The sequence below is a fragment of the Kitasatospora sp. YST-16 genome (genome assembly GCF_026802215.1).
GTDB lineage: Bacteria > Actinomycetota > Actinomycetes > Streptomycetales > Streptomycetaceae > Kitasatospora > Kitasatospora cineracea.
In genome coordinates this window covers 7223638-7334951 of record NZ_CP113837.1, presented here as the reverse complement: position 1 = coordinate 7334951, position 111314 = coordinate 7223638, and the positions used below count along the sequence as shown (strand labels likewise).

General features: G+C 74.4%; 106 protein-coding genes and 3 pseudogenes (2 of these 109 only partly in view). 51 read left to right on the top strand and 58 right to left on the bottom strand.

What is annotated here, in order from left to right:
• Positions 1–1105, top strand: partial view of a fibronectin type III domain-containing protein gene (locus tag OU787_RS33000; RefSeq protein WP_268661607.1) — the 3' portion only. 854 nt of this gene lie to the left of the window's left edge; only the last 1105 of its 1959 coding nucleotides appear in the window; the start codon falls outside the window, past its left edge; it ends in the stop codon at positions 1103–1105.
• Positions 1106–1213: 108 nt separating this feature from the next.
• Here OU787_RS33000 and OU787_RS32995 read toward each other — a convergent pair whose 3' ends face one another.
• The 3 genes from OU787_RS32995 to OU787_RS32985 all read right to left on the bottom strand — a co-directional run bounded on the left by OU787_RS32995 (position 1214) and on the right by OU787_RS32985 (position 5568).
• Positions 1214–2752, bottom strand: a complete 1539-nt coding sequence (locus OU787_RS32995; RefSeq protein ID WP_268661606.1) for a serine hydrolase domain-containing protein — start codon at positions 2750–2752, stop codon at positions 1214–1216.
• Positions 2753–2860: 108 nt separating this feature from the next.
• The gene (locus OU787_RS32990) at positions 2861–4210 is read right to left on the bottom strand and encodes a hypothetical protein (RefSeq protein WP_268661605.1); all 1350 of its coding nucleotides are present in this window, start codon (positions 4208–4210) and stop codon (positions 2861–2863) included.
• A gap of 140 nt (positions 4211–4350) precedes the next feature.
• Complete coding sequence (locus OU787_RS32985; RefSeq protein WP_268661604.1) at positions 4351–5568, bottom strand: FAD-dependent monooxygenase; 1218 nt, start codon at positions 5566–5568, stop codon at positions 4351–4353.
• 131 nt (positions 5569–5699) lie between these two features.
• On the opposite strand from OU787_RS32985, the pseudogene OU787_RS34700 reads away from it, so the two are divergent.
• Together OU787_RS34700 and OU787_RS34695 are read left to right on the top strand one after the other, a co-directional pair.
• Positions 5700–5876: pseudogene (locus OU787_RS34700) on the top strand (GntR family transcriptional regulator); the annotation flags it as partial.
• Between the two features lie 190 nt (positions 5877–6066).
• Positions 6067–6744, top strand: a complete 678-nt coding sequence (locus OU787_RS34695; RefSeq protein WP_327059446.1) for a TetR/AcrR family transcriptional regulator — start codon at positions 6067–6069, stop codon at positions 6742–6744.
• Here the strand turns inward: OU787_RS34695 and OU787_RS32975 are convergent.
• Positions 6717–7781 carry an ATP-dependent DNA ligase gene (locus tag OU787_RS32975; RefSeq protein ID WP_268661603.1) on the bottom strand — a complete coding sequence of 355 codons (1065 nt, stop codon included), beginning with the start codon at positions 7779–7781 and terminating at the stop codon, positions 6717–6719. The two genes, OU787_RS34695 and OU787_RS32975, sit on opposite strands and share 28 nt — an antisense overlap.
• Before the next feature lie 181 nt (positions 7782–7962).
• On the opposite strand from OU787_RS32975, the gene ligD reads away from it, so the two are divergent.
• The gene (gene ligD / locus OU787_RS32970) at positions 7963–8979 is read left to right on the top strand and encodes a non-homologous end-joining DNA ligase (protein ID WP_268661602.1); all 1017 of its coding nucleotides are present in this window, start codon (positions 7963–7965) and stop codon (positions 8977–8979) included.
• Between the two features lie 59 nt (positions 8980–9038).
• Here the strand turns inward: ligD and OU787_RS32965 are convergent, their stop codons facing one another.
• Together OU787_RS32965 and OU787_RS32960 are read right to left on the bottom strand one after the other, a co-directional pair.
• Complete coding sequence (locus OU787_RS32965; protein ID WP_268661601.1) at positions 9039–9506, bottom strand: PPOX class F420-dependent oxidoreductase; 468 nt, start codon at positions 9504–9506, stop codon at positions 9039–9041.
• A gap of 173 nt (positions 9507–9679) precedes the next feature.
• On the bottom strand, positions 9680–10231 hold the full coding sequence (locus tag OU787_RS32960; RefSeq protein WP_268661965.1) for a helix-turn-helix domain-containing protein: 552 nt from the start codon (positions 10229–10231) through the stop codon (positions 9680–9682).
• A 311-nt stretch (positions 10232–10542) separates the two neighbouring features.
• Here OU787_RS32960 and OU787_RS32955 point away from each other — a divergent pair, with 311 nt between their 5' ends.
• Together OU787_RS32955 and OU787_RS32950 are read left to right on the top strand one after the other, a co-directional pair.
• The gene (locus OU787_RS32955) at positions 10543–11556 is read left to right on the top strand and encodes an alpha/beta fold hydrolase (protein ID WP_268661600.1); all 1014 of its coding nucleotides are present in this window, start codon (positions 10543–10545) and stop codon (positions 11554–11556) included.
• Between the two features lie 20 nt (positions 11557–11576).
• Positions 11577–11720: a hypothetical protein gene (locus OU787_RS32950; RefSeq protein ID WP_268661599.1), complete on the top strand. Its 144-nt coding sequence runs from the start codon at positions 11577–11579 to the stop codon at positions 11718–11720.
• Between the two features lie 49 nt (positions 11721–11769).
• Here OU787_RS32950 and OU787_RS32945 read toward each other — a convergent pair whose 3' ends face one another.
• The 3 genes from OU787_RS32945 to OU787_RS32935 all read right to left on the bottom strand — a co-directional run bounded on the left by OU787_RS32945 (position 11770) and on the right by OU787_RS32935 (position 15265).
• Positions 11770–12498 (bottom strand): succinate dehydrogenase/fumarate reductase iron-sulfur subunit, encoded by a 729-nt coding sequence (locus OU787_RS32945; protein ID WP_268661598.1) that lies wholly within the window; start codon positions 12496–12498, stop codon positions 11770–11772.
• Positions 12495–14438: a fumarate reductase/succinate dehydrogenase flavoprotein subunit gene (locus tag OU787_RS32940; RefSeq protein WP_268661597.1), complete on the bottom strand. Its 1944-nt coding sequence runs from the start codon at positions 14436–14438 to the stop codon at positions 12495–12497. Before OU787_RS32940 ends, OU787_RS32945 begins: the two co-directional genes overlap by 4 nt.
• A gap of 86 nt (positions 14439–14524) precedes the next feature.
• Positions 14525–15265, bottom strand: a complete 741-nt coding sequence (locus OU787_RS32935; RefSeq protein WP_030462364.1) for a succinate dehydrogenase cytochrome b subunit — start codon at positions 15263–15265, stop codon at positions 14525–14527.
• An 84-nt stretch (positions 15266–15349) separates the two neighbouring features.
• On the opposite strand from OU787_RS32935, the gene OU787_RS32930 reads away from it, so the two are divergent.
• Entirely contained in the window at positions 15350–16270 is a 921-nt protein-coding gene (locus tag OU787_RS32930; protein WP_268661596.1) for a LysR family transcriptional regulator, read from the top strand.
• Between the two features lie 278 nt (positions 16271–16548).
• Here OU787_RS32930 and OU787_RS32925 read toward each other — a convergent pair whose 3' ends face one another.
• Positions 16549–17436, bottom strand: a complete 888-nt coding sequence (locus OU787_RS32925) for a TIGR03619 family F420-dependent LLM class oxidoreductase (RefSeq protein ID WP_268661595.1) — start codon at positions 17434–17436, stop codon at positions 16549–16551.
• A gap of 299 nt (positions 17437–17735) precedes the next feature.
• Between OU787_RS32925 and OU787_RS32920 the strand changes: the two genes are divergently transcribed.
• Both OU787_RS32920 and OU787_RS32915 read left to right on the top strand, forming a co-directional pair.
• A complete protein-coding gene (locus OU787_RS32920) occupies positions 17736–19571 on the top strand; it encodes an NACHT domain-containing protein (RefSeq protein ID WP_268661594.1) in 1836 nt (611 codons plus the stop codon).
• Positions 19572–19646: 75 nt separating this feature from the next.
• Entirely contained in the window at positions 19647–20189 is a 543-nt protein-coding gene (locus tag OU787_RS32915; RefSeq protein ID WP_268661593.1) for an MOSC domain-containing protein, read from the top strand.
• A gap of 45 nt (positions 20190–20234) precedes the next feature.
• Here OU787_RS32915 and OU787_RS32910 read toward each other — a convergent pair whose 3' ends face one another.
• Entirely contained in the window at positions 20235–20885 is a 651-nt protein-coding gene (locus OU787_RS32910; RefSeq protein WP_268661592.1) for an HD domain-containing protein, read from the bottom strand.
• 383 nt (positions 20886–21268) lie between these two features.
• On the opposite strand from OU787_RS32910, the gene OU787_RS32905 reads away from it, so the two are divergent.
• Positions 21269–23437: a M4 family metallopeptidase gene (locus tag OU787_RS32905; RefSeq protein WP_268661591.1), complete on the top strand. Its 2169-nt coding sequence runs from the start codon at positions 21269–21271 to the stop codon at positions 23435–23437.
• Between the two features lie 22 nt (positions 23438–23459).
• Here OU787_RS32905 and OU787_RS32900 read toward each other — a convergent pair whose 3' ends face one another.
• The 5 genes from OU787_RS32900 to OU787_RS32880 all read right to left on the bottom strand — a co-directional run bounded on the left by OU787_RS32900 (position 23460) and on the right by OU787_RS32880 (position 31274).
• Positions 23460–23621, bottom strand: a complete 162-nt coding sequence (locus OU787_RS32900; RefSeq protein ID WP_227480470.1) for a response regulator transcription factor — start codon at positions 23619–23621, stop codon at positions 23460–23462.
• A gap of 971 nt (positions 23622–24592) precedes the next feature.
• Positions 24593–26224: an AAA family ATPase gene (locus OU787_RS32895; RefSeq protein ID WP_268661590.1), complete on the bottom strand. Its 1632-nt coding sequence runs from the start codon at positions 26222–26224 to the stop codon at positions 24593–24595.
• 123 nt (positions 26225–26347) lie between these two features.
• Positions 26348–28501 carry a M4 family metallopeptidase gene (locus OU787_RS32890; RefSeq protein WP_268661589.1) on the bottom strand — a complete coding sequence of 718 codons (2154 nt, stop codon included), beginning with the start codon at positions 28499–28501 and terminating at the stop codon, positions 26348–26350.
• 260 nt (positions 28502–28761) lie between these two features.
• Positions 28762–29742: a formylglycine-generating enzyme family protein gene (locus OU787_RS32885; RefSeq protein ID WP_268661964.1), complete on the bottom strand. Its 981-nt coding sequence runs from the start codon at positions 29740–29742 to the stop codon at positions 28762–28764.
• A 107-nt stretch (positions 29743–29849) separates the two neighbouring features.
• Positions 29850–31274, bottom strand: coding sequence for a sulfatase family protein (locus OU787_RS32880; RefSeq protein WP_268661588.1), 1425 nt, complete (start codon positions 31272–31274; stop codon positions 29850–29852).
• A gap of 256 nt (positions 31275–31530) precedes the next feature.
• Between OU787_RS32880 and OU787_RS32875 the strand changes: the two genes are divergently transcribed.
• Together OU787_RS32875 and OU787_RS32870 are read left to right on the top strand one after the other, a co-directional pair.
• Positions 31531–32127 carry an ArsR/SmtB family transcription factor gene (locus OU787_RS32875; protein WP_268661587.1) on the top strand — a complete coding sequence of 199 codons (597 nt, stop codon included), beginning with the start codon at positions 31531–31533 and terminating at the stop codon, positions 32125–32127.
• Positions 32124–33443: an MFS transporter gene (locus OU787_RS32870; RefSeq protein WP_268661586.1), complete on the top strand. Its 1320-nt coding sequence runs from the start codon at positions 32124–32126 to the stop codon at positions 33441–33443. The genes OU787_RS32875 and OU787_RS32870 overlap by 4 nt, the downstream gene beginning before the upstream one ends.
• A 91-nt stretch (positions 33444–33534) precedes the next feature.
• On the opposite strand, the gene OU787_RS32865 is transcribed toward OU787_RS32870, so the two are convergent.
• Both OU787_RS32865 and OU787_RS32860 read right to left on the bottom strand, forming a co-directional pair.
• Positions 33535–34443 carry a helix-turn-helix transcriptional regulator gene (locus OU787_RS32865; RefSeq protein ID WP_268661585.1) on the bottom strand — a complete coding sequence of 303 codons (909 nt, stop codon included), beginning with the start codon at positions 34441–34443 and terminating at the stop codon, positions 33535–33537.
• Positions 34444–34711: 268 nt separating this feature from the next.
• The gene (locus tag OU787_RS32860; protein WP_268661584.1) at positions 34712–35563 is read right to left on the bottom strand and encodes an alpha/beta fold hydrolase; all 852 of its coding nucleotides are present in this window, start codon (positions 35561–35563) and stop codon (positions 34712–34714) included.
• Between the two features lie 112 nt (positions 35564–35675).
• On the opposite strand from OU787_RS32860, the gene OU787_RS32855 reads away from it, so the two are divergent.
• From OU787_RS32855 to OU787_RS32830, 6 genes are all read left to right on the top strand, one after another.
• Positions 35676–36089, top strand: a complete 414-nt coding sequence (locus tag OU787_RS32855) for a winged helix-turn-helix transcriptional regulator (RefSeq protein WP_268661583.1) — start codon at positions 35676–35678, stop codon at positions 36087–36089.
• Between the two features lie 302 nt (positions 36090–36391).
• Positions 36392–36793: a DoxX-like family protein gene (locus tag OU787_RS32850; RefSeq protein ID WP_268661582.1), complete on the top strand. Its 402-nt coding sequence runs from the start codon at positions 36392–36394 to the stop codon at positions 36791–36793.
• The gene (locus tag OU787_RS32845; protein WP_268661581.1) at positions 36790–37785 is read left to right on the top strand and encodes a DUF3419 family protein; all 996 of its coding nucleotides are present in this window, start codon (positions 36790–36792) and stop codon (positions 37783–37785) included. Before OU787_RS32850 ends, OU787_RS32845 begins: the two co-directional genes overlap by 4 nt.
• Positions 37782–38564, top strand: coding sequence for a DUF2071 domain-containing protein (locus tag OU787_RS32840; RefSeq protein WP_268661580.1), 783 nt, complete (start codon positions 37782–37784; stop codon positions 38562–38564). The genes OU787_RS32845 and OU787_RS32840 overlap by 4 nt, the downstream gene beginning before the upstream one ends.
• A gap of 110 nt (positions 38565–38674) precedes the next feature.
• Positions 38675–39481 carry a class I SAM-dependent methyltransferase gene (locus OU787_RS32835; protein ID WP_268661579.1) on the top strand — a complete coding sequence of 269 codons (807 nt, stop codon included), beginning with the start codon at positions 38675–38677 and terminating at the stop codon, positions 39479–39481.
• Positions 39478–39906 (top strand): hypothetical protein, encoded by a 429-nt coding sequence (locus OU787_RS32830; protein WP_268661578.1) that lies wholly within the window; start codon positions 39478–39480, stop codon positions 39904–39906. The genes OU787_RS32835 and OU787_RS32830 overlap by 4 nt, the downstream gene beginning before the upstream one ends.
• Before the next feature lie 20 nt (positions 39907–39926).
• Here the strand turns inward: OU787_RS32830 and OU787_RS32825 are convergent, their stop codons facing one another.
• From OU787_RS32825 to OU787_RS32815, 3 genes are all read right to left on the bottom strand, one after another.
• Complete coding sequence (locus OU787_RS32825) at positions 39927–40538, bottom strand: hypothetical protein (RefSeq protein WP_268661577.1); 612 nt, start codon at positions 40536–40538, stop codon at positions 39927–39929.
• Between the two features lie 144 nt (positions 40539–40682).
• Positions 40683–41342, bottom strand: coding sequence for a hypothetical protein (locus tag OU787_RS32820; protein ID WP_268661576.1), 660 nt, complete (start codon positions 41340–41342; stop codon positions 40683–40685).
• Positions 41339–41899 (bottom strand): RNA polymerase sigma factor, encoded by a 561-nt coding sequence (locus tag OU787_RS32815; RefSeq protein ID WP_268661575.1) that lies wholly within the window; start codon positions 41897–41899, stop codon positions 41339–41341. The genes OU787_RS32820 and OU787_RS32815 overlap by 4 nt, the downstream gene beginning before the upstream one ends.
• 432 nt (positions 41900–42331) lie before the next feature.
• Here OU787_RS32815 and OU787_RS32810 point away from each other — a divergent pair, with 432 nt between their 5' ends.
• Complete coding sequence (locus tag OU787_RS32810; protein ID WP_268661963.1) at positions 42332–43075, top strand: SAM-dependent methyltransferase; 744 nt, start codon at positions 42332–42334, stop codon at positions 43073–43075.
• On the opposite strand, the gene OU787_RS32805 is transcribed toward OU787_RS32810, so the two are convergent.
• A complete protein-coding gene (locus OU787_RS32805) occupies positions 43048–43737 on the bottom strand; it encodes a TetR/AcrR family transcriptional regulator (RefSeq protein ID WP_268661574.1) in 690 nt (229 codons plus the stop codon). The two genes, OU787_RS32810 and OU787_RS32805, sit on opposite strands and share 28 nt — an antisense overlap.
• Before the next feature lie 101 nt (positions 43738–43838).
• Between OU787_RS32805 and OU787_RS32800 the strand changes: the two genes are divergently transcribed.
• The 3 genes from OU787_RS32800 to OU787_RS32790 all read left to right on the top strand — a co-directional run bounded on the left by OU787_RS32800 (position 43839) and on the right by OU787_RS32790 (position 46109).
• On the top strand, positions 43839–44684 hold the full coding sequence (locus tag OU787_RS32800; RefSeq protein WP_268661573.1) for an alpha/beta fold hydrolase: 846 nt from the start codon (positions 43839–43841) through the stop codon (positions 44682–44684).
• A gap of 43 nt (positions 44685–44727) precedes the next feature.
• Complete coding sequence (locus tag OU787_RS32795; protein ID WP_268661572.1) at positions 44728–45402, top strand: hypothetical protein; 675 nt, start codon at positions 44728–44730, stop codon at positions 45400–45402.
• A gap of 128 nt (positions 45403–45530) precedes the next feature.
• A complete protein-coding gene (locus tag OU787_RS32790; RefSeq protein ID WP_442788601.1) occupies positions 45531–46109 on the top strand; it encodes a GNAT family N-acetyltransferase in 579 nt (192 codons plus the stop codon).
• A gap of 18 nt (positions 46110–46127) precedes the next feature.
• Here OU787_RS32790 and OU787_RS32785 read toward each other — a convergent pair whose 3' ends face one another.
• Both OU787_RS32785 and OU787_RS32780 read right to left on the bottom strand, forming a co-directional pair.
• A complete protein-coding gene (locus OU787_RS32785) occupies positions 46128–46670 on the bottom strand; it encodes a HEAT repeat domain-containing protein (protein ID WP_030463890.1) in 543 nt (180 codons plus the stop codon).
• Positions 46671–46769: 99 nt separating this feature from the next.
• A complete protein-coding gene (locus OU787_RS32780; RefSeq protein WP_268661571.1) occupies positions 46770–47537 on the bottom strand; it encodes a GntR family transcriptional regulator in 768 nt (255 codons plus the stop codon).
• A 229-nt stretch (positions 47538–47766) separates the two neighbouring features.
• On the opposite strand from OU787_RS32780, the gene OU787_RS32775 reads away from it, so the two are divergent.
• The gene (locus tag OU787_RS32775; RefSeq protein ID WP_268661570.1) at positions 47767–49263 is read left to right on the top strand and encodes an alkaline phosphatase family protein; all 1497 of its coding nucleotides are present in this window, start codon (positions 47767–47769) and stop codon (positions 49261–49263) included.
• A 45-nt stretch (positions 49264–49308) separates the two neighbouring features.
• Here the strand turns inward: OU787_RS32775 and OU787_RS32770 are convergent, their stop codons facing one another.
• The 4 genes from OU787_RS32770 to OU787_RS32755 all read right to left on the bottom strand — a co-directional run bounded on the left by OU787_RS32770 (position 49309) and on the right by OU787_RS32755 (position 52399).
• The gene (locus OU787_RS32770) at positions 49309–50481 is read right to left on the bottom strand and encodes an 8-amino-7-oxononanoate synthase (RefSeq protein WP_051817980.1); all 1173 of its coding nucleotides are present in this window, start codon (positions 50479–50481) and stop codon (positions 49309–49311) included.
• A 253-nt stretch (positions 50482–50734) separates the two neighbouring features.
• Positions 50735–50959: a translation initiation factor IF-1 gene (gene infA / locus OU787_RS32765; RefSeq protein ID WP_030463886.1), complete on the bottom strand. Its 225-nt coding sequence runs from the start codon at positions 50957–50959 to the stop codon at positions 50735–50737.
• Positions 50960–51048: 89 nt separating this feature from the next.
• Positions 51049–51834, bottom strand: a complete 786-nt coding sequence (locus OU787_RS32760) for a GNAT family N-acetyltransferase (protein ID WP_268661569.1) — start codon at positions 51832–51834, stop codon at positions 51049–51051.
• A 208-nt stretch (positions 51835–52042) separates the two neighbouring features.
• Positions 52043–52399 carry a DoxX family protein gene (locus OU787_RS32755; RefSeq protein WP_268661568.1) on the bottom strand — a complete coding sequence of 119 codons (357 nt, stop codon included), beginning with the start codon at positions 52397–52399 and terminating at the stop codon, positions 52043–52045.
• Between the two features lie 154 nt (positions 52400–52553).
• Between OU787_RS32755 and OU787_RS32750 the strand changes: the two genes are divergently transcribed.
• On the top strand, positions 52554–53429 hold the full coding sequence (locus OU787_RS32750; RefSeq protein ID WP_268661567.1) for a LysR family transcriptional regulator: 876 nt from the start codon (positions 52554–52556) through the stop codon (positions 53427–53429).
• 57 nt (positions 53430–53486) lie between these two features.
• On the opposite strand, the gene OU787_RS32745 is transcribed toward OU787_RS32750, so the two are convergent.
• The 3 genes and pseudogenes from OU787_RS32745 to OU787_RS32735 form a co-directional block, all read right to left on the bottom strand.
• Positions 53487–53999, bottom strand: a complete 513-nt coding sequence (locus tag OU787_RS32745) for a rhodanese-like domain-containing protein (RefSeq protein WP_268661566.1) — start codon at positions 53997–53999, stop codon at positions 53487–53489.
• Between the two features lie 218 nt (positions 54000–54217).
• Positions 54218–54376 (bottom strand): annotated as a pseudogene (locus OU787_RS32740) (TetR/AcrR family transcriptional regulator); the annotation flags it as partial.
• 68 nt (positions 54377–54444) lie between these two features.
• On the bottom strand, positions 54445–55155 hold the full coding sequence (locus OU787_RS32735; protein WP_268661565.1) for a class I SAM-dependent methyltransferase: 711 nt from the start codon (positions 55153–55155) through the stop codon (positions 54445–54447).
• A gap of 199 nt (positions 55156–55354) precedes the next feature.
• Between OU787_RS32735 and OU787_RS32730 the strand changes: the two genes are divergently transcribed.
• Both OU787_RS32730 and OU787_RS32725 read left to right on the top strand, forming a co-directional pair.
• Positions 55355–56233: an acyl-CoA thioester hydrolase/BAAT C-terminal domain-containing protein gene (locus OU787_RS32730; RefSeq protein ID WP_268661564.1), complete on the top strand. Its 879-nt coding sequence runs from the start codon at positions 55355–55357 to the stop codon at positions 56231–56233.
• A gap of 414 nt (positions 56234–56647) precedes the next feature.
• Positions 56648–58759 (top strand): serine/threonine-protein kinase, encoded by a 2112-nt coding sequence (locus OU787_RS32725; protein ID WP_268661563.1) that lies wholly within the window; start codon positions 56648–56650, stop codon positions 58757–58759.
• Between the two features lie 48 nt (positions 58760–58807).
• Here the strand turns inward: OU787_RS32725 and OU787_RS32720 are convergent, their stop codons facing one another.
• Positions 58808–59335 carry a MarR family winged helix-turn-helix transcriptional regulator gene (locus tag OU787_RS32720; RefSeq protein ID WP_268661562.1) on the bottom strand — a complete coding sequence of 176 codons (528 nt, stop codon included), beginning with the start codon at positions 59333–59335 and terminating at the stop codon, positions 58808–58810.
• A gap of 133 nt (positions 59336–59468) precedes the next feature.
• Positions 59469–60380, bottom strand: a complete 912-nt coding sequence (locus OU787_RS32715) for a nitroreductase/quinone reductase family protein (protein ID WP_268661561.1) — start codon at positions 60378–60380, stop codon at positions 59469–59471.
• A 350-nt stretch (positions 60381–60730) separates the two neighbouring features.
• On the opposite strand from OU787_RS32715, the gene OU787_RS32710 reads away from it, so the two are divergent.
• The gene (locus OU787_RS32710) at positions 60731–62203 is read left to right on the top strand and encodes an RICIN domain-containing protein (protein ID WP_268661560.1); all 1473 of its coding nucleotides are present in this window, start codon (positions 60731–60733) and stop codon (positions 62201–62203) included.
• 32 nt (positions 62204–62235) lie between these two features.
• The gene (locus tag OU787_RS32705) at positions 62236–64416 is read left to right on the top strand and encodes an RICIN domain-containing protein (protein WP_268661559.1); all 2181 of its coding nucleotides are present in this window, start codon (positions 62236–62238) and stop codon (positions 64414–64416) included.
• A gap of 129 nt (positions 64417–64545) precedes the next feature.
• Here the strand turns inward: OU787_RS32705 and OU787_RS32700 are convergent, their stop codons facing one another.
• From OU787_RS32700 to OU787_RS32665, 8 genes are all read right to left on the bottom strand, one after another.
• Positions 64546–64929, bottom strand: a complete 384-nt coding sequence (locus tag OU787_RS32700) for a VOC family protein (RefSeq protein ID WP_268661558.1) — start codon at positions 64927–64929, stop codon at positions 64546–64548.
• A gap of 44 nt (positions 64930–64973) precedes the next feature.
• The gene (locus tag OU787_RS32695) at positions 64974–65909 is read right to left on the bottom strand and encodes a class I SAM-dependent methyltransferase (RefSeq protein WP_268661557.1); all 936 of its coding nucleotides are present in this window, start codon (positions 65907–65909) and stop codon (positions 64974–64976) included.
• Positions 65910–66022: 113 nt separating this feature from the next.
• Positions 66023–66724, bottom strand: a complete 702-nt coding sequence (locus OU787_RS32690) for a hypothetical protein (RefSeq protein WP_030460922.1) — start codon at positions 66722–66724, stop codon at positions 66023–66025.
• A 124-nt stretch (positions 66725–66848) separates the two neighbouring features.
• Positions 66849–67331, bottom strand: coding sequence for a macro domain-containing protein (locus OU787_RS32685; protein WP_030460921.1), 483 nt, complete (start codon positions 67329–67331; stop codon positions 66849–66851).
• Between the two features lie 76 nt (positions 67332–67407).
• The gene (locus OU787_RS32680; RefSeq protein WP_268661556.1) at positions 67408–68673 is read right to left on the bottom strand and encodes an FAD-dependent monooxygenase; all 1266 of its coding nucleotides are present in this window, start codon (positions 68671–68673) and stop codon (positions 67408–67410) included.
• 143 nt (positions 68674–68816) lie between these two features.
• A complete protein-coding gene (locus OU787_RS32675; protein ID WP_268661555.1) occupies positions 68817–69500 on the bottom strand; it encodes a maleylpyruvate isomerase family mycothiol-dependent enzyme in 684 nt (227 codons plus the stop codon).
• Positions 69497–70336: a fumarylacetoacetate hydrolase family protein gene (locus tag OU787_RS32670; protein WP_268661554.1), complete on the bottom strand. Its 840-nt coding sequence runs from the start codon at positions 70334–70336 to the stop codon at positions 69497–69499. Before OU787_RS32670 ends, OU787_RS32675 begins: the two co-directional genes overlap by 4 nt.
• Positions 70333–71502, bottom strand: a complete 1170-nt coding sequence (locus tag OU787_RS32665; RefSeq protein ID WP_030460917.1) for a cupin domain-containing protein — start codon at positions 71500–71502, stop codon at positions 70333–70335. The genes OU787_RS32670 and OU787_RS32665 overlap by 4 nt, the downstream gene beginning before the upstream one ends.
• A gap of 76 nt (positions 71503–71578) precedes the next feature.
• On the opposite strand from OU787_RS32665, the gene OU787_RS32660 reads away from it, so the two are divergent.
• Positions 71579–72355 carry an IclR family transcriptional regulator gene (locus OU787_RS32660; protein WP_030460916.1) on the top strand — a complete coding sequence of 259 codons (777 nt, stop codon included), beginning with the start codon at positions 71579–71581 and terminating at the stop codon, positions 72353–72355.
• A gap of 311 nt (positions 72356–72666) precedes the next feature.
• A complete protein-coding gene (locus OU787_RS32655; protein WP_268661553.1) occupies positions 72667–73536 on the top strand; it encodes a GNAT family N-acetyltransferase in 870 nt (289 codons plus the stop codon).
• A gap of 85 nt (positions 73537–73621) precedes the next feature.
• On the opposite strand, the gene OU787_RS32650 is transcribed toward OU787_RS32655, so the two are convergent.
• Together OU787_RS32650 and OU787_RS32645 are read right to left on the bottom strand one after the other, a co-directional pair.
• On the bottom strand, positions 73622–75838 hold the full coding sequence (locus OU787_RS32650; protein ID WP_268661552.1) for a TerD family protein: 2217 nt from the start codon (positions 75836–75838) through the stop codon (positions 73622–73624).
• A gap of 138 nt (positions 75839–75976) precedes the next feature.
• Entirely contained in the window at positions 75977–76474 is a 498-nt protein-coding gene (locus OU787_RS32645; RefSeq protein WP_030460913.1) for a MarR family winged helix-turn-helix transcriptional regulator, read from the bottom strand.
• 183 nt (positions 76475–76657) lie between these two features.
• On the opposite strand from OU787_RS32645, the gene OU787_RS32640 reads away from it, so the two are divergent.
• Both OU787_RS32640 and OU787_RS32635 read left to right on the top strand, forming a co-directional pair.
• Positions 76658–77500, top strand: coding sequence for an SDR family oxidoreductase (locus OU787_RS32640; protein ID WP_268661551.1), 843 nt, complete (start codon positions 76658–76660; stop codon positions 77498–77500).
• Positions 77501–77632: 132 nt separating this feature from the next.
• Complete coding sequence (locus tag OU787_RS32635; RefSeq protein WP_268661550.1) at positions 77633–78694, top strand: VanZ family protein; 1062 nt, start codon at positions 77633–77635, stop codon at positions 78692–78694.
• A 6-nt stretch (positions 78695–78700) separates the two neighbouring features.
• Here the strand turns inward: OU787_RS32635 and OU787_RS32630 are convergent, their stop codons facing one another.
• The 5 genes from OU787_RS32630 to dhaK form a co-directional block, all read right to left on the bottom strand.
• Positions 78701–79699, bottom strand: a complete 999-nt coding sequence (locus OU787_RS32630; protein WP_268661549.1) for a TIGR03842 family LLM class F420-dependent oxidoreductase — start codon at positions 79697–79699, stop codon at positions 78701–78703.
• A 19-nt stretch (positions 79700–79718) separates the two neighbouring features.
• Positions 79719–81107, bottom strand: a complete 1389-nt coding sequence (gene hydA, locus OU787_RS32625) for a dihydropyrimidinase (RefSeq protein ID WP_268661548.1) — start codon at positions 81105–81107, stop codon at positions 79719–79721.
• A gap of 5 nt (positions 81108–81112) precedes the next feature.
• Positions 81113–81955, bottom strand: a complete 843-nt coding sequence (locus OU787_RS32620; RefSeq protein ID WP_268661547.1) for a nitrilase-related carbon-nitrogen hydrolase — start codon at positions 81953–81955, stop codon at positions 81113–81115.
• Positions 81956–82257: 302 nt separating this feature from the next.
• Positions 82258–82911, bottom strand: coding sequence for a dihydroxyacetone kinase subunit DhaL (gene dhaL, locus OU787_RS32615; RefSeq protein WP_268661546.1), 654 nt, complete (start codon positions 82909–82911; stop codon positions 82258–82260).
• A 73-nt stretch (positions 82912–82984) separates the two neighbouring features.
• Positions 82985–83974, bottom strand: a complete 990-nt coding sequence (dhaK, locus tag OU787_RS32610) for a dihydroxyacetone kinase subunit DhaK (protein ID WP_268661545.1) — start codon at positions 83972–83974, stop codon at positions 82985–82987.
• 281 nt (positions 83975–84255) lie between these two features.
• On the opposite strand from dhaK, the gene dhaM reads away from it, so the two are divergent.
• Positions 84256–84648: a dihydroxyacetone kinase phosphoryl donor subunit DhaM gene (gene dhaM / locus OU787_RS32605; RefSeq protein WP_268661544.1), complete on the top strand. Its 393-nt coding sequence runs from the start codon at positions 84256–84258 to the stop codon at positions 84646–84648.
• A 202-nt stretch (positions 84649–84850) separates the two neighbouring features.
• On the top strand, positions 84851–85066 hold the full coding sequence (locus OU787_RS32600) for a hypothetical protein (protein ID WP_268661543.1): 216 nt from the start codon (positions 84851–84853) through the stop codon (positions 85064–85066).
• A gap of 11 nt (positions 85067–85077) precedes the next feature.
• On the opposite strand, the pseudogene OU787_RS34940 reads toward OU787_RS32600, so the two are convergent.
• The 3 genes and pseudogenes from OU787_RS34940 to OU787_RS32580 form a co-directional block, all read right to left on the bottom strand.
• Positions 85078–85582 (bottom strand): annotated as a pseudogene (locus tag OU787_RS34940) (transposase); the annotation flags it as partial.
• A 63-nt stretch (positions 85583–85645) separates the two neighbouring features.
• Positions 85646–86167, bottom strand: coding sequence for a hypothetical protein (locus tag OU787_RS32585; protein ID WP_268661540.1), 522 nt, complete (start codon positions 86165–86167; stop codon positions 85646–85648).
• Positions 86168–86526: 359 nt separating this feature from the next.
• On the bottom strand, positions 86527–87132 hold the full coding sequence (locus OU787_RS32580) for a TetR/AcrR family transcriptional regulator (protein WP_030460902.1): 606 nt from the start codon (positions 87130–87132) through the stop codon (positions 86527–86529).
• A 212-nt stretch (positions 87133–87344) separates the two neighbouring features.
• Between OU787_RS32580 and OU787_RS32575 the strand changes: the two genes are divergently transcribed.
• Positions 87345–87761, top strand: coding sequence for a variant leucine-rich repeat-containing protein (locus OU787_RS32575; protein ID WP_268661539.1), 417 nt, complete (start codon positions 87345–87347; stop codon positions 87759–87761).
• Between the two features lie 31 nt (positions 87762–87792).
• Here OU787_RS32575 and OU787_RS32570 read toward each other — a convergent pair whose 3' ends face one another.
• The 3 genes from OU787_RS32570 to OU787_RS32560 form a co-directional block, all read right to left on the bottom strand.
• A complete protein-coding gene (locus tag OU787_RS32570) occupies positions 87793–88308 on the bottom strand; it encodes a GNAT family N-acetyltransferase (RefSeq protein WP_268661538.1) in 516 nt (171 codons plus the stop codon).
• 60 nt (positions 88309–88368) lie between these two features.
• Positions 88369–89547 carry a hypothetical protein gene (locus OU787_RS32565; protein ID WP_268661537.1) on the bottom strand — a complete coding sequence of 393 codons (1179 nt, stop codon included), beginning with the start codon at positions 89545–89547 and terminating at the stop codon, positions 88369–88371.
• Positions 89548–89815: 268 nt separating this feature from the next.
• Positions 89816–91093, bottom strand: coding sequence for an MFS transporter (locus OU787_RS32560; protein WP_268661536.1), 1278 nt, complete (start codon positions 91091–91093; stop codon positions 89816–89818).
• 394 nt (positions 91094–91487) lie between these two features.
• On the opposite strand from OU787_RS32560, the gene OU787_RS32555 reads away from it, so the two are divergent.
• Positions 91488–91976, top strand: coding sequence for a DUF4265 domain-containing protein (locus OU787_RS32555; RefSeq protein ID WP_268661535.1), 489 nt, complete (start codon positions 91488–91490; stop codon positions 91974–91976).
• Entirely contained in the window at positions 91964–92095 is a 132-nt protein-coding gene (locus OU787_RS32550; protein WP_268661534.1) for a hypothetical protein, read from the top strand. The genes OU787_RS32555 and OU787_RS32550 overlap by 13 nt, the downstream gene beginning before the upstream one ends.
• Positions 92096–92364: 269 nt before the next feature.
• Here the strand turns inward: OU787_RS32550 and OU787_RS32545 are convergent, their stop codons facing one another.
• Positions 92365–92964: a hypothetical protein gene (locus OU787_RS32545; RefSeq protein ID WP_268661533.1), complete on the bottom strand. Its 600-nt coding sequence runs from the start codon at positions 92962–92964 to the stop codon at positions 92365–92367.
• A 287-nt stretch (positions 92965–93251) separates the two neighbouring features.
• Here OU787_RS32545 and OU787_RS32540 point away from each other — a divergent pair, with 287 nt between their 5' ends.
• The 6 genes from OU787_RS32540 (at position 93252) to OU787_RS32515 (ending at position 99775) form a co-directional block, all read left to right on the top strand.
• Entirely contained in the window at positions 93252–94064 is an 813-nt protein-coding gene (locus tag OU787_RS32540; RefSeq protein WP_268661532.1) for an SAVMC3_10250 family protein, read from the top strand.
• Between the two features lie 156 nt (positions 94065–94220).
• Positions 94221–94973, top strand: coding sequence for a TnsA-like heteromeric transposase endonuclease subunit (locus tag OU787_RS32535; protein ID WP_268661531.1), 753 nt, complete (start codon positions 94221–94223; stop codon positions 94971–94973).
• Positions 94970–97042, top strand: a complete 2073-nt coding sequence (locus tag OU787_RS32530; protein WP_268661530.1) for a Mu transposase C-terminal domain-containing protein — start codon at positions 94970–94972, stop codon at positions 97040–97042. Before OU787_RS32535 ends, OU787_RS32530 begins: the two co-directional genes overlap by 4 nt.
• On the top strand, positions 97039–98052 hold the full coding sequence (locus tag OU787_RS32525; RefSeq protein ID WP_268661529.1) for a TniB family NTP-binding protein: 1014 nt from the start codon (positions 97039–97041) through the stop codon (positions 98050–98052). The genes OU787_RS32530 and OU787_RS32525 overlap by 4 nt, the downstream gene beginning before the upstream one ends.
• On the top strand, positions 98049–98618 hold the full coding sequence (locus OU787_RS32520) for a hypothetical protein (RefSeq protein WP_268661528.1): 570 nt from the start codon (positions 98049–98051) through the stop codon (positions 98616–98618). The genes OU787_RS32525 and OU787_RS32520 overlap by 4 nt, the downstream gene beginning before the upstream one ends.
• Positions 98619–98824: 206 nt before the next feature.
• Positions 98825–99775, top strand: a complete 951-nt coding sequence (locus tag OU787_RS32515) for a beta-ketoacyl-ACP synthase III (protein WP_030460897.1) — start codon at positions 98825–98827, stop codon at positions 99773–99775.
• 105 nt (positions 99776–99880) lie between these two features.
• Here OU787_RS32515 and OU787_RS32510 read toward each other — a convergent pair whose 3' ends face one another.
• On the bottom strand, positions 99881–100225 hold the full coding sequence (locus tag OU787_RS32510; protein WP_030460896.1) for a hypothetical protein: 345 nt from the start codon (positions 100223–100225) through the stop codon (positions 99881–99883).
• Positions 100226–100427: 202 nt separating this feature from the next.
• On the opposite strand from OU787_RS32510, the gene OU787_RS32505 reads away from it, so the two are divergent.
• The 3 genes from OU787_RS32505 to nudC all read left to right on the top strand — a co-directional run bounded on the left by OU787_RS32505 (position 100428) and on the right by nudC (position 105384).
• The gene (locus tag OU787_RS32505) at positions 100428–102920 is read left to right on the top strand and encodes a DEAD/DEAH box helicase (protein WP_380367884.1); all 2493 of its coding nucleotides are present in this window, start codon (positions 100428–100430) and stop codon (positions 102918–102920) included.
• A gap of 442 nt (positions 102921–103362) precedes the next feature.
• Positions 103363–104175 (top strand): aminoglycoside phosphotransferase family protein, encoded by an 813-nt coding sequence (locus OU787_RS32500; RefSeq protein ID WP_268661526.1) that lies wholly within the window; start codon positions 103363–103365, stop codon positions 104173–104175.
• A 309-nt stretch (positions 104176–104484) separates the two neighbouring features.
• Positions 104485–105384 carry an NAD(+) diphosphatase gene (nudC, locus tag OU787_RS32495; protein ID WP_268661525.1) on the top strand — a complete coding sequence of 300 codons (900 nt, stop codon included), beginning with the start codon at positions 104485–104487 and terminating at the stop codon, positions 105382–105384.
• Between the two features lie 171 nt (positions 105385–105555).
• Here the strand turns inward: nudC and OU787_RS32490 are convergent, their stop codons facing one another.
• Positions 105556–106092: a TetR-like C-terminal domain-containing protein gene (locus tag OU787_RS32490; RefSeq protein ID WP_268661962.1), complete on the bottom strand. Its 537-nt coding sequence runs from the start codon at positions 106090–106092 to the stop codon at positions 105556–105558.
• A gap of 219 nt (positions 106093–106311) precedes the next feature.
• Between OU787_RS32490 and OU787_RS32485 the strand changes: the two genes are divergently transcribed.
• Entirely contained in the window at positions 106312–107322 is a 1011-nt protein-coding gene (locus tag OU787_RS32485; RefSeq protein ID WP_268661524.1) for a zinc-binding dehydrogenase, read from the top strand.
• Between the two features lie 32 nt (positions 107323–107354).
• On the top strand, positions 107355–107774 hold the full coding sequence (locus OU787_RS32480; RefSeq protein WP_268661523.1) for an Imm7 family immunity protein: 420 nt from the start codon (positions 107355–107357) through the stop codon (positions 107772–107774).
• A 4-nt stretch (positions 107775–107778) separates the two neighbouring features.
• Here the strand turns inward: OU787_RS32480 and OU787_RS32475 are convergent, their stop codons facing one another.
• Positions 107779–108993, bottom strand: a complete 1215-nt coding sequence (locus OU787_RS32475; protein WP_268661522.1) for an MFS transporter — start codon at positions 108991–108993, stop codon at positions 107779–107781.
• A gap of 126 nt (positions 108994–109119) precedes the next feature.
• Between OU787_RS32475 and OU787_RS32470 the strand changes: the two genes are divergently transcribed.
• The 3 genes from OU787_RS32470 to OU787_RS32460 form a co-directional block, all read left to right on the top strand.
• The gene (locus OU787_RS32470; protein WP_268661521.1) at positions 109120–110103 is read left to right on the top strand and encodes a DUF5937 family protein; all 984 of its coding nucleotides are present in this window, start codon (positions 109120–109122) and stop codon (positions 110101–110103) included.
• A 79-nt stretch (positions 110104–110182) separates the two neighbouring features.
• Complete coding sequence (locus OU787_RS32465) at positions 110183–110974, top strand: hypothetical protein (RefSeq protein ID WP_268661520.1); 792 nt, start codon at positions 110183–110185, stop codon at positions 110972–110974.
• 142 nt (positions 110975–111116) lie between these two features.
• Positions 111117–111314: the 5' end (the start) of a phosphotransferase gene (locus tag OU787_RS32460; RefSeq protein ID WP_327059443.1), read on the top strand. The gene runs 726 nt beyond the window's last position; only the first 198 of its 924 coding nucleotides appear in the window; it begins with the start codon at positions 111117–111119; its stop codon lies beyond the right edge, outside the window.

Here is a 111314-nt window from a genome sequence, read left to right as displayed (position 1 = left end):
GGGCGCGTCCAGCGACAACGTCGGCGTCACCGCGTACGACGTGTACAAGAACGGCGCGCTGGCCACCACCGTCACCGGCACCACGGCGACCGTCACCGGCCTGACCGCCTCGACCGCGTACACCTTCACCGTGAAGGCCCGGGACGCGGCGGGCAACACCTCGGCCGCCTCCAACTCCCTTGCGGTGACCACGCCTTCGGACGGCGGCGGCACGCCCGGCACCTTCAAGCAGGCCGCGCCGTACCTGTACAACGGCTGGGGCAATCCGCCGGCCGCGAGCACCGTGATGAACGCGACCGGCATCAAGTGGTTCACGCTGGCCTTCGTGCTGGCGCAGAACGGCTGCAACCCGACCTGGGACAGCCAGCGCCCGCTGCTGAACGGCGTGGACCAGCAGACCATCAACGCGGTGCGCGCCGCGGGCGGCGACGTCGTCCCGTCCTTCGGCGGCTGGTCGGGCAACAAGCTCGGCCCGAACTGCGCCGACGCGACCGCGCTGGCCGGCGCCTACCAGAAGGTGATCGACGCCTACAACCTGAAGGCGATCGACATCGACATCGAGAACACCGACGAGTTCGAGAACTACACCGTCCAGGACCGCATCCTGAACGCGCTGAAGATCGTCAAGCAGAAGAACCCGGGCATCAAGACGATCGTCACCTTCGGCACCGCGATCAGCGGCCCGACCGCCCCCGGCAACCGGCTGATCGAGCAGTCCAAGGCGCTCGGCGCGGACATCGACGTCTTCACCATCATGCCGTTCGACTTCGGCAACGCGTCGACCGACATGTACGCCGCCACGGTCAGCGCCGCGACCGGCCTGAAGAACAAGCTCAAGTCGGTCTACGGCTGGGACGACGCCACCGCGTACTCGCACCTGGGCATCTCCGGCATGAACGGTCTCAGCGACAACAACGAGACCACCTCGATCGCCAACTGGACCGCGATCCGCGACTGGGCCAACACCAACCACATCGCCCGCCTGGCGTTCTGGTCGGTCAACCGGGACCGCGGCTGCGCGGGCGGCGGCCTGCAGGAGACCTGCTCCGGCATCGCCCAGTCCGACTGGCAGTTCACCTCCATCACGGCCGGCTTCACCGGCTGACGCGCCACCACTCCCCGACGGCCCCGGTCCCACCCCACAGGGACCGGGGCCGTCCCCGTGCCCGTGCCCGTGCCGGGGTTCGTGGGTTCGCGGGTTCGCGGGTTCGTGCTACGAGACGTCGGGGCGGGTCATCAGCGGTGCGCGCAGGTGCAGTTCGAGCCGGGGGCCGGTCAGCGGGACGGTGCTCCACACGGCCGTCGCGGTGCCCGCGGCGGCGTCGACGGACAGCCGGACCCGGTGCGGGGTGGTGACCAGGTGGAGGTCGGCGGTGAAGGTGTCGCCCTGCCAGGCGCCGGACGCGACGACGGGGCGGCCGAGCGGGGCGCTCTCCCGGCGGTCCCGGTGGCCCACCGCGAGGCTGATGCCCGTACCGGTGCCGGTGCCGGTGCCGGTAGCGGTGTCACTGCCGGTGCCGATGCCGATGCCGGTGCCGGGGCCAGGGAGCGGGCCGAGGCGCAGCTGCCAGCCGGTGCCGTCGGCGGCGGGGTCGACGCGGACGGGGGTGCCGTCGGGCAGCGCCGAGTCGGGGGCGGAGGCGTCGAGCAGTGCGCGGGCCGTCCGGCCCGGGTCGGCGGTGCCCGGCGGCAGGGGCAGCGACAGCGCGCGCAGCCGGTCGGCCAGCTCGCGGTCCTCGCGGGGGCCGTCCGGGTGGTCGAGGCCGGGCAGCAGGCACTCCCACAGGGCGTCGAACACCTCCTGGGACTCCCCCTGGGCGGTCACCGCGACCACCAGGTCGTGCCCGGGCACCACCACGCACTGCTGGCCGAACGCGCCGTGGCCGTGGTAGCCGTGGCGGGACATCCAGAACTGGTAGCCGTAGCCGCAGGAGAAGTCGGCGTCCGTGGCGCCCTCGATGAACGGCACGCAGTCGACGTGCCGGCGGGTGGCCCGCTCGACCCACTCGCGCGGGACGAGCTGCCGCCCGGCCCGGCTGCCGCCGCGCAGCAGCAGTTCGCCGAAGGCGGCGACGGCCTCGGTGGTCAGGTGCAGGCCGTGGAAGCCGAAGGCGGCGCCGCTGGCGACCCGGTCCCACTCGGCGTGCTCGATGCCCATCGGCCGGAACAGGCGCTCGTCGAGGAACTCCGGCAGGCTGCGGCCGGTGACCCGTTCGACCATCCGGGCCAGCAGGAAGGCCGCCGCGTTGTCGTAGACGTGCCGCGTCCCCTCCGGCGCGGTGAACGGCAGCCCCAGGAAGCCCTTCACCAGATCCGTCGGCTCCCGCTCCCAGGCCGCGGCGAGGCTGTCCTCCGGGTGCCCGGCGGTCATCGTCAGCAGGTGGTGGACGGTGATCCGGCGCCCCTGCCCCACCAGCCCGGCCGGGACGTGCTCGGGCAGCACGTCCACCACCCGGTCCGCCGGGTCGAGCAGCCCGTCGGCGACCGCCAGCCCCACCGCGACCGCCGTGAACGACTTCGTCAACGAGTAGAGCAGGTGCGGCCGTTCGGCCGTGTACGGCGCCCACCAGCCTTCGGCGACGACCCGCCCCCGGCGCACCACCATCAGCGAGTGGCACTCCACCCCCCGTGCTTCGAGCCGGTCCAGCACGGCGGCCACCGCCCGGGACGAGACCCCGACCTCGGCCGGAGCCGAACGCGGCAGCAGCGCCCCCCGGACGGACGGATCGGACAGCACGTGCGGGGCGGCCATGCGAACTCCCGGTCGAACGAGGCGGATCCGGCCCGGAACCGGACCGTCGGCCCCGGCAGGCTACGGCCCGCGCGGCCCCGGCTCCACGGGTTTTCCGACCCGTCACCGTCAGGAGCACGGACGGGTCGGGGCCCGGTCCTGCGGCTGCCGCGGCCGGGCGTGGTGCGCGAGGGAGGTGAGGGAGGTGAGGTAGGCGAGGTGCTCGGGGTCGAGGTCGGTGGCCCGGCCGCGGTCCTCGATCGCGTGCAGCAGGGCGGCCCGGGCCAGGAAGCGGTACGCGAAGACCTCGGTGCTCGGGGCGCACCAGGACAGTTCGACCGGCGATGGGGGGACCAACTCGCCGTCGGGGCCGTACCGTTCGCTCCGCTCGGTGGTCAGGTCGCGGTCGGTGTGGACCACGGCGGAGCTCCCGTCGCGGTGCAGGTAGAGGTACCAGAGGTGGCAGTTCTGCGCTTCGCGCAGGAGCAGCACCAGCCGGTCGTCCGGATGCAGCGGGCTGGGCAGCGGGCCCACCGGGTCGGTCCAGTAGCCGCCGGCCCGGTCGAGGCAGCGGTGCAGGCGGGAGCGGGTGATCAGGGCCGTGAAGTCGGCGGGGAGGGCGAGCCCGTCGGCCGCCAGGGCGGCCGCGATCCGGTCGGTCACGGGGGTGCGGTGGTCCAGCGCTCCGCCGGTCTGCCCGAACCAGGCGTAGTCGCCGGTGAAGGACGCCTCGTCCAGTGGTGGCAGGGTGTCGAGGGGGTGCCGGGGGAACACCGTCCACCGGTGCGCGTCCCGCCGGTGCGGGTCGATCGTCGCACCGAGCCAGTGGGCGGGGAGGCGGACGGCCGCCGGGCCGGCGCCGATCGTACGGTGACCGGGGTCCGGGTCGGGCGAGTCCAGGGCGGGCGAGTCCGGGTCGGCCGGGTACGGGTCGGCCGGGTACGGGTCGGCCGGGTACGGGTCGGGCGGCGGTGCGGCGAGGACGCGGGTGTGCGGGCTCCAGCGGGCCGGGGGGAGTTCGGTGGCCGGGTGGCCGAGTTCGTCGGGCGGCGGGACCCGGCCGGGGGCGTCGCGCGGGTCGGGCTCCGGTTCGGGGGCGAGGAAGTCGCCGAAGCCCTCGCGCAGGTGCTCGGGCCAGCGGGCGTCGACGGCGAGCGCCTCGGCGGTGCAGGCCGGGCAGTCCTCGTCGCTTCCGCCCCACATGCCGAACGGGGAACCCGACAGGTCCGGCCGTCCGATCCCGCACAGGGTGCGGCGCGGGTGGGCGTAGGCGTGCCGTCCCGGCTCCGGCAGCAGGTCGGAGACCGCCCGCTCCCAGCGCATCTCCCACGGCGCGTACGGGCTGCGGCTGATCCGGAGTTCCGGGCCGTGGGTGGTGGCCGTCGCCCGGCACCACGGGCACTCCCAGGTCTCGCGCCGCCACCGGGTGGGCGGCTCGTCCCACTTCGCCATGGCGTGGCCGCAGACTTCGCATCGCATGGCGGGCATTGTGGCGTCCGGTTCCGACACCCGGCACCGGCCGCCGACCGCCGACCGCCGACCGCCGACACCCGATACCCGATACCCGGCGCCAACGCCCGACCCCCGACCGCCGACCCCCGACACCCGGCGCCGAGGGCTCAGGCGAAGGAGTGCGTGTAGTCGGGGAGTTCGATGTCAGCGGCCTTGGCGGCCTGGGCTTCCATCAGGCGGCGCAGCGGCCAGCGGGTCATCCAGCGCATGGAGGCGGCACGCAGGGCGATCATCGGGGCGGTGGCGGGGGCGTAGCCGCGCATGCCGCCGGGCGGGAGTTGCTGGGCCTGGGCGGCGTAGGGGCGCAGGCGGTGCTGGTAGGCGGGGTAGGCCGTGGTGAAGTCGCCTCGGGCGGTGGCGAGTTCGCCCGCCAGGAGGTACGCGCCGACCAGGGCGAGGCTGGTGCCGAGGCCGGTGAGGGGGGTGGGGCAGCAGGCGGCGTCGCCGATCAGGGCGGTCCGGCCGCGGGTGTAGTGGTCGAGGCGGACCTGGCCGAGGTGTTCGAGGAAGAAGTCGTCGGAGTCGGCCATCGCGGCGAGCAGGCGGTCGGTCTCCCAGCCGGCGCCGGTGAACTTCTCGGTGAGCAGGCGCTGTTGGGCGGCCCGGTCGCGGCGGTCGAGGGCGAGCGGGGCGGAGCGGAAGCTGAGTCCGGCCTTGGTCTCGCCGGGCAGGCGGCCGGGGCGGGCCATCGCCACCAGGCCGCCGGGGGCGTTGTACATCAGGAACCAGCCGTCGAGGTCGAGGTCGATGCGGGTGGTGAACCAGGCGGTGTAGCCGCCGAGGGGGACGAAGTGCTCGCTCTCCGGGCCGAAGGCGAGGCGGCGGGTGACGGAGTGCAGGCCGTCGGCGCCGACCACCAGGTCGAAGCGGCGGGGCGGGGCGTTCTCGAAGGTGACGTGGACGCCGTCGGGGTCCTCGTGCAGGGCGGTGACGGTGTCGTCGAAGAGGTACTCGACGTCGTCGGCGACGGCCTCGTACAGCAGGTCGGCGAGGTCGCCGCGGAGGATCTCCAGGTCGGAGACGATGCCCTCGCCGCCGAAGAGTTCGGTGGGCAGCCGGGCGGTGTGCCGGCCGCGGCGGTCGACCAGGGCGATGCCGCGCTGGTCGACGGCGAGTTCCCGGGCCCGGTCGAGCAGTCTCATCCGGGCGATGACGGTACGGCCGGCGCCGCGCAGGTCGACGGTCTGGCCGCCGGGTCGGGGGGCGGGGGCGCGTTCCACCACGACGGGGCGGAAGCCCGCCCTGCGTAGCCAGTACGCCAGGGCGGGGCCGGCGATGCCGCCGCCCGAGACGAGGATGTCGGGGTTGGTCGTCGAGTTCTTCATGACATCGAACGTACGGCGTACGCGCTGCACTGTGCAAGCCCGTGAGTATGGAATTCTGGAGTGCCGCACTAGTGCACTAGTGCGGCGGGAAGGGGGCGGGAGCTGGTGCCGGGACGGCCCCGGCAGCTAGCATGGCCGCTCACTGGTGCACTAGTGCGGAGGTGAGGCGGGTGGACCGCTACGAGCAGATCGCGGGCGAACTGCGGGAGCGGATCGAGCGCGGCGAGCTGCGCCCGGGCGACCGGGTGCCGTCCACCCGGGAGATCACCCGGCGGTGGAACGTGGCGATGGCGACGGCCACCAAGGTGCTGGCGGAGCTGCGCGGCCGGGGCCTGGTACGGGCCGTCCCGGGCGTCGGCACGGTGGTCGCCGGGAGCCCGGCCCCGGACCCCTCCCCTCCCCGCCCCGGCGGAGCGCCCGCCCGGGCGGCAGTCGCCCCGGCGCCCGGCGCCGGAGGGCGTCCTGACGGCGGAGCGGATCGTCGCGGCGGCGGTCGCGGTGGCCGACGGCGAGGGACTGGAGGCGCTGTCGATGCGCCGGGTCGCGGCCGAGCTGGACGTGGCCACCATGTCGCTGTACCGGCACGTCCCGGACAAGGACGGCCTGGTGCACCTGATGATGGACCGGGTCTTCGCCGGGGTGTCGTTCTCCGCCGCGGACGCCGCGCTCGGCTGGCGGGCCCGCCTGGAGCTGGCCGCGCACCTGCTCTGGCGGACCTTCCGCGCCCACCCCTGGCTGGCCTCCGCGCTGTCGGTGACCCGGCCGCAGCCGGTGGCCAACGCGCTGCCGTTCGGCGAGTGGGTGCTGTCCGCGCTGGTCGCCGAGGGCCTGGACGTGTCGAGCGTGTTCACCGCCTACCTGACGCTGTTCAACTACGTCCGGGGCACCGCGCTCAACCTGGAGATGGAGGCCGCCGCCGAGGCCGCCACCGGGCAGGACGCCGAAGCCTGGATGGACCAGCAGGAGGGCATGTTCATGGAGCTGGTCGCCGCCTACCCCACCTTCGTCCGGCTCACCCGGGAGGGCTACGACTTCGACCTCGACCAGCTCTTCGAGTTCGGCCTGCAGCGCCTGCTGGACGGGCTGGCGGTGCTGATCGGGCAGGTGGCACCGGACGACCGGACGCCGGACGGCCGGGCGCCGGACGGTCAGGACAGCAGGTCGCCCAGGTCGTAGGAGACCGGCTCCTCCAGCTGCGCGTAGGTGCAGCTCTCCGGGGTGCGGTCGGGGCGCCAGCGCTTGAACTGCGTGGTGTGCCGGAACCGGGTGCCCTCCAGGTGGTCGTAGCCGACCTCGGCCACCCGCTCGGGGCGCAGCGGCACCCAGGAGAGGTCCTTCCTGCCGGTCCAGCGGCTGACCGCGCCGGGCAGCCGGCCGCTCGCCTGGGCCTGCTCGTCCTCCCAGCGCGCCCAGGGGTGATCGCCGAGGTCGGCCGGGTCGAGGCGCAACGGGGCGAGTTCGGCGGCGAGTTCGGCCCGGCGGGCCATCGGGAAGGAGGCGCTGACGCCGACGTGCTGGAGGCGGCCGCCGGTGTCGTACAGGCCGAGCAGCAGCGAGCCGACCACCGGGCCGGACTTGTGCTCGCGGTAGCCGGCCACCACGCAGTCGGCGGTGCGGGCGTGCTTGACCTTGAAGAGGGTCCGCTCGCCCGGCCGGTACGGGGCGTCCAGCGGTTTGGCGACCACGCCGTCCAGGCCCGCGCCCTCGAAGCGGGAGAACCAGTTCCGGGCGGTGTCCAGGTCGGTGGTGGCGGGGGCGAGGTGGACCGGCGGGACGGCACCGGCCAGCACCCGGGCGAGTTCGGCCCGGCGTTCGACCAGCGGGCGGCCGGTCAGGTCGTCCCCGTCCAGGGCGAGCAGGTCGAAGGCGACGAGGGTGGCGGGGGTGCGCTCGGCCAGGGTGCGGACCCGGGAGGCGGCCGGGTGGATGCGCTCCAGCAGCTCCTCGAAGTGCAGCCGACCGTCGTGCGCGACGACGATCTCGGTGTCGACGACGCAGCGTCCGGGCAGCTGCTCCCGGACCGCGTCGACCACCTCGGGGAAGTACCTGGTCAGCGGCTTGGCGGTGCGCGAGCCGAGTTCGACCTCGTCGCCGTCGCGGAACACGATCGCCCGGAAGCCGTCCCACTTCGCCTCGTACTGCATGCCGGGCGGGATCGCGGCGACGGGCTTGGCCAGCATCGGGGACACCGGCGGCATCACGGGTAGCTGCATGCCCCCGATGGTGGCCCGGCGGGACGGCGGCGGGCGGCGTGTCGGACCGCCCGGGCGTGTCGGACCGCTCCGGCACGTCGACGGGGGTCGGGCCGTCCGGGGGTCGGGCCGTACGGGGGCGCGCGGCGTGTCGGAGGGCGGGGGCGGCACGGCGGCACGGTGGCGTGCCTAGCGTGGGGGCATGGCTGGAGCAGCGGTGGAGCTGGAGGTCGGCGGCCGGACGGTGCGGCTGTCGAACCCGGACAAGGTGTACTACCCGGAGCCCGGGTACACGAAGCGGGACGTCGCCGAGTACTACCTGGCGGTCGCGCCCGGGGTGCTGCGCGGGCTGCGCGAGCGGCCGACCACGTTGCAGCGCTTCCCGGACGGGGTGGGCGGCGAGTTCTTCTACCAGAAGCGCGCGCCGAAGAACCTGCCCGACTGGCTGCCGACCGCCCGGATCGCCTTCCCGTCCGGGCGCAGCGCCGACGAGGTCTGCCCGACCGAGGAGGCCGCCGTGCTGTGGGCGGCGAACCTCGGCTGCCTGACCTTCCACCCCTGGCCGGTGCGCCGCGCGGACACCGAGCACCCGGACGAACTGCGCGTCGACCTCGACCCGCAGCCCGGCACCGACTTCTCCGACGCCGTCCGGGCCGCCCTTCAACTGCGGCCGCTGCTGGAGGAGTTCGGGCTGACCGGCTGGCCGAAGACCTCCGGCGGCCGGGGCCTGCACGTGTACGTGCCGATCGAGCCGCGCTGGACGTTCACCGAGTGCCGGCACGCCGTGATCGCGCTCGGCCGCGAGCTGGAGCACCGCTCGGGCGGCGAGGTCACCACCGCCTGGTGGAAGGAGGAGCGCGGCACCCGGATCTTCGTCGACTACAACCAGATGGCCCGCGACCGCACCATCGCCTCCCCGTACTCGCTGCGCCCCCGCCCGCAGGCCACCGCCTCCACCCCGCTGCGCTGGGAGGAGCTGGAACGGGTCTCCCCCGCCGACTTCACGCTGCGCACCGTCCCGGCGCGGTTCGCCGAACTGGGCGACGTGCACGCCGGGATGGACGGTCAACGGGGCTCGCTGGAACGGGTGTTGGAGCTGTACGCGCACCAGGGGGCGGGCGACCTGCCCTACCCGCCGGACTTCCCGAAGATGCCGGGCGAGCCGGACCGGGTGCAGCCGAGCCGGGCGCGGGGGCGGGGCCGGGCCTCGGAGCAGTGAGCGGCGGGGCCGGGGGCGGGCCGCGGAGCAGTGAGCGGCGGGGCCGCCGCGGCGGCCGGTCAGTCGCTGGCGAGGCGGGCCGGGAAGCCGCCGGTGGCGATCGGGCCCCAGCGGCGCGGGGTGATCCGGATCAGCGACTTGCCCTGGCGGCGCATCGCCTCGCGGTACTCGTCCCAGTCCGGGTGCTCGCCGGAGATGTTCCGGTAGTACTCGACCAGCGGTTCCAGCGCCTCCGGCAGGTCCAGCACCTCGGCCTCGCCGTCGATCTGGACCCAGGGGCCGTTCCACTCGTCCGAGAGCACCACCACGCTCACCGCGGGGTCGCGCCGGGCGTTGCGGGTCTTGGCCCGTTCCGGGTAGGTGGAGACGACGATCCGGCCGTCGTCGTCGACCCCGCAGGTCAGCGGGGACGCCTGCGGGCTGCCGTCGGCGCGGCGGGTGAGCAGCAGCGCCCGGTGGCGGGGGCGGACGAAGTCCAGCAGCGCGGCCAGCTCCACCCGGGTGTTGGTGGCGATCGAAGGGCTCATGGCTGCCAGCCTAGGCGGTGGTGCGGCTCGCCCGGTGCGGCCCTGACGGGGTGTCGGGGAAGCGGGGTCGTCCGGGGGCGGCGGGGCGTCGGGCACGGCGGGGTGCCGGGCGCGGCGGGGCGTCAGGCGCGGCGGGGTGGCGGGGAAACGGGGTCAGGCCGGGCGGCGGGTGGTCAGCCGGGGCCGGTGGGGCGGGTGCGCAGGCGTTCGCCCTGGGGGCCGAACAGGACCAGGTACTCGACGGGGCGGTCCGGAGCGGCGTTGGCGACGGCGTGCGGGGTGCGGGTGTCGAACTCGGTGGCCTCGCCCGCGGTGAGCAGCAGTTCGCGGTCGCCGAGGGCGAGGCGGAGGCGTCCGGAGAGCACGCAGAGCCACTCGTGGCCGGGGTGGGAGACCGGGCGCGGCCGGGGCGGGGGTGCGGTGGCGGCGGGCAGGACGTGCTTGTGGGCGTGCAGGCCGCCGACGTAGTGGGTCAGCGGGAGCACCGTCTTCGCGGTGCCCGGGTCGGTGCGGCGGGGCGGGGCGGGGCGGGCGGGGGCGGTGCCGGCGAGTTCGTCGAGCGGGACGCGGTACTCCCGGGCGAGCAGCAGCAGGGCTTCGAGGGTGGGTTTGCGGCGGCCGTTCTCCATCCGGGAGAGCGTGCTGGGGGCGAGGCCGGTGGCCCGGCAGACCTCGCCGAGGCTGCGGCCGTCCCGGGCGCGGGCGGCCCGCAGCCGCGGGCCCATGGTGGCCAGCAGGCGGTCCACGTCCTGCTGCCCGTCCGGCCCGCCGGAGGGGCCCGGCCCGCCGGGTGCGCCCGTCCCGCCCGGATTGTTCGATCCACCGAGCCCGTCGGGTCCGTCGGGCGCGTCAGGTCCGCCAGGTCCGCCAGGTCCGTCGAGTCCGGCGGGCCCGTTCGGTCCGGTGGTTCCGGTCATTGCGGCCACTCCTCCCAGCTGCGGTGTTGCCAGTTCGGCAAGGGTAGTCGCCCCGGCGGGCGGGGGCGGCGCATGATCGACGTGTTCTCGCCGCCGTTCCGCTCGTTGGAGGATTCGCCATGTCCGCTTCGCAGTCAACTCGCCGTCCCGGTACGCCGGTTGCGGCCACGCACCGGACCGTCGCCGGGCCCGCCGGGCGCCTGCACGCGGTGGAGCAGGGGGACGGGCCGCTGGTGCTGCTGGTGCACGGGTTCCCGGAGTCCTGGTACTCGTGGCGGCACCAGTTGCCCGCGCTGGCCGGGGCCGGGTACCGGGCGGTGGCGCTGGACGTGCGCGGGTACGGGCGTTCGTCCCGGCCGGCGGATCCGGCGGCGTACCGGATGCGGGAGCTGGTGGCGGACAACCTGGCGCTGGTGCGGGCGCTGGGCGAGGAGACGGCGGTGGTGGTCGGGCACGACTGGGGGTCGAACATCGCGGCGGCGTCGGCGCTGCTGCACCCGGAGGTGTTCCGGGCGGTGGGGCTGCTGAGCGTGCCGTACGCCCCGCCGGGCGGGCCGCGGCCGAGCGAGGTGTTCGCGGGGATGGGCGGGCCGGAGGAGTTCTACGTCTCGTACTTCCAGCGGCCGGGGCGGGCGGAGGCGGAGATCGAGCCGGACGTCCGGGGCTGGCTGGCGGGGTTCTTCGCGGCGCTGTCGGCGGACACCATGCCGGGGGCGGACGCGCCCGATCCGCACTTCGTCTCCCGGGCCGACGGCGGGACGCTGCGCGAGCGGTTCCCGCGGGGGGTGCGGCCGGCCTGGCTGTCGGAGGCCGATCTGGACGTCTACGCGGGCGAGTTTGAGCGCACCGGCCTGACCGGGGCGCTGAACCGCTACCGGAACATGGACCGGGACTGGGCGGAGCTGGCCGAGCTGGCGGGCCGGCCGCTGGAGCAGCCCGCGCTGTTCGTCGGCGGGACGCGGGACGCCTCGACCACCTGGATGGCCGAGGCGATCGACGCCTTCCCGCGCACGCTGCCCGCGCTGGCCGGCGCCCACCTGCTGGAGGGCTGCGGCCACTGGGTGCAGCAGGAACGCCCCGCGGAGGTCAACGAGCTGCTGACCGACTGGCTCGACGCGCTCCCGAAGGTCTGACGGTCCGTCAGGAAGGTTGAATGGAGCACCCCTTGGCGAGGTCGGGGGTGGCGGCGCCGCCGGGTGGCGGCGCTGTCGGGGTGCGGCACCTGGAGACCGCGCCGGCGATCCGGATCGTGAAGGGCCCGGGGCCGTGGCCGCCGCCCTCCCCGCGCGACATCTGACGGTGCGTCAGAAGATCGGCGGGGAGGGCCGTTCGGGCTCCGCAGCCGCTCAGCTGCGCAGGAACTCGCGGTTCAGGCGGGCGATGCCGGACAGCGGGATGCCCTTGGGGCAGGCGGTGGCGCACTCGCCGGTGTTGGTGCAGCCGCCGAAGCCCTCGTCGTCCATGGCGCCGACCATGTTCCGCACCCGGGAGGCGCGTTCGGGGGCGCCCTGCGGGAGGACGTTGAGGTGGACGACCTTGGCGGCGGTGAACAGCATCGCGGAGCCGTTGGGGCAGGCCGCGACGCAGGCGCCGCAGCCGATGCACTCGGCGTGCTCGAAGGCCAGGTCGGCGGCCTCCTTGGGGACGGGGGTGGCGTGCGCCTCGGGGGCGGAGCCGGTGGGGGCGGTGACGTAGCCGCCGGAGCCGATGATCCGGTCGAGGGCGGAGCGGTCGACCACCAGGTCGCGGACGACGGGGAAGGCGCCGGCCCGCCAGGGTTCGACGTCGATGGTGTCGCCGTCGGTGAAGTGCCGCATGTGCAGTTGGCAGGTGGTGGTGCGTTCGGGGCCGTGGGCCTGGCCGTTGATGACCATGCCGCAGGCGCCGCAGATGCCTTCGCGGCAGTCGTGGTCGAAGGCGACGGGGCGCTCTCCGCGCAGGATGAGTTCCTCGTTGAGGGTGTCGAGCATCTCCAGGAAGGACATGTCCTCGCTGATGCCGGAGACCCGGTACTCGGTCATCTCGCCCGGGGTGTCCGGGCCTTGCTGGCGCCAGATGCGCAGGGTGAGGTTCACGCGTAGCTCCGCTGGGTGGGGTGGACGTGCTCGAAGACGAGCTCTTCCTGGTGCAGGACGGGGGCTTCGCCGGTGCCGGTGAACTCCCAGGCGGCGGCGTAGCCGAACTCCTCGTCGCGGCGGGCGGCTTCGCCCTCGGGGGTGGCGGACTCGGTGCGGAAGTGGCCGCCGCAGGACTCGGCGCGGTGCAGCGCGTCCAGGCACATGAGTTCGGCGAGTTCGAAGTAGTCGACCAGCCGGTTGGCCTTCTCCAGCGCCTGGTTGAGCTCCTCGCCGGTGCCGGGCACCTTGATCCGGCGCCAGAACTCGGCGCGGATCTGCGGGATGCGCTCCAGCGCGCGGCGCAGTCCGGCCTCGTCGCGGGCCATTCCGCACTCCTCCCACAGGAGTTCGCCGAGTTCGCGGTGGAAGGAGTCGGGGGTGCGGTCGCCGTCGACGGCCAGGATCAGGTTCAGCCGGTCGGCGGACTCGGCCTCCACGGCGGCGAGTTCGGGGTGGTCGGCGGGGACGGCGGCGAGCTTGGTGCGGCCCAGGTAGTCGTTCAGGGTGGGCGGCAGCACGAAGTAGCCGTCGGCGAGGCCCTGCATCAGGGCGCTGGCGCCGAGCCGGTTGGCGCCGTGGTCGGAGAAGTTGGCCTCGCCGATCGCGAACAGGCCGGGGATGGTGGTCTGCAGGTCGTAGTCGACCCAGAGCCCGCCCATCGTGTAGTGGATCGCCGGGTAGATCCGCATCGGGACGGTGTACGGGTCCTCGGCGGTGATCCGCTCGTACATCTCGAACAGGTTGCCGTACTTGGCCTCGACGGCGTCCCGGCCGAGCCGGGCGATGGCGTCGGCGAAGTCCAGGTAGACGCCCTGGCCGCCGGGGCCGACGCCGCGGCCCTCGTCGCAGACCGTCTTGGCGGCCCGGGAGGCGATGTCGCGCGGCACCAGGTTGCCGAACGCCGGGTAGATCCGCTCCAGGTAGTAGTCGCGCTCGTCCTCGGGGATCTGCGCCGCCGGGCGGGTGTCGCCCTTCGCCTTCGGGACCCAGATCCGGCCGTCGTTGCGCAGCGACTCGCTCATCAGGGTCAGCTTGGACTGGTGGTCGCCGGAACGCGGGATGCAGGTCGGGTGGATCTGGGTGAAGCACGGGTTGGCGAACAGGGCGCCGCGCCGGTGGGCCCGCCAGATCGCGGTGGCATTGGAGTTCTTGGCGTTCGTGGAGAGGTAGAAGACGTTGCCGTAGCCGCCGGTGGCGAGCACCACGGCGTCCGCGGTGTACGAGCGGATCTCGCCGGTGACCAGGTCGCGGGCGACGATGCCGCGGGCCCGGCCGTCGACCACCAGCAGGTCGAGCATCTCGGTGCGCGGGTGCAGTTCGACGTTCCCGGCGGCGACCTGCCGGGACAGCGCCTGGTAGGCGCCGAGCAGCAGCTGCTGGCCGGTCTGGCCGCGGGCGTAGAAGGTGCGGGAGACCTGGACGCCGCCGAAGGAGCGGGTGTCGAGCAGGCCGCCGTACTCGCGGGCGAACGGGACGCCCTGGGCCACGCACTGGTCGATGATCTCCACCGAGACCTCGGCCAGGCGGTGCACGTTGGACTCGCGGGCCCGGAAGTCGCCGCCCTTGACGGTGTCGTAGAACAGCCGGCGCACCGAGTCGCCGTCGTTGCGGTAGTTCTTGGCCGCGTTGATGCCGCCCTGGGCGGCGATCGAGTGAGCGCGCCTCGGGGAGTCCTGGAAGCAGAACTGGACGACGTGGTAGCCCTGTTCGGCCAGCGTGGCGCCGGCCGCGCCGCCGGCCAGGCCGGTGCCGACCACGATCACGGTGTGCTTGCGGCGGTTGGCCGGGTTGACCAGCTTGGCCTCGAACCGCCGCTGCTCCCAGCGCTGTTCGATCGGCCCGGCGGGGGCGGCGGTGTCGGCGACGGGCGCACCGAGGGTGTAGTCGAGGTAGCTCATTCCCGGGCTCCCGGTGGGGTGTTGGGGGTTCGACGGGTGCGGCGGGTTCGGCGGTTGCGGCGCGGGGTTCACCGGGCTCACCGGGCTCACCGGACCAGTCCGGCCATCACGGCCACCGGCACCGACAGGAACCCGGCGGTCAGCAGCAGCGCCAGCGCGTTCGCGCCGAGCTTCAGCGCCCGGTCGCGGCGCGGGTTGTTGACGCCCAGGGTCTGTGCGGCGCTCCAGAAGCCGTGCCGCACGTGCAGGCCCAGCGCCAGCATCGCCAGGCAGTAGATCGCGCCCGAGTACCAGGTCGAGAACGAGGCCACGATGTTCTGGTACGGGTGGCCCTCCTCGGCGGCCGGGTTCACCGTGAGGGTGGTCAGGTCGAGGATGTGCCAGACCACGAACAGCCCGAGGATCACCCCGCCCCAGCGCATCGTCCGGGTCGCGTAGGTGGCCCGCTGCCGCTGGTGGACGTACTTCACCGGGCGGGCCTTGAGGTCGCGGCGGGAGAGCTGGTAGGCGGCGGTGCCGTGCGCGACCACCGCGGCCAGCAGTCCGGCCCGGGCCAGCCAGAGGAACCAGCCGTGGTGCAGGAAGGGCTGGCCGATGGTGCGCAGCCAGTGCGCGTAACCGTTGATGTCCGCCGGGCCGAAGAACACCTTGAGGTTGCCGAGCATGTGGGCCACCAGGTACGCCAGCATCATCAGCCCGCTGACCGCCATCACGGCCTTCTTGCCGACGGAGCTGCGCCACAGCGCTGCCAGTGAGGACGGGTGCCGGCCGGGGACGGGGGTCCGGTTCGTCTGGTTCACCCGGTTCGCCCGGGTAGCGGGAGCCATGACCATGACCGTAAGCCGGGCGCGTCGGGGGTGTCCAAGACATGGAAGCGCCGGTCACGATAGGCAGTGCCTATGATGGCTGGTGTGCAGTTGCAGCAGCTCGCCTACTTCGTCGCGGTTGCCGACGCCCGGCACTTCACCCGGGCCGCCGAGCTCAGCCACGTCTCGCAGCCCTCGCTCTCCCAGCAGATCCGGTCCCTGGAACGGGAGTTGGGCGCCGAACTGTTCCACCGCTCGCGGGCCGGGACGGCCCTCACCGACGCCGGGCAGGCCCTGCTGCCGCTGGCCCGGCGCATCCTGGCCGACGCCGACAGCGCCCGGCGGGCCGTCGCCGAGACCGTCCAGCTGCGTCGGGGCCGGGTCCGCTTCGGCGCCCCGCCCTCGCTCTGCGGCAGCCTGGTCCCCGAGGTGCTGCGGGCGTACCGGGCCCGGCACCCCGGCGTCGACCTGCACCTCACCGAGGGCGGCTCCCGGCACCTGGTCCGCGACCTGGAGGCCGGCGGGCTCGACCTCGCCCTGGTCATCACCCCGGCCTCGCCGCCGGCCGCGCCGCTCGCCGTCACCCCGCTGCTGCACGAGGACCTGGTGCTGGTCTCCGCCGAGCCGCTCCCCCGCGCCCGGGCCCGGATCACCGACCTGCGCGGCCGGGACCTGGTGATGTTCCGGGAGGGCTACGACGTGCGCGAGACCACCCTGGCGGCCTGCCGGGCGGCCGGGTTCGAGCCCACGTACGCCGTCGAGGGCGGCGAGATGGACGCCGTGCTGGCCGCCGTCCGGGCCGGCCTCGGCCCCGCGGTCGTCCCCGGCATGGTCGCCGCCAGCTCCCAGCTCCCCACCACCCCCTTCGCCCCGCCCGGCCTCGGCCGCACCATCGCCGTCGCTCACGGCCGCGACCTGCCGCTCACCCACGCCGCGAGCGCCTTCCGCGAGGCCCTGCTCGCCTACCTGCACGAGGCCGACCGCACCGACTCCCTCCCCCCGGGCACCCGGCTGCTGGCCCACTAGTGCTCGGACCGCACGGGTGCACCGGGTTGGCGCTGACGGGCTCTTGACCGGTCGGATGTCGCGAGGCGTTCAGCTCGGACGGGACGCAACGGCGGAGCCGGTCATGGTCCGCGGGCCCACGGAGCACGGAGGCCGGCGGTTCCAGGGGATCGTGCGGCGGGGCAGTACCGACTCGGTGCGTGACCGGCGGACGATGACGCTGCCCGCCACCCCGACGTCCTCGCCGGCGGAGGCCCTTCTCGTTGCGGCAGCCTGATCCGGCCTGGCGAGCGCCTGCATCAGGCGAGCTGTGGCATGACCTCGGACGCGATCCACTCCATCGCCTTCTCCACATGCTCAGCCGCAACGGGCATCCACAGGGTGGAGACAGCGAGCCCGGCCTCGGCGAGCTTTCCGAGGGCTTCAGCGACACTCGCCGCAGTGGGCGAATCCCCGCCGAGCGGCTCTCCTGGAGACGGGACGGCCGCGGGGATCCCGGGTGGCGTGAAGAAGGCGGCCGAAGCGAGCGTCAGGCGGTCGGCCTGTTCCTCGGTGGTGGCAAGTTCATGCAGGCGGCGCTTCACATCGGTGACTTCCCCGACATCGACGCCAGTGCCGTACCAGCCGTCGCCGAAACGCAGCGCGCGGCGCAAGGCCGCGTCGCTGTGACCGCCGACCCACACCGGCGGGCCACCACGCGTGACCGGCGGCACTCCGAGGTGGGCGGCGCGCAGTTTCGTGAACTGCCCCTCGAAGTCAACGGGTTGTGTCGTCCACAGGGCCCTGGCAGCGGCGAGATGGTCATCGGTACGGGCGCCCCGTTCTCGGGAGGGCACACCCACGGCTTCGAACTCGTCGGGGTTCCAGCCAGTGCCGATTCCCAGGATCAGACGACCGCCGGATACGACGTCCAACGTCGCCGCCTGGTTGGCGAGCACGAGCGCCGGATAATACGGCGCGACCAGCACGGAGGTCAGCAACCGCAGGCGGGTCGTTGCACCCGCGACTGCGGAGAGCAGGACGAGAGGGTCGGTGTCGAGGCCGAATCCGCTGTCCAGGAGGCGGTTGCCGACCGCCACGTGGTCGAAGCCCAGCTGCTCCGCATGCACGGCAGCGCGGAGCACGGAGGTTCCGTCCTCGATCGGCCAGCGCGGCTGAAGGGAGACACCGAGGCGCAACAGGGACATGAGCGAAGCCTTTCAGCGGCGGTCCGGTGGTGGCAGGACGGTCTGCGGACCGCCCGACACCACTCCCAACTCCCCAACGGCGCCGGTTCATCCACCGAAAGCGGCGATCTCCCGTCGAGCCTCGACGGAGCCGGCGCCGCGCTGCGGGCAGTGCACCTTCCCGGTCGGATCACCAGCACCGGCCCGGCGAACGTTGTCGGTCACAGCACCGCGGCCGCGGTTCCGGACCCGGCCCGCTCCTTCCGGCGCGGGCGTACGATGGGCCCGGTTTCGGACAGCGCTTCGCCGCGGGGGGACGGTTGACGCACAATCAATTCTCCGGCGGGCAGGCCCGGAACGTCGTCCAGGCCGGGTCCGTCGGCCGGATCGACCTGACGGTGCCCGCCGCCCCGCTCCCCGAACCGGACCCGGACGCCCGGCGGCTGGCCGGCCTCGTCGGCGGGCAGTGGCGCGCCGAGGCCGCCGCCCGGGGGCTGTTCGGACCGCTGCCGCTGCCGGTGCCCTGGCGCACCGAGCACCGGCTGGCCGACCACCCGGAGCTGGCCGGCGACCGGCCCGCGACGGTGCACACCGGGCCCGCCGAGATCGCCGAGATGTTCCTGGCGTTGCCGGAACGCCGCCTGGTCGTCCTCGGCGGCGCCGGGTCCGGGAAGACCTCGCTGGCCGTCCTGCTGCTGCTCCGGCTGATCGACCGGCTCGGCCCCGAGGACCCGGTGCCGGTGCTCGTCCCGCTCGTCTCCTGGGAGCCCGGCAAGCAGCCCCTGCGGGAGTGGCTCGCCGAACGGCTCACCAAGGACTACCCGACCGTGCCGGTGGCCCGACTGCTCGCCGAACGCCGCCTGCTGCCCGTCCTGGACGGCTTCGACGAACTGCCGCCGGAGCACCAGGCCGACGCGCTCCGGGCGCTCAACCGGAGCCTGGCGCCCGGCGATCCGCTGGTCCTCACCAGCCGCGCCGAGGAGTACCGCCGCGCCGCCGGGCAGTCCCGCGTCCTGCACGCGTCGACGGCGCTGCGGAGCCGGCCGATTCCCGCCGCGGGCGTCGGCGAGGCGCTGCGCCACCACGCGGGGCCCCAGCAGCTCGACCGCTGGCAGCCCGTCCTGGACGAGATCGCCCGCCACCCGACCGGGCCGGTCGCCCGCGCGCTCGCCAACCCGCTGCTGCTGTCGCTGGCCCGCGAGGTGCACGGCCGCCCCGGCGCCGACCCGGCGGACCTGCTGCGCTTCCCCGACCGGGAGTCGCTCACCCACCACCTGCTCGACCGGCTGGTCCCCACCCTCGCCCCGCACGCCGCCCGCACGCTCGGCGGCCTCGCCGCGCACGACGAACCCGACCTAGCCTGGTGGCGCCTGTACTGGCGGCTGACCCGCCCCGTGATGGCCCGCCGGTGGTCCCTGGCACTGACCGCCCCGGTCTTCCTGGCCGCGTGCGCCGTGATCGCCCGGGTCGACCAGACCACGCACCCCTGGCCGCACGCCGCAGCGATGATGACCGCCGGGGCCATGCTGGGACTGGTCGGCGGCGGGTACGAGAGCTGGGCGCGGCCGCAACCCCCGTCCCGGTCCGTCCGCTCCCCGCGCCGGCGGGCCGCCCGGGCCGCGGCCCTGCTGCTGGCCTGCCCCGCGCTGGTCCTCGCCGCACTGCCCGTCCGGCACTGGGTGCCGGGCAGCGAGCGGCCGCTCGCCACCGCGAGCACCGTCCTACTGCAGGGCTGGTTCGTCATCCTGCTGCTGCTCGCCGGCCGGGCCTGGCTCCGGCGGACCGCCCGGGTGGTCTCGGCCAAGCGGCAGAGCAGCCCCGCCGCGGCGCTGCGCGGCGGGCGGCGGCGGGCACTCACCGTGGGTGCGGCCGCGGGCTGGGCGTGGTACGCAATGCTGTCCACCGGCCTGGACCCGCCGCCGCCGTGGCAGGCCCTGGGCGCCGGGCTCTCGGCGGCCGCCGCGGTCGTCCTGGCCTCCCAGTGGGGCGCGTACACGCTGGCCCGGCTGGTCCTGGCCGCCGCCGGGCGGATCCCGCTGCGCTACGCGGCCTTCCTCGCCGAGGCGCACCGGCTGGGCCTGCTGCGCCGGGTCGGCTCGGTGTACCAGTTCCGGCACGAGTCGCTGCGCGAGCGGCTGGCGCAGCAGACCCCCTGACGGGCCGCCGGGGGCGGCGCGTAGGGTGGGTGCACGGAACATCGGTACGCATCAGTACGACGAGAGGTGGTCCGGATGGCCGGGAGCGTGGTGGCGGTCAGCAGGAACGGGGAGTACTCGTTCACGAAGCCGAACCGGGACGGGATCCGCCTGCTGGCGGGGCTCGGGGTCGAGGGGGACGTGCACGCGGGGGTGACGGTGAAGCACCGCTCCCGGGTCGCGCAGGACCCCTCGCAGCCGAACCTGCGGCAGGTGCACCTGATGCACGAGGAGCTGTTCGAGGAGCTGGCGGAGGCCGGGTTCACCGTCGCGCCGGGGCAGTTGGGCGAGAACGTCACCACCCGGGGCGTGGACCTGCTCGGGCTGCCGGTCGGGACGCTGCTGCGGTTCGGGGCGGAGGCCGTGGTCGAGGTGACCGGGCTGCGCAACCCGTGCGCGCAGATCGACAACTTCCAGCACGGGCTGCTCAAGCAGGTGGTGGGGCGGGACGACAGCGGGGCGCTGGTCCGCAAGGCCGGGATCATGGGCGTGGTCCGCTCCGGCGGCGAGATCCGCCCCGGCGACGGCATCACCGTCACGCTGCCGCCCGAACCGCACCGCCCGCTCGACCGGGTCTGAGCCCTGCGGGGTCCGCCCCGACCCGGCCCGGGAGCGGGTAGGAAGTCAGCCGCCGGGGCGGGACCAGCCGCGGGCCTCGCCCTCGTCGATGAAGCGGCGGGCGGCGGCCCAGAGGGGGGTGGAGGCGTCGGCGATGACGGACTTGCGGGCCCGGACGTCGTCGGCGGTGACGCCGGGGGTGCGCCAGGTGCCGCCGCGGGCCATCCAGTTGAGCAGGAGCGGTTGGAGCCGGTCCATGGCCTTGGCGAACCGGGCCTCGGGGGTGCGGCGGGCCTCGAACTCGTCCCAGTGGGCGCGCAGCAGGCGGGTCTGGTCGGCGGGCAGCAGGGCGAAGAGCTCGTCGGCGGCGGCCGCCTCGCGGGCCTCCTGGTCGAGGGCGCCGACGCTGTCGTACAGCGGGGTGTCGCCGGCGTGGATCTCCACCAGGTCGTGCAGGAGCACCAGTTGGACGGTGTGGCCGACGTCGATCGGCTCGTCCGCGTGTTCGGCGAGGACGGTGACCATCATCGCCAGGTGCCAGGAGTGCTCGGCGTCGTTCTCCCGGCGGTCGGCGGCGGCGAGCGGGGACTGCCGCAGCACCGTCTTGAGGCGGTCCACCTCGACCAGGAAGGTGAGTTGGGCGTGCAGCCGCTCGTCCAGGCCGTCGGGGAAGGGGGTGGTGTCGGCCAGCGGGCGCCGGCGTTCGTCGTCGCTCATGCCTCCCATCCTGCCAGGCGGCGGCCCGGAACGGGAGGTGCGGCTCCGATTCCGGTAAAGCGCCGGATTTCCGGATGCCTCCGCAAGCGCCTCTTCCGGGAATTGCCGGGGCCAAGGGCGCTTGTGGCCGGAGCGTTTTCCGCGGTACTTTGACGTATCGCTCAACTTCCTTTTCCCGTCGCTTTGCTGACGGTCCGTCGGAGAGGGTCGCCCTTGTTCCGGGGGGCTTTTCCCTTGCGATTCCCTTGCCCGTTGTCGGGGGCGTGTCGCGGTGTTCCGTCCCCGTCCTAGCGTCCTGCCGCCGAGCTTTCACCGGCCGCGGTCCCGCACCCATCGGGGCCGTCGGCCTCCCCCATCGACCGGGCTCGGCAGGAGGAATTGCGATGAACCGCAAGACCGCTCTGGCGGTGGCTGTCGCGGCGGCCCTCACCCTGGGCAGTGCCGTGGTGGCGAGTTCGCAGGGTGTCGCGCTGGCCAGCAGTGGCACCTCGAACGGCTCCGCGTTCCGGGCGATGAGCGCCTCGGACCGGGCCGCGGCCATGGACCGGGCCGGCCGGGAGGCCGACGCGGCGGCGAAGGCCCTGGGCCTGGGGCCGGACGAGCGCCTGGTGGCCAAGGACGTGCTGGTCGACAACGACGGGGCCCGGCACGTGCGCTACGACCGCACCTACCGCGGGCTGCCGGTGGTCGGCGGCGACCTGGTGGTGCACTACGCGAAGAACGGCAGGGTCACGTCGACGAGTTGGGCGCACGAGGGCGCGATCCGGCTGGCCGGGGTGACGCCGAAGCTGTCGGGGCAGGACGCCTCGGCGGCGGCCGCCCGCAGTGCCAAGCACGTCAAGCAGGCGCACGCCACCGACCGGGACGGCAGCCAGCTGGTGGTGTGGGCGACGGCGCACGGCGCCCCGGTGCTGGCGTACCGGACGACCGTGACGGGCACCGGGCAGGCGGGTGCGGCGTCCCGCGAGGCGGTGCTGGTGGACGCGGGCAGCGGCGCGGTGCTGGACCAGTACGAGCTGGAGCAGGGCGTCTCGGGCAGCGGCGACGGCGTGAACGTCGGGCAGGTCACCATCGAGACCAGCCAGGACGGCAGCGGCAACTACACGCTGACCGACGCCTCGCACGGCGGCACCATCGTCTACGACTCCAACAACAGCCCGCAGTCGAACCCGGCGCAGAACGCGCAGGCGTTCAGCAACAGCAGCGACAACTGGGGCGACGGCACCGCCGCGAACCGGGAGAGCGCCGCCGTCGACGCCTCCTTCGGACTGGCCAAGACCTGGGACTTCTACCAGAGCACGTTCAACCGCTCCGGCATCCGCAACGACGGCCGCGGCGCCCCGGCCTACGTGCACGTGGACAACCAGCTGCTGAACGCGTTCTACGACGACTCCTGCTTCTGCATGTCCTTCGGCGACGGCTCCTCGCAGAACGGCAACACCCCGCTCACCGCGCTGGACGTCTCCGGCCACGAGATGACCCACGGCGTCACGGCCGCCACCGCGAACCTCAACTACTCGGGCGAGAGCGGCGGCCTGAACGAGTCGACCAGCGACATCATGGGCACCATGGTGGAGTTCTACGCCAACGACCCGTCCGACCCGGGCGACTACTACATCGGCGAGAAGCTCAACATGGGCAACGGCTACCTGCGCCGGATGGACAACCCGTCGCTCGACGGGTCCTCGCTGTCCTGCTACAGCTCGAACGCGGGGTCGGTGGACGTCCACTACTCCTCCGGCATCGGCAACCACTTCTTCTACCTGACGGCCGAGGGGACGAGCCCCAAGACCATCGGCGGGCTGCCGCACGACGGGGCGCCGTGCAACGGCGACAGCTTCGGCGGCATCGGCAAGGACAAGGCCGCGGCGATCTGGTACCGCGCGCTGACCACCTACATGACCTCCACCACCGACTACAACGCGGCCCGCACCGCGACCCTGCAGGCGGCGGCCGACCTGTACGGCGCCAACTCGCAGGAGCGGTACATCGTCTCCAAGGCGTGGGCCGCCGTCTCGCTGGGCACCGCGCTGCCCGACCCGGGCACCGGCAACCCGTCGCCCTCCCCCACCCCCACGCCGTCCCCCACCTCGACGCCGACCCCGCCGCCCGGGGGCAACGCGCTGGCGAACGGCGGCTTCGAGCAGGGCGCCACCGGCTGGACCCAGAGCGCCAACGACATCACCAACTCCACCCAGCAGGCCGCCCACAGCGGCTCCTGGTACGCCTGGATGATGGGCTACGGCTCCGCCGCCAGCGAGACCCTCTCGCAGAGCAACGTCGCCGTCCCGTCCACCGGCAGCCCGAAGCTCACCTTCTGGCTCAAGGTCACCACCCAGGAGACCGGCACCACCGCCTACGACACGCTCAAGGTGAACGTGAACGGGCGGACGCTCAAGACGTACTCCAACGCCAACGCCTCGGCCGGGTACGTGCAGAAGAGCGTCGACCTGAGCGCCTTCGCCGGCCAGACGGTGAACCTGTCCTTCGCCGGGCAGGAGGACGCCGCGCTGTCGACCATCTTCCTGATCGACGACGTCAAGGTCGGCTGAGAGCAGGGCAGTTGACCGACAGTCAGTCCCGGTGGCGGGCCAGCTCGGCCCGCCCCCGGACGCCGTACTGGCGGTAGAGCCGGGTCAGGTTGGCTTCGACCGCCTTCACCGAGAGGTGGAGGCGGGCGGCGATCTCCCGGTTGGTGGCGCCGGAGCGGATCAGCGCGAGGATCTGCTGCTGCATGGGGGTGGGGTCGGCCTCCAGGGCGTCCAGGGCGGCCAGGGCGGCGGCGGCGTGCTGCTGCCAGGGCAGGCAGCCGGCCGCGGCGTAGCGGGTGTGGGCCTCCTGGAGGGCGGCGCGGGCGGCGGCCCGGCGGCGGGCGCGGCGCTCCAGGGCGCCCAGCGCGAGGTGGGCGCGGGCGAGTTCGAGGGGGTAGGGGTGGGTGTCGGGGATGAGGGCGCGCAGGGTGTCGGCGGCGCGGCGGGGGTCGGTGGCGGCGGTGAGGTGGGCCTCGGCGCGGTGCAGGCCCAGGGTGAGCACGTCGCGGCCGAGCCGGGTGGCGCGGTCGCGGGCGTCGGCGAGGGTGGCGGCGGCCTCCTCGGGGCGGCCGGAGAGGGCGAGCGCCTCGGTCAGGTCGGCGTCGACCAGGAAGAGCGAGGGGTCGGTGAACTCCATCCGGCGCAGCAGGTGCAGGCAGCGGGTGAGGTGCTCGGCGGCGGCGGGGTGGTTGCCGCGCAGGAGTTCGACCCGGCCGCGCAGGCCGTGGGCGTAGGAGAGCCATTCGCGGTCGTGGTCGCTCTCGGCGGCGCGGATCGCGGAGTCGAGGAGCTGGGCGGCGCGGTCGGCGGTGCCGCCGTTGAGTTCGGCGGCGCCGCCGAGGACGCGGGCCGGGCCGGGGCTGGGTTCGATGCGTTCGCGCAGGTCGTGGGCGGCGCGGCCGGCGGCGTACGCCTCGGTGCAGCGGCCGGCCCGCTCGTAGACGGAGGCGGCGATGTAGAGGACGTTGGCGAGGTCCTCGGTGCGGCCGGCGGCCTCGACCTCGGCGCGCAGGGCTTCGACCTCGGCGACGGCGCGGGGCAGGTCGCCGCTGCGCAGGGCGGCGACGGCGAGTCCTTCGCGGCAGAACACGGCGGCGGCGGTGGGGGGCCGGCCGGCGGCGAGGCGGCAGCCGCGTTCGAGTTGGGCGAGGCCGAGGGCGGGGTCGGTGAGCAGGGTCAACGGGGCGCGCTGGGCGAGGAGTTCGACCAGCAGGTCGGGGTCGTCGGCGTGGTCGGCGTGCTTCTCGGCGGTGGCGAGTTCGGCGAGCCCTTCGGCCCGGTCGCCGTGGTGCAGGGCGCGGACGGCGCGTTCCTGGTGGACGGCGGCGGTGAGCGCGGGGTGGCCGCCGGTGTCCTCGGCGGCGGCGGCGAGCAGGGGTTCGGCGCCGGGGTGGTCGGGGCCGAGCAGCCGGGCGAGCAGCAGGCGGGCGTGCACCCGGACGTCGGCGGCGGGGGCGTCGGCGAGGCGTTCGCCGCAGGCGCGGGCGAGGTCGGGCAGGCCGGCGGCGGCGGCGTTGCGGGCGGCGGCGAGCAGGCGGCGTCCGGCGGTGTCGGGGTCGGGGGTGTGTTCGGCGGCGAGGCGGAGCAGTTCGGCGGCGGTGCCGGGGGCGCCGCGGGTGAGTGCGGTGTCGGCGGCGCGGTGCAGCCGGGAGGCGAGCCGCGGGTCGGGGGCGTCGGCGGCGAGGGCCTGGTGGCGGACCTGTTCGACCGGGTCGGCGGTGAGTTCGGCGAGCAGCCGGTGGGCGGCGCGCAGCGCTTCGGGGGCGGCGTCGGCGAGGACCACCTCGGCGACCAGGGGGTGGCTGAACTGGGGGTGCCGGCGGGGGTCTGCTGGACGATGCCGTGGCGGCGGGCGGCGGCGAGCGGTTCGGTGACGGTGGCGGGCAGGCCGGTGCCGGTCCGGGCGGCGGCCAGGACGGTGAGCGACTGCCGTGCGGGGTCGGGGAGTTCGCCGAGCCGGGCGGAGACCAGGGCGCGCAGCCGGTGCGGGACGTCGAGCGGGCGGGCGGGGTCGGCGGCGAGCGCGCTCTCGCCGCCGCCGGCGGCCAGTGAGCGGCCCAACTCCAGTGCGTAGTATGGGTTTCCGCCGCTGACGGCGTGCACCCGGGTGAGGGTGAGGCCGCTCAGGCGCAGGCCGAGGCGTTCGCGCAGCAGGGCGCCGGTGCCGCGTTCGCCGAGCGGGCCGACCGGGATCTCGCGGGCGGCGGGCGGGCAGAGGGCGCCCCTCTCGGGTGCGGCGTCGGCGTGTTCGGTGCGTTCGGTGACGGCGATCCGCAGTTGCCGGTCGGTGAGGCGGCGGGCGGCGAAGGCGATGACCTGGCGGCTGGCCTCGTCGAGCCACTGGGTGTCGTCGAGCAGGACGAGCACGGGGCCGCGCTGGGCGAGCCGGCGCAGTGCTTCGAGGACGGCGACCCGGACGGCCAACGGGTCGGTGGGGGCGCCGGGTTGGGGGGCGCGGTGGAGCAGGGCGCACTCCAGGGCCTGGCGCAGGTGGTCGGGCAGGTCCTCGGCGAGGCCGGGGAGGGCCTCGCCGAGGAGGTCGATCAGGGCGAGGTGCGGCAGGTCCGCCTCGGCGGCGGTGGGGCTGCTGCGCAGGACGGTCTCGCCTGCCGTGCCGGCGTCCTGGGCGAGGGTGTCGAGCAGGGCGGTCTTGCCGATGCCGGCCGGTCCGTGCAGCAGGACGCCGCCGGTGGCGGCGAGTGCGGTGCGGATGTCGGCGAGCAGGTGCGCGCGGTCGACGAGCGGGGGCTCGGTCGGGCCCGCCGGGGTGCTGGCGGGTCCGGCCGGGCCGGGGAGGATGCCGGTCATGGCGGTCAGTGTGCCGCCTCGGAACCGGCTGCGCGAGGGTGTCGCATGAACACGACACCCTCGCGGGCTGCTGTTAAGTCCCCTTTAAGGCTTGATCGTTGGGGACTTCAGGAGAGCCTGCGGTCAGCCGACGTTGACGTCGTCGATCAGGAAGATCGTCGACAGGTAGGCGTCCTCCTGGCCGGTGAACTGCAGGTTCACGCTCTGGCCGCGGAAGGCGCTCAGGTCGACGGTCTTCTGCACGTAGCCGGCCGAGGCGTTGGCGTTGGAGTAGGTCGCCAGGGTCTGGCCGTTGGCGCTGACCTTGAGCGTGTCGTAGGCGGTGGAGCCGGACTCCTGGGTAGTGACCTTGAGCCAGAAGGTGAGCTTCGGGCTGCCGGTGGACGGGACGGCGACGTTGCTCTGCGAGAGGGTCTCGCTGGCGGTGGAGCCGTAGCCCATCATCCAGGCGTACCAGGAGCCGCCGTGGGCCTGCTGCTGGGTGGAGTTGGTGATGTCGTTGGCGCTCTGGGTCCAGCCGGAGGCGCCCTGCTCGAAGTCGCCGTTGGTCAGCGCGTTGCCCGGGTTCGGGTTGCCGGTGGGCGAGGAGGTGGGCGACGGGGAGGGCGACGGGTTGCCGTTGCCCGGGTCGGGCAGCGCGGTGCCGATGCTGACGGCGGCCCACGCCTTGGAGACGATGTAGCGCTCCTGCGAGTTCGACCCGTACAGGTCGGCGGCGGCCTGGAGGGTCGCGGTGCGGGCCGAGGAGTAGTTGGTGGTGGAGGTCATGTAGGTGGACAGGGCGCGGTACCAGATCGCCGCGGCCTTGTCCTTGCCGATGCCGGTGAAGGTGTCGCCGTTGCACGGGGTGCCGTTGTGCGGCAGGCCGCCGATGGTCTTGGCGCCGGTGCCCTCGGCGGTCAGGTAGAAGAAGTGGTTGGCGATGCCGGACGAGTAGTGCACGTCGACCTGGCCGGCCCGGCTGCTGTAGCAGGACAGCGAGGAGCCGTCGGCGGCCGGGTTGTCCATCCGGCGCAGGTAGCCGTTGCCCATGTTGAGCTTCTCGCCGATGTAGTAGTCGCCGGGGTCGGTGCTGTTGCCGGCGTAGAACTCGACCATGGTGCCGAAGATGTCGGAGGTGGCCTCGTTGAGGCCGCCGGACTCGCCGGAGTAGTTCAGGTTCGCGGTGGCGGCCGTGACGCCGTGGCTCATCTCGTGGCCCGAGACGTCCAGCGCGGTGAGCGGGATGTTGCCGTTCTGCGAGGAGCCGTCGCCGAAGGACATGCAGAAGCAGGAGTCGTCGTAGAACGCGTTCAGCAGCTGGTTGTCCACGTGGACGTACGCGGGCGCGCCGCGGCCGTCGTTGCGGATGCCGGAGCGGTTGAAGGTGTTCTTGTAGAAGTCCCAGGTCTTGGCGAGGCCGTAGGAGGCGTCAACGGCGGCGCTCTCCCGGCTCGAAGTGGAGCCGTTGCCCCAGGAGTTGGACGACTTGGAGAAGGTCCGGGCGTTCTGCGCCGGGTTCGACTGCGGGCTGTTGTACGAGTCGTAGACGACGGTGCTGCCGTGCAGCGCGTCGGTCAGGGTGTAGCCGCTGCCGCCCTGGCTGGTCTCGATGGAGACCTGGCCGACGTTGACGCCGTTGCCGGTGCCGCCGACGGTCTGCTCCAGCTCGTACTGGTCCAGCACCGCGCCGCTGCCGGCGTCCACCAGCACGGCCTCGCGGGAGGCCGCGCCCGCGTCGCCGGAACCGGTGACGGTGCTGCGGTAGGCCAGCACCGGCACCTTGCCGACCGCCCACACCACCAGCTGGCTGGTGTCGAGGCCGGTGCTGCGGGCCTGCTTGACGTGCTTGGCGCTGCGCTCGGCGGTCGCCGTGGCGTCCTTGCCGGACAGCTTCGGCGTCACCCCCGCGACCTTGATCGCGCCCTCGTGCGCCCAGGTGGTCGAGGTGACCTTGCCGTTCTTCGCGTAGTGCACCACCAGGTCGCCGCCGACCACCGGCAGCCCGCGGTAGGTGCGGTCGTAGCGCACGTGCCGGGCCCCGCCGTTGTCGACCAGCACGTCCTTGGCCACCAGGCGCTCGTCCGGCCCCAGGCCCAGCGTCTTCGCCAGCGCCCCGGCGTCCTTCGACGCCCGCTCCAGGTCCGCGGTGCGGCCCGCCTCGGTCGTCGCCCGGAAGCCTGCACCGCTCGCGGTGGTACCGCTCGCCAGTGCGGGGGACTGTGCACTCGCCACCATCACGGTGCCCAGGGTGAGGGCGGCCGCCACGGCCGACGCCAGCGCGGTCTTGCGGTTCATCGGGTTTCCTCCCACCGAGCCGGGGTTGATGGGGGACGGCCGACGACACCGATGGGGTGTGGCATCGCGGCCGGGTTCAGCTCGGCGGCAGGACGCTAGGACCGCCGGCCACCCCCGCGACATGCCCTCGCCCCCTCGACAAGGGCCGGTCAAGGGTGCGTCATGACCGGCCCCAGGGAGACCCCCTGACGGGTCATCAACGGGTATTCGGCGGGTGTTGACGCGTGCTGGGCGGGTGCCCGGCGGGCGTTCGGCACGCGTCAGCGGGCGATGCGGAAGCCGATGTTGCCGCTGGAGCTGTCGGGGGTGTTGGCGGAGCGGGCGGCGAGGCGGTAGCGGTTGCAGTAGGAGGCGTGGCACAGGTGGGAGCCGCCGCGCATGACGCGGGTGGGGCCGGTGGGCGGGCCGAGGGGGTCGTGGCGGGTGGCGGGGGTGGCGGGGCGGTGGTGGTCGGGGCTGAAGTGGTCGGCGCACCACTCCCAGACGTTGCCGAGCACGTTGTACAGGCCGTGGCCGTTGGGGCGGTAGGAGCGGACGGGGGCGGTGGAGCGGTGTCGGCCGGTGTGGCGGGTGGGGAAGTCGCCCTGCCAGATGTTGAGCATCTCCCGTCCGCCGGGGGCGAGTTCGTCGCCCCACGGGTAGCGGGTGCCGGTGCGGCCGCCGCGGGCGGCGTACTCCCACTGGGCCTCGGTGGGCAGCCGGGTGCCGGACCAGGCGCAGTACGCCTGCGCGTCGTTCCAGGAGACGTGCACGACGGGGTGCTGCTGGCGGGCCGCGAAGTCGCTGCCCGGGCCCTCGGGGGTGCGCCAGGCGGCGCCCGCGACGGAGCGCCACCACGGGGTGGCGGCGACCGGCGGGGAGGCGGCGCGCAGCCGGTCGGTGAGGAGGCCCTCGAAGACGAAGCTGGAGCCGAAGCGTTCGGCGTCGGTGACGTGCCCGGTCTCCCGGACGAAGGACGCGAACTCGGCGTTGGTGACGGCGGTCGCCGCGATGGCGAACGGCCTGAGCCGCACCTCCCGCACCGGCCCCTCGCCGTCCCCGGGGACGGCGTCCGGGTCCTGCCCGCCCATCAGGAACGTCCCGCCGGGCAGCTCCAGCAGCCCGCGGGCGGCCCGCAGCGCGGCGGGGGACGGGGCCGGGACGGACGGGGCCGGGACGGGCGGTCGTCCCGGGGACAGGAGGGTCAGGACGGTCGGGCCGGGGTCGGCGGGCTCGTGCCCGGGGGTGCAGCAGGAGAGCATGGCGGCCTCTTCGGTGCGGGAGGAGCGGGAGGTGCGGTGACGGGTCCGGCCGGCCGCCGGGGAGACGACCGGCCGGGGCTTCACGGGGTGCCCGGGGCGACGGCGCGTCAGGCGCCGCGCTCGGCGGCGAGGGTGGCCGCGAGGGCCGGGATGCCGAGGGCCTGTTCCTGGGCGGGGGTGGCCCCGTACAGCTTGTTGACCAGCTGGTACGGGTCGGCGTCGAGGTCGTAGTACTCGCGGAAGGCGACCTCGCCAGTGCCCGCGGGCAGCCCGTCCGCGTCGGTGTGCAGCTTGTAGTACTCGGTGTACTGCTCGGTCCGCGACAGGTACGAGGACCAGGTGTGCGGCCGTCCGGCCTGGTGGACGCCCTGTTCCCAGTACTCGACCAACAGGTGGTCGCGGCTGTGGGTGCCGAGCAGCGAGTGGCCGTCGACCGGCCAGTCGGGGGTGATCCCGGCGGCCTCCAGGATGGTGGGGGCGAGGTCGGTGTTGGCGACGATCCGGTGGTCGGCGGGGCTGCCCGCGCCGAGGCCGCCGGCCGGCCAGGAGAGGTAGAACGGCACTTCGACGGAGGGCAGGTAGGGCACCGACTTCTTCGACCAGCCGTGGTCGGCCCAGGTGTAGCCGTTGTCGCCGAGGTAGATCACCAGGGTGTTGTCCAGCTGCCCGAGCGCGGCGAGCTTGTCGTGCAGGGCCTGCACGGCGTCGTCGACCGAGAGCAGGGTGCGCAGTTGGCGGGCCCGCAGCTGCCGGGCGGTGGCGAGGGTGGCGGTGGCGTCCTGGATCCACTGGGGTTTGTCGCTGCGGTCGGCCTCGTCGACGGACGGGCGGCCGTCCCAGGCGGGGACGGGCGTGTCGGCGTACCGGGGTTCGGGCGTGTTGGGTTCGTGCGAGGCCTTCGGGGCGACGAACGCGAACCAGGGGCGCGGGTCGGTGGCGGCCTTGTCGAGGAAGGCCAGCGCGTGGTCGCGGATCACCGAGGTGGAGTAGCCGGGGATGGTGCGCACGGTGCCGTTGTCGTTGTACTGGCCGTCGTTGTAGACGACCGGCGCGGCCAGCAGCCACTCCTCGAAGTGCGGCGGGTCGTCGGCCGGGTGCCAGGCGTTCAGGTACTTGCCGAACAGCCCGGTGCGGTAACCGGCCTGGCCGAGCGCCCGCTGGACGGTGTGGTGCTGGTCGAGGTTGTACGGGTGCCCGTTGTCGCGGACGCCGTGGCGGTGCGCGTACTGCCCGCTGAAGACCGACGAGCGGGACGGCGCGCACAGCGGCGTGGTGACGTGCCCGGAGGTGAACCGGACGCCGTGGCCGACCAGCCAGTCCACGGTCTTCGGGGTGGCCCACTCGGTCTGTTTGGGCTGGTCGTCGGTGAGGATCACCAGGACGTTGGGCCGGGGCGCGGTCGCGGCGGCGGCGCTCGCGGTGCCGAGGCCCAGCGGCAGCGCGGTCGCGGCGGCCGCCGAGGCGGCGCCGGCCAGGAAGCCGCGGCGGCCGAACGTCGTTGCTTCGCGCGGTGGTCGGGGTTTCCGACTCATGGCGTGCACACCCTTTCGCAGCAGGCAGGAGGGAACGTGCGGGCGGAGCGAGTCGGCGGGCGTCCCCGGCCGGACAGAGCGTGCGCGGCGCGCTGACGGTGAACCTACGGCCGCCCCGGAGCCCCCCGCAATCGCCCGCGGGCAGACAACGCACGCTGTTCACGGGCCCGTTGCAATGTTTCGCCCACTGTCCGACCGGGGTCCCGCGAATCGTGAGAGTTGACTCTCGAATATCGTGAGAGGACACTCTCAGACCATGAGTTCCGGCAACCCGCTCGGTGACGTCGAGATCACCGATCCCCGCGCGATGCGCGCCCTGGCCCATCCCGTGCGGTTGGCGGTGCTGGAGCGGCTGCGGCTGCACGGGCCGGCCACCGCGACCGAGTTGGCTCCGCACGTGGGGGCCACGCCGACGGTGGCGAGTTGGCACCTGCGGCACCTGGCCGAGTTCGGGCTGGTGCGGGACGCCGAGCCCGGGCCGGACCGGCGCAAGCGGCGGTGGGAGGCGGTCGGGCGCGGGTTCCGGTTCGCGCCGGGGGCGGACGGGGCGGGGCGGGAGGCGGCCGGGGCGCTGGCGCAGGTGATGTTCCGGCGCTCCGCGGACGCGCCGGCCCGCTGGATGGCGGAGGTCGGTCCGGGCCTGCCGCCGCAGTGGCTGCGCTCGGCCGGGCTGGCCGACACCCGGATCGTCCTCTCCCCCGCCGAGTTGGCCGAACTCTCGTCCGCGATGGAGGAGTTGCTCGCCCCGTACGTCCACCGCGACCGCGCCGACCGGCCCGCGGACGCCCGGGCGGTGCGCCTGCTGCGCTACACCCTGCCGGAGGGGGACGGGCCCGAGGACGGGACGGGGTGACGTCGCCGCTGCGGGGCCACCGGGCGTTCCGGCGGTTCTGGGCCGGGCAGGCGGTCTCCCAGTTCGGCGACCGTGTCTCGGAGTTGGCGCTGCCGCTGATCGCGGTGGGCGCCCTGGACGCGAGCACCGCGCAGGTCGCCGGGCTGACGGCGGCGCTGTGGGCGCCGAACCTGGCGGCGGTCTTCCTCGGCGCCTGGGTGGACGGCCGCCCCGACCAGCGGCGGCTGCTGGTGCTGGCGGACCTGGTCCGGGCGGCGGCGCTGGCCACCCTGCCGGTGGCGGCGCTGTTCGGCGCGGTGACGCTGGGTCAGCTGTACGCCGTCGCGGTGGTGACGGGCGCGGCGGGCGTGCTGTTCGGCAACGCGTACGCGCCGTTCTTCGCCCGCCTGGTGCCGCGCTCGGCCTACCTGGCCGCCAACAGCCGTCTGAGCGGCACCCGTTCGGCGGCGCAGCTGGCCGGACCGGCGCTCGGCGGGGCGCTGGTGCAGGCGCTGACGGCGCCCATCGCGGTGCTGGCCGACGCGGTGTCGTTCCTGGTCTCGGCGCTGCTGGTGGGCGGCGTCCGGACCGACCGGCCGCCGACGGATCAACCAGACAGGGCGGACAGGGCGGACGGGCCGGACGGGGCGGTGCTGCGGCGGGCCAGGGAGGGGCTGGGGTTCGTGCTGCGGCACCCGTACCTGCGGGCGAGCCTGGGCTGCTGCACCACCGTCAACTTCTTCACCTTCCTCGGCTACGGCCTCACCGTGCTGTTCGCGGGCCGGGAGCTGGGCCTGTCGGCGGGCCGGATCGGCCTGGCGTTCGGTCTCGGGGCGACCGGCGGCCTGCTGGGGGCGCTGGGGGCTCCGGCGCTGTCGCGGCGGATCGGCGCCGGGCGGACGATCGTGCTGGGCGCGGTGCTGTTCCCCGCGCCGATCGCGCTGCTGACCGTGGCGGGCGGTCCGGTGTGGGCCCGGACGGGCGTCCTGGCGGCGGCCGAGTTCCTCTCCGGCCTGGGCGTGATGCTGTTCGACGTGCCGCTGAACGCCGTCCAGGCCGCCGTGGTCCCCGACCGGCTGCGCAGCCGGGTCTTCGGCGCGTTCGCCACCGTCAACTACGGGGTCCGCCCGCTCGGCGCGCTGCTCGGCGGCCTGCTGGGCACCGTGCTGGGCCTGCGCCCCGCCCTGCTCGTCGCGGCCCTCGGCGGGAGCCTCGCCGTGCTGTGGCTGCTCCCCTCGCCCGTCCCCCGGGTCCGCGCCCCGGAGTCCCTGGTGCCGCTCGACCTCCCGCTCCCGTCGGGCGGGCGCCGGGACGGGGCGGTGCGGGCGGCCCGGTAGGCGGTAGCGGGCGCGCTCGGCCCCGGGCCGCGGGCTGCGGGCGCGCTCGGCCCCGGGCCTCGGGCTGCGGGCGCGCTCGGCCCCGGCGCGCTCACTCCCGGTGGGTGGGTGCCGTCCGGCCGGTCCGTCGGGGGTCCGGTCCGGCCTCGCGGGTGGCGGCCCAGCTGGCGAGCAGGCGCAGGCCCTGTTCGGAAGGGGAGCCGGGTTCGGCGGTGTAGACGGTCAGGTGGAGGCCGGGGGCGGCGGTCAGCTCCATGCCCTCGTAGGCGAGGGTGAGGTCGCCGACGGCCCGGTGGTGGAAGCGCTTGGTGCCGCTGCCGTGGTGGCGGACGTCGTGGACGCCCCAGCGGGTGCGGAACTCGTCGCTGCGGGTGGACAGTTCGCCGACCAGGTCGTGCAGGTCCTTGTCGTGCGGGTCGCGGCCGGCCTCGGTGCGCAGGATGGCGACGGTGATGTCGGCGGCCTGCTCCCAGTCCGGGTAGAAGCGCCGGGAGCGGGGGTCGAGGAACTGGTAGCGGGCGAGGTTGTCCTGGTTGCCGGGCTGGTCGTACACCTCGGCGTAGAAGGCGCGGGCGAACTGGTTGGCGGCAAGCAGGTCCATCCGGCCGTTGCGGACGAACGCGGGGCCGCCGGTGACGGCGTCGAGCATCCACTGCAGGGCCGGGGGCGCCGTCCACTGCCGGGTGGTGCGGCGGCGGGGGCGGGCCAGCGCGTCGGAGCCGTCGGCGGCCTGGGCCAGGTGCAGCAGGTGGGCGCGTTCGGCGTCGTCGAGCTGCAGGGCGCGGGCGAGGGCCTCCAGGACGGCGGGTGAGGCCCCGGCCAGGTTGCCGCGTTCCAGCTTGGCGTAGTACTCGACGCTCAGGTCGGCGAGCGCGGCGACCTCGCTGCGGCGCAGGCCGGGCACCCGGCGGCGGGGGCCGGCGGGCATGCCCGCCCGCTCGGGGCTGATCTTCGCGCGCCGCGAGGTGAGGAACTCGCGGACCTCCTGGCTGTTGTCCACGCCTCCGACGGTACGGCGCCCGGGGCCCGGGTGGGGTGTACCGCCGGTACACCCCACGGCCGTGGCACGCGGCGGGCGGCGGGCGGGGGGGTTGCCTGGACGATGTGGCCCCGCCCGCCCGTCCGACACCCAGGGACCGTCCCGTCCTAACGTCCGCACCACCAGGAGCACCCGGTGAACCCCGCCTACGACTTCACCGGCCGGGTCACCTTCGGCACCGGCGCCTCCTCCGGCACGGGCACGGGCCCGGCCCCGGCCCCGGCCCCGGTCACGCCGTTTCGGCGTCCGCGCCGGCCAGGAACGGGCGCAGCAGCGCGAGCAGGGCGTGCGGGCGGTGCAGCGGGATGATGTGGCCGCAGTCCTCGATGACGTGTCCGGTCAGGTCGTCGGCGACCGGGCGGAGCTGGCGTTCCAGCGCGGCGCCGACGGGGCGGGCGCCCAGGGCCAGCGTCGGCACCGTCAGGCGGGCGGCGGCGACCGCCCGCTCGATCTGGGCCGCGCTCTCGGGCAGGGCCCGGTAGTACGAGAACGCGCGGCTCAGCGCCGGGCGGCCGGTGTACGCGCGGACGAAGGCGTCCCGGAGGGCGGGGCGCACCCCGTCGCCGAGCGTGCCGGCGTGCAGGAACCAGTCGACGTAGGCGGCCTCGTGGCCTTCCAGGACGGTCTCGGCGAGGTCGGGCGCGGCGGAGTGGAAGCCGAACCACCACGGCGGCCCGCCCGCGAGGAACTCCTCGGCGCCGGGCAGCGTGCCCAGCAGGGACTCCATGACGACCAGCCGCCGGACCAGGTCGGGGCGGCGCAGGGCGAGCAGGAAGGCCGGCGCGGCGCCCGCGTCGATGCCCGCCACCGCGGCCGAGCGGACGCCGAGTGCGGCGAGGAGCGCCTCGGCGTCCGCGGCCAGGGTGCCCGTGTCGTACCCGGTGGCGGCCCGGCTGCTCGCGCCGAACCCGCGCAGGTCCGGCGCGATGACGCGGTGGCGGTCGGAGAGGTCGGCCATGACGTCCGTCCACAGCTCCCAGGTGTGCGGGAAGCCGTGCAGCAGCAGGACGGCCGGACCGGATCCGGCGAGGGCGACGTTCAGTTCGACGCCGTTGACGGGGACGCGGCGCAGTTCGGGCACGGCGGGGCTCCAGGAGGGGCGGGGGGGTGGTGCGGAATGGTGACCAGGTCACGCTAGGGAACTACGCTGGTCCGTCCAAGACGGCACTTCTCCCACAGGTGGTGAGCCCCGAGTGACCACATCGAGGACCGACGGACCAGGCCGGCGGCCCGGCGAGCGGGGCGACCTGCTGGATCCGGACTGCCCGACCCGCCGGTTGCTCGACCGCATCGGCACCAAGTGGACGTCGATGGCGGTCAAGGTGCTGGCGGAGGCAGCCCCGGGCGAACTCCGTTTCGCCGAACTGCGGCGCCGCGTCCCCGGCATCTCACAGAAGATGCTCTCCGTCACCCTGCAGAGCCTGGTCCGCGACGGCCTGGTCGCTCGCCGGGTGGAACCCACCGTCCCGCCCGCCGTCCACTACCGGCTCACCGGGCTCGGCCGGTCCCTCGAGGAACCGCTCGCCGCCCTGCGGCTCTGGGCCGAGGCGCACATGCCGGAGATCGACCGCAACAACCGGCTCGCCGACGCGTCGCCCCCCGGCTAGGGATTGCCCGCTCTCCGCCTCGGCACTGCGGCCCGAGCGAGGCTGCCCGGTCTGCGCCTCGGCGCCGCGGCCCGCCGCGGGAGGCGGGACTGTGCCCGCTGCGGAAGGCGGGGCCGTGCCCGCGCCGCGGGTACGGGAGGCAAGGGCCGCCGGGCGCCCGCACCCTCACATTGAACGCGTTCAAAATTTGCGGCATGATCGGCGCTGTGAAGCCCGGGAGAGAACGGGGCCGGCGCCGCCGTGCCCTGCGCCCGGGTGGTCGTGGGAGAGGGGGGACCGTGGGAGACATCGGCAGGACGCGCTTGCCGGCCGTCGCGGTCGCGTTGATGTGGTGGTACGAGGGCTTCTGGTGCAAGGTCTTCCCCGGGCGGGCGGACCAGCGGGCCATCGTGGAGGGGCTGCCCCTGTTGCCGGCCGGCGCGGCGAACGCGCTGCTGGTCGCCATCGGCCTCGCCGAGGTCGCGCTCGGGGTGTGGGTGCTGCTGGGGTACCGGCCGTACGCCGCCGCGGTCGTGCAGACGGTCCTGGTGGCCGGCTTCAACACCGGGGGCCTGCTCGTCGGTTCGCAGCACATCCCCGAGCCCGGCCGGCTGGTGGTCCAGGACCTCGGGTTCCTCGCGCTGATCTGGCTGGTCGCCGCGCGCCGCACCGCGCCCGGCCCGGGGCGGCGGGACGGCGCCGCGCAGGAGGTCTGGGCGCGATGAGCCCTTCCTTCCTCACCCACCGCTCCGCAGCCGAAGCCGCAGCCGCACCGCGCACCCCGGATCCCGCCGCCGGTACGCCCTGGCGGACGGGCCGCCTGCTCGCCGGGCCCGCCGGCCGCCCCCGGGTGCTGTTCGGCCGCATGTACGAGGACCCGGCCGTCGAACTCGCCGCCTTCCCGCCGCCCGGCGCCCGGGTGCTGTGCATCGCGTCCGCCGGGGACACCGCGGCCGCGCTCGCCGCGGCCGGGTACGAGGTCACCGCCATCGACCTGAACCCGGTCCAACTCGCCTACGCCAGGACCCGGCTGGAGGGCGGGGCGCCCGCCGCGACCGGCACCGCCGAGCGGCTGACCGGCCTGGGCCGGACCGCAGCCGCGGCCCTGCTGCCCGGCTGGCGGCCCGCCGCCGTCGCCGACTTCCTGCGCCTGGACGACCCCGAGGAGCAACGGCGCCGCTGGAGCGCCGAGTTCGACGGGCCCGGCCTGCGGCTGCTGGCCGCCGCCGCCCTGCGGCCCGCCGGGGCGCTCGCCACCGTCCTGCGCCCGGGCTTCCGGTGCGTGCTCCCGCGCGGCTTCGACGAGGTGCTGCTGCACAGGATCGCCCGGACCGTGGCCCGGCACCCCAACGCCGCCAACGACTGGGCCTGGCGGCTGCTGCTCGGCCGCGAACGCCCCGGCGCGGCCGAGGCTGTGGCCGGCCCGGGGCGGGTGCGGCTGGTGCAGGGCGAGGTCGTCGAGCACCTGGAGCGGTGCGCCGCCGGGAGCTACGACGCGGTGACGCTCTCCAACGTGGTCGACGGCCCCGGCCCGCACTTCGCCCGGCGGCTGCGCGCCGCCGTCGAGCACGCGGTGCGCCCGGGCGGGACCACGGTGGTGCGCAGCCTGCGCGAACCGGGCCCCGGCGGGGCCGGACGGGCCGCCGAGGACCGGTCGATGATCTGGGGCGTGGTGCGGGTCGTCCGTACCGGAGCGGACGGAGCGAGGGCCCGATGAAGTACCTGTTGCAGCGCCACCCCGTCCCGATGCGGACCCGCTTCGCCCACTCGCTGGTCCTCACCTACGCCCTGCCGCCGCAGGTCCTGGAGCCGCTGCTGCCGCCGGGGCTCGCCCTCGACACCTACACCGACCCCGCCGGCACCGAGCACGGGTTCGTCGCCGCGGCCCTGGTGGACACCCGGGACCTGCGGCCCGCCTTCCTGCCCGCCGGCCTCGGCGCCGACCTGATCCTCACCGGGTACCGGATCTTCACCCGCTTCCCCACCCCCGGGGGACGGACCATGCGCGGGCTGAAGATCCTGCGCAGCGACACCGACAGCCGCACCATGGCCCTCGGCGGCAACCTGCTCACCCGCTACCACTACCGGCTCGCCCGGATCGGCAGCCGGGTCGTCGGCGACACCCTGGAGTTCCGGGTCCTCAGCCGCGACGGCCGGGCCGACCTGCACGTGCGGGCCGACCTCGCGGGTGCCCCCGCGGACCTGCCCGCCGGCAGCCCGTTCGCCTGCGCCAAGGACGCCCGGCGCTTCGCCGGTCCGCTGCCCTACACCTTCGAGCACGAGCCGCAGACCGGATCGATGATCGTGGTCAAGGCCGTCCGGACCCACTGGGAGCCGACCCCGGTGGCCGTCGAACTCCCGACCCCGCCCACCTTCTTCCAGCACGGCCCCTTCGCCGGGACGGCACCCGTGCTCGCCAACGCCTTCCACGTCGCCGACCTCGACTACGGCTGGGACGCCGGTCTGCGCCGCGCCGAGAACGGGGCCGAACGATGAGGCGGGCCACGGCAGTTCCCCGGAGCACCGGTCCGACCCGGGAGGAGCCGACCCGGGAGGAGCCGGTTCGGGAGGAACCGGCCCGAGAGGACTCGGTTCGGGAGGAGCCGGTGCGGGAGGAGCCGGTGCGCTTCTCCGGCGTGCGGGAGGTCGTCCGCTACAACTGGCCCCTGTACGCGGCGGGCTGCCTCGCCGCCGGGGCGGGCCTCGCGCTCTCGCACCGGCTCCCCCGGCCCGCGGCCGCACTCGCCCGGGCGGGCGCGGCCGCGGCGGCCGCCCTGCTGACCAGCAGCACGGCCGCCACCTGGTGGGTCTACGACCGCTCGGAACTGCGCACCTTCGACTGGCTGGCGGAACTGCTGCCCGCCGGCCCGGGCGAGCATCTGGTCCTCTCCTCCGGCCTCGACGAGGCCAGCCGACCGGTGGCGGCCCGCTGGCCGCAGCACCCCCAGACCGTGGTGGACCTCTACGACCCCGCCCTCATGACCGAGGGCTCGATCCGCCGGGCCCGCCGCCGCGTGCCGCCCGCCCCGCGCACCCTTCCCGGACGCCCCGACCGCCTGCCCGCGGCCACCGGCACGACCGACACCGTCCTCGCCGTCTTCGCCGCCCACGAGCTGCGCCGGACCGGCGACCGGCACGAACTCTTCGCCGAATGCGCCCGGGTGCTGCGCCCCGGGGGGCGCCTGGTCCTGGTCGAGCACCTGCGGGACGCCGCCAACACCGCGGTCTACGGCCCCGGCGCCCAGCACTTCTTCCCCCGGCGGACCTGGCTGCGGGCCGCGGCCGGGGCGAACCTGCACCTCGTCGCGCAGCGGCGGATCGGCGGTCTCGTCACCGCCTTCGTCTTCGCCGCCCCACCCGCAACCACCCCGCCCGCCGCCCCTACCCCGACCGGAAAGCGCCTCGCACCGTGACCCACCTGCTCACCCTGGAAGGCCAACTGCGCCTGGTGGGTGCGGCCCTGATCGTGATGGGCGTGTTCCACGCCGTCCTGCCGCGGCTCATCGGCTGGCCGTCCGACCTCGCCGGGACCACCCTGCTGACCCGTCAGGTCTCCTACGCGCACCTCTTCTTCATCGCCCTGACCTGCGTCCTGCTCGGCCTGCTGCCGCTGCTGCTCGCCCCGGACCTGCTCGCCGGGGGCCGGCTCGGCACTGTCCTGCTGGCCGCGCAGACGCTCTTCTGGGGCCTGCGCTGGATCTTCCAGTTCACGGTGTTCCCAGCGGAGTTGTGGCGCGGCGACCGGCTGCGGACCGCCGCCCACGTCGCCCTGTCGGTGCTGTGGACCTGGGTGACGGCCGTGTTCGGCTGCGCGCTGGTGGTGGCACTCCGCGGGTGAGGCGGGCGGCGGGCAGTCGGTCAGGCGGTCGCCGTGCGGCGGCCGCCGTAGGAGGCGGTCAGGGCGTCGGCGACGGTCTCCGCGTCCGCCCGGGCCGCGTCGGCCGGGTACTCCGGCAGCAGGTCGTCCCAGACGGGCAGCCAGGAGCCGAACAGCTGGAGCTGGCCCGCCGGGCGGGCGAAGAACCAGAGGTGCAGGTGGGCGGCGCCGTCGCCCAGGCGGTAGACGTGGGCCCGGGAGACGTGCGGTAGGGCCTGGACGTGGCGGACGATGCGGGTGGTGAGCACGCCCAGTTCGGCGGCCAGTTCGTCGGGGAGTTCCGCCAGGTCGTAGTGGTCGCGCGGGTACAGCATCAGGGCCAGTGGCACGCCGACGCCCGCGACCCGGTTCAGCCGCCAGTGGTCGGTGAACCACAGGCCCTCGTCGCGGGCCCGGCACATCCCGCAGTCCGCCGGGTCCTCGCCGTGCCGCGGCGGCTCGGGCAGCACCGGCGGGCGCAGCGGCGAGACCCGCAGCCCCTCCGGCTCGAACGGGCTGATGTCCCAGCCGGTCATCCGGGCGAGCGGGAGCCGGAGTTCGCCGTCGGCGGCGGCGCGCGCGTGGTCGTAGAACTCGTCAGGTGTCATAGCCATGATCGGAAGGGTAGCCCCGGCCCGGCCCCGCCCTGACAGCCGGTCCGGCCCGGTGTCCTGACGGCCGGTCCGGTCCCGCATCGGGGCGAGGCCGCGTCGGGGCGAGGCCGGACCGGCGCGAGGCCGGGCCGGAGCGGCCGGTGGTCAGCGGGCCAGGTCGCGGACCAGGGTGCTGCTCACCTGCGGGAGTTCGCCGTACTCGAGGTCGTCGCAGTCCACCGGGAGCTGGTGGATCACGGCGGCCAGCCGGGGCGGGAGCCGGACGTCGAGGCCCTCGTGGCACAGGGCGAGGATCTCGGCGAGGACCCCGGCCGGGAGCAGTGTGTCGCGGCCGCCGAGGACGGGTTGCGACGGGCGGGGGCCGGCCGCCAGGTTCTCGGCCTGACGGCGCCAGACCTCGGCGTCGAGGAACTCGCCGAGGCTGCGGTGCAGCAGGCTCAGGCAGGACGCGGCGGTGTAGGAGCCGCCGCCGGCCGCGAACTGCCACCAGAACTGGGCGCCTTCGCGGTGGTGGGCGACGTACAGCAGCGCGCCGAGGACGAGGGCACCCTCGGGGTGGATGCGCGTGTCGTTGACCAGCAGGTCCAGCGAGGCGGCGGCGGTGGGCATGGCCAGGACCAGGGAGGTGGCGAGGTCGAGTTCGTGGGCGGCCTGGAGGTGCTCGGAGGGGAACGGCCGGGGGGCGGTGAGCAGCCGGTCCCAGGAGACGGCCGGGCCCTCCGGGTCGTCCGGTCCGGTCGGGCCGCCCGGGCAGGGACGGGGCGGCCGGGTGGGCGAGGGGAGGCTGTCGCGTCCGGTGGTCATCGGGGTTCCCCGCTCCGGGCGCCGAGGGCCGCGGCCAGCCGGGCGAGGGCCTGGGCGGCGGTGGAGCGGACGTTGGCCTCGGTGGTGGCCAGGCAGTCGGCGATCTGCCGGTCCGTCAGGCCGAGCAGGTAGCGCAGCAGGACCACGTCGTGGCGGCGCTCGGAGAGTCCGCGCAGCGCGGCGTACAGCTCCCGGTGGCGGCCGTCGGTCTCCGGCAGGTGCTGGGCGCGTTCGGCGGCGATCCGCACCGCGCAGACCCAGAGCGGGACGTGTTCCGGGGGCGGCGGCGGTGCGCCGTCCATCATCCGCTGCAGCAGGGCCGCGCCGACCTCCTCCTTGAGGATCGTCCAGGCCTGGAAGGCCGGGAACTGCTCGCGCAGGATCCGCGGCCACTCCCGCCACACCCGGCTCTTGGCGAGTTCCACCGCTCCGCGCGCGACGGCCGGGTCGCCCAGGCGCGCACCGGCGAAGCCGGTCCACGTCCGGTGGTGGGTATCGCAGAATGCGTCGAACGTCAGGCGGTGCCGGTCGCCCACCGCCCACTCGCTCTCGTTCACGCCCACACTCCTCCCCAGCGGCCCCCGGGTCGCCGGAACTCGCTTCCCCCGTAGGAACATTAAGGCGCATCAGGTGTCGAGATGGTAATCCGGCACAAGAGGTTTCAAGATCAGACATAAGTCGTTCCGACGGAAAATCCGACTGTTCGGCGCCCCGACCGGATCCGATCGCTCCCTGATCGATTCCGACCGTTCCGCCCGGCGGAGCGCCCGCGACGGGCAGCCACCCTTGATTGTCGGTTCGTACGTATGGGCATAGTGGGCGGAGTGAGCGGAGTGACGGACGATCAGGGGGAGCTCGTGACAACGGACGCACGCGACCGGAGCGGCAGCAACGGCAGCGCCAGCAGCAGTGGCAGCGGCAGCGGCAGCGGCGGCCGGGGCGACGGCGTCGAGGTCAACCTCGACATCCACCTGGCGCACTCGGCCCGGATGTACGACTTCTACCTCGGCGGGACGACCAACTTCCCCGCCGACCGGGAGGCCGCCGGCCGCGCCCTGGCCGTCTTCCCCTACGCCCGCTCCGCCGCCCGCGCCAACCGCGCCTTCATGCGCCGCTCGACGCGCCTGCTCGCCCGCTCCGGCATCCGGCAGTTCCTCGACATCGGCACCGGCATCCCCACCTCCCCCAACCTGCACGAGGTCGCCCAGCAGGTCGTCCCGGACGCCGCGGTGGTCTACGCCGACAACGACCCGATCGTGCTGCTGCACGCCCAGGCCCTGCTGCGCGGCACCGAACAGGGCGTCACCGCCTACGTCCAGGCCGACGTCCGCGAGCCCGACGCACTGCTCGAAGCCGCCGCCCGCACCCTCGACTTCGAGCTGCCGATCGCGCTCAGCATGAACGCCCTGCTGCACTTCGTCCCGGACGACGCGCACCGGATCACCGAGGGCCTCAAGGCCCGGCTGCCCCGCGGGTCCGCACTGGTGATCAGCCACCTCACCCCCGACTTCGCCCCCGACGAGACCACCCGGCTGATCCAGGTCTACACCGCCGCCGGCACGCCCGTCGCGGCCTGCACCAGCGAGGAGTTCGGCCGCTTCTTCACCGGCTGGGACGTCCTCGACCCGGGCGTCGTCGCCACCACCCGCTGGAACCCCTCGCTGGAGGAGGACACCGAGCGGATCAGCGACGCCGGCGCCTCCTGCTACGGCGCGGTGGCCGTCCGCCCCTGAGCCCCGCGCCCGCCACCGTCACCGCAGCCGCCCTCCGCGCTCGCCGTCTCCGCGGTCTCCGCCGCGGCGGACGGCCAGGCGCGCATGGCCAGGGCGGCGATGCGTTCCAGGGTGGCGCGGTCGGCGCCGTCGCGGGCCTGGGTGGACATGCCCTGGATGACGGAGGCGTAGAAGGCCGCGAGGCCGTCCGCCTCGTCGCGGGTCACGGGGGGCAGTAGGCCGGCCGCGGCGTCGGCGGTGATCCGGGCGGCGAGGGCCTGTTTGACGCCCTCGCGGAGGGCGCGCAGTTCCTCCCGGACGTCCTGGGCGGCGTCGGTGGTGTTGGTGGCCCCGTCGACCACGAAGCAGCCCGGGGGGTGGCCGGGTTCGGCGTACCCGGCGGCGGCCAGTCCGAGCATCGTCTCGACGGCCTCGCGCGCGGTCGGCCGGGCGAGCGCCCGGGCGCTGTAGCTGCCGTGGGTGGCGGCGTAGCGCTGGACGGCGGCGGTGAAGAGCTGCCGCTTGTCGCCGAACGCCGCGTACAGGCTGGGCGGGTTGATGCCCATCGCCTTGGTGAGCCCGGACAGCGAGGTCGCCTCGTAGCCGTGGCGCCAGAACTCGGTCAGTGCCGCGTCGAGCACGGCGTCCCGGTCGAAGCTGCGCGGGCGTCCCTTGGTGGCCATGGCGGCAATTCTATAGCGATCCCTACAGAGCGTGCTACGGTCATTTCGTAGCGACCGCTACAGAATTCAGGTGCCGCACCGCGCCCGGAGGGGGAACTCCCATGCCCATCGCCACCGCGTCCATCGCATCCACCGCGTCCGCCCTGCTCACCCCGCCTGCGCCGTCCGCGCCGCTCGCCCGCACCGTGCTCGGCTCCGGTCCCGGTCTGGTGCTGGCCCACGGCGCCGGCGGCGGCACCGCCGCGAACTACGGGCCGCTGCTGGAGGGCCTGGCCGCCCGGCACACCGTGGTCGGCGTCGACTGGCCCGGCAGCGGCGGATCCCCGCGCGCCACCGGCCCGTTGGACGCCGACGAGCTGGCCGACCAGCTGGTCGCCGCCGCCGACGCCGCGGGGCTCGAACGCTTCGCCCTGGCCGGGTTCTCGCTGGGCGGCCCGGTCGCCGTCCGGGCCGCCGCCCGCCATCCGGAGCGGGTCGGCGCCCTGGTGCTGACCGCGACCTTCGCCCACCGGGACGCCCGGCTCGACCTGGCCGCCCGGCTGTGGGGCGAGCTGTACGCGTCCGGCGCGCACGACCTGCTGGCCGAGCACCTGACCCTGGCCGCGTTCGGCCCCGACGTGCTGCAGGCCCTCGACCCGGCCGCGCTGCGCGGGGCGATCGCCGCGGTGGCCGCCACCGTCCCGCCCGGCACGCCCGAACAGGTCGACCTGGTGCGGCGGATCGACGTCCGCGCGGACCTGGCCCGGGTCCAGGCACCCACCCTGGTGATCACCACCACCGCCGACCCGCTGGTCTCGCCGTCCCTGCAGCGCGAGCTCGCCGACCGCATCCCCGGCGCCCGGACGGCCCAACTGCCCACCGGCCACCTGCCGTTCGCCGAGCGACCCGAGCAGTGGCGGACCCTGATCACCGACTTCCTGGCCGAGCACACCGCCACCACCGCCTGACGCACCTGCCCACCGCGGCCGGGCCGCTGTTAGCGTGCCGGGCATGGTGAACGGCGACGCGGTGAACGGCAGCACGGGCAACGGCGACGCGGGCAGCCGCAGGGCCAGGACCGCCGCGCCCGGCTCGGTGGCCCTGGTCCTGGCGGCGGCGGTGGCCGGGGCGTGGGGCGTCGGGGCACTGGCGGACGGGGTCGACGGGGCGGACGGGGTCCGGGACGCGCTGCGCGGGGACGGGCTGGCCGTGTTCGGCGGGTACGGGGCGGCGGTGCTGGCGGGCAGCGCGCTGCGGACGGCGACGCCGCAGTACCGTTCCCGGCCGGTGGGCGCGGTGTGGGCGGGGGCCGTGCTGGCGCTGGCGTTCGGCGCGCTGGTGGCGCTGCTGGCCTGGCCGGTCGCGGAGATCGCCCCCGCCTCGGGCCACGACCCGGTCTCGAACCGGGACCCGGGCTTCGTCTACCCGCTGTGGCTGGCGTTCACCCTGCTGCCGCCCGCGCTGGCCGCGGCGGGCGTGCAGATGGGGCTGCCGCTGGCCCCGCAACCGAAGACCGGAACGGCGGCCGGGCCGGGGACCGGAACGGAGGCCGGGGGCGGGTCCGGGGTGCGGGCCCGGAGGTCCCTCCCGCTGCCCGCCGGGGACACCGTGCGGCGCGGCGTACTGCGCGGACTGGCCTGGGGGGCGGCCCCGTTCGCGTTGCTGCTGCTGTTGTCGGCGCTCTGAGCCGGCGTCCCGCGCCGACCCGCACCGAACCGCGCCGACCCGCGCCAGCGCGCCCCGGAAACCCTTGGACGGGCGGGCGGCGGCCTGCTGCAATGGGCCGGGGAATGCCCGCGACGGAGGGGACGACGATGTCGGAGGACGTGCAGGGCGCGGTGGAGGACGTGCAGGGCACGGCGGAGGACGTGCAGGGCACGGCGGAGGACGTGCGGGGCGCGGCGGTGGCCGAGGTCAGGCTGCGGTTGTCGGTGCGCGGCCTGACCGACGCCGATCTGCCGTCCTGCGGTTGGGCCGGGTCGCCGAAGCACGTGCGCGAGCTCGCCGGGAAGGTCCGGCGGGCCGCGGCGGGCGAGATCGACTACTTGGCGGCGTGCACGCCGGCCGGGCTTCCGGTGGCGCTGTGCGGCGTCGACTACGCGGTGGCGCCCGGGGCGGGCACGCTCTGGCAGCTCGGTGTCCATCCCGCCCTGCAGTCCTGCGGGATCGGCACGCTGCTGATCGGCGCCGCCGAGCGGCGGATCGCCGCCCGCGGCCTGGTCCGCGCCGAGCTGGGCGTCGAGGAGTCCAACCCGCGGGCCCGCGCCCTCTACGAGCGCCTCGGCTACCGCGCCTTCGGCCGGGCGCCCGACTCGTGGGACGTGGAGGACGAGGACGGCACGCTCCGCCGCTACGAGACGATGTGCGTCCTGATGCGCAAGAGCCTGGCCTGACGACCGATTCGACGGCCGTCACCGGGGCGGGCGGGGGCGGGTCCGTTCGTGGATGCTCCCGCCGGGGGCGTACCAGCCGGCCTTCTTGCGGACGGCGGGGCTCGGGTCCTGGGCGTGGCAGGTCTGCAGGGCGGTGACGGCCCCGGGGTGGGTGTGGGCGAACTTGCCGACGAGTTCGGCGGCCCGGGCCCGCACCCGGGGGTCGGGGTCGTCGGCGAGGTGGCGCAGGGCGGGGGCGAGGACCTGGTCCGCGCCCGGGGCGCAGGTGTCGCCCTTGCAGCGGTCGCAGGCCAGGGCGTGGAAGGCGGCGATCCGGACCTCGGGGTCGGGGTCGTCGGCCATGGTGACCAGGCGGCCCATGGACGCGGTGTCGACCAGGTGGTCCAGGAGCCGGCAGCAGCCCTCCCGGACGGCCGCGTCGGGGTGGGAGAGTCCGTGGCGGACGGCGTCCACCGCGTCCTCCCCGCGCCGCAGCAGTTCCCGGTAGGCGGCGACGGTGCGTTGCGGGTCGCCCAGGTAGGTGACGAGGGCTTCGTTGTCGGTCCTGACGAATCCGAGCATGTCCCCCAGTGTCGGACCGCACGAGCCGTCCCCGCAAAGGGATTTCACCCGCCCCGGGAGCCGCTGCCCGGAAGCCGCTGCCCGGAAGCCGCGCCCGGGTCAGTCGGTGGTGGGGGCGGTCAGGTCGAGGGTGAAGCTGAACCGGTCGCCGCGGTAGAGGGTGCGGACGAGTTCCAGCGGGCGGCCGGCGGCATCGCGGCTGCGGCGGTGCAGCAGCAGCATCGGGAGGGCGGGCGGGGTGCCGATCAGCAGGGCCTCGCGCGGGGTGGCGAGCACGGTCTCGATCCGCTCCTCGGCTCCGGCGAGCTGCACGCCGCGGTCGCGCAGGTAGCCGTAGAGCGAGCCGGCCGGGTCGAACTCCGTTGCCAGCCGCGGGACTCGGGCCACCGGCAGGTAGGTGGACTCCAGGCCGACGCGTTCCTCGTCGGCGCGCAGCACGCGTTCGAGGTGCCAGAGCGGTTCGCCGGCCGGGACGGCGAGGCGGTCGGCGGTGGCGGGGTCGGCGGGCTGGCGGTCGAGGGCGATCAGGGTGCGGCCGGGGCGCAGGCCCTGGCGGGTGACGCCCTCGGTGTAGCTGGCCAGTGACAGCGGCTGTTCGATCTTGGCTCCGGCGACCACGGTGCCGCGGCCCTGGCGACGCAGGCGGCCCTCGATCAGCAGGTCGCGCAGGGCCTGGCGGACGGTGGCGCGGGCGACGCCGTACCGCTCGGCCAGGCCGGCTTCGGTGGGGAGCCGTCCGCCGGGGCCCAACTCGTCGATCAGTTCCTCGAGTTCGGCCTTGACCAGGTAGTACTTGGGCACCCGGCCGTGCTCGGGGACGCCGGACCGGGCGGGGGCGAGGGGGGCGCGGGGGGTGCCGTGGTTCACCGGCCCAGGGTAGCGATCGGCCGTCCGCCGGCCCGGCACCCCCCGGTCCGGCCGTCCACGAAACATCACGGACGGATAACCGGTCTGGACTGAATTTTGACGCTTGTTCATACAACCGTGGATTCGGTGCGGGCTCGCGCTCGCCCGGCCGCCCCATCCTCGGTTGCCGGTGCAACCGCACCGTGCCGCTTCCCCGTTGGGAGAACCCGTGCGCAACTCCCGTTCCACCATGGCCATTTCCCTGTCCGCGGCGGCCGTCGTCGCGGCCGCGCTGGTGCCGCTGGGCGGCTCGCCCGCCGCGGCCGCCACCGGCGCGTACAACGGCCTGCCGAACGGCAGCAAGCAGGCCAAGACGCTGGTCATCGGCATCGACGGCACCCGGTACGACAAGATCGCGGCGGCGGACGCGCCGAACCTGAAGGCGCTGATGGCCTCGGGCACCACGGCGACCTCCAACCTGTACGCGAACCCGATGGCGCCGACCCTCTCCGGGCCGGGCTGGTCGACCATCGCCACCGGCGTGTGGCCGGACAAGCACAAGGTGGTGGACAACAACTTCACCGGTTCGCGCTTCGACCTGTACCCGGACTACGCGAGCCGGCTGGAGAGCGCCGACCCGGCCGCCTCGACGCTGGTGATCGGCTCCTGGAACCCGATCACCGCGAACGTCTTCAACGGCAAGGCCGACCTGCGTATCCCGGAGAGCGAGAACGACGCCAAGACCGCCTCGGACGCCGCCGACTACCTGGCGCACGGCAACCCGGACTCGGTGTTCCTGCACCTCGACGGGGTGGACGAGGCCGGGCACGCCTACGGCGGCGCGTCCAGCCAGTACCTGGCCGCGATCCACGACGCGGACGGCCTGGTCGGGCAGGTGCTGACCGCGCTCAGGTCCCGTCCCTCGTACGCCGCCGAGGACTGGCTGGTCGTGGTCACCACCGACCACGGCCACACCGACGCGGGCGGCCACGGCGGCAACAGCGCCAACGAGCGGCAGACCTGGATGGTCCTGAACGGCCGGGGCTACGCGGCCGGGGCGCACCGCTACGACGTCAAGCCGGTGGACATCGCGCCGACCGTGCTCAAGCACGAGGGCGCGCCGATCGACCCGGCCTGGGGCCTGGACGGCAAGCCGGTGGACGAGATCGTGCCGGACGAGTTCGACGCGCTGCGGCCGAGCCTGCAGACCCGGGTCGACGAGACCGGCATCGGCTCGACGGTCAAGGGCTTCACCCACACCCCGCCGGCCGGCTGGTCGATCGACAACTCGCGGATGCCGTCCGGCGGCGTCACCGAGTGGCGCGGCTGGGCGTTCGCCACCGACGAGTTCTGGACGGCCGCGCAGCTCGGCCAGAGCCGGGAGACCAACGTCCGGGCCCGCAACGTGTTCGCGGTCGCCGACTCCGACGAGTGGGACGACAAGTCGCACGGCACCGGCCAGTTCGACTCGACGCTGATCAGCCCGGCGTACCCGGTGGCGGGCCGCACGCACGGCACGCTGTCCTTCGCCACCGACTACAAGATCGACGGCCCGCAGACCGGCGACGTGTACGTGTCCTTCGACGGCGGCGCCGCGCAGCTGGTGAAGTCCTACCGGGCCGACCTGAACACGGTCGAGCACCTGGACGTCACCGTCCCGGCGGGGGCCTCGACGGCCCGCTTCCAGTTCCGCTACACCGGCACCAACTCGGCGTTCTGGACGGTCGACCAGGTCGTCTTCGGCTGACGGCGCCGCCCCGGGGCGGGCGTGTCCGGCCCGCCCCGGGAGCGCTCAGCGGGTCTTGAGCACCACCTGCACCGCGAACGCGACCTGGTCGGCCGTCAGGTCGGCGCGGGCGGTCAGCCGCAGGCGCGGGACGCCGTCGGGGACGGACGGGGGCCGGAAGCAGCCGACGGCCAGGCCCTCGTCCCGGCAGGCGGCGGCCCAGCGCACCGCGTGCTCGGGGTCGTCGGCCCGGACGGCGACCACCGCGCCGTCCGGGGCGGAAGCGTCCAGGCCGGACTCGGTGAGCCGGTCGGCGAGTTCGCGGGCCACCCGCAGGGCGTCGGCGGCCCGGCCGGGCTCGGCCCGCAGCAGGCGCAGCGCGCCAAGGGCGGCGCCGACCGCGGCGGGGGCGAGGCCGGTGTCGAAGATGAAGGTCCGGGCGGCGGAGACCAGGTGGCGGATCACCCGCTCGGGGCCGAGGACGACGCCGCCCTGCGCGCCGAGCGACTTGGAGAGCGTCGCGGTGGCGACCACGTCGGGCTGTCCGGCGATGCCCGCGGCGGCCCCGGCGCCCGCGCCGCCCGGGCCGAGCACGCCCAGGCCGTGCGCGTCGTCGATGACCAGCGCGGCGCCGTGCGCGCGGGCGGCGGCGAGGTGGTCGGCGAGCGGGGCGGCGTTGCCGTCGACCGAGAACACCGAGTCGGTGACCACCAGGGCGCGGGGTTCGGTGCGGGCCGCGAGGGCTTCGCGCACCGAGGCGGGGTCGCAGTGCGCGGCCCGGGCGACCCGGCCCCTGGCGAGCCGGCAGCCGTCGATCAGCGAGGCGTGGTTGTGGGCGTCGGAGACGATCAGGGTGTCCGGGCCGGCCAGCGCGGTGAGCACGGCGAGGTTGGCGGTGTAGCCGGAGGAGAACACCAGCGCGGCCTGGTAGCCGCAGAACTCGGCGAGTTCGCGCTCCAGCGCGGTGTGCGCCTCGGTGGTGCCGGTGACCAGCCGGGAGCCGGTCGCGCCGCCGCCCCAGCGCACGGCGGCCTCGGCGGCGGCGGCCGTGACGGCCGGGTGCCTGGTCAGCCCGAGGTAGTCGTTGGAGGCCAGGTCGAGCACCGGGTCGTCGGCGGGCCGGCTGCGCAGCCGCCTGGTCAGCCCGGCGGCGTCCCGGGCCCTCGCCGCCCCGTCCAGCCAGTCGAACACCCGTTCCGGCGCCGCTTCCGCTCCGCTGACCTGCCCGTCTGCCACCATGCCCGGCACTCTTCCACCCGGCGCGCGGCCGGGGCAACGCGTACCGCCCCGATGTGCGACGGCCCACACTCCCCCGGCCCGCCGACCGGAGAACCGCTCGGGACCTGCTCGGAACCTGCTCGGGACCTGCTCGGAAACCGCCCGCGCCGGCGCCTCCGACCCGTACGGGGGGTCGGAGGCGCCGGCGCGAGGGAACGGCCGGGACCGGCAGGGACCGGCCGGGACCGGCGGGGCTACCGGGACTGACGGGGGGTCAGTTGCGGTAGCGGAACAGGATGCGGCCCCTGGTCAGGTCGTACGGGCTGAGTTCGACCAGGACGCGGTCGAAGGGGAGGATCTTGATGTAGTTCTTGCGGATCTTTCCGCTGATGTGGGCGAGCACGTGGTGGCCGTTCTGCAGTTCCACCTTGAAGGTGGCGTTCCGCAGGCACTCGAGGACGGTGCCCTCGAGCTCCAGGCCCTTGGCGACGCGTGGCAAGGGGTCTCGATTCTCTGGTGGGAGTGGGGGTGGTGCGGAGTGGTGCGGGGTGGTGCGGAGTTGGTGCGGGGCGGTGCGGGTGGTGCCGGTCAGTGGTGGATCAGGTGCAGGACCTGGCCGGTCCGTTCGGCGCCGAAGCTCTCGAAGAGGGTGGTGGCGGCGGTGCGGGACCGGTCGACCTCGGCCCAGGCGGTGGTGGTGCCCGCCTCGTGCAGGGTGTGCAGGGCGTGCGCGAGCAGGGAGCGGCCGAGGCCGTGCCGCTGGTGGGCGGCGCGGACCGCGAGCAGGCCGATCCGGGCGGGGCCGCGGCCGCGGACCACCCGGACCAGGCCGGCGTACCGGCCCTGGTGGACGGCGACCGCGTACAGCGACGGGTCGATCAGAGTGTCCCCCGGAGGGCAGGGCCGAACCTCGGCGGGCATGGTGTGCCAGCCGGGGCCGGCCTCGACCTCGGCCCGGATCTCCCGGTCCAGCTCCCGCAGTCGGGCCTCGTCGGCCGTCCCGGCGGGCAGGATCGTGACGCCCGGGGCGAGGAAGGGGACCGCGACGGCGGTGGACAGGACGTACTCCCACTCCCGCCGTTCGGGGACGAACCCGGCCCGCTCCCAGCGGGCGGCCGGGGCCGGGTCGTCCGCGGCGAGCAGGGTGTGGAGCGGGGCGGGCAGGGCGGCGCGCACCGCGTCGGCGAGCGGCGCGAAGGCCGCGTCGTCCCAGACGTCGATGCTGACGTAGCGCAGGTCGTGGCGGCGGGTGGAGACGTCGGCGTGGCCGACGACCACGTCGCCGGCCAGGGCCTGCCACTGGGTCTCGTCGACCCGGGTGATCTCCACGGGGTGCCCGGGGTGCGCGGTGTTCGTGCTGTTCACGGTGTTCATGGCTTTCGCCTTTCGGGAGTGCCTGCGTTGTCACGCGAGCGCTCCCGACGACACCTGTGTCAGTCGTTGCACCGTGGGGAAAGGGGGAGCACCCGCCTCGATCCAGCTCTCATGGGGAACTCACCTCCTCGCTTCCTGTTCACGGCGATCCGAACAGTAGCAACCTCCCGCCGCCCGTCCAAGCGATTTATCGGACGCCCCGTTCCGGCTACCCGGCGGGCAGCAGCAGGACGGCGGCCGCGGCGGCCAGCAGGGCCAGGTTGAGGCCGATCCGGCGGTCGCCACCGGTGAGGTGGACCGGGATCGCGCCGGCCTGGAGCAGCAGCAGGCCGGTCGCCGCGGCCGGGGCGAGCCAGGTTGCGGTGCCGGTCAGCGGGGGCAGCAGCAGCCCGGCGGCGCCGAGGAGTTCGAGCACGCCGAGGGCGCGCAGGGCGGGCAGCGGGACCCGGTCGACCCAGGCCATCATCGGGCGGAGCCGGTCGGGGCTGCGGACCGCCTTCAGCGTGCCCGAGTAGAGGGAGAAGAGGGCGAGCGGGCCGGCGACGATCCAGTGGGCGAGTTCCATGGTTCCCGTTCGGGGGCGGGCCGCCGCGGTGCGGGGCCGGTGCGCGGGCCGCCGCCGGGCGGGGCCGGGCGGCGGGGGCGGCCGGGAGCGGCCGCGTCCCGTCCACTCCACCGCCGGGGGCGGGGCGCCGTCCAAGACCCGTTCCGGTCCGCCGATGCCGGCTGGGTATCGTCGCAGCGTGGAGCTACGGACCCTGCGGTACTTCGTGGCGGTCGCCGAGGAACTGCACTTCGGCCGGGCCGCCCGCCGCCTGCACCTGAGCCAGCCGCCGCTGAGCCGGGCGGTCAGGCAGTTGGAGGCCGACCTCGGCGCCCTGCTGCTCGTCCGCTCGCCGGCCGGGGTCGCGCTCACCCCGGCGGGCACGGTGCTGCTGGCGGAGGCGCGGGCCCTGCTCGCCCGCGCCGACCGGCTGCGGGTGCGGGTGGGCGCGGCGGCCGGACGGGCGGGCCTGACCGTCGGCATCCTGGGCGACGGCACCGACCCGGGCGTGTTCCGGTCGGCGGCCGCCCACCGCCGCGACCACCCGGGCGTGGACGTCCTGGTCCGGGAGACCGACCTGACCGACCCGACCTGCGGGCTGCGCGCCGGGCTGGTCGACGTCGCCCTCACCCGGGCCCCGTTCGACGAGGACGGCCTGGCGGTGCGCACGCTGCGGTCCGACCCGGTCGGCGCGGTGCTGCGCGCGGACGACCCGCTGGCCCACCGCGAGCGGCTGCGGCCGGCCGAGCTGGACGGCCGCCGCTGGTTCCGCTTCCCGCCCGGCACCGACCCGCGCTGGCAGGCGTTCTGGCACGGCGGCACCGAGCGCGAGGGCCCGGTGGTGCGCGGCGTGCAGGAGTGCCTGCAGGCGGTGCTGTGGAACGGCACGGTCGGGCTGGCCCCGCTCGGACACGACCTGCCCGCCGGGCTGGTGGTGGTGCCGGTGCCGGACCTGGCGCCGAGCCGGGTGGTGGTGGCCTGGAACGAGGGCGCGGCCGACCCGCTGGTCCGCTCCTTCGTCGAGACGGCGACGGCCGCCTACCGCTCCTGAGCGCCGGGGATCCGGGAGGCCCGGGAGGTTCCGGGGGTTCCGGGGGTTCCGGGGGGGTCAGCAGGCGCAGGAGATGCCGGAGCGCGGGGCGGTCAGGTCGTCGACGGGGCGCTGCTCGGAGCCCGCGGCGGTGTCGTACGCGAAGCCCTCGCGGGCCCAGTACTCGAAGCCGCCGAGCATCTCCTTGACCCGGTAGCCGAGCCGGGCGAAGGCCAGGGCCGCGCGGGTGGCGCCGTTGCAGCCGGGGCCCCAGCAGTAGGTGACCACGGTCAGGGCCGGGTCGATCAACTCCGGGGCCAGGTCGGCGATCTGCCCGGTCGGGAGGTGGACGGCGCCGGGGATGTGCCCCTGGTCCCAGGCGGCCTTGCTGCGGGTGTCGACCACCACGATGCCGGGCACGCCGGAGGCCAGGTCGGCGTGGACGTCCGAGACGTCCGCCTCGAAGGCGAGCCGGGCGGCGTAGTGGGCGGCGGCCTCGGCCGGGGCGGCGGCGGGGACGCTCAGGACGGCGCTGGTGGCGGCGGTCCCGGTGGTCGTCCCGGCGGTGGCGGTGGCGGCGGTGGCGGACATGGAGGTGCCTCGTTTCTGGTGGTGCGGGGGGTTCCGGGCCGGGGGCCTTCCGGGTCGGGGGCCGGGGGTTCCGGTGGGCCGTTCCGGTGGCCCCGGTCGGCGACGGCTCCAGTCTCTCGGTCCGCGCACCCGCCCCACGAGTGGCGTGAGCGCCTGTGACCGTCAAGATCCCGCCAGCCCGCCGCGCGCAGGCCGGCGGGCATCCGCGGGCCGAGTGGTCACGCACCGGTGCCGACCGTTCCGCGCAGGCGGGCGAGGCCGGTGTCCAGGGCGGCTTCCAGGTGGGTGGCGGAGCCGCTGGTCATCAGGATCAGCACGCCGCCCTGGATCCCGGCGAGCAGCGCGGCCGCCTCCCGGTCGGCGTCCAGGTGCGGGGCGGTCGCTCAGGCGGGGCCGCCGGGACGGTCCGCGTCGGCGGTCCGCAGCGCGCGGGGTCGGCGCGGCATCAGGCCGTCCGGTCCCCGGGCGCCTCGGCGCCCCGGCCGCCGTCCCGCACCGTCGACGGCGACGGCGGCTCCGGCGACGGTCCGTCGGCGGGGGCGCGGTAGACCAGCAGGTAGCGCCAGAACAGCAGCCGTCGCAGCCGGAAGCCGGGCAGCAGCGCGGCGGCCTCCCGCCGGGTCTGCGCGTAGGTCAGCGTCGGCGGCGCGACCGGTGCCCGCACGGCGTCGGGGCCGGTCGGGCGGGTGCCGCGGAGCCGTTCCCCGAGCGCGGTGCAGAGCCGCGCGACCGCGTTGACCGGGACGGCGGCCAGGCTCCACAGCCAGTCCGTCCGCGACACCTCCGGGTAGCAGCCGAGGACGACCAGCACCCCGCCCGGCGCCAGCGCTGCCCGCAGCGTCCGGACGGTGTCGAACGGCATGTGGTGCAGGCTCGCCAGGCAGGAGACGAAGTCGTAGTGCCCCGAAGGCAGTTCGAGCCGGGTGACGTCTGCCTGCCGGAACCGCGGCCCCGGCCCACCGGCCGTCCCCGTCAGCGCCCGGGCCGCCTCGACCGCCTCCGCCGAGGGATCGACCGCGTCCACCTCGATCCCCCGCCCGGCCAGCCGCCGGGCGAACCGCCCCGTCCCGCACCCGACGTCCAACGCCGTCCGGCACCCGGCCGGGAGTTGACGCAGCAACAGGCGGTGGTAGTGGTCGTTGTGGTCGAAAGCCATGCGCCCGACCCTGCCACACCCCGCCTCCCCGCCGACAACGGCGTCCACCGGCCCCGCCCGCCTCCGTCCCGTCCCGTCCCTCAAGAATCGATCGGACCGCGCGCTCCCTGCCCTGACGGCCCGGCAGCCGGGCGGGTCCTTGCCCGGTGGGGGTGTGGTCGGTGAGGGTGGGGTGGGAGCGGAGGGGAAGGGGAGACCGATGGAGATCGTCGAGCGGGTGTGGGCGGAGCCGTGGGAGGGGTTGCGGTGCACGCCGGTGGGGGGCAGTGCGGTCGGGGTGGTGGTGCTGTCGGGGTCGAGCGGGCGGGTGGAGGCGGCGCGGGCGCGGGTGTTGGCGCGGGCGGGGTTCGACGCGTTGACGATCCGTTGGTTCGGCGGGCCGGGGCAGCCGCCGGGGGTGTGCGAGGTGCCGTTGGAGACCTTCACGGCGGCGGTCGACCTGTTCCGGGCGGACGGTGTGCGGCGGGTCGGCCTGCTCGGGACGTCGAAGGGCGCGGAGGCGGCGATGCTGACGGCGGTGCGCGACCCGCGGGTGGACGCGGTGGTCGCGCTGGCGCCGACCTCCCTGGTGTGGCGCAACGTCGGGGCGGGGCTGGACGGCGCGGACCGCCCGGCCCGTTCCTCCTGGACCTGGCGGGGCCGCCCGCTGCCGTTCGTCCCGATGGACGAGAGCTGGACGTCCGCGGAGCCGGCGGGCGTCCCGGTGGCCATCCGCGGCTGGTACGAGCAGAGCGAGCGGACGTTCGCGGCGGACGTGCCCGCGGCCCGGATCCCGGTGGAGCGGGCCCGGGCGGAGCTGCTGCTGGTCGCGGGCGGGGCCGACGCGATGTGGCCGTCGCTCCCGTACGCCGAGCGGCTGCGCGAGCGCCGCCGCGCGGCCGACGGCGCCCGCACCGTGCTGGTCGGCGACCCGGCGGCGGGCCACCGGGTGGTGTTCCCCGGCGAGGTGCCGCCGCCCCCGTCCACGGTCTTCGACCACGGCGGCACCCCGGCGGCGGCCGCCCGGCTGGGTGCGGCGGCCTGGCCGCACCTGCTCGACGTGCTCGGCGGCGGCCTGCTGCCCGCCGACGGGGGCTGAGCCCCGGACGGCCGGTCGGCGGGCGCGGCGGTGACCGGCCCGGTGGGGTGCGGGGGTCGCTGCCGGCGCCGGTCGGGTTCTGCGGGTGGCCGACGAGGTGTCCCGGCTCGCGGCTGCGGGGCGCAGGTGGCGAAGGAGCCGCGGTCCCGGCCGGGGCGGGAGCCGGTCTTGCCCCAGGCGTGTTCACCGTTCGGGAGCCGGTGACGCATCGGGCCGCGACCGAGGCCGCAGCCGGCGTCCCCGACCCGCCAGGGGTGCCGGGCCGGGCGCGCCAGAGGTGCCAGGGACGCTGGGCCGGGCCGGGTTCGGGGCCGTGTCCGGCTGGTAGATTCCGGGGCAGACCGGCCCGCGCGGCCCGTCCTGCGCCCCTGGCACCCCTGGCGCGGCCCGGTCGGGATGACCGGGGAGGAAGTCTTGGCCGCCGTACGCATGCTCGCCGCCCGCTACCGTCTGGACGAGCTGATCGGGCGCGGCGGGATGGGCCAGGTCTGGCACGGGTGGGACGTGGCGCTGCAGCGCCGGGTCGCCGTCAAGCTGCTGCACACCGAGCTGCACGACCCGCGCGGCACCGACCTGTTCCTCAACGAGGCCCGGCTCGCCGCCGGGCTCGGCCACCCCGGCATCGTCACCGTCCACGACCTGGGCCGGGAGCCCGACGGCACGGTCTACCTGGTGATGGAGCTGCTCACCGGCACCGACCTGGCCGTCCGGCTCCGCGCGGACGGACCGCCCCCGGTCGCCGAGGCGGTCGACTGGACGCTCCAGCTCTGCGACGCGCTCGCCTTCGCGCACGCCGCGCAGGTCGTCCACCGGGACCTCAAGCCCGCCAACCTGTTCCTGGCCCGGAACGGCCGGCTGAAGATCCTCGACTTCGGCATCGCCAAGCACCACGAGGGCCGGTCCGACACCCACAGCCGGGTGATGGGCACCATGGCGTACATGCCGCCGGAGCGCTTCCACGGCCGCTCCGGCGACCACCGCGGAGACCTGTACGCCCTCGGCTGCGTCCTGTTCGAGCTCCTCACCGGCCGCCCGCCGTTCGGCGCCGGGGACCCGGTCCCGCTGATGATGCGCCACCTCGCCGAGCCCCCGCGCCCGCCCGGCCCCGAGTCCCTCCACCACGTCCCGCCCGCCCTCGACCGACTGATCCTCGACCTGCTCGCCAAGGACCCGGCCGCCCGACCTCGCTCCGCCGCCGAGGTCACCGACCGCCTCCGCGACCTCGCCACCGGCAACGGGATCGAGAGCGGGGACGGAAACCGCGGACCGCGGACTCCCTGGCCGACGACCGCCCCGGCCGACGCGCCCCGGTTCCCGACCGCCCCCACCGTCCCGACCCCCGCACCGGTCCCCCCGCCGACCGCCACGACCTTCCCGCTGCCCACCCCGGCCACCCCGGCCGACACCCGGCCGCTCCCGCCGACCGCCGTCACGGCCCCGCTGTCCGTTCCGGAGCCCGGATCGCACGCCGGGGAGTCGACGTACGTCGACTGGATCCGGGCGCTGGACGCCGCCGGTCAACTCCCGCCGCCCGAGCAGCTGTTGGCCCGGCACGGCCGGGGTTACCAGTCCACCGCCTGGGTGGACGCCGTGGCCCGGGCCTGGCCGGCGGCCGGGATCGGTGCGCTGCTCGCCACCTACGAGGAGGCCCGGCTGCCCCGGCTCGCCAACGAGATCGTCCGCAGCATTCCGGCCCGCCGCACCACCGCCGAACTCCCCGCCCTCCTCGCCGGGCTCCGCGAGGCCGGGCAGCACCTGCGCCTCACCATGCTGACCGCCGCCCTCGAAGCCCACCACCCACAACTCCCGTACCCGGCACCGGTATCGACACCAGTCGCAACACCAGTACCAGCACCAGCCGTGCCGGTCGCGGTGGAGCGGGCCGCCCTGTTCGCCCGGTTCGCCCACCGCACGCGGGCCGTCGAGGCGGAGCGGGCCGCGCTGCTCGCCCGGTTGGCCCGCGGGATGCGGGCGGTCGCGGCCCGGCCGGGGGTGCCGCCGTTCGCGGCGGTCGTCACGGCGGTGGGTGCGCTCACCGCCGCGGGGGTCGCGGACGAGGCGGCGTTCCTGGAGTGGATCCGGTCCCGGCCGTCGGGGCCGGAGCGGTTCCGGGCCGAGTGGCTGCCGACGCTGCACCAGGTCCGGCACCCGGGGATCTCGCCGGACGACCTGGTGACGACGGTTGCCCGGGCCTGGCCGGCCGCCGAACTCGGTGCGGTGGTCGCGGCGTTCCACGCCGCCGGGCAGTTCGCGGTCGCAGAGCGGCTGGTCTGCCTGGCCCCGGCGGTCCGGGCGTCCGCGGAGTTCCCCGACCTGGTGGCCGGGTTCCGCCGGGCGGGCCAGCACGGGCGGCTGGAGGTCCTGCTCCGGGAGGCCGGGCGGCTGTCCCCGCTGTCCGTCGCGGCGGCCGCCGCGAACCTCACCGCCGCCGGGGAGGCCGACGCCGCCCTGGCGGTCCTGCACCCGCGGCCGATGACGCTGTCCGAACGCCGGAACCTGCTGCTCAACCGCGGCCCGCTCCGCTGACCCCGCCCGCTCCGGCAGTCAGGCCCGCCGCCCCAGCCTGACGGTCCGTCAGGAGCCGTCCGCGGTGCCCTGTTCGTAGGCGGCCATGGTGCGGACGAACAGGGCGCGTTCGGCGGGGGTGAGAGGCGCGAAGGCGGACCGCCAGGAGGCGGAGCCGTTGGCGAGCCAGCGTTCGATGGCGGTGCGGGTGGTGGGGTCGGCGGTCAGCGAGACGATGGTGCGGCGGCGGTCGGCGGGGTCGGGGCGGCGGTCCAGGACGCCCTGGCGGGTGAGGTCGCCGACCATCAGGCTGGCCGTGGTGTGGGCGACTTCGAGGCGTTCGGCGAGCGCGCCGACCGGCATCGGCCCGTCGAAGACCAGGTAGGCCAGCAGCGAGAGGTGCCGGGGCGCGAGCTGGAAGCCGGCCAGCGCCTCGGGCACCGCGGTCCGCTTGACCCGGGCGGCGACCCGCGGCATCAGCAGCAGCATCGCCCGGACGGCGTCGTCCGCGGAGAGCCCCCCGCCGCCCCCGCCATCGCCTTCGCCCCCGTCGCCCCCGCCATCGCTGTTCGGCAGGTCCGCGGACGGGCCGGTCATGCGCCCTCCCGGGTCGGTACGCGTCGAGGTCCGGCCCCACGGTCGTGGAGCCGCACCTCACGCTACCGGACCCCGCCCGCAGCCCCGTCCACCCCCGCCCGCAGCCCCGCCCACCCCCGCACGCTCCCGCGCCTCAGCGCTCCGGGTGCGGGGCGGACACCGCGAGCAGCCGTTCCTCCTCGTACGCGAAGTGCGCCTCCAACCCCTCGGTCAGCCGGTCGAGTTCGGTGCGCAGGGCAGCGGGGTCGGCGGCGGCGGGCGTGGCGAGGTGGGCCTCGAAGCGGGCGAGGGCGTCGGCGACGGTGCGGTGGTCGGCGCGCAGGCGGGCGATCGCGGGGCCGAGTTGCGGGTACTGCCGCTGGAAGGCGGTGAACGCGCCCTCCTCCCGGATGTGGTGCATGTCGAGCCCGTGGCAGAAGCTCAGGCAGCGGGCCCGCAACTGGGCCGCCAGGTCGGGCCCCGCCACCGGCCCGAGCCCCGCCACCGGCCCCGCGGTCCGGAAGTCCGCCCCGGGCGGCACGGCTGCGCCGTCCAGGCGGGCCCGCAGGTCGGCGAGTTGGCGGCGCAGGTCCTCGTGGTGGAGCCGGAGTCCGGCGACGATCGCGGCGGGCAGCGCGGGGTCGCCGGAGAGGTCGAGCGGGTGCAGGGCGATCACCGGGATGGCGCGGTCGGCGCGGTCGGCGTACTCGGCGAAGGCCGGGACGCGGCGGGCCTGTTCGGCGTACTGGCGGGCGCGTTCGTCGGGGTCGAGCTCGACGGGGCGGACCGAGTGGGCGACGGTTCCGCCCGCGCCGTCGGGGAGTTCGGCGGTGCCGCCGCCGGCGGCGAGCAGGTTGCGGTACCAGAGGGGGTGCTGCGGGGCGCCGCCGTTGGAGCCGAAGACCAGGTAGCGTCCGGCGTCCTCGCGGTAGGCGAGCGGGGTGGTGCGGGGTCGGCCGGTGCGCCGTCCGGCGACGGTGAGCAGCAGCAGGTCGGGGAAGCCGTCGACCTTCCCGCCGTTGGCCCGGAACCGTTCGATCACCTGCTGGTTGAAGTCCTCGGCCATGGTGCGCGCCTCCCCGTTCCGCGCGGCCCGTCGCCGGTGCCGCGACCGATTCACATTTGCAAGCAAATACAATCTAGGCGCGCCCCGGCGCAGCGGTCAACCACCGCCCCGCTCCGCACACGTCCTTCGACTCCTGTACGCACAGGGGTTGACGTGGTCGCGCAGACGCCCCTAACTTCACGTCTTGAAAAAGGTCCAGACCAAAGCCGGCAGGGCTGTTGGCCACCACCACGTTGATCCCCCGTCAGGGGGACGCTCCGCCCTGCCCGGACCGCTCCGGACGCTCCCTCAGGCATCGCTTCGCGTTCACTACCTGAACGAGTGAACGTTCTCCCCCACGAGGAGCCGCCTTGATCCGCACCCGTTCCAGCGCCCGTTCCCACGCTCGCCCCCACGCCCGCCCCCGTACGGCCCTGCGCGCCGCCGCAGCCGCCGTCGCGCTGCCCGCCACGGTGGCCGGCCTGCTGGTGGCCGGCGCCGGCCCGGCCTCGGCCGCCGCCAACGCGGGGCCGGGCTTCCCGGCGCACTACGCGGCGCCGTACCTGGAGACCTGGAACTCGCCGAACACCCTGGCGGACGCCCGCAACAGCGGCGGGCTGAAGTACGCCACCCTCGCCTTCGTGATCAGCGACGGCAGCTGCAACGCCACGTTCAACGGCAACACCCCGATCACGGACGCCGGTTGGACCAACGCGATCAACGCGCACCGGGCGGCCGGCGGCGACGTGATCGCCAGCTTCGGCGGCGCCTCCGGCACCGAGCTGGGCCAGGCGTGCACCAGCGTCTCCACCCTCCAGGCGCAGTACAAGCGGGTGGTGGACGCGCTCAACCTCACCCGCATCGACCTGGACGTCGAGGGCGGCGCGCTGAACGACACCGCCGCCAACGACCGCCGCAACCAGGCGCTGGCCCAGCTCCAGCAGGCCCAGGCGGCCGCGGGCAAGCGCCTGGACGTCAACTACACGCTGCCGGTCAGCCCTTCGGGACTCGAATCCAACTCGATCAGCCTGCTGAACAACGCCAAGAGCCGCGGCCTGACCGTCAACGCCGTCAACATCATGACGATGGACTACGGCTCGCCGATGGACATGGGCCAGGCCGCGATCAGCGCCGCCAACGGCCTGCACACCCAGCTGAGCCAGATCTGGACCTCCAAGACCTCCGACCAGCTGTGGGCGATGGAGGGCAACACCCCGATGATCGGGGTCAACGACACCACCTCCGAGGTGTTCTCCACCGCCAACGCGCAGACCCTGGAGTCCTTCGCCGCGTCCAAGGGCATCCAGCTGCTCGCCTTCTGGGCCCTCGGCCGCGACAAGGCGTGCGCCAGCAACGGCACCCTCTCCGACACCTGCAGCGGCACCCCGCAGTCGGCGTACCAGTTCGCGAAGACCTTCAACCAGATCACCGGCGGCTCCACCACCCCGCCGACCGGCGGCCGCACCGGCCAGATCACCGGCTACGGCGGCAAGTGCGTGGACGTGGCGGCCGCCAGCTCGGCCAACGGCACCGCCGTGCAGCTCTACGACTGCAACGGCACCGCCGCCCAGCAGTGGACGGTGGGCACCGACGGCACGGTCCGGGCGCTGGGCAAGTGCCTGGACCTGACCTCGGGCGGCACCGCCAACGGCACCCAGGCCCAGCTGTACGACTGCAACGGCACCGGCGCCCAGCAGTGGCAGGCGCAGGCGAACAAGACCCTGGTGAACCCGGCCTCCGGCCGCTGCCTGGACGCCACCGGCCCGTCTTCCGCGAACGGCACCCGGCTGCAGGTCTGGGACTGCTTCGGCGGTGCCAACCAGCAGTGGAACCTGCCCGCCTGACCGCCCGTCGACCCGAGAAAGGAGCGACACCCATGCGCAGCAGCACCAGACTCCTCCCGCTGACCGCCACGGCCGGCCTGCTGGCCTCCGCCACGGCGCTGCTCTCCCCCGCCCCCGCCGCCCTGGCCGCCGTCCCGACCGGGGCGACCACCCTGGTGGCGCAGAACTCCGGCAAGTGCGTGGACGCCGCCGCGGCCGCCACCGCCAACGGCACCGCCGTCCAGCAGTACGCGTGCAACGGCACCACCGCCCAGCAGTGGCAGGTCCAGGACCTCGGCAACGGGTACGTCCGGATCAACAACCAGAACGACACGTCGAAGGTGCTGGACGTGGTCGACGTCTCCACCGCCGACGCCGCCAAGGTCCAGCTGTGGACGTACGGCGGCGGCCTGAACCAGCAGTGGCAGGCGGTCGCCGAGGCGGGCGGCGCGTACCACTTCGTCAACCGCAACAGCGGCAAGTGCCTGGACGTGCCGAGCGCCTCGACCGCCGACGCGGTGCAGTTGCAGCAGTACGCCTGCAACGGTACCGCCGCGCAGTCCTTCACCTTCGGGAGCACCGTCACGAACCCGCCCGGCACGCCCGACTTCGGGCCGAACGTGGCCGTCTTCGACCCGTCGACGCCCGCCGCGACCATCCAGGCCAAGCTGAACGCGGTCTTCTCGCAGCAGGAGACCAACCAGTTCGGCGCCCAGCGCCAGGCCCTGCTGTTCAAGCCGGGCAGCTACAGCGTGGACGCCAACGTCGGCTTCTACACCCAGGTCGCGGGCCTCGGCCTGTCCCCCGACGACGTCACCATCAACGGCGCGGTGCACGCCGAGGCCGACTGGTTCCAGGGCAACGCGACGCAGAACTTCTGGCGCTCCGCCGAGAACCTGTCGGTCAACCCGACCGGCGGCACCGACCGCTGGGCGGTCTCCCAGGCCGCGCCCTACCGCCGGATGCACGTGCGCGGCAACCTGCAGCTGGACGACGGCGGCTGGTCCTCGGGCGGCTTCATCGCCGACTCGAAGATCGACGGCCAGGTCCGCTCCGGCTCCCAGCAGCAGTGGCTGTCGCGCAACGCGCAGTGGGGCAGCTGGACGGGCTCCAACTGGAACATGGTGTTCGTCGGCGACGTCAACGCGCCCGCCAACTCCTTCCCCAATCCGCCCTACACCACCGTCAACCAGACCCCGGTGGTGCGCGAGAAGCCCTTCCTGTACGTGGACGCCGCGGGCGCGTACCAGGTGTTCGTCCCGGCGCTGCGCTCCAACACCTCCGGCACCAGCTGGGCGGGCGGCGCGCAGCCGGGCAGTTCGCTGCCGATCGACCGGTTCTTCATCGTGAAGCCGGGCGCGACCGCCGCCGACATGAACGCGGCGCTGGCGCAGGGCAAGAACCTGCTGGTCACCCCGGGCGTCTACCACCTGAACCAGCCCCTGAACATCAACCGCGCCGACACCGTGGTGCTCGGCCTGGGCCTGGCCACCCTCGTCCCGGACAACGGCGTCACCGCCGTCAACGTCGCCGACGTGGACGGCGTGAAGCTGGCCGGCCTGCTGATCGACGCCGGGACGGTCAACTCCCCGGTGCTGATGCAGCTCGGCGCGGCGGGCTCGTCCGCCGACCACAGCGCCGACCCGACCTCGCTGCACGACGTGTTCTTCCGGATCGGCGGCGCGGGCGTCGGCAAGGCCACCCAGTCGCTGGTGGTCAACTCCAACAACGTGATCGGCGACCACATGTGGCTGTGGCGCGCGGACCACGGCAGCGGGGTCGGCTGGACCAGCAACACCGCCGCCAACGGGCTGGTCGTCAACGGCAACAACGTCACCATGTACGGCCTGTTCGTCGAGCACTACCAGCAGACCCAGGTGATCTGGAACGGCAACAACGGCCGCACCTACTTCTTCCAGAACGAGCTGCCGTACGACCCGCCGAACCAGGCCGCCTGGACGAACGGCTCGACCCGCGGCTACCCGGCCTACAAGGTCGCCGACTCGGTGACCGATCACGAGGCCTGGGGCCTGGGCTCCTACGCCTACTTCAACGTCAACCCGGCCGTGGTCGAGGAGCACTCCTTCGAGGTCCCGAACCGCTCCACCGTCCGCTTCCACGACATGGTGACCGTCTCGCTCGGCGGCACCGGCACCATCGCCCACGTCATCAACTCCACCGGCGGCCCGTCCAACTCCACCACCAACGTGGCCAACCTGGTCGCCTACCCGTAAGCCCGTCCCCAGTCCGTCCCCAGTCCGGTCCCCACCGGAGAACGGCCGGGGCCGCCCCTCCGTGCGGGAGGGGCGGCCCCGGCCGCCTTGGCCATCGGCCACCTGCCGTCAGCCGCCTGCCACCTGCCGTCAGCCGGTGGCGGCCCGCTCGGCGGCGCCGCGCAGGACGCAGAACTCGTTGCCCTCCGGGTCGGCCAGCACCGCCCAGCCGGTGCCGTCGGCGTTGCGGCGGTCGGCGACCAGGGTGGCGCCGAGGGCGAGCAGCCGGTCGACCTCCGGGTCGCGGGCGGTGTCGGGGCGCAGGCACAGGTGGACCCGGTTCTTGACCGTCTTCGGCTCGGGCACCTGGTTGAAGTACAGCACCGGGCCGCCCTCGGCCAGTTCCACCAGCGTCTCCGGATCGCCCGGCCCGCTGTCCAGGTCGACCGGACGGCCCGTCACCTCGCTCCAGAACCGGGCCAGTCCATAGGCGTCCGCACAGTCGATCGCCACGTTCTGCACTACTGAGACCATGCCCGAGAGTCTCCCCCATCGGCCGCCGGAAGACGAGCCGCCGCTCAGCGGCGGGCGGCCCAGACCTGGCGTTCGGTGCGCACCGCGAGGTCCGGGCGCAGCGCGATGCTGTCCGGGCCGTCGGCGTCGACCAGCCGGTCGAGGGCGGCCAGGTCCGCGGGGTCGAGCGTCTCGGCGGCGGCGGAGCGGATCCGGCGCAGGGTGGCCAGGGCGTAGCGGCCGACGGAGGGGTGCTCGGTGGCGGCGATGTCGACGGTGACGGCGCGTTCGCCGGTGACGGTGAGCCCGGCGGCGGTCAGGATCGGCCCCCAGTCGGCGCCCCGGTGCGGGACGTGCTCGGCGTGCAGGCGGTCGGTCGCGGCGTGGCAGCGCTCCTCCAGGCCGGGGCGCTCGGCGGGCGCGTCGGGCGGCAGGAAGCGCGGGAAGCCGGCCAGTTCGACCAGGGCGAGCACGCCGTCCGGGCCGAGGAGGTCGCGGACCTGGCGCAGCACCCGGACGGGGTCGGCCAGGTGGTGCATCGAGGCGGACGCCCAGACCAGGTCGGGAGTGCCGAGGTCCGGCCAGCGGGCGTCGTCCAGGTCGGCCTGCACGGTGGCGATCCGGCCCGCCAGGCCCAGGGCGTGCGCCTTCTCGCGCAGGCGCAGCAGGTGGCCGGGCGAGGCGTCGACGGCGGTGATCCGGGCTTCGGGGAAGCGGCGCAGCAGGGCGAAGGTGCCGGCGCCGGTGCCGGCCCCGAGGTCGACGACGTGCCGCGGTTCGGCGTCCAGCGGCAGCCAGTCGGTGATCGCGGCGAGGTGCTCGGCCAGCACCTCGGCGTCCAGGTCGAGGACCTCGGCCTGCGCGGCGTCGTCCTCGGCGGGGTGCCGGTGCTGCTGGTGGCCGTGGTCGGGGTCCTGACCGTGGCCGTGGCCGTGCTGGTGGCCGTGGTCGTGTCCGTGATCGTGGCCGGGGGCGGGGGCGGGGGTGTGCGGGTGGCTCATGGGGCCACCGTACGGCCGCCATGCGCGCGGGGCACGCATCCTCCCGGAATGCGCAAGGGACGGGCCCCCGGGCATGCCGCACGCGCAAGTGGCCGGTGGCCGGGGGCCGGCCGCTACACCTGGTCGGGGACCGCGTGGGTGAGCGGGCGGTCGGCGTCGGTGAGGCAGGAGATGGCCCGCTGGTGCAGGTCGCCGAGCCGGTCCCGGACGGTGACCCGCACGTACAGGTCCCGGACCACCACGAGCGCGGGCTCGGCGAGCCAGCCGAGCAGGTAGTTGCTCTCGCCGCCGAACACGCTGTTCGGGCTGATGGAGGCCAGCCGGTAGTCCGTGCCGGGGCGCAGCCCGTACGGGGTGACGGCCGCGATCGCCCCGGCCCGGTCGGTCCAGCCCGTGCTCGGCGCCGGTCCGGCCGACTCCTCGGCGGCGGGCGCGGGCACCCCGAAGTCGATCCAGTACTCGACGGAGACCACCACCACCGCGCTCTGGCCGCTGTTGACCAGGTGGCACGTCCAGGCGAGCGCCCCGTCGGGCGCGTGCCCGATCCCCGGCCAGGCCCGGCCGCCCAGCAGCGGCTGCACGGTGCGGGCGAACTGGGCCCGGGCGATGATCGCCCCGATCCCGGCCATCAGTGCGGCGGTGGCGCTCTGCGCGTCGAGCAGTTGCCAGGACCACGGCCAGTCCCGCTGCCCGTCCGGCGACAGGTTCTGCCGCACCATGGTGTGCACGAACAGCAGCACCGACACCGCGGCCAGTCCGTTGAGCGTCCAGACCACGAACGGACTCCGCCGCACCACCCGCTGACGCAGGTCCACGATTCCCCTCCCCCGCCCCGGGCCCACCGAATCGAACACCCGACGCACCCCCAGCGTCCCGCCGATCTGCCCGCAGCGGAAGAGGGCCGCCACCGGGGGCGGACCCCACCCGGGGCGGACCCCGCTACCCGTGGTCGTAGACCGTCACCGGTACGCCCCGGGCGGTGAGCCGTGCGGTGATCAGCGGTTCGACCCGTTCCCACCGGCCGCCCGCCAGGCCGCAGCCGATCCGGGGCATGTGGACGGAGGCGCCGAGCCGTTCGGCCTCTGGGGCCAGCTTGGCCAAGGCGGCGTCGATCGCCTCGTAGCGGACCGGGACGCCCGTGGAGCGGGCGGTGCGGGTGCCGCGCTGGCCGACCAGGTTGGCCACCCACAGGTAGGGGCTGACCTGCACCAACTGGAGGGCGCCCAGCCCGAAGTCGTTGCCGGCCCGCTCCCGGTGCCAGCGGCGGAACGCGGCCTCCGGCTCGGGCCAGCGCCGGGAGAGCGCCAGCACGAACCCCTTCCCCCAGCCCCCGAGGTCGTTGCACACGTGCGCGATGATCCGCACGCCCTTGCCCTGCGGCGCGGTGGCGTCGCCCCGCACGTAGGTGATCGTCTCTCCCATCCGGGCATCCTGGCATCCGCCGCTGACACGCCGTCGGGCGGTCAGCGGGCCGGCTGTTCCTCCGGGCGCGCGCCCGTCAGCGGGACGGCTGTTCCTCCGGGAGCGCGCCCGTCAGCGGGACGGGGGTGAACATCGGCGGTTCCCGGTCGGGGGTGAGGGCGGTCGGGCCGTAGATCCAGTCGGTGAACGCGTAGTCGTCGGCGGCCCGTTCGCGCAGGACCTCGTTGCGCCGGAGCCGGGCCTCGCCGTCCAGGTGCCACAGGTCGCCCCAGCTGCGGGCGGTGGTCTGGACGCGGCGGCAGTGCTCCACCCGGACGTCCTGGTAGGCGGCCAACGCGGCGTCCCACTGCGGGAGTCCGCCCTCGTCCGTCAGCCGGGCGGCGTGTTCGGCGAGCACCCAGCCGTCCTCGATCGCCATGATCGCGCCCTGGGCCATGTACTGCAGCGGCGGGTGCGCGGCGTCGCCGAGCAGCGCGATCCGGCCGTGCACCCAGGTCTCCACCGGGTCGCGGTCCATCATCTGCCACCAGCGGTCGCGCCACATCAGCGGGATGCCGGTGCGGACGGTGTCGCAAGTCGCCCCGAACGCGGCGTCGAGTTCGTCGGGGGTGCCCCAGTCGGGGTCGCCCGCCTTGGCCTTGGGCGACTCGAAGACCGCGACCTGGTTGAACATCTCGCCGCCGCGCAGCGCGTACTGCACGAAGTGGCAGCGCGGGCCGACGTACACGGTGACGTCGTGCTCGGCGATGCCGTTGCCCCGGACCTGCTCGATCGGGACGGCGGCCCGGTAGGCGACGTAGTCGGAGCTGACCACCTCGTCGCCGACCAGTTTGCGGCGCGCCACCGAGTGCAGCCCGTCGGCGGCGATCACCAGGGGGGCCCGCTCGGTGCTGCCGTCCGCCAGCACCACCCGGGCGCCGTCGCCGTCCTGCCGGTAGTCGACCACGGTGCGGTCGGTGAGCAGTTCGACCCCGGCCCGCCGGCAGGCCCGCAGGAAGATGCCGTGCAGGTCGCTGCGGTGGATCACCACGTACGGGTAGCCGTAGCGTCGTTCGAGGTCGCGCAGGTCGAGCCGGGTCAGCTCGCGGGCGTCCAGCGCGTCGCGCATCACCATCCCGTCGGGCAGCACGCCCAGCTCGCGGGCCTCGTCCAGCAGGCCGTAGTCGGCGAGGATCCGGGTGCAGTTGGGCGCGATCTGCAGCCCCGCCCCGACCTCGCCGAACTCCTTCGCCCGTTCCAGCACGCGCACGCCCAGGCCCTTGCGGGCCAGCGCGAACGCGGCCGCGAGACCGCCGATGCCGCCGCCGACGACGAGCACGTCAGGGGTGGTGGGAGGGTTCATGAGCTGCTTCTTTCGACATCACGGGGAGGCAGGTGCACGCCCGGGGAGGGGAGCGGTGGGGCCCGGGGCCGGGAGAGCCGGGGCACGGGGCCCGGGAGAACCGGGCCCGGGAGAACCGGGCCCGGGAGAGCCGGGCCCGGGCGTCAGAGCCAGGGGTCGAGGGGCGGGGCGCCCTCGATGTGCTGGCGGCCGGTCAAGTAGGCGGTGAGCTGCGGGAGTTCCGCTTCGAGCACCGGCTGCTCGCCGTCGCCCGGCGGGTTCCACCGAACGCCGCCGTCCGGGGTCCGCAGGGCGAACGCGGGGGCCCGCTTGGCGAGGACGTCCGTGCAGAGGGCGGCCAGGAAGCCGGCCGGGAGGTCGGCGAAGGCGGTGCCGGCGGCCAGGTCGACGGCGTGCACGCAGGCTTCGCGGGCGCGCAGCCAGGGGAGTTCGGCGGCGGGGACGGTGCGGCCCTGGGCGGTGGTGACGGGGGCCTGCCACTGCTCGGGGGTGAGGGCGTCCAGGCCGGCGGTCAGCCGCTGCGCGGATTCCCTGACCCAGGAGGTGAGTTCGGCGGCGGGCAGGGCGCGCCCGCGTTCGATGCCGGCCAGCCGTTCCTCCGGGGAGGCGTACATCGGGGTGGGTTCGCCGGTCGCGGCCCAGTGCACCAGGTTGCCGAGCGCGTCGGCGTTGGCGGCGAGGTGGGCGGCGAGGTGGGCCCGGCTCCAGCCGGGCAGCGGGGTGGGGGCGGCGTACTCGGCGGGGCCGAAGCCCTCGGCGGCGGCCAGGAAGAGCCGGGTGCCGAGCGCCGCCCAGCCCCGGGCGTCGGCCAGGGTGCGGCCGCTCATTCGGCGCCGTCCCGCACGACGCGGTTCTCCAGTCGGCCGAGGCCCTGGATCTCGGTGACGACCTTCTCGCCGCCGCTCAGGTAGCGGGCGGGCTTGCGGGCGTGGCCGACGCCGCCGGGGGTGCCGGTGGCGATCAGGTCGCCGGGGTGAAGGCGGATGACGGTGGAGACGTACTCGACCAGGGCGACGGGGTCGAACAGCAGGTCGCCGGTGTTGTCGGACTGCATGGTCTCGCCGTCGACGGTGAGCGTGACGTCGAGCGCGGGGCGGACGCCGCCGGGCAGTTCGTCGGGGGTGACGAGGTAGGGGCCGACCGGGGTGGTGGAGTCCCAGGTCTTGCCCTGGAGCCACTCGCGGGTCCGGAACTGCCAGTCGCGGCAGGTGATGTCGTTGAGGACGGTGAACCCGGCGATCGCGGCCTCGGCCTGCTCGCCGCGGGCCCGGCGCGCGGACTTGCCGATGACGACGGCGAGTTCGACCTCCCAGTCGAGCTCCGCGGTCTCCGCGGGGCGCAGGATGTCGTCGCCCGCGCCGATCAGCGAGTCCGCGAACTTGGCGAACAGGGTGGGGTGTTCGGGCAGGTCGCGGCCCATCTCCTGGATGTGGTTGCGGTAGTTGAGGCCGACGCACACCACCTTGGAGGGCCGCGGCACCACGGGCGCGAACTCGGCGCCCGCCAGCGGGTGGGTCGCCCCGGTCGCGGCGGCGGCGATCCCCGCCCAGTCGTCTTCCGCGAGCAGCGCGCCGAGGTCGGGGTACCCGAGGTCGGTCAGGGTGTCGCCGTCGAGCCGGACGGCGCGGGTGGTGCCGCCGGTGCGGAGGGTGGCGAGCTTCATCGGGTGGTTCCTTCCACGTGGGTGCGCTGCAGGTGCAGGGCTTCGAAGATCGGGGCGTCACTGAACCGGAACAGGTCGAGCGCGCCGGAGTCGGAGTCGGTGGCGCCGGCCTCGGAGCGGATCGAGAGCGGCTGCCAGGAGGGGACGGTGAACAGGTCGCCGCGGGCGACCGTCCAGGTGCGTTCGCCGACGGTGACGGTGCCGGAGCCGTCGAAGACCTGGTAGACGGAGGAGCCGGTCTCCCGGACGGGCGCGGTCTCGGCGCCGCGGGCGATCCGGTGCATCTCGGCCCGCAGGGTGGGCAGCACGTCGCCCGCGGTGGCCGGGTCGGTGAACCGGACGGCGGCGTGGCCGGGCTCGACGGTGCCGCCGAACCCCTCGGCCTCCAGGGCGAGTTGGTCGGTCAGCGCACGGTCGGTGTGCTCCCAGCGGTAGGCGAGCAGCGGACTGCCGGGGCCGGGGCACCGGGCGCCGACGGGGCGCAGGCCGGGGTGGCCCCAGAGGCGTTCGGCCCGGGAGCGGTCGGGGGTGGCGCGTTCGGCGGCGGAGATCTCGTCCCGGCCGAACTCGAAGAACTGGGTCTCGCCCGCGTACTGGAACGGGATGTCGAGGCCGTCGATCCAGGCCATCGGGGCGCTGGTGGCGTTGTGGTGGGCGTGCCAGTTCCAGCCGGCCTGCGGGAGGAAGTCGCCGCGGCGCATGGCGACGGGGTCGCGGCCGACCACGGTCCACACGCCCTCGCCCTCGACGACGAAGCGGAAGGCGTGCTGGGTGTGGCGGTGCTCGGGGGCGTCCTCGCCGGGCATCAGGTACTGGACGGCGGCCCACAGGGTGGGGGTGGCGAACGGGCGGCCGCCGAGCGCGGGGTTGGCCAGCGCGATCGCCCGGCGTTCGCCGCCGCGTCCGACCGGGACCAACTCGCCCGCACGGGCGGCGAGTTCGCGCAGCTTCTGCCAGCGCCACAGGTGCGGGGCGGCGTGCGAGCGGGGGTGGGCGGGCATCAGGTCGCCGATCTCGGTCCACAGCGGGACGAGCAGCTCCTGTTCGAAGCCCCGGTAGAGCTCGTGGAGCGCCGGGGTGACCTCGGGCTGCCCGGCCGCGGCGACGGCCTGGAGCCGGACCGGGGAGCCCGTTGCGGGGTCTGGGGCGGGGGTGGACTCGATCACGGGCCCAGCGTGCCTCGTCCCGCCCAGGAGAACGGGTAGATTCTTCACAGCAGAACAGCCACCGAAGGGCCCCGCCGTGGACAAGCCGCTGAAGACCCCGCCGCCGTACCCGATCGCCAGCGTGGACCACGCGCTGCGGGCCGCGACCATGCTGCAACTGGAGGGCGGGGCCACGGTCTCCCAGGTCGCCGAACGCCTGGGCGTGGCCCGCTCCACGGCGCACCGGATCCTGGGCATGCTGGTCTACCGGGACTTCGCGGTGCAGGACGACGACCGGACGTACCGGGCCGGCCCGGTACTGGAGCTGGCCGCGCACTCCCGCTCGCTGGTCTCCCGGCTGCGCCCGGCCGCGCTGCCGCACCTGCGCCGGGCGGTGGACGTGCTGGACGAGACGGTGAACCTGATCGTCCGGGCCGGCGACACCGCCCGGTTCATCGCCAGCGTGGAGTCCGCGCAGACCCTGCGGGTCGGCTCGCGCGAGGGCATGGTCTTCCCCGCGCACCGCACCACCGCCGGGCTGCTGCTGCTCGCCGAGCTGACCGACGAGCAGTTGGAGGAGGTCTACGCCCCCGAGCGCTACCGGGACCGGCCCGGCGAGCGGCCCGACCTGCCGCAGCTGCGGACCGAGCTGAAGCGGCTGCGGCGGGCCGGTTTCGCGGTCAACCGGGAGCGCTCCGAACGCGGCCTGGTCGCCGTCGGGGTGACCGTCCGGGACGCGGCGGGCACGGCGGTGGCGGGCCTGTCGGTGTCGATGCCGGGCGTCCGCTACGACCCGCACCGGCTGCAGTCGCTGGTGGCCGTGCTGGAGGCGGCGGCCCGCGCCCTGGAGGCGGACCTCGCCGAACAGCCCTGACCCCGCCCCCTCCTGACGCCCCGTCGACGACACGAGCCGGGGCACCCGTGGCGGGCGCCCCGGCTCGGGGTCGACGGCGAGGAAAGCGGACGGACTGGAGTCGTTATGCATACGAAAGGAGAAGGAAGCCCGTCCATGGCCTCACCGAGCCGCCACGTTAGCACCCGCCCCGCCCCCGGGTCACCCGCGTTTCCCCGGCCTTGAACCCGCCACCGGACCCGCCACCGGACCCGCCCCTGGCCCCTCTTCTCTTTGCCGGCGGGCCGTTAATCGGGTTGCGGGCGGCCGCGCCGGGGTGTGTGCTCCCGCCCATGACGATTGCGCTGGGGACGCCGGGCCCCGAGGGGACGCGCGGGGCGATGGACGCGCTGCGGGAGTGGCAGGACGACGGGGCGCCGATGCAGCTGCACCCCGGGGACCTCGGCTGGAACCACCGCTTCGGCACCGCCGAGACGGCCGCGGTGGTCCGGACGTGGAGCCGGGGCGGGCGGATCCTGGCCGTCGGGATGCAGGACTCGCCCACGGTGTTCCGGATGACCGCCGCCCCCGACGCCTTCCGGGACGAGGAGCTGGCCCGGCAGCTCGCCGAGGACCTCTCCCGGCCCGAACGCGGCGTGCTGCCGGCCGGCCGGGTCTCCGTCGAGGCGCCGCTCGGCCTGCTGCTCCACGACCTGCTGACCGAGCGGGGCTGGGGCCTGGACGAGCCGTGGACGCCGCTGTTCCGCGACCTCGCCGCCCCGGTGGAGGACCCGGGCGTGCCGGTCGAGGTGATCGGCCCGGAGCGGGCGCAGGGCTTCGCCGAGGTCCTGCGGTCGGCGTTCGACACCCTGCGGCCCTCGGCCGCGTACTGGCACGCGATGTCGGCCGGGCCGTCCTATCACCGGGACGCCCGCTGCCTGGGCGTCTTCGACCGGCGGGGCGGCGCGGCGGCGGTGGTGACGGTGTGGTCGGCGGGCCCGGGCCGGCCGGGGCTGGTCGAGCCGATGGGCGTGCACGCGGACCACCGCGGCCGCGGCCTGGGCCGGGCGATCACCCTCGCCGGGGCGGCCGCGCTGCGGGAGCTGGGCTCGTCGAGCGTGCGGGTGTGCACGCCGAGCTCCAACGCCGGCGGCGTCGCCACCTACCGGGCGGCCGGGTTCGCGGCGCAGCCGGAGATCGGCGACCGCGTCCGCCCGGCCTGACCCCCTCCCCCAGCCCTGGCACGGAACGGATCAGGCCGGGGTCAGGTTGAGGCCAGGCCGGAATCAGGCCGGGATCAGGCCAGGGTCAGGCCGGGATCAGGTCGCGCAGGTTCTCCGGCGTGATCGCCACCGAGCCCTCCGGGAGGCCGTCCGGCCGTTCCAGGCCCAGGTAGGTGACCGGGCCGTCCGGGAGCCGCCCGTCCCAGGTCTCGACCTCCGCCCCGTTCGCGGCCATCAGGCCGATCAGGTGGCGGACCGTCAGGTAGCTGCGCGCGACGCCGGCCCGCAGCAGGTCGGCGACCGTGCCCCGGTTGCCCTCGACCTGGTTGGCGGACGGCTCGCCCCGCAGGTGGACGTGCAGCCAGCGGGCGTACCACCGGCCGTCCTCCCGGCGTTCGAACACCAGCGGCAGGGCGACCCGTCCGGCGCCGCGCAGGTCGGACTTCGTCCGGACGGTGCGCGGTTCGAACGGGCGGCCCTGCTGCTCGTCCTCGCGCAGCATCCAGCCGAAGAAGGACTCCTCGACCTCCTGGAAGCCCTCGCCCTCGTACACGTTCACCTCCGGCACGACGAACGCGCCGGAGACCGACGACAGCCGCAGGTTGATGAACTCCGAGGCGCCGTCGGGTGCGTCGACCACGTCCCCGGAGTGCTCGCCCACCAGGGAGCTGAGCCGGGTGAACGAGATCCAGGTCGGGTCGCCGTAGTCCCGGTCGAGGATCAGCGCGGACAGGTCGAAGTCGGTGCGCCGCTCGCGCTGCTTCCAGTACACGAAGAACCGCAGCAGCTCGCCCCGGACGGGCTGCACCGAGCCGCGCGGCAGCACGCCGATCCCGGTGGCGCTCGCGTTGCCGCTCAGCGGCAGGGCGACGTCCAGGACCTCCGGGTCGACCAGCAGCCGGGGCGGCCGGTCGGTGGGCAGGCGGCGGACGGTCTCGGCGTCGAGGGCGGCGATCAGGCGTTCGCGTTCGGCGGCGGGCAGCGGCGGGCGGTGGTCCGCGGTGACGTGGCTGCGGGCGTACCGGTTGACGAAGACCCGCCGTTCGGGGCCCGCGCCGGCCCGGTTGCCCAGGTGGGCCCGGTTGCCCAGGTGTTCGCGCAGCGAGAGCAGCAGCCGGCCGGACGCGGCGGGCAGGGCGCGTTCGGCGGCGGCGGCCACCGCGGCCCGGTCCTGCTCGGTGCGGGCGGTGCGCAGCAGCCGGTCCAGGGCGCGCAGCAGCTTGCCCGGGGCGGCGGCGGCCAGCAGGTCGGCGGCGGCGGCGACCTCCCCGGCGGCGAGGAGTTCCTCGACCCGGCCGTCCGAACTGCGGACCGCCGACTCGCCGCGGGCGACGGCGAACACCTCGGCGGCGTGCGGCCACTTCGGGTACTCGTGCGGGTGCAGGCGCTCGCCGAGCCGCTTGAACGGCTCGCGGTGCGGCAGCACGTCGGCGAGCTTGCCGGGGGCGGCGGCGACCAGCCCGTCCAGCGCGGCCAGCAGGGCCCGGCGCACCGGGCGCGGCAGCGGGCCGAACCTGGTCGGCGCGGCGAGCGTCACATCGCCTCCGGACAGTGCGCAGGCGGTGCGCAGCACGTCGGTGACGGTGTCCGCGAGCAGCGGCGAACCGGCTTGCAGCCGGGCCGCGTTGACGGTGGCCCGGTTCTCCCGGACGGGTATCGCGGCGGGCTGCGGACCGTCCGCGCAGTGCCGGGCCAGCTCCGCCAGGTCGCGCAGCGCCTGCTCGCCGAGCGGGGTGGTGCTGCCCGCCAGCGCCAGGTAGAGCGCGGCGGCCTCCTCCTCGGGCGTGCCGCCGAGGTGCAGCACCGTCACCCGGTCGCCCGCACCGGCGATCAACTCCCGGTGCGCGGCCAGCAGTTCGGCGTACCCGTGCCGGTACACGCCGTAGCCGTCCAGCGTCAGCAGGTCGACCCCGTCGAGCCCGGCCTCCCCCTCCTCGACACCCGCGGTGCGGGCCAGCAACTCCCGCCAGAACTCCTCGGTGTCCGGCACGTTGCGCGGGAAGTCCACGAAGTACGCGTTGTGCCGCACGTGGTCGCCGACCAGCTCCCGGACGGCGGCCAGCCCGCCCTCGGCCGCCTCCGCGGCCTGCGGCCCCGGCAGCGCGGACAGCCGCGCCAGCAGCTCCCCCGACAGCTTGAACCCGACCGACATCAATGCGGCATCGAACTGCCGCGCCACCACCGCCCCTTGTCCTCGTCCTTGTCCTTCTCCCCCGGCCCCGACCCCGACCCCGACCCTGACCTCCGGCACGGGCAGGCGGCGGGCGTGGCGGACGATCAGCGGCGTGAGCACGTACGACATGCCCCGCATGCTCGCAGACCCGCCCGTCGCCCCGCACCCGGTTTCCCCGCCGCCGGAACCGCCGCCGGAACCGCCGGGGGAACGGCCCGGGGGCCGCTCGGCGACGGGCCGGGGGCGCTGCGCCGACCGGTGCGGTCGTCAGTCGGTGTCGCGCCGACGCTCCTTCAGGTGGTCGAGGGAGTCGACGTACTTGAGCATCAGGCGGGCGAACTCCAGGCGCTCGGTCTCGGCCCAGTCCGCGGTGATGTACTCGAACGCGGAGCGCTGGTGGCGGCGGAAGCGGGCCATCAGCTGGGCGCCCCGGGGGCTGAGGTGCAGGACGGTGCGGCGGCCGTCGTGCTGGGAGGCGGTGCGCAGCAGGTAGCCGGCCTTGATGTTGTCGGTGACCATCCGGCTGGCGACCGAGGGGTCGACGGCGAGGAGTTCGGCGATCGCGCCGACGGTGACCTCGGCCTCCGGGTCGCGGGTGTGCTCCAGGACGAGGTTGAGCACCAGGGTGCGGCTGAGGTCCTTGGCGGAGATCGGGTGCTCGACGTCCAGCAGCGAGGTCCGGCGCAGCTTGCCGAAGGCCGGGCCGACGGCGTCCAGCAGCTCGTCGGCCGTGGGGTGCGGCCAGTGGGCGTCGTTCTTCGTCATGCGCCCATGGTAGGTGCGTGACAGCGCGCAGGAACATGCCGACCCGCAGAAGCATGCAGACTTCCAATAATGTGTTGCTCGGCAATTACATGCATGACAGCATGCATCAACAGCCCGATCCGGGCCGGCCGGCGGACGTCCGCCCGCTTCCCATCCCGCCTCTCTCCACCCACGGGGGTTCCCATGACCGTCCTCATCACCGGTGCGCGCGGCCAGATCGGCCGCGCCGTCCTCGATCGGCTGCACGCCGCCGGCCGGCCCGTCCGCGCCGCCAGCGCCCGCCCGTCCGGGCTCGACGTCCCGGCCGGGGTGGAGCGGGTCGAGCTGGCGCTGAACCGGCCCGACACCTTCGCGGCGGCGCTGGCGGGCGTGCGCCAGGTGTTCCTGTACCCGGAGCCCGCGGGCATCGACGCGTTCGTCGCGGCCGCCGGGGCCGCGGGCGTGGAGCACGTGGTGCTGCTCTCCTCCGCCTCGGCCCTGTCGCCGGACGCGGAGAGCGACCCGCTGGGTTCGCACCACCTGCTGGTCGAGCGCGCCCTGACGGCCTCCGCCCTGCCCGCCACCCTGCTGCGCCCCGACGCCTTCGCCAGCAACGCCCTCGGCTGGGCCCACCCGATCGGCGCCGGCCTCCCGGTCGAACTCCCCTACCCGGACGCCGTCCTGGCCCCGATCCACCCCGCGGACGTCGCCGACGTCGCGGTCGCCGCCCTGACCGGCCCCGCCCTGCGCGGCCGCGCCGTCACCCTCACCGGCGGCCAACGCCTCACCCTGCGCGAGCAGGTCGGCGTCCTGTCCGAGGTGCTCGGCCGCCCCGTCCCGGTGGAGACCATCACCCGCGCCGAGGCCGAACGCCAACTCTCCCGCTTCATGCCCGCCCCGATGGCCGACTCCCTGCTCTCCTTCTGGGCCACCGCCACCACCACCCCCACCCCCCTCGGCGACACCACCCGCACCCTGCTCGACACCCCGGAACGCACCTTCCACCAGTGGGCCACCGAACACGCGGCCGCCTTCACCACCGCCTGACGCCCCCTCAACTCACCTCCCCCACAAAACATATGGGAGTTTGCCGACGCTCGACAGCGGATCGTACGCTGACGGCCGACCACGGGGGGCACCCCCCTCTGGCCGCCCCGTCCCGTCCCGCCCGGAGGACCGATGCTCGAAGCCGCCCTCTCCGCCGTGCCGCTGCTCTTCCCCGCCTTCGCCGTCCTCGGCGCGCTGTTCGGGACGGTGATGTTCCGCCGGGCCCGCCGGCAGAAGCAGTCGGCACTCGCGCCGGTCCTGTGGGCCGTGGCGCTGGCGGGGGAGGTCGCGGTGACGCTGACGCCGACCGCGGGCGGCGCCTCCGGTTCGGTGAACTGCACGGTCGGCGCGGGCAGTTGGGAGGTGGCGCTCGGCCAGCAGGGGCTGCTGAACCTGGCCCTGTACGTGCCGCTGGCGGCGTTCGGGGTGTGGGCGTTCCGACGTCCGCTGTCGGTGCCGGCCGGGTGCGTGGTGCTCTCCTCGGCGACGGAGCTGCTGCAGACCGTGCTGGGGACGGGCCGGGCCTGCGACGCCGCCGATTTCGTCGACAACTCGGCGGGGGCGCTGCTGGGCACCGTGCTGGCCACGGGCGCGCTGGCGCTGGCCGGGCGGAGGCCGTTGGCGGTGCGGCGGGACGGGGTGCGGGCGCTGACCGCGGCCGGTGGCGGCCTGTCGGCGGTGGCGGTGGCGGTGTGGCTGTTCGTCCCGCTGTACGACGAGACGGCGGCCCGCGCCCCGTTCTCGGGCTCGGCGGACGTCCTCGGACCGGCGCGGCAGCTCGCGGACGGGCTGTTCGGTCCGGGGAGCCGGGTGGAGACCACCTCGGCGGTGGCCGATCCGGCGCTCTCCCGCTTCGCGCTGACCGAGGTGGTCACCGACCGGGGGCGGTTCCGGTTCGAGGAGCGGAGCGGGAGCCTGGTCTCCGTCGAGTTCGCCGATCCGGGCCCGGCCGGGGCGTCCCCGCTGCCGGAGGAGCAACTCCTGCGGGCGGGCGGGGAGTTCGCCGCCGTCTGGTTCCCGGACCTGGCGAGCGGCGTCCGTCCCGTCCTCGCTCCGGGCCCGGACGCCGACGGGTCCCGGGTGCTCTCCTACCGCCGTCCCGACGCGGACGGGGCGCAGCAGCCGGGGCGGTTGGACGTCACCGTCTCCGCTTCCGGCCGCGTCCGGTCCGCGACCGCCGCCCGTCCGCGCTGAGGTGGTTCAGGACAGGGCCGGGATGACTTCCGCGCCGTAGGCGTCGATGACGGCTTCGCGGGCGTCGTGCATCGCGTACAGCGCGAACTGGTCGACGCCGGCGTCGCGCAGGACGCGGAGTTTCTCGATGTGGGCGGTGGCGGGGCCGAGGAGGCAGAAGCGGTCGACGACGGCGTCGGGGACGAAGTCGGTGGAGGGGTTCCCGGCGCGGCCGTGGTGGCTGTAGTCGTAGCCGTGGCGGTCCTTGATGTAGGCGGTGAGTTCGTCGGGGACGAGGTCGGAGTGCTCGCCGTACTTGGCGACCAGGTCGGCGACGTGGTTGCCGACCATGCCGCCGAACCAGCGGCACTGTTCGCGGGCGTGGGCGAGGTCGTCGCCGACGTAGGCGGGGGCGGCGACGCAGACGGTGACGGCGGCGGGGTCGCGGCCGGCTTCCTCGGCGGCCCGGCGGACGGCCTTGACCATCCGTTCGGTGAGGTAGGGGTCGGCGAGTTGGAGGATGAACCCGTCGGCCTTCCGGCCGGCCAGGGCGAGGGCCTTGGGCCCGTAGGCGGCCATCCAGACCGGCAGCCGGCCGTCCCGGATCCACGGGATGCGGATCGGGGTGCCGTCGACCTCGGCCTCGCGCCCCTCGGCGAGGTCGCGGATCGCGTCGATGGCGGCGCCGAGCCGGGCGAGGGTGTTGGGGCGGCGGCCGGCCACCCGCATCGCGGAGTCGCCGCGGCCGATGCCGCAGACCGTCCGGTTGCCGTACATGTCGTTGAGGGTGGCGAAGGTGGAGGCGGTGACCTCCCAGGCGCGGGTGCCGGGGTTGGTGACCATCGGGCCGACGCGCAGGCGTTCGGTGTGTTCCAGGATGCGGCTGTGGATGACGAAGGGCTCCTGCCAGAGCACCGCGGAGTCGAAGGTCCAGCCGTGGCTGAACCCGGCCCGTTCGGCGCGGCGCATCAGGTCGACGACCTCGGCGGCCGGCGGGTCGGTCTGCAGGACGAGTCCGAAGTCCACGCGGGGGCTCCTTGAAGGGTCAGAGGTACTGGCAGGTGGAGCGGGGCAGGAAGGTGCCGTGTCCGGGGCGGCCGAGGTAGTCGCCGCGGTCGAGCACGACCTCGCCGCGGGAGAGCACGGTCTCGACCCGGCCGGTGACGGTGCGGCCCTCGTACGCCGAGTAGTCGACGTTCATGTGGTGGGTGGCGGCGGAGAGGGTCTGGACGGCGTGCGGGTCGTAGATGACCAGGTCGGCGTCGGCCCCGGGGGCGATGGTGCCCTTGCGCGGGTGGAGGCCGAACATCCGGGCGGGGGCGGCGCAGGCGAGTTCGATCCAGCGGCGGCGGCTGATCCGGCCCTCGACGACGGCCTGGTGCAGCAGGTCCATCCGGTGCTCGACGCCCGGCAGCCCGTTGGGGATCTTCGAGAAGTCGCCGCGGCCGAGTTCCTTCTGTCCCGCGAAGCAGAACGGGCAGTGGTCGGTGGAGACCACCTGGAGGTCGTCGGTGCGCAGGCCGCGCCAGAGCGCGTCCTGGTGGTCCTCGGGGCGCAGCGGGGTGGAGCAGACGTACTTGGCGCCTTCGAAGCCGGGTTCGGCGAGGTTGTCGGTGGACAGGAACAGGTACTGCGGGCAGGTCTCGCCGAAGACCGGCAGTCCGAGGTCGCGGGCGGCGGCGAGTTCGGCGAGCGCCTCGCGGGCGGAGACGTGCACCACGTACAGCGGCGCCCCGGCGACCCGGGCGAGCTGGATCGCCCGGTGGGTGGCCTCGGCCTCCAGCAGCGCCCGGCGCACCTCGCCGTGGTACCGCGGGTCGGTCTCGCCGCGGGCCAGGGCCTGTTCGACCAGGACGTCGATGGCGGGGCCGTTCTCGGCGTGCACCATGGTGAGCGCGCCGAGGTCGGCGGCCTGCTGCATGGCGCGCAGGATCTGCCCGTCGTCGGAGTAGAAGACGCCGGGGTAGGCCATGAACAGCTTGAACGAGGTGACGCCCTCGCCGACCAGCCCGGGCATCTCGCGCAGCACGGCCTCGTTGACGTCCGAGACGATCATGTGGAAGGCGTAGTCGATCGCGCAGTTGCCGTCGGCCTTGGCGTGCCAGTCGTCGAGCCCGGCGCGCAGCGAGGAGCCCCTGCTCTGGACGGCGAAGTCGACGATGGTGGTGGTGCCGCCCCAGGCGGCGGCCCGGGTGCCGGTGGTGAAGGTGTCGGAGGCGCGGGTGCCGCCGAACGGCATCTCCATGTGGGTGTGCGCGTCGACGCCGCCGGGGACGACGTACTTCCCGCTCGCGTCGAACACCCGGTCGGCGCTCCAGCGCTGGCTGCCGGGCAGGGCGAGCGCGACGACCCGGCCGTCCTCGACCAGGACGTCGGCGTGCGTCTCCTCGGCGGCGGTGATCACCAGCCCGCCGGTGATCAGGGTGCGGGCCACCGCGCTCAGCCCTCGGTCAGCGGGCCGTAGGCGTCCGGCCGGCGGTCCCGGTAGAACGCCCACTGCTGGCGGACCTCGTCGATCATCCCGAGGTCGAGGTCGCGGACGACGAGTTCCTCGCTCTTGTCGGAGGCGACCTCGCCGACGAACTGGCCGCGCGGGTCGACGAAGTAGCTGGTGCCGTAGAAGTCGTCGCCGCCGTACTCCTCGACGCCGACCCGGTTGATCGCGGCGACGAAGTACTCGTTGGCGACGGCGGCGGCGGGCTGCTCCAGCTGCCACAGGTAGGCGGACAGGCCGCGGCTGGTCGCCGACGGGTTGTACACGATCTCCGCCCCGGCGAGGCCCAGCGCCCGCCAGCCCTCCGGGAAGTGCCGGTCGTAGCAGATGTACACGCCGACCTTCCCGACCGCGGTGTCGAACACCGGCCAGCCGAGGTTCCCCGGCTTGAAGTAGTACTTCTCCCAGAATCCGCGCACCTGCGGGATGTGGTGCTTGCGGTACTTGCCGAGGTAACTGCCGTCGGCGTCGATCACGGCGGCGGTGTTGTAGTAGAAACCGGCCTTCTCGATCTCGTACACCGGCGCGACCACCACGATCCCCAACTCCCGGGCCAGCGCCTGCATCCGCCGCACCGTCGGCCCGTCCGGGACGGGCTCGGCCCAGGCGTAGTGCTCGGGTTCCTGCACCTGGCAGAAGTACGGGGCGTTGAACACCTCCTGGAACCCGATGATCCCCGCCCCCTGCCCGGCCGCGTCCCGCGCGGCCCGCTCGGCGGCGGCCAGCATGGTCTCCTTGTCCCCCGTCCACGCGGTCTGGAACAGGGCAGCCCTGACGACACGGCTCATGGGCACAACTCCTCGGCTCGACGGCGCGAAGGCGCGGCGGAAATGGCGCGGCAGCGCGGCAGCGCAGTGGCGCGGTGGCGCGGTGGCGCTTCAGCACAGCGGCGCTCCAGCGCTGAAGCGCTGTAGAGCGTCGAGACTAGGAGCTTTACGGCGAATGGGTGGGTGCCACGCGGGAGGAGCCGGAAATTCGCCTTCCCGCACATTCCTCCGATTTTCCACCGATCATCCGGCCATCCGAACATTCGGTCATTCGGTCCGCCGATCATTCGGTCATTTGATCCTCCCGGTACGGGATTTCCGGATCAGCGCGCGGCGGCGTCCGCGAGGGCCCGGACGATCAGGGCGGCGGAGGTCGCACCCGGGTCCTGGTGGCCGACGCTGCGCGGGCCGAGGTAGGAGGCGCGGCCCCGGCGGGCCTGGAGCGGGGTGGTGGCGCGGGCGCCCTGCTCGGCGGCGTCGGCGGCCGCGGCGGTCGCCCCGGCGAGGGTGGCCCCGGCCGCGGCGGCGGTGCGCAGGGCGTCCACGGCCGGGGCGAGCGCGTCGACCATCGTCTTGTCGCCCGGCTCGGCGCCGCCCAGCGCCCGGACGGCGGCGAGGCCGGCCGCCAGCGCGTCCGCGCAGGCCGCGGGGCCGGCGTCCGGCGGGAGTTCGGCCCCGGCCACCCGGAACGCCTGCCCGTACAGCGGCCCGGAGGCGCCGCCCACCTTGGCCAGCAGCGTGCTGCCGACCGTGCGCAGCAGCGCGCCCGCACTGTCGAAGCCGGCGGAGCCGTCCGACCCCGCGTCGTCCAGCGCGGCGAGGACGGCGGTGAACCCCCGGCGGAGGTTGCTGCCGTGGTCGCCGTCGCCGATCGCCGCATCGAGCGCGGTGAGTTGCTCCTCGGCGCGTCCGACGGCCGCGGCGGCGGCCCGGATCCACGCCTCGGCGAGGGCGGCGTCGAGGGTCTCGTGCGTCATGGTGCTGCGTCACTTCCTGCCGGAACCCGCCCCGTACTATCGGCCGCCGTACCCGCCATACCTGCCATCCCCATCACGTCCGAACCAGGGCGGGGGTGTCGGCCGGGGCGTCCCACAGGTCCAGCATCCGGGGGTCGGCGCCGGTCAGGGTGATCGAGAAGCCGGCCATGTCGAGGCTGGTGACGTAGGAGCCGACCAGGGTGCGGGCGGCGGGGAGGCCGTGCTCGGCGAGGCGGTCGGTGACGGCGGCGCACAGGACGTACAGCTCGATCAGCGGGGTGCCGCCGAGGCCGTTGACCAGCAGGATCGGCCGCTCGTCCGGGCCGGGCCGGTAGTCGTCCAGGATCGCGTCGACGGCCGTGGCGGCCAACTCACGGGCGGGGCGCAGCCGGTCGCGGCGGCGGCCGGGCTCGCCGTGGATGCCGACGCCGACCTCGATCTCGTCCTCGGCGAGGTCGAAGCCGGGGCGGCCGACCGCCGGGTTGGTGGCGGCGGTGAGCGCGATGGCGAACGAGCGGGACGCGGCGACGACCCGCTCCCCCAACTCCCGGACCTCGTCCAGGCCGGCGCCGCGTTCGGCGAGCGCGCCGCAGATCTTGTGCACCAGCAGGGTCGCGCCGGTGCCGCGGCGGCCGGCCGCGGAGTCCCGGACGGCGACGTCGTCGTCGACCAGGACGGTGGCCACCCGGTGGCCCTGCTCGGCGGCGAGTTCGGCGGCCAGCCGGAAGTTCAGCACGTCGCCGGTGTAGTTCTTCACCACGAACAGCACGCCCGCGCCGTTGTCGGCGGCCTGCGCGGCGGCCAGGATCCGGTCCGGCGGCGGCGAGGTGAACAGGTCGCCGGGGCAGGCCGCGTCCAGCATGCCCGGGCCCACGAACCCGACGTGCAGCGGCTCGTGGCCGGAACCGCCGCCCGACACCAGCGCCACCTTCGGCCCGGCCGGACGCACCGCCCGGGTGACCACCCGCCGGTCGAGGTCCACCGCGAGCGCGGGGTGGGCGGCGGCGAGCCCGGCCAGCGCGTCGTCGACGACGCTCTCCGGGCTGTTGATCAGCTTCTTCACGGCGGTCGTGCCCCTTCGTCCGCACCCGGCCGATTCGTTGGATCCCGTCCGGTCCACATGATTGACCCGGTCCACATGATTGACCCGGTCCACATGATTGACCCGGTTCACATGATTGATCCGGTTCACACGGTTGATCCGGTTCACACGGTTGATCCGTTTCATTCGTTTCGCCGGATTCCGGCCGACGCTACCCCAACCCCCGTGCCCCGCCGCCGAACCCCGCCACGCCCCGCGCGGCGCGCCCGGCCCCGCCCCCGGCCGCCGGTAGGCTGCGCCGCATGCGCGCTCCGGTCGGTCTGGTCCTGGTCTCCCACAGCCCGCACCTGGCCCGCGGCGTGCAGGAACTGCTCGCCGAACTGGCCGACGACGTCCCGGTGCTGCTCGCCGCGGGCACCGAGGACGGCTCCCTCGGCACCAGCTACGACCTGACGGCCCGCGCGGTCCGCGCCGCCGACCGCGGCACCGGCGTCCTGCTCCTGGCCGACCTCGGCAGCTCCGTCCTGACCGCCACCCTCGTCCTCGCCGACCTCGCCCTCCCCGCCACCGCCCTCGCCGACGCCCCCTTCGTCGAGGGCGCCGTGGCCGCCGCCGTCACCGCCGCCACCGGCGCCCCGTTCCCCGAGGTCCTGGCCGCCGCCGAAGGGGCCCGCGACTTCCGCAAGCGCCAGTAGGGACCCGGCCGGACGGGCAGAGCAGCGGCGCGTTCCCGAACGCCTCGATCACGGCACGGGCGCATGGGAACAACGGAACTGGCGCAACGTACCGGGCCCTTCTACGCCGGCGACACGGACAGCATGGCCACCAGGCGCCTGGACGCTGTGGAGACCGTCCGCGATTGGTGGCGGGGCCGGGCCCGGGTCAGGGATCGGGCGGTTGCCATCGCCCGCCGACTGGGGTGCGGACACCCACCCCCACTGGGGGTTCAACGCCGATCCCCGCTACCTCGGCCACTACCACGATGCGGCTCGAGGGCACCGGGACTTCATCGCCTACATCGACGACGGGCTGGAGTCGTACCTGCGCGGCTACCTCTTCTGGCTCGAACAGCGACGCGAGCCGCACGTCGGCGAACCCCTCCCCCACCTCTAGCCGACTGCGGCACCGCAGTAGTTCCGGTCGCCGATCAGGATCTGCCCCGCCCGGGCGGTGACCAGCCCCGGCTCGGCGTGGAACCTGCCCGGCAGGGTCTCGCGCTCGTCGGCCTTCGCGCCGGTCAGCGCGAAGGCGATCGGCAGCCCGTGCAGGGTGCACACCAGGTGCAGCCGCAGGCCCCGGAAGAATCGCGTGCGGCTGGCGCAGCAGCCGTACTCGGCCCGTCCGGCCAGGTCGGGGCGTTCGACGGTCTCCCGGGAGCGCCCGCATTCCACGGGTGTGGAGTCGACCACCCACACGGTGTCGGTCCACGGCGAGGTGCCGGTCGCCAGGAGCCGGTTGACGTGTCCGATCAGGTCGGCGGCCCTGCGCAGGCGCCCGTTGGAGTCAGGCCGGCCGGGCAGGTACGGAGTACAGGTGCCGCAGGTTCGTGCGGGCGTGGCGGAGCCAGCGGCGTTCGTCGTCGGTCTCCACGTAGAGCGCGGTGGCGAGGGAGTCCAGGTCAGGCGTCACAACCGATCTTCGGACTCCCTCGCTTCATGTCATGCGCGACAGCGAGCCCTTGGACTCGATCGTCTATTCGCACTCCCGGAAGCGTGGGTCGCCCTTCGGCGCGGAGCCCGGCAACAGCGTCAGGTGGTCGGTGGCCGTGGCGCCCTCCCGGACGACCTCGGCGGGCATCGTGCCGGATACGGCCCACGGGGCCACCGTCGTGTAGAAGGTCCGGGTCCCGGCCGGGGTACGCAGGGTGCCCACCTCGGTCAGCGGCAGGCTGACGCCGTTGCAGGTGAGGTTGTCGACCTTCTCCTGGTCCACGAGGAACACCATCGCCCACACACCATCGTCGATGAAGCTCGGGCCGATCAGCCCCTTGAGCACCGGGGTGCTGCCCGCCGGCAGGTCCTTGTCCGCGTAGCAGCCGCGCACCAGGCCCAACGGCGTGTGCTCTCCCCAGCAGAGGTCGCCGCCAACCGTGGGCCACAGGAACCAGTACACGTCCCCCTCGTGGAAGGCCGGGATCAGCCGGTCGATGACCGGGCCCTGGCCGGCCTGCTCGGCCAGCTCGCGGATCTGCTGCTCCGCCCTCGCCGGCGTCACCGGCGGTCGGCTTGCCGGGGAGGGCCAGATTGTCACGGTCGGGATCGCACTCGGATCGGCCGAGCCGGACGCACCGGGCACCGTCGGCGCGGGAGCACTCGGTGTGGCCGACGCTGTCGCCGACAGGGACGTTGCTGCGTCCGCCGACCGCCCCGGCGCCCCGGCGCATCCGCCGGCCAGCAGAATCGCCGCCCCGACCGCGGCAAGACAGCCGTACCCGACCCGCCCCATGGTCCCCCCGTGTTCGACTCGCGCAGTGCATAGATGATGCCAACGAGACCTTGGCATCAATCATCCAGGCAGTGCCGCCGGAGCACTCCCGGACGGCGGGCGCGGCGCCGTGGACTCCCCGGTGGCGGTCAGGCGGGGAGGAGGCGGTCCAGGGCGCGGCGGGTGCGGGTGGCGGCGAGGGGGTCGCGGAGGAGTTGGAGGGCCTGGTTGAGGGCCAGGTAGATGCCGGTCAGCTCGTGGACGACCTGTTCGGGGTCGGTGTCGGAGGGGAGTTCTCCGGCTTCGACGGCGAGGCGGACCTCGCCGGCCAGGCGGCGGCGCCAGACCATCAGCAGGCGGGCGACGTTGCGGCGGACGGGGCCGTCGTGGGCGTCGAACTCGACGGCGGCGGTGGTGAACAGGCAGCCGCCGGGGAAGACCTCGCGGGCGTGTTCGAGGTAGTCGATCCAGCTCTGGCAGACGGCCCGCAGGCGGCGCAGACCGGGTTCGACGGTCGCCGCCGGGTCCCAGACCAGAGCGGTGAAGAGTGCGGAGGCCCGTTCCAGGGTGGCCAGTTGGAGGGCTTCCTTGGTGCCGAAGTGGCCGAGCACGCCGGCCTTGGAGAGGCCGAGGTCGGCGGCCAGCCGTCCGATGGTCAGCCCTTCCAGCCCGTCGACCGAGGCGAGGGCGACGCTGCGGTCGATGATCCGGGCCCTGGTCCGGCGGGTCTCGACCACCGTGCTGCGCGGGCTCATCCGATCCTCCTCCGCGGTCCGCCTCGTCCGGGTGCGCCCGATCCGCGCCCCGGCCCGGAATCCTACGTCGTACGGCCCCGGGGTGCGGTGGCCCGCGCGGCCGGGCGGGCTTCGGCGCGCCTTCGCCGCCCCACTTGTCGTCCATCCGACGAGAAGTGTTATCGTCCAAGTGACGCTAATGCCTGCCGGGTCGACCGCACCAGGAGGACACCGTGGAAGAACAGCAGCCCAGCACCTCCGCCCCCACCACCGGCTGCGATCGGAGCACCGGCCCCGACCTGCGGAACGGCCTGCAGAACGATCTGCGGAACGACCTGCGGAACGACCCGTGGGACGACCTGATGGACCAGTTGCTCGACGACCCGTCCGAGGAGGTGCGGCGCGCCGCCACCCTCCGGACCCGCGACACCGCGGCGCTGTGGCGGGCCGCGGAGGACGTCCCGGCCGTCCGCGCGGCCGCGGCCGCCAACCCGCACGCCCCCGCCGACCTGCTGGCCGAACTCGCCGACGACCACGACGGGGACGTCCGGGCCGCGGTCGTCCGCAACCCCGCCTGCCCGCCGGGGCTGCGCCACCGTGTCGCGGCCGCCCACGCCCAGGCCCCCTCTCCCTGCACCCCGAAGCACTGACCCGGCCGGGGCGCCGAGCCGACGAGGCACGTCACCGCTCGGGGCGGTGCTCCAGCAGGAGGCTCCCGTCCGGGCGTTCCCCGCCCGCCCCCGGTGGCACCTGCCGGAACCCAGCCTTCTCCCAGGCGCGCACGGCCCGGACGTTCGCCGCCGCCGGGTCGACGGTCACCCGCCGCCACCCCAACTCCCCGACCAGGTGGGCGAGCAGCGCCCGCGCGGCGTCCGGCCCCAGGCCCCGGCCCCGGGCGTGCGGCACCAGGACCAGGTCGATGCCGCCGCTGTCCGGCCCGGCCCGCCAGTACTGGGCGTAGCCCACCGGCGTGCCCACGGCGAGCACCAGGAACGACTCCACCTGCGGGCGCCGCCGCCCCAGGTACTTCTCGGCGACCTCCTGCCGCGACAGCGGCACCCCGCCCCAGTGCTCCACGAACCCGGGGTCGGCGAACCACCCGGCCAGCAGCTCCAGGTCGTGCTCGCCCGTCGGAACGAGCCTGGTCAGCGCCCCGTCCAGCCCGTCCAGCCCGTCCAGCCCGGAACCGCCGCCCACCGCGCCCACCCCTCCCCGCTCTCCGCCTGTTCGACGCCCCAGCGTTCCATGCCCGCCCGGTCAACGGCGCCGGCGCGCCCGCGGCCCGGGCCCGTCCGGCAGCAGGCCGGTGCGCCGGGCCGTCAGCAGCGACCATCCCGCGAGGTTGCCGGTCGGCCAGGCGGTCAGTTCCGCCAGGCGGGCCGGCCAGCCGGGCTCGCGCAGCAGGGCGGTGAGTTGTGCGAGGAGCGCGGCCCGGCCGCCCGGTGGCCGGTCGAGGGCGGTGGCCTCTCCCCACGGGTCGGCGAGATGGCCGGCCAGGGCGAGGACGGAGCGGCAGCGGTCCGCGGTCGGGGCGAGGCGTCCGACGTGGTCCGCGTAGTGGGTGAGCAGTTCCCGGGCGTTGTCGAGCCGGGCGAGGGTGGCACCCGTGCCCGCGCAGTCGGTGGTGGCGCGCAGCAGCCGACCGGTCTGGTCGACGACCTCGCTGTCGGCGTGCGGGTCGGCGATCGCCCGTTCGACGTCCGCGGCGACGAGCGTCTCGGCGGCGAAGTACCCGTTGAAGTCGCCGTGGTCGGCGGCCCGGCGGCGCAGCCAGTGGACGGCCTGCGGGTCGGCGGGCCGGTCGGGGTCGGCCAGCGGGTGCGGGCCCTGCCACCACGGGTAGTGGGCGCGGGGGTCGGCGAGGCGGTTCAGCGCGTGGACGCAGTGGGTGCGGGCGGTGCCGGTGGTCCGCTCGGCCAGTCGACTCAGGGCCGGGGTGGCCCCCGCGTTCGGCAGGCGTTCCAGCGCGTCGGCGGGGAGCCGGCCGAACGGGGAGCCGAGCAGGCCGACGGTCAGGATCAGCGGGACGTCGCTCTCGACGGCCGTCTCGGCCAGCAGGGCGAGCCCGGCGGCCACCGCTTCCCGCCCGGTGCCGTGGCGCACCAGCCAACGGCCCACCGTGCGCAGCAGCGCGGGCGGGTGACGCCTGCTCAGGTCGCGGACCGCCGGGTGCCGGTGCCGCGGCACCGGCACCTGCGCCAGCGCGCTGTCGAGCAGCCGCAACGAGGCCGGGCTCAGCGGGCGGCCGAGCCGCTGGTCGAGGACGGCCGCGGTGCGGGCACCCCGCAGCCGCACCTCCGCGAGGTCCCGGCGGTAGCGCTGCCCGCGGTCCGGCTCCGGCGGGAGCACGACCTCCCGCAGCGGGCCGTCGGGGTTCGGGCGGTGCAGCCGCAGCGCGTACTCGTACAGCGGCACCCGCGCACCGGGCGCGGTCACCGGAGGGTGTCGGACTCGATTCTCTTCACACCCCGGAGCCTGGCACCCCCGACCCCCTGCGGACAAGGGCCCGACGGGCCCCTTCCGCTGACGTGCAGTCAGAACGGCGGTCCGGCGGTGTGGGTGCCGGCGGCGGTCCACGGGTCGTCCGGCGGTTCGGGCCGCGGGCGCTGCCGGAGGAGTTGCGCCGCTTCCCCGGTCCGGCCGAGGCCGATGAGGATCTCGGCCCGGGTCTCCGGTACAGCTCGGGGGAGCCCGGGCCGCCCGTTCAGGCGCTGAGCTCCCGGGACCGTCCGGCCCAGCGGACCACGAGCGGCATGGCCAGGCCGGCCGCGACGAAGACGCCGCCCATGGCCAGCCAGCCGGGGGCGCCCCAGCCCAGGCAGAGCAGGCCGAGCAGGCCCGGGGCGACGGTGTAGCAGAGGCCCATGCCGATGCCGAACACGCCGGAGTACTGGCCCTGCGCGTGCGCGGGGGCCAGCCGGAAGCGCAGTTCCAGCGACCCGGCCGCGTGCCACAGCGAGCCCACGGTGTGGACGGCGACGCCGGCCGTCATGACGGCTGCGGCCGCCCAGCCCGGCAGGCCGGCGGCCGTTGCGATGACCGCCATGCCGACCAGGAACGCCAGCCCGGCGCGCCGGGTGGCCCGGCCGGCGACCTGTCCGCCCTTGATCCCGCGGCTGGTGCGGATCTGCAGGACGACCACCATCACGGTGTTGACGGCGAGCGCGACGCCGGTGAACCAGCGCGGCACCTGGGTGTGCAGGACCACCCACAGCGGCAGGGCGTAGGTCACCACCTCGCCCTGGATCCACAGGATGCCGTCCAGGACGACGAACGCCATGTACGGCTTGTCCTTGAGCGCGAGCCACCGGTTCGACCCGGTCGCGGCGGGCAGCGGTTCCAGCGCGGGCAGCCGGAGCACGACGGCCGCGCAGCCGACGAAGGTCAGGGCGTTGGCGACGATGAGCGCGCGGTAGGCGGAGCCGGAGTCGAGCTGGATCACCACACCGGCGGCCAGCGCGCCGAAGGTGCTGGCCAGGAAGGCGGTCGAGCGCAGGTAGGAGCGGAACTTCGGCACCTCGTCACCGCCGAACCGGCGGATCATCGGGCCGCGCGCCGCACCCCCCGAGGCGCCGGCCAGGTCGGTCACCGCCATGGACACCATGAACGCCGTGAACGAGTGGGCGAACAGCAGCGACAGCATGGAGACGGTCTGGACCAGCAGGGTGACCAGGAAGACGCCGCGCGGGCCGCGGCGGTCGGCGAGGTGCCCGACGGGCGGGCCGGCCAGCAGGCCGACCACTCCCGCGACCCCCAGCCCGAGCCCGACCTGCCCGATCGGCAGGCCGATCACCCGCAGCGCGTACAGCGGCGCCGTCGACAGGAAGGCCGCGGTGCCGAGCTGGTTGACGAAGCCGCCGAGGGCCAGCCGGCGCTGGGGGCCCGACTCGAGGAGCAGCCCCCGGCGCACCGGCCAGGGCCGACGGTCCGGGGCGGTGTCCTCCTGACAGCCGTCGGGGGGCAGCGTGCCGGTCTGACTCACGTGGGACTCCTGGACGTTGGCCGCGGCTGGGCGGGGACGGTCGGTGCGGTGCGGTCTCCGGGAGTGAACGGCGCATCGCGCGCGCCCCGGCGAACCCCGGAGAGGGGCCCGGCCGCAGCCGCCCCTCCCGGTCCGCCCGCCGCGCCCCCCGGTCCGCGGCTCAAAGCTTCAAGATCATCTCAAAGAAGGACGCCCGCCGCTCCCGAACCCGGCAAGCCGTCGGCTCTCCGTGCCGGACACGGCCCGGGTGCGGCCGAAGACTCTGCCGACAAGTCCGAACGCGTTCGGGCCCGGGGACCGACCGGATGACCCGTCTCAGCGAAGTTTGACGAGTCTCACCGAAGTTTGACTGCGCAGCTCAGCCCCGGCGCATGCTGCTGCTGGCGTTCCGAGCATGATTGGCGTCGTGGAGAGCGCAGCTGAGAAGGTCAAGGTCTGGTTCCGGTTCGTCCCGCGCGAGGGATGGTTCCCGCAGGACACCGAGGGTCTGTGGGCGACAAGGCTCAGCGCCGACACGGCCTCGATCGAAAACGTCCCGTTCCTCCAGGACGGTGTTGCCGAGGGGGACGTCGTGCGGTTCCAGACCGACTCGGACGGGCTGCACTGGGCCGTCGGGCGGGTCAGCTCGGCCGGCAACTGCACGGTACGCGTCGTACCCATCCCTTCCGGGCCGTTGGGGCGCAGTCCTCAAGCAGTGCACCAGCGCCTGGCCGCCTTCCACCTCGGCGGCGAGGTCATGAGCGCGGACTTCCCCATGGTGGCCTTCAACATCCCGGCCGACGCGGACTTCGCCGGGATCAAGGCGCTCCTGGACCAGGGGCAGGACGAGGGCTGGTGGCACTACGAAGTAGGCTGCGGCACAGATGAGTGGTGGAACGCCTGATCCTCTCGGAGCTCGGCGCCGGCATCCGTACCGACCTGCTCGGCCCCTGCGACATCTACTTCCACCAGCGCCTTCGATCTCAACGCAGCCCCCTCGAAGCAGCGGTCAAACTTCGTTGAAACTCGTCAAACTTCGATGAGACGGGTCAGCAGCGCAGGCCGGTGCTGGCCGACTCCCGCTGCTGCACCGCCGGACAGCCGGGTGCAGCGCGCCGGACCGGCGAAGCCGGGTGCAGCACGGGCGCCCTTGCTGCACCAGCGGTCGGCTAAGGTGCTGCACGCGAACCCGATCCTCGCCGACCGTGAGCTGTCGGCACCTGCTGACCCGTCTCATCGAAGTTTGACGCGTCTCACCGAAGTTTGACTGCGGGCTGCCGGGCCGTGAGCGCTCAGGTCCGGTCAGCGCCGAATAGCGGCTCGAGCGGGTCACCCTCGAACCCGATGACGAGGTAGGCCGACGCGACCGGCCCCCAGGAGAGCTCTGCGAGCCGGGCGAGGACCTCCGCCTCGGACGGAAGCACGGCCGGGTCCAGGCCAAGGGCGCGGGCCGCCCGGTCACGGCGGTCGTCGAGGTCGGGCAGGTCCTCGCGGTACTCGTCGGCGAGGGTGCGGAGCTGCTCGGCCGTCCGGCCGGGAGCGTCCCGCCACCACGGCGCCACCAGGCACAGCCGCACCAGCTCGAGCAGCCCGACAGCGATCGGGCCGGCCTCGCCGTCGAGGCTCACGTACACCACCGGGCGCTCCTCACCGCCCTCTCCGACGAAGCAGAAGGCGTCTCCGCTGCCCGCTCGTGCGAACTGCTCCAACCGGGCCCCGGAGGCGAGACGGATCCCCTCCTCCAGTTCGTGATCAGCTGGGCTCGTCGCATCCAGATCGGCGACCCGGGTGAAGAACGCGATGACCTCCTCATCGCCGGCCAAGCGGGGCAGCAACACGTCAGAGCGAGCCGGGCCGCCGATGCCGCCGGACGTCGCAGTCGATCTGTTCACCCCGCCACCGTATCCAGACTCCCGGCACGGGCCGCCACCTGGGACAACACCATAGGCAAGCACACTCCCCGCAACACCGAGGTCAAACTCCGATGAGACAAACCCTCGCCGATCAAACTTCGGTGAGACTCGTCAAAGTTCGATGAGACGGGTCACCTGCTGACCGCTGCCAAGCGAACTTGACCGATTGACAAGCGATCTTGATTACAGCCAGGGGATTGGCACTTGTGTCAAAGGTGCGTCGATGCCCTCTTGCTTCCATGGGCGGCAGTCGCCACGCTCGATCCATGCGCGAACTGATCTACTTATCCGAACGCAAGCTCGCCCAGTTCCACGAGGATGCGAAGCCCCGTCGGTGGCTGCCGCAAGTTAGCAGGTGGAGCGCGAAGGCCCCGATGGGGTTAGGAGAGCTCGAGGTCTCCTTGGCGGACCAGGCCACCCCACAGCGCCCGAACTTGGAGAGGGTGCTGCGACACCTTGATTCGTTGATCCCGCAACCCGTCCCGTATTTCGAGGCGGGTCCCGATGCTGGGCAGTGGGTGCGCTTCAGGACGCGCTTGAACTATCAAATCGTCCGCCCGGTGACTGACAGTATCGACGGCGATATTGTCGACGAGCCTGTTGGCCCTCCGGCCGTGATCTTCTGGGAACCGCACTCGCGTTGGGAGCCCTGGGACAACCCCACGCCGCGTCTTGTGCTGCATGGCTCCCCCGAGCACCTCGTGGGCGTCCCTTCTGCCGAGCGCACTACTGCGGAGGGCCTGTCTGTGTCCCGAAGCTTTCCCCCAGGGTTCATGGACCTGCTGTACGGCAACATGCCCCGCAACGGTGAACAGCCTGGTGGGGCACTAGCGAATCTGCTCCATCAACTCGATCAGGTGATGCCGCCGCAGGCTGCTGGTCTCCTCACCGGTTATGCAAAAGTGACATTTGCTCTGGAGGTGCCCTTCGACGTTGGCGGACGTCGCGCGATGACTGCGGCTATCGTTGCCAGCCCCCTGTACGTCGAGAGCGCGCGTGATGTCGAGCGCCTCACGGGGCCCCCGTCTCGTTGGTGGCGGCGCCGCGCCGCCACCAACGAGACGGGGGCGAGCGGGTGACGAGCGGAACCCCTCGCGATGGTCAAAATCGGTTGGCAATCGGTCAAGGTTGCCTGTCAAAGTGACCCGTCTCAGTGAAGTTTGACCGTTCTCAACGAAGTTTGACCGCGTGGCTTCTAAGCTCTGGACCCGGTTTCGGATCGGCCTGGGAGACGGATGCCTGAACTCGCGCGGGCCTACGGCGATGAGGCGTTGTCGGCGTTCGACGTGACCTTCCGCCATGGTGACGAACTCCGGCGGATGCCTCTTGGAGGGTGCTGGGACGTACGGTTCGAGGATGTCGAGCCGGTGCGGAAGTTCAACTGGGCCAAGGGTGGCGAGAGTTTCGCGGGCCTGTACTACTCGGTGACGGTGGGCGGCCACGTCGGTTACGAGTCGTGGCTGGAGCGGGACCGGCTGATCCTGTTGGACCGCGATCCGCGGGTGGTGGCGGTCGCCTCGCAGCCGTTCTGGCTGCACTGGCACGACGGCCGGCGTCAACGGCGGCACGCACCGGACTACTTCGTACGCCTGGCCGACGGCCGGGCCCGGGTGGTCGACGTGCGGGCGGCTGACCGCTTGGACGGACAGGCACTGGCGGCGTTCGCGGCGACGAGCCGGGCCTGCGAGGCCGCCGGGTGGGGGTTCGAACGGGTGGGGACTCCGGATCCGGTGCTGATGGAGAACGTGCGCTGGCTGTCGCGCTATCGCAGGCGAAGGGCCGGAGGGCCGGCGGAAGTTGCGGCCCGGCTGGTCGAAGTCTTCGCGGATCCGCTGCCGTTGTGGGGCGGTGCCGAGCAGGTCGGGGACCGGCTGCTCGTCCTTCCAGTGCTGTTCCACCTGCTGTGGTCGGGCGTCCTGGCGGCGGAGTTGGAGTCCGAACTCCTCGGAACGGGGAGCCTGGTCTGGGCCGAAAGGCGGCAGGGGTGAGCGAGTTGAGGCGTCCGGTCCAGGTCGCGGTCGGGGACCGGGTCCGGTTCGACGGCCAGGTCCGCGGGGTGCTCGCGGTGTCGGCGCTGGCCGTGACACTGTCCGACGACGACTCCCCCTACCGGGCCGTCCCGCTGTTGGAACTGTTCGGGGCCGACGGCTTCGAGGTCCTGACCGGCCCGGCCCGGATGCCGCTGCCGCCGGTGTCGCTGTTGGAGACACTGCCGCCGGAGGTACTGGCGAAGGCGCTGTGGTGGGAGGGCCACATCCTCGAGGTGCTGCACGGCCTGCCGTTCGGCGCCGCCCCCGGCACGGCTCCCCGCCCCGAGTACGCGCCCGGCCAGTCGCTCACCGCCCGGCAGCGGGTCAAAGCCGCCGAACTGACACGGGCCGGACACCAGGTGACGGCGAGCGCGGTCGGCCACCACCGGCGCCGCTACCAGCAGGACGGCGTGCTCGGCCTGGTCGACTACCGGCCGGTCCGCAAGAAGCCGGAGTTCGGCGAGGTGGACGAGCGGGTCGTGTCGGCGATGCGGGCGGCGGTCAAAGAAGGCATCGACAGCTCGACGAAGACGGGGTCCTACTTCCTCTGGCGGACCGGGGAGATCCTCAGGGCCAGCGAGGAGGGCCGGACGGTGAAGCTGCCCTCGCGCGCCACCCTCTACCGTCTGCTGGCCAAGCTGACGGAGGGCACCCACACCTTCAGCACCGCGACGACCCGCCGGTCCAAGGCCCATGGGGCGAAGACCCCGTTCGGTGAACTGCCGGCGTTCGCACCGGGCCAGATCATGCAGATCGACTCCACCCCGATGGACGTGATGGTCCTGCTGGACGACGGCGTCCCGGGGCGGATCGAGCTCACCGGGATGATCGACGTCGCCACCCGGACGCTGTCCGCCGCGGTGCTGCGGCCGACCACGAAGTCAGTCGACGCGAGCGTGTTGCTGGCCCGCACCGTCACCCCTGAGCTGATGCGGCCGGGCTGGGCGGAGGCCTTGCGGATGTCGCGCTCGGTGCTGCCGCACCGCCGACTGCTGTCCTTGGACGAGCGCCTGGAGCACGCGGCCGCACGGCCGGTAATCGTCCCGGAGATGATCGTCTGCGACAACGAGAACGTGTTCATCTCCCGCAACTTCAAGGCGTCCTGCCGGTTCCTGGAGATCGACTTCCAGCCCGCGCACAAGGGCTCCGGCTTCGAGAAGGGCCACATCGAGAAGATGCTGGCCTCGATCGCCACGCTGTTCGTCCAGTTCCTGCCCGGCCACCTGGGCCGCAGCACCGACCACCGCGGCCGCCATCCCGAGCGCGAGCGGCTCTGGTCGCTGATCGAACTCCAGGAACTCCTGGACGAGTGGATCGTCGCGCACTGGCAGAACCGGCCGCACGACGGCCTGCGCGACCCGGCCCACCCGAGCCGGATGTTCACCCCGAACGAGAAGTACGCGACCCTCGTCGAGGCCTGCGGCTACGTCCCCGTCGCGCTCAGCGGCGACGACTACGTCGAGCTCCTGCCGGCCGAGTGGCGGGCGGTCAACGACTACGGCATCAAGATCAAGCACCGCGTCTACGACAGTCCCGAGCTCGACCCGCTCCGCCGCCGGAACTCCGGCATCGCCGCCAAGCGCGGTCTCTGGGAGGTCCACCGCGACCCCTACGACGTCTCCCGCATCTGGGTGCGCGACCACCGCAGCGAACAGCGGCCCTGGGTCCAGGCGACCTGGAAGCACCTTCACCGGGCCCCGGTCCCCTTCGGCGACCTGGCCTGGGACCACGTCAGCCACCAACTGCCCGGCGCCACCGAGGCCGAGATCGCCGACGCGGTCGCCGCCTTCCTCACCCGCGCCCACGCCGGACCGGCCGGCCAGCCGAAAGCCAAGCAGACCGGGCGCGACCGGCGGGTCGCCGCCCGGACCAAGGCCGCCGGACCGGCCACTCCGCTTCCCTCCCCGGCCGCCGACAGCCCTGCGGCGGAGCCGAACCCACAGCCGCCACAGACCGAGGACAAGCTCGCCGACGTGATCCCGCTTGGCCTGTTCGACCCGCTCGAAGACCCCTGGAGGCGACGATGACCACGCCGGACGCCGACGACCCCGGACAGCACCTGACCACGAAGGAGGGCTGGCGCAGGTTCACCCTCGGCCGGCCTGAGGCACCGCAACTGCCGGCCCCGGAGCAGTACGCCCTCCTCGCGGAGCCGATCCGCAGGAACTACGACGAGATCCGGATCGACCACCACGCCCGGCTGATGGTGGTGGCCACCTCTACGGTCCGACACACCGTCACCACCGGCCGCCGCTTGGTGATGCTGAACCGGCACGCGATCAGCGCCCGCCGGGGCCTGATCGTCTCCGGCCCGGCCGGCACCGGCAAGACGATCGCCGTTACCCAGCTCGGCCTGGCGCACGAACTCGGCGACCGCGCCGTCCACCACGGCGCCCACGGCCGGATCCCGGTCCTCTACGCCACCGTCCCGCCGGCCGCGACCGCCCGCATGATCGCCGCCGAGTTCGCCCGCTTCCTCGGCCTGCCGATCCACCGGAGGCTCAACACCGCCGACATCATCGAGTCGGTCGTCGGCGTCTGCACCAAGGTCCGCACCGGCCTGGTGATCGTCGACGAGGTCCACAACATCTCCCTGGCCACCCGCCAAGGCGCCGAAGTATCCGACACCCTGAAGTACTTCTCCGAACGCATCCCCGCGACGTTCGTCTACGCCGGCATCGACATCGAGCACAGCACGATCCTCCAGGGCACCCGCGGCGCACAGATCGCCGGCCGCTTCACCCTGATCCCCACCCACCCCTTCCCCTACGGCGAAGAGTGGAAGGGCCTGGTCAAGACCATGGAAGCCACTCTGCTGCTGCACCGGCACAAACCCGGCACCCTCGCCGGGCTCGACCACTACCTCCACGAACGCACCGGCGGCATGATCGGCGCCCTCTCCCACCAGATCCGGGGCGCAGCCATCGACGCCATCCTCACCGGCGACGAAGAGGTCACCCGGAGCGGGCTCGAAGCGGTCCCCCTCGACTTCACCGCCACCAACCAGCACCGCAAGAAGCGAAAGAACGACGAGTGACCGTCCCTGGCATCAGCACCGCACTGATCCCGAAACTGCCCGTCCAGGTCTTCCCCCGGCCCTGCGAAGGCGTCGAGGCGTTCATCGCCCGCCTCGCCGAAGCGAACTTCCTCAAGCCCAGCCAACTCCGGTCCTACCTCTGCGACCCGCCCGGCCACCGCAGCACCATCAGCTGGCCCAGGCTCATCGCCGCCACCGGCCGCAGCCTCGAAGAGCTCCAGAACACCCTGGAACGGACCCCGCCCTGGACCATCACCCACCCGGCCTGCGACTACTGCGGCCGACGCCCCCAGCGGGGCGAGCGCCTCCAGTCCCATCCCTGGTGGTGCTCGCCCCGCTGCAGACGCCGAAGCCTCCTGCTCGACTACGCCCCCTCCAGCCGCAACGTCCTCCCCGGCCAGAAGGTGACCCTCGTCTGCATCGGCTGCGGCACCCAGGTGATCCGTCGGGCGAACAGCACCCGCAACACCTGTTCGAAGCGCTGCCACGCAATCAGCGTCCGCCTCCGCGAAGCTGAACTCGCCCTCTACGAGAACCCCAACGCCGTCGAACCCGACGACGTCTGAGCACAGCGGTCAAACTTCGATGAGACAAACCGCCACCGGTCAAACTTCGATGAGACTCGTCAAACTTCGCTGAGACAGGTCACCGGACCGCTCCGTCCCCGTGGCGTCCATTCTTCGGGCCGCCGTTTAGCTTCCGATCGGTCGGTTGCTATATTCCTGGCCGTTGCCCCGGCACCGGTCGGGTGCCGCTGCGGAAGGGGAACGCCATGCCCGGAGTCCGGATCGCCGCTCTCGGCCACCACCAGCCCGGCCGGGTGCTCGGCAACGACGAGCTGGCGACGATGGTGGACACCAATGACGAGTGGATCCGGCGGCGCACCGGGATCGTGACCCGGCGGATCGCCGGGCCGGACGAGTCGGTGACCGACCTGGCGGCGGGGGCCGCGGCGAAGGCGCTGGCGGCCTCGGGGCTGGACCCGGCGGACATCGGGCAGGTCACGGTGGCCACCTGCAGCGCGGTGGACCGCTGCCCGTCGATCGCGGCGCAGGTCGCGGGCCGGCTGGGCATCCCGTCCGCGGTGGCGTTCGACCTGAACAACGGCTGCGCCGGGTTCTGCACCGCGCTGTCGGTGGCGAACCACTCGCTGCTGGCGGGCGGCGCCAAGCACGCGCTGGTGATCGGCGCGGAGAAGATGTCGGACCTGGTCGACTGGACGGACCGGCGCAGCTGCATCCTGCTGGGCGACGGCGCGGGCGCGGCGGTGCTGTCGGCCACCGACGGGGACACCAGCGCGATCGGCCCGGCGGTCTGGGGTTCGGACCCGTCGCGGGCGAGCGCGGTGCGGCTGCTGGGCGAGTGGCACCCGCAGTTCGAGCAGGACGGCCAGGCGGTGTTCCGGTGGGCCACCACCGAGCTGCCCGCGCTGGCCGAACAGGCGTGCCGGGCGGCCGGGTTGAGCCCGGCGGAGCTGGACGGGGTGGTGACCCACCAGGCGAACCTGCGGATCATCGAGTCGCTGGTGCAGAAGCTCGGGCTGCGCGAGGACGCGGTGATCGCCCGGGACGTGGTGGACTCCGGCAACACCTCGGCGGCCTCCGTGCCGCTGGCGCTGGCGAAGCTGGTGGAGCGCGGCGAGCTGCGCTCCGGCGCCCGGGTGCTGCTGTTCGCGTTCGGCGGCGGCCTGTCCTGGGCCGGCCAGGTGGTCACCTGCCCGTGAGACCGACCCGGGCCGGCCCAGGGGACGGCCCAGGCCCGACCCAGGACGGTCCAGGCCCGACCCAGGGGACGGCCCAGGGCCGGCCGCCGGGGTCGGGCAGCGGGTTCAGCAGCGGGTGCAGGTGATGGTGAGCGCGATCTTCTCGGGCGGCGGCGGGGAGTTCAGGTAGGGGGCGATCCAGCCCGCGAAGCCGTCGTCGCCCTGGATCGGGCCGTAGTGCCAGCGCTGGTCGGGCGCCAGTGGGGTGCCGTCGGCGTTGGTGATGTGCGGGTCGCTGGGGGTCCAGCCCTGGGGGCAGCGGGCGACCACGCCGCCGGAGGAGCCGACTGCGGTGACCGTCTCGACGTTCGGGTCGGCCGCTGCGGCGGCCGGTCCGGCGGCCACCGGGACCAGGGCGGCCAGGGCGGCGGCCAGGGCGAGGCCGGCGCCGAGGATGCGCTTGCGCGTCATGGGGGTCCTTCCGTTGCTCGCGCCGCCCCCGTCGGTTCGTGGGCGGTCGACCGGCATCATCTCCGTCACGCAGCGTGATATCACCAGCGCTGCCCGCAACCACTCGTTCGGCCGGAGCGCGGGGGCGGGGGTGGTGCGGGGGCGAGCTTTGCCCGCGGTGATCGAGTGCGGGCAAGATAGCGGGGTGACCCTCCTGGACCTGATGCCGAAACCCGCCACGCCCGACTCGCTGTTCGAGACCTTCGCCGAGTGGGCGTCGGAGCGCGGCATCACCCTCTACCCCGCCCAGGAGGAGGCGCTGATCGAGCTGGTCTCCGGGAACAACGTGATCCTGGCGACCCCGACCGGGTCGGGCAAGTCCCTGGTCGCGGCGGGCGCGCACTTCGCCGCGCTGGCCGAGGGCAAGCGGACGTTCTACACCGCGCCGATCAAGGCGCTGGTGTCGGAGAAGTTCTTCGACCTGTGCAAGGTCTTCGGCACCGAGCAGGTCGGCATGATGACCGGCGACGCCTCGGTGAACCCGACCGCGCCGATCATCTGCTGCACCGCCGAGGTGCTGGCGCAGATCGCCCTGCACGACGGCCCGCGCGCCGACATCGGCCAGGTCGTGATGGACGAGTTCCACTTCTACGCCGAGCCGGACCGCGGCTGGGCCTGGCAGATCCCGATCCTGGAGCTGCCGCAGGTGCAGTTCCTGCTGATGTCGGCGACCCTCGGCGACGTCCGCCGCTTCGAGGAGGACCTGACCCGCCGCACCGGCCGCCCGACCACGGTCGTCCGCTCGGCGACCCGCCCGGTGCCGCTGTTCTACGAGTACCGGCGCACCAACCTGCACGACACGCTGGAGGAGCTGCTGACCACCGGCCAGGCGCCGGTGTACGTCGTGCACTTCACGCAGAAGGAGGCGGTGGAGCGGGCGCAGTCCCTGATGAGCATCAACATGTGCTCGAAGCAGGAGAAGGACGCGATCGCCTCGCTGATCGGCAACTTCCGCTTCACCACCAAGTTCGGCCGCAACCTGTCCCGGTACGTGCGGCACGGCATCGGCGTGCACCACGCGGGCATGCTGCCCAAGTACCGCCGCCTGGTGGAGCGCCTGGCGCAGGCGGGCCTGCTGAAGGTGATCTGCGGCACCGACACGCTCGGCGTGGGCGTCAACGTGCCGATCCGCACGGTGCTGTTCACCGCGCTGTCCAAGTACGACGGGCAGCGGGTGCGGATCCTGCGGGCCCGCGAGTTCCACCAGATCGCCGGGCGGGCGGGCCGGGCCGGGTTCGACACCGTCGGCCAGGTGGTGGCGCAGGCCCCCGAGCACGTGGTGGAGAACGACCGGGCGCTGGCCAAGGCCGGCGACGACCCGAAGAAGCGCAAGAAGGTGGTCCGCAAGAAGGCCCCGGACGGCTTCGTGTCCTGGACCGAGGAGACCTTCGAGCGGCTGATCGGGGCCGACCCGGAGCCGCTGGTGTCCCGATTCAAGGTCAGCCACGCGATGCTGCTGTCGGTGATCGGCCGCCCGGGCAACGCCTTCGACGCGATGCGCAAGCTGCTCACCGACAACCACGAGGACCGCGCCGCCCAGCGCCGCCACATCCGCACCGCGATCGCCATCTACCGCTCGCTGCGGGAGGGCGGCGTGGTCGAGCAGTTCGACGAGCCGGACGCCGAGGGCCGCATCGCCCGCCTGACCCTCGACCTGCAGGAGAACTTCGCGCTCAACCAGCCGCTGTCCACCTTCGCGCTGGCCGCCTTCGACCTGCTCGACCCCGAGTCGCCCTCGTACTCCCTGGACGTGGTCTCGGTCGTCGAGGCCACCCTCGACGACCCGCGGCAGATCCTCGCCTCGCAGGAGAACAAGGCCCGCGGCGAGGCCGTCGCCGAGATGAAGCGCGACGGCGTCGAGTACGAGGAGCGGATGAACCGGCTCCAGGAGATCAGCTACCCGAAGCCGCTGGAGGAGCAGCTCGGCCACGCCTACGAGGTGTACCGCCGGGCGCACCCGTGGATCGGCGACCACCCGCTGCGGCCCAAGTCCGTGGTGCGCGACCTGTACGAGCGCGCGATGACCTTCACCGACTACGTGGGCTTCTACGAACTGGCCCGCACCGAGGGCATCGTGCTGCGCTACCTGGCGGGCGCGTACAAGGCGCTGGAGCAGACCGTCCCGGACGACATCAAGACCGACGACCTCAAGGACGTCATCGCCTGGCTCGGCGAGCTGGTCCGGCAGGTCGACTCCTCGCTGCTGGACGAGTGGGAGGCGCTCGCCAACCCGACCGAACCGGAGGCCGCCGAGGTCCGCCTGGACGACAAGCCCGCGCCCGTCACGGCCAACGCCCGGGCCTTCCGCGTCCTGGTCCGCAACGAGCTGTTCCGCCGGGTCGAGCTGTGCGCCCTGGAGCACTACGACGAGTTGGCCGAACTCGACGGCGAGGACGGCTGGGACGCCGACCGCTGGGCCGACGCGATGGACGGGTACTGGGAGGAGTACGACGACCTGTTCACCGGCCCGAACGCGCGCGGCCCGAAGATGCTGCTGATCGAGGAGGTCGAGGACGAGGGCCTGTGGCGGGTCCGGCAGATCTTCGACGACCCGAACGGCGACCACGACTGGGGCATCTCCGCCGAGGTCGACCTGTACGGCTCGGACGAGGAGGGGCGCGCCGTCGTCAAGGTCACCTCGGTCGGCGCGCACTGACCCGCCCCGTCAGGACCCCGGCTGCTGCGCCCCGTAGTGCGCGAGGTACGCCAGCAGCCGGTCGGTGACACGCTGTCGAGTTCCCGGAGCAGCCGAGCGTCGCGGTGGTAGGTCAGGAAGTCCGCCGGCAGCGCCAGCCCGAGCGCGGCCACCGCCCGTTCCAGGTCCGCGAGTTCGGCCGCCCGCCCGGACGGCTCGCCGCTCGGGCCGCCCAACCAGTCGAACGCCCCGGTGAACAGCGCGGCGTCGAGCGGGGGCACGCTGTCGTACGGGTAGCGCTCGTAGGTGTAGGCGCAGTCCCGGTACGGGCCGAGGTCGGTGTTGCACCAGCTGGCTTCGAAGCGGACGGTCATCGGGGCCTCGGCGGTTCGGCGGGGTGTCGGCGTCCCCGCAGGCTAGCGGTGCCCGCCGACAGTGCGGTGCGGGCCCGTACGATGGCGCGATGGAAGAGCTGGTGCGGGTGCCGCCGGAGGTCCGGGAGCGGTTCGCCGTCCGGTTCGGGCGCGGGGTGGCGGGGTGGTGCGACGAACTGCCTGCCCTGGTTGGCGAGTTGGCCGGGCGGTGGGGGCTGGAGGTGGCCGCGGCGGGCGGCGGCGGCACCTCGCGGGTGTTCCGGTGCGTGCGCGGCGGTGAGGTGGTGTGGCTGAAGCTCACCCCGGAGCCGCCGATCGCCCGCGAGGAGGCCGAGGCGCTGCGGCACTGGGCGGCCGTGCCCTCGGTGGTTCCGCTGCTCGCCGCGGACCTCCCGGCCGGGGCCCTGCTGCTGGCGGACGTCCGGCCCGGTACGACGCTGCGGAAACTCGGCTGGAACCTGCCGGAAGTCGCCGCCCTGCTACGGAACTTGCGCACCCCCGCCGAGCCGGGGGCGGACTCGGCGCTGCGGCCGCTCGCCGACCGGGTCGCCTTCCTCTTCGACCTCGCCGCGCGCCGGGGCAGGCCCGTCCCGGCCGCGCAGCGGGCGGCCGCCCTGGAACTCGCCTCCGGCGGACCGGTCGGACTCGTCCACGGCGACCTCCACCCGTCCAACGTGCTGGCCGGCCCGGACGGCCGCCCGGTGGCGATCGACCCGCGGCCGTCCTGGGGCGACCCGGACTTCGACGCGATCGACTGGGTGCTGGAAGGCAGCACCGGCCCGGGCGCCCTGGAACGGCGGATCGCCGAACTGGCCGCCCTCGTCCCCGGCCTCTCCCCCGACCGCCTGCTGGCCTGGTGCCGGGCCCTGAGCGTCCTGACCGCCAACCCCCTGCCGGCCTGATCGGCTCTCAGCGGGCGTCGGGTGCGGCAATGTCCGTTTCGTCGCTGCACGTTCGTGCGGGGTCTTCGGGAACCGGTGGCGGTTGAGGCGTCCTCGGTGGTGCGCCGGCGCGGTGAGTGAGCGCAAGGCGCATCCGGGTGACGTGTCCGACGCGCAGTGGTCGCCGGTCGAGCCGATCCTGCCGGTCCCGCCCGGCCGAACTCGACGCGGAACACGCCGGCCTCGTCGTCGAGACCGAATTCGATGCCCCGGTCGGTGGACGCCCACTATCGTGGAATCTGCGCAGGACAGGACGGGCTGGGGGGAACCTTGTACTACAGCGGCTTGGGGCTTGACCGGGTTGGCGGCCGGCGTACCGACTCGGAGTGGGTGGCCGGGCTGTTGAAGAGCCCCGGTACCCAGGTGATTCCCTTGTGGCGGGACCACTGTCTGGTCCGCGACGACAGGCCCGTCCGGCTGCCGCTGGCCGAGGCGCGCGGCATCCTCGACGCCGCCGACGACCAGGTGTTCCTCGGCATGGACGGAGAGGCCGCGGTGTTCGCGGCCGACGTGTCCCGCGTCGACCGGTCCGACGCCGTCGAACTGGCCACCGCGGACACGGTGCTGGAGGTGCGAGCCATGGTTCCCACCATCACGCCGGACGAGGCGGGCCTGCTCGCGTATGCCCGTGGAATCCTGCACTGGAACCGGAATCAGCGGTTCTGCGGTGCGTGCGGCGGTCCGGCCGTCCCCAGCAACGGTGGCCACCTGCGGACCTGTCAGGGCTGCGGAAAGCTGCTCTTCCCGCGGATCGAACCGGCCGTGATCGTGCTGGTCGAACTACCCGGCACGCCTCGGCGCTGCCTGCTCGGCCGGCACGCGGGATCCGGTCCGGACCGCTTCAGCACGCTGGCCGGGTTCGTCGAGATCGGGGAGAACCTCGAGGACGCGGTGCGCCGCGAGGTCGCCGAAGAGGCCGGTGTCGAGGTGGGGACGATCACCTACCAGGGATCCCAGTCGTGGCCGTTCCCGTCCGGGATGATGATCGGGTTCCGCGCCGAGGCCGTTTCCGACCGGATCGACGTGGACAACGTGGAGGTGGTGGAGGCACGTTGGTTCACGGCGGCCGAACTCCGGTCGCGAATCACGGGCTCCGCTGTCGACGGGCCCTACCGGGTCGACTCGATCGACAAGGTGCTCATCGACCAGTGGCTGGCCGACGTGGAGTGAGTCGGCTTGCCGCACTGTTGGCTTGCCACACTGCTGGGGGAATGTGAGCCGAACCCGACGCGGAACGCGCCGACCTGGCAACCGCCCGCAGAGTCGTCCTGTCCCTCGGCGACGGCGAGCCCGCCGGCGACCGGATGCCGGGCCGGGGACGGGTCAGCGCCGGTGCCGGGCTCAGCGCGGGGTGAGGCCGTCCAGGACCAGGTCGACCAGGGCGGTGACGAAGGCGGGGGTGACGGGTTCGCCGAGCAGCAGGTGGCGGGCGAACAGCGGGCTCATCAGGGCTTCGACGGCGGCCCGGGGGTCGGCGTCGGGGCGGATCTCGCCGCGGGCGGCGGCGCGGTGCAGGAGCTGTTCGGCGCGGGTGAGGCGGTCGGCCCAGTAGGCGTCGCGGCCGCTGCGGGTCTCGGCGGTGGCGGGGGCGATGCTCAGGTGCAGCAGGGCGGGGCCCTCGGGGGTGTCGAGGAAGGCGCCGAGGGCGGTGAGGAGTCGGCGCAGGTCCTCGCGCAGGCTGCCGGTGTCGGGCAGCGGCATGGCCTGGTCGGTGTAGTCGGCGAGGGCTTCGCGCAGCAGGTCCTCGCGCGTCCCCCAGTTCCGGTAGATCGAGGTCTCGTGCACTCCGGCCGCGGCGGCGACCGCGGCAACGGTGGCGGCCTCCAGGCCGCCCTCGGCGAGCAGCCGCACGGTGGCGTCCAGTACGGCCCGGCGCATCGCGGCGCCGCGGCGGCGCAGCGGGGCGGCGGCCTTGGCCTGGGGGGTCTCGTCCTGGGGCACACCGGGAGCCTAACGCAAGGCTCCTTGCGTTGCACCGGGCTGCGACGTAGCCTCGACAACGCAAGTCACCTTGCGATATCCCGCCGTACGCCGGGGTGTCGTGAGCGGCAACGAGGCCGCCGACGGCTCGCCGCCGGCCGGAGAGGAACGAGATCCATGGCTACGATGCGCGCCGTCCGCCTGCACCTGCCCACCCGCACGCTGAGCGTGGAGGAGGTGGAGCGTCCGGTGCCCGGCCCCGGCCAGGTGCTGGTGAAGGTCGAGGCGGCCGGCGTCTGCCTGTCCGACGTGCACCTGATCGAGGGCTCGCTCACCCCGCTGTACCTGCCCGGCGAGAGTGTCACGCTGGGGCACGAAGTCGCGGGCACCGTCGCAGAGTTGGGCACGGAAGCCGGCCGCTGGCAGGTCGGTGACCGGGTGGTGCTGCAGGCCGGCGAGAAGCGCGACGGGATCACCTGGACCCGCGGCGTGGACTACGACGGCGGCTGGGCCGAGTACGCGCTGGCCCGGGTCGACACGCTGTTCGCGCTGCCCGACTCGATCCCGTTCGAGCAGGGCTCGATCATCCCGGACGCGGTCTCCACCCCGTGGGGCGCGGTGACCACCACCGGCGGCGTCCGGCCCGCCGAGCCGGTCGGCGTCTGGGGCGTCGGCGGCCTGGGCGCGCACGGCGTGCAACTGCTGCGGGCGATCGGCGCCAACCCGATCGTGGCCGTCGACCCGGCGCCCGCCGCCCGCGAGCGCGCCCTCGCCTTCGGCGCGGACCTCGCCCTGGACCCGTCCGACCCCGAGCTCGCCGTCAGGATCGGCGCGGCCACCGGCGGCGCGGGCCTGGCCGCCGCGTTCGACTTCGCGGGCGTCCCCGCCGTCCGCGAGCAGGCCATGAAGGTGCTCGGCGCGCACGGCCGGCTGGTGCTGGTCGGCCTCACCGACCAGCCGCTGACGGTCACCGACAGCATCCGCTTCTCCTACCTCCAGCAGCAGATCCTCGGCCACTACGGCTCCGAGGAGGACGCCGTCCCCCAGCTGATCTCCCTCGCCGCGGGCGGCCGGCTGGACTTCTCCCGCTCCGTCAGCGAGGTCCTCCCGCTGGAGCGGGCCGCCGAGGCCGTCGAGCGGCTGCAGACCAAGCAGGGCAACCCGATCCGGCTGATCCTCAAGCCCTGAGGGCCCGTCAGGGGTGCTGCTAGGCTGCGGCCGTGTTCGAGTACCACGGCTGGATCAAGGTCCTGATCAGCGCCGCCGCCGAGGAGGACGACTCCGAACCGGCCCGCACCATGGCGGCCGTCGAGGACATCGGGCGGCGCATCCAGGAGATCCACACCCCCTACCTGCTCGACGTGAGGTGGATGAACGGCGAGGCGTTCGTCCACCTCGCGGGCGCCCCCAACCACCGCGACCCGGAGATCCTCCGTTTCTTCGCGGAGGTCGGCGAGCGGGCCCCGGGGTCGTACGGCCTGCTGCACGTGCGGGACGACGAGGACCCCCAGTGGTGGAACGGGGTCCGGGTGCTGCGGATGGTGCGCGGGGCGGTGACCGAGCACCCGGAGCCGCTGCTGTCGCCCTGCATCCCCGTCCTGGAGGACCCGGACCCGCTCACCCTCACGTCCGAGGAGTAGCCGCTCAGACCGCCTCCGCCGGTTCCGCGAGCGCGGGGGCCGGGGTCGGGCGGTGCCAGGCGGCGATCCACAGGGCGGTCAGGGCGGCGGCGGTGCCCGCGGTGGCCATGGCGGGGCCGGTGCCGGTGAGGGTGGCGGCGGTGCCGAAGAGGGCGGGGCCGATGCCCTGGAGGGTCATGTTGCCGGAGCCGAGCAGGGTGAACGCCTGGCCCTGGGCGTCCGCGGGGAGCGCGTCCAGGAACGGGCGCTGGAGGCCGAGCGCGTAGGCGAAGCCGAAACCGGCGGCCAGCAGGGCGGCGGCGCACAGCGGGAGCGGGACGGGCAGCGCGAAGACCAGCAGCGGCAGGCCCATCAGCGCGGCCAGCGGCGCCACCAGGCGCTCCCGGGTGGCGGGGGCGGCGAACCGGCCGACCAGCAGGTCCCCGACGAGCATCCCGACCGGCAGGCAGGCCAGCAGGAAGCCGTAGCCGCCGGCCGGGAAGCCCCGTGCCCCGGCGTACGCGATGACCAGCGACTCGGCGCCGGTCACCGCGGCGGACGGCAGCCACTGGGCGAGCAGCAGGCGGCGGACCGGGGTGCGGCGCAGCAGGTCGCCGTTGCCGCGCAGGCTCTGCCGGAGCACCGAACCGGTGGCGCGCCGCAGCGGCGGCAGGTCGGGCAGCCGCAGCCGGATTGCCAGCGCGTTGGCGAGGTGCAGCCCGGCGGCGACCAGCAGCGCGCCGGGCGGGCCGAGCAGGGCGACCGTCACGCCGCCGCCGGCCAGACCGAGCAGTTGCGCGCCGGAGGAGGCGACGTTGGTCAGCGAACGGCCGAGCACGTACGCGTCGCCCCGCAGGGTCTCGGCGACCAGCCGGCCGGACGCCCCGTTGAAGACGGGGGTGAGCACCGCGACCGCGCCGACCAGCAGCAGGCTGGCCGCGACCGGCATCCGCACCAGGGCGAGCAGGGCGGCGGCGGTCGCGTCCAGCAGGTACCCGGCGGTGATCAGCAGCCGGGGGCGCAGGCTGTCGGTGAGCGAGCCGAGCAGCATCGAACCGAGCAGCTGCGGCAGGAACCCGATGCCGAAGGCGACGGCGCTCAGCAGGGCGGAGCCGGTGCCCGCGTAGATCAGCACGGCCAGGGTGGTGATCCGCAGCGAGTCCCCGACGATGCCGAGGGTGCGGGTGGTGAACAGCAGTCGGAAGCGCGGGTCGCCCAGCACCTCGCGGTAGGTCGTCATGGCGGCGAGCCTGACGTCCGGGGGGCGGTGCGGGCGAGAGATTCGTCCCTGGACGTAAGGTCGGGGGGCGGCGGGCGGCCGTCGGCGCGTCACCGGGAAGCGTGGAGAGTGTGGAGGGAGTGCCGGGTGCTGAGGTACGAGGTGGCCGCGGAGGACCTGGTGCGCAGCCGGTTCGCGCTCTCGCCCGCGTTCGAACTGGCCAACCTGCTGCGGCTGTTGGACCGGGGCGGGGAGCGGTCGCTGCCGCCGGGGTGGCGGGAGCGGCTGCGCCCGGCGTTCCTGCGGCTGCGGGCGGATCCGGCGGTGCGGGCCGCGCTGGCGCTGCACAACGAGAAGTTCGGGGCGGACTTCATCGCCATCCCGCCGCGCGGCATGGACCAGACCTGGGCGGACGACCTGGCGGCGATCCTGGCCGCCCCGCCGGAGCTGGCCCGGGCGGAGATCGCCCGCTGCCTGGCGGCCCGGCCCGACACCGACGGCCCGGCCCGGGCCGTGCTGGCGGCGCCGGACGCGGTCCGGCAGGTCGCCGGGGCGCTCGACCGGACCTGGCACGCGCTGCTGGCCCGGGACTGGCCGCAGCTGCGCGCCCTGTGCGAACGCGACGTGGTGCACCGGGCGGGCGAGTTGGGCCAGCGCGGCTGGGCGGCGGCGCTGGCCGGGCTGCACGAGAACGTCCGCTGGCGGGACGGCGGCATCGACGTCCCGCCGTTCGACGACGCCACCACCTACCCGCTGCGCGGCGCGGGGCTGCTGCTGGTGCCCTCGGTGTTCGTCTGGCCGAACGTCGCCGCGCACCACGACGAGCCGTGGCCGTGCACCCTGATCTACCCGGCCCGCGGCATCTCCGCCCTCTGGGAGCCGGGCGCCGCCGTCCCGCCCGACGCGCTGGCCGCCCTGCTCGGCCGCTCCCGGGCCCGCATCCTGGCCGCCCTGGACACCCCCGCCAGCACCACCCAGCTCGCCCGCAGCCTGCACCAGACCCCCGGCGCGGTCGCCGACCACCTCGCCGTCCTGCGCGCCGCCGGCCTCCTCTCCCGCGCCCGCGCGGGCCGCTCGGTCCTCTACCGCCGCACCCCGATGGGCGACGCCCTGATCGGCTCGGCCCCCTGACCGGTGCCGGGCCCGGTGCCGGTGCCGGGGCCCGGCGCCCGCCACCCGGGTTGTGGGCGGGCGTCGTTACAGTCCGGCCATGACTGACATCACTGCGGCGGACTCCGACTGGGACCGCCAACTGGCCGACGGTTTCGCCGTGTTGCTCGGGCGGCCGATCGAGGCGTTCGACGCCGGGGCCGTGTACGCGGCCGAGGTCGACGGCAACCTGCTGGCCGAGATCGGCTTCAGGCAGGAGCCGGCCTGGGTGCGTCCGGCCGCGCTGCGCGGGGAGGAGTCCGTGCCGGGGTTGTGGGTGTACGACGCGGGGCGCGAGCTGCCGCGGTTCGACGCCGCCCGGTCCCTGTTCGACTTCCCGGCGGGGGCGCCGGGGCGGGACGCGCTGCCGGCGGCGTTCCTGGCCGCGGTCGGGGCGGCCTGCTTCCGCCCGTCGCTGATCCGCGGAGCGGACCTCGCCCCGCTGGTCGAGGAGCACGGGGTCGACCTGGCCGACCCGGCCTGCCGGGGCGCCTGGTCGGTGTACTTCGCCCGGCTGGTGTCGGACGGCACCCTGTTCGGGGCGCTGGTCGCGGCGCTGCAAACCGGGCGGGGCCCGGCGGAGCTGCTGGAGTTCGAGTTCGAGCCGGAGGAGGAGGTCGAGGAGTCCTGGCGGGCGGGGCTGGCCGGGGTGGCGCACCCGGAGCTCCGGCACCACCTGGGTTTCTTCTGCACCGAGGGCGAGAGCGGCCTGATGCCGGTCGACCACGGGAGCACCGGGCACCGCCTGGACGGGGACGGCTGCGCGGGGGTGATGGGCTGGGAGGACGGGTACGGCCAGCTGGAGGTGAACGTCGTCCGGCTGAGCGAGCAGGTGGCCGGCCCGCACCGCTGAGCTCCGCGACGCCTGCCCCGTCTGCCCCGCCTCCCCCCTCCGGCCCAACTCCCCCGTCCGGCCCGTCCGGCCCGTCCGGCCCGTCCGGCTCGCTGCGGGAAATCCGTTGGCCCGGGGCGGGGCGGGGCTGAATGCTCGTCGCATGACGGAGCTGATCCTGCACGAGGGTGAGATCCCGGCCGACGCGGCGACGGTGCGTGCGTTGCTGCGCGAGCAGCGGCCGGAGTGGGCCGGGCTGCCGGTGGTGGCGGCGGGCGCGGGCACCGACAACCGGATGTTCCGGCTGGGCGACGGGCTGCTGGTGCGGCTGCCGCGCACCGCGGAGCACGCGGGGGCGCTG

What these genes read in the sequence shown, in the direction of transcription:
- OU787_RS32635 (WP_268661550.1), top strand. Translation starts at nt 77,633, where the DNA reads ATGCTCGAAGCCGCCCTCTCCGCCGTGCCGCTGCTCTTCCCCGCCTTC.
- OU787_RS32880 (WP_268661588.1), bottom strand. Translation starts at nt 31,274, where the DNA reads ATGAGTCGGAAACCCCGACCACCGCGCGAAGCAACGACGTTCGGCCGC.
- OU787_RS32700 (WP_268661558.1), bottom strand. Translation starts at nt 64,929, where the DNA reads ATGGTCTCAGTAGTGCAGAACGTGGCGATCGACTGTGCGGACGCCTAT.
- OU787_RS32500 (WP_268661526.1), top strand. Translation starts at nt 103,363, where the DNA reads ATGGAAGAGCTGGTGCGGGTGCCGCCGGAGGTCCGGGAGCGGTTCGCC.
- OU787_RS32785 (WP_030463890.1), bottom strand. Translation starts at nt 46,670, where the DNA reads ATGCTCGGATTCGTCAGGACCGACAACGAAGCCCTCGTCACCTACCTG.
- OU787_RS32750 (WP_268661567.1), top strand. Translation starts at nt 52,554, where the DNA reads ATGCCGGCTGGGTATCGTCGCAGCGTGGAGCTACGGACCCTGCGGTAC.
- OU787_RS32485 (WP_268661524.1), top strand. Translation starts at nt 106,312, where the DNA reads ATGGCTACGATGCGCGCCGTCCGCCTGCACCTGCCCACCCGCACGCTG.
- OU787_RS32775 (WP_268661570.1), top strand. Translation starts at nt 47,767, where the DNA reads ATGGCCATTTCCCTGTCCGCGGCGGCCGTCGTCGCGGCCGCGCTGGTG.
- dhaM (WP_268661544.1), top strand. Translation starts at nt 84,256, where the DNA reads ATGCGCGCTCCGGTCGGTCTGGTCCTGGTCTCCCACAGCCCGCACCTG.
- OU787_RS32640 (WP_268661551.1), top strand. Translation starts at nt 76,658, where the DNA reads ATGACCGTCCTCATCACCGGTGCGCGCGGCCAGATCGGCCGCGCCGTC.
- OU787_RS32935 (WP_030462364.1), bottom strand. Translation starts at nt 15,265, where the DNA reads ATGGCTCCCGCTACCCGGGCGAACCGGGTGAACCAGACGAACCGGACC.
- OU787_RS32670 (WP_268661554.1), bottom strand. Translation starts at nt 70,336, where the DNA reads ATGAAGCTCGCCACCCTCCGCACCGGCGGCACCACCCGCGCCGTCCGG.
- OU787_RS32950 (WP_268661599.1), top strand. Translation starts at nt 11,577, where the DNA reads ATGGAGCACCCCTTGGCGAGGTCGGGGGTGGCGGCGCCGCCGGGTGGC.
- OU787_RS32790 (WP_442788601.1), top strand. Translation starts at nt 45,531, where the DNA reads ATGTCGGAGGACGTGCAGGGCGCGGTGGAGGACGTGCAGGGCACGGCG.
- OU787_RS32805 (WP_268661574.1), bottom strand. Translation starts at nt 43,737, where the DNA reads ATGGCCACCAAGGGACGCCCGCGCAGCTTCGACCGGGACGCCGTGCTC.
- OU787_RS32845 (WP_268661581.1), top strand. Translation starts at nt 36,790, where the DNA reads ATGAGCCCTTCCTTCCTCACCCACCGCTCCGCAGCCGAAGCCGCAGCC.
- OU787_RS32510 (WP_030460896.1), bottom strand. Translation starts at nt 100,225, where the DNA reads ATGACGCGCAAGCGCATCCTCGGCGCCGGCCTCGCCCTGGCCGCCGCC.
- OU787_RS32955 (WP_268661600.1), top strand. Translation starts at nt 10,543, where the DNA reads ATGTCCGCTTCGCAGTCAACTCGCCGTCCCGGTACGCCGGTTGCGGCC.
- ligD (WP_268661602.1), top strand. Translation starts at nt 7,963, where the DNA reads ATGGCTGGAGCAGCGGTGGAGCTGGAGGTCGGCGGCCGGACGGTGCGG.
- OU787_RS32900 (WP_227480470.1), bottom strand. Translation starts at nt 23,621, where the DNA reads ATGCAGCAGCAGATCCTCGCGCTGATCCGCTCCGGCGCCACCAACCGG.
- OU787_RS32735 (WP_268661565.1), bottom strand. Translation starts at nt 55,155, where the DNA reads ATGGCTTTCGACCACAACGACCACTACCACCGCCTGTTGCTGCGTCAA.
- OU787_RS32540 (WP_268661532.1), top strand. Translation starts at nt 93,252, where the DNA reads ATGCGCGAACTGATCTACTTATCCGAACGCAAGCTCGCCCAGTTCCAC.
- OU787_RS32525 (WP_268661529.1), top strand. Translation starts at nt 97,039, where the DNA reads ATGACCACGCCGGACGCCGACGACCCCGGACAGCACCTGACCACGAAG.
- OU787_RS32755 (WP_268661568.1), bottom strand. Translation starts at nt 52,399, where the DNA reads ATGGAACTCGCCCACTGGATCGTCGCCGGCCCGCTCGCCCTCTTCTCC.
- OU787_RS32465 (WP_268661520.1), top strand. Translation starts at nt 110,183, where the DNA reads ATGACTGACATCACTGCGGCGGACTCCGACTGGGACCGCCAACTGGCC.
- OU787_RS32965 (WP_268661601.1), bottom strand. Translation starts at nt 9,506, where the DNA reads ATGAGCCCTTCGATCGCCACCAACACCCGGGTGGAGCTGGCCGCGCTG.
- OU787_RS32940 (WP_268661597.1), bottom strand. Translation starts at nt 14,438, where the DNA reads ATGAGCTACCTCGACTACACCCTCGGTGCGCCCGTCGCCGACACCGCC.
- OU787_RS32885 (WP_268661964.1), bottom strand. Translation starts at nt 29,742, where the DNA reads ATGCTCTCCTGCTGCACCCCCGGGCACGAGCCCGCCGACCCCGGCCCG.
- OU787_RS32490 (WP_268661962.1), bottom strand. Translation starts at nt 106,092, where the DNA reads ATGCGCCGGGCCGTACTGGACGCCACCGTGCGGCTGCTCGCCGAGGGC.
- OU787_RS32820 (WP_268661576.1), bottom strand. Translation starts at nt 41,342, where the DNA reads ATGACCACCGGACGCGACAGCCTCCCCTCGCCCACCCGGCCGCCCCGT.
- OU787_RS32905 (WP_268661591.1), top strand. Translation starts at nt 21,269, where the DNA reads ATGAACCGCAAGACCGCTCTGGCGGTGGCTGTCGCGGCGGCCCTCACC.
- OU787_RS32770 (WP_051817980.1), bottom strand. Translation starts at nt 50,481, where the DNA reads ATGGTGGCAGACGGGCAGGTCAGCGGAGCGGAAGCGGCGCCGGAACGG.
- OU787_RS32995 (WP_268661606.1), bottom strand. Translation starts at nt 2,752, where the DNA reads ATGGCCGCCCCGCACGTGCTGTCCGATCCGTCCGTCCGGGGGGCGCTG.
- OU787_RS32825 (WP_268661577.1), bottom strand. Translation starts at nt 40,538, where the DNA reads ATGGCTATGACACCTGACGAGTTCTACGACCACGCGCGCGCCGCCGCC.
- OU787_RS32985 (WP_268661604.1), bottom strand. Translation starts at nt 5,568, where the DNA reads ATGAAGAACTCGACGACCAACCCCGACATCCTCGTCTCGGGCGGCGGC.
- OU787_RS32890 (WP_268661589.1), bottom strand. Translation starts at nt 28,501, where the DNA reads ATGAACCGCAAGACCGCGCTGGCGTCGGCCGTGGCGGCCGCCCTCACC.
- OU787_RS32680 (WP_268661556.1), bottom strand. Translation starts at nt 68,673, where the DNA reads ATGAACCCTCCCACCACCCCTGACGTGCTCGTCGTCGGCGGCGGCATC.
- OU787_RS32620 (WP_268661547.1), bottom strand. Translation starts at nt 81,955, where the DNA reads ATGAGCCGTGTCGTCAGGGCTGCCCTGTTCCAGACCGCGTGGACGGGG.
- dhaL (WP_268661546.1), bottom strand. Translation starts at nt 82,911, where the DNA reads ATGACGCACGAGACCCTCGACGCCGCCCTCGCCGAGGCGTGGATCCGG.
- OU787_RS32760 (WP_268661569.1), bottom strand. Translation starts at nt 51,834, where the DNA reads ATGAACACCGTGAACAGCACGAACACCGCGCACCCCGGGCACCCCGTG.
- OU787_RS32475 (WP_268661522.1), bottom strand. Translation starts at nt 108,993, where the DNA reads ATGACGACCTACCGCGAGGTGCTGGGCGACCCGCGCTTCCGACTGCTG.
- OU787_RS32515 (WP_030460897.1), top strand. Translation starts at nt 98,825, where the DNA reads ATGCCCGGAGTCCGGATCGCCGCTCTCGGCCACCACCAGCCCGGCCGG.
- OU787_RS32675 (WP_268661555.1), bottom strand. Translation starts at nt 69,500, where the DNA reads ATGAGCGGCCGCACCCTGGCCGACGCCCGGGGCTGGGCGGCGCTCGGC.
- OU787_RS32810 (WP_268661963.1), top strand. Translation starts at nt 42,332, where the DNA reads ATGTACGACTTCTACCTCGGCGGGACGACCAACTTCCCCGCCGACCGG.
- OU787_RS32715 (WP_268661561.1), bottom strand. Translation starts at nt 60,380, where the DNA reads ATGGCCGAGGACTTCAACCAGCAGGTGATCGAACGGTTCCGGGCCAAC.
- OU787_RS32925 (WP_268661595.1), bottom strand. Translation starts at nt 17,436, where the DNA reads ATGTCCCTGTTGCGCCTCGGTGTCTCCCTTCAGCCGCGCTGGCCGATC.
- OU787_RS32720 (WP_268661562.1), bottom strand. Translation starts at nt 59,335, where the DNA reads ATGACCGGCCCGTCCGCGGACCTGCCGAACAGCGATGGCGGGGGCGAC.
- OU787_RS32685 (WP_030460921.1), bottom strand. Translation starts at nt 67,331, where the DNA reads ATGGGAGAGACGATCACCTACGTGCGGGGCGACGCCACCGCGCCGCAG.
- OU787_RS32840 (WP_268661580.1), top strand. Translation starts at nt 37,782, where the DNA reads ATGAAGTACCTGTTGCAGCGCCACCCCGTCCCGATGCGGACCCGCTTC.
- OU787_RS32555 (WP_268661535.1), top strand. Translation starts at nt 91,488, where the DNA reads ATGATTGGCGTCGTGGAGAGCGCAGCTGAGAAGGTCAAGGTCTGGTTC.
- OU787_RS32535 (WP_268661531.1), top strand. Translation starts at nt 94,221, where the DNA reads ATGCCTGAACTCGCGCGGGCCTACGGCGATGAGGCGTTGTCGGCGTTC.
- OU787_RS32505 (WP_380367884.1), top strand. Translation starts at nt 100,428, where the DNA reads ATGCCGAAACCCGCCACGCCCGACTCGCTGTTCGAGACCTTCGCCGAG.
- OU787_RS32915 (WP_268661593.1), top strand. Translation starts at nt 19,647, where the DNA reads ATGGCCGGGAGCGTGGTGGCGGTCAGCAGGAACGGGGAGTACTCGTTC.
- OU787_RS32730 (WP_268661564.1), top strand. Translation starts at nt 55,355, where the DNA reads ATGGAGATCGTCGAGCGGGTGTGGGCGGAGCCGTGGGAGGGGTTGCGG.
- OU787_RS32800 (WP_268661573.1), top strand. Translation starts at nt 43,839, where the DNA reads ATGCCCATCGCCACCGCGTCCATCGCATCCACCGCGTCCGCCCTGCTC.
- OU787_RS32895 (WP_268661590.1), bottom strand. Translation starts at nt 26,224, where the DNA reads ATGACCGGCATCCTCCCCGGCCCGGCCGGACCCGCCAGCACCCCGGCG.
- OU787_RS32745 (WP_268661566.1), bottom strand. Translation starts at nt 53,999, where the DNA reads ATGTCCGCCACCGCCGCCACCGCCACCGCCGGGACGACCACCGGGACC.
- OU787_RS32705 (WP_268661559.1), top strand. Translation starts at nt 62,236, where the DNA reads ATGCGCAGCAGCACCAGACTCCTCCCGCTGACCGCCACGGCCGGCCTG.
- OU787_RS32960 (WP_268661965.1), bottom strand. Translation starts at nt 10,231, where the DNA reads ATGGGCCCGCGGCTGCGGGCCGCCCGCGCCCGGGACGGCCGCAGCCTC.
- OU787_RS32910 (WP_268661592.1), bottom strand. Translation starts at nt 20,885, where the DNA reads ATGAGCGACGACGAACGCCGGCGCCCGCTGGCCGACACCACCCCCTTC.
- OU787_RS32975 (WP_268661603.1), bottom strand. Translation starts at nt 7,781, where the DNA reads ATGCAGCTACCCGTGATGCCGCCGGTGTCCCCGATGCTGGCCAAGCCC.
- OU787_RS32580 (WP_030460902.1), bottom strand. Translation starts at nt 87,132, where the DNA reads ATGAGCCCGCGCAGCACGGTGGTCGAGACCCGCCGGACCAGGGCCCGG.
- OU787_RS32795 (WP_268661572.1), top strand. Translation starts at nt 44,728, where the DNA reads ATGGTGAACGGCGACGCGGTGAACGGCAGCACGGGCAACGGCGACGCG.
- OU787_RS32655 (WP_268661553.1), top strand. Translation starts at nt 72,667, where the DNA reads ATGACGATTGCGCTGGGGACGCCGGGCCCCGAGGGGACGCGCGGGGCG.
- OU787_RS32695 (WP_268661557.1), bottom strand. Translation starts at nt 65,909, where the DNA reads ATGAGCCACCCGCACACCCCCGCCCCCGCCCCCGGCCACGATCACGGA.
- OU787_RS32650 (WP_268661552.1), bottom strand. Translation starts at nt 75,838, where the DNA reads ATGTCGTACGTGCTCACGCCGCTGATCGTCCGCCACGCCCGCCGCCTG.
- OU787_RS32990 (WP_268661605.1), bottom strand. Translation starts at nt 4,210, where the DNA reads ATGCGATGCGAAGTCTGCGGCCACGCCATGGCGAAGTGGGACGAGCCG.
- OU787_RS32875 (WP_268661587.1), top strand. Translation starts at nt 31,531, where the DNA reads ATGAGTTCCGGCAACCCGCTCGGTGACGTCGAGATCACCGATCCCCGC.
- OU787_RS32645 (WP_030460913.1), bottom strand. Translation starts at nt 76,474, where the DNA reads ATGACGAAGAACGACGCCCACTGGCCGCACCCCACGGCCGACGAGCTG.